The organism is Streptomyces sp. NBC_00576 (assembly GCF_036345175.1).
Classification (GTDB): Bacteria; Actinomycetota; Actinomycetes; order Streptomycetales; family Streptomycetaceae; genus Streptomyces.
In genome coordinates this window covers 6,494,685-6,609,011 of the sequence record NZ_CP107780.1, presented here as the reverse complement: position 1 = coordinate 6,609,011, position 114,327 = coordinate 6,494,685, and the positions used below count along the sequence as shown (strand labels likewise).

Annotated in this window: 100 protein-coding genes, 3 rRNA genes and 1 pseudogene (2 of these 104 running past the window's edge); 49 read left to right on the top strand and 55 right to left on the bottom strand. The window is 68.7% G+C overall.

Annotated elements, in window-relative coordinates:
• Positions 1 to 698 carry the 5' portion of a sugar ABC transporter substrate-binding protein gene (locus OG734_RS28630; RefSeq protein ID WP_330290358.1) on the bottom strand. 550 nt of this gene lie to the left of the window's left edge, so only the first 698 of its 1,248 coding nucleotides appear in the window; its start codon is at positions 696 to 698; its stop codon lies off the left edge, out of view.
• Positions 699 to 858: 160 nt separating this feature from the next.
• The gene (locus tag OG734_RS28625; protein WP_330290357.1) at positions 859 to 1,893 is read right to left on the bottom strand and encodes a LacI family DNA-binding transcriptional regulator; all 1,035 of its coding nucleotides are present in this window, start codon (positions 1,891 to 1,893) and stop codon (positions 859 to 861) included.
• Positions 1,894 to 2,118: 225 nt separating this feature from the next.
• Here OG734_RS28625 and OG734_RS28620 point away from each other — a divergent pair, with 225 nt between their 5' ends.
• Positions 2,119 to 4,344 carry a glycogen debranching N-terminal domain-containing protein gene (locus OG734_RS28620; protein ID WP_330290356.1) on the top strand — a complete coding sequence of 742 codons (2,226 nt, stop codon included), beginning with the start codon at positions 2,119 to 2,121 and terminating at the stop codon, positions 4,342 to 4,344.
• Positions 4,345 to 4,688: 344 nt separating this feature from the next.
• On the opposite strand, the gene OG734_RS28615 is transcribed toward OG734_RS28620, so the two are convergent.
• A complete protein-coding gene (locus OG734_RS28615; RefSeq protein WP_330290355.1) occupies positions 4,689 to 5,762 on the bottom strand; it encodes a LacI family DNA-binding transcriptional regulator in 1,074 nt (357 codons plus the stop codon).
• Between the two features lie 341 nt (positions 5,763 to 6,103).
• Here OG734_RS28615 and OG734_RS28610 point away from each other — a divergent pair, with 341 nt between their 5' ends.
• The 5 genes from OG734_RS28610 (at position 6,104) to OG734_RS28590 (ending at position 11,433) form a co-directional block, all read left to right on the top strand.
• Positions 6,104 to 7,408 (top strand): ABC transporter substrate-binding protein, encoded by a 1,305-nt coding sequence (locus OG734_RS28610; RefSeq protein ID WP_330290354.1) that lies wholly within the window; start codon positions 6,104 to 6,106, stop codon positions 7,406 to 7,408.
• Positions 7,409 to 7,422: 14 nt separating this feature from the next.
• Positions 7,423 to 8,478 (top strand): carbohydrate ABC transporter permease, encoded by a 1,056-nt coding sequence (locus OG734_RS28605; RefSeq protein ID WP_330290353.1) that lies wholly within the window; start codon positions 7,423 to 7,425, stop codon positions 8,476 to 8,478.
• On the top strand, positions 8,475 to 9,308 hold the full coding sequence (locus OG734_RS28600; RefSeq protein WP_330290352.1) for a carbohydrate ABC transporter permease: 834 nt from the start codon (positions 8,475 to 8,477) through the stop codon (positions 9,306 to 9,308). The genes OG734_RS28605 and OG734_RS28600 overlap by 4 nt, the downstream gene beginning before the upstream one ends.
• Positions 9,309 to 9,365: 57 nt before the next feature.
• On the top strand, positions 9,366 to 10,982 hold the full coding sequence (locus OG734_RS28595) for a glycoside hydrolase family 13 protein (protein ID WP_330290351.1): 1,617 nt from the start codon (positions 9,366 to 9,368) through the stop codon (positions 10,980 to 10,982).
• 199 nt (positions 10,983 to 11,181) lie between these two features.
• Positions 11,182 to 11,433: a hypothetical protein gene (locus OG734_RS28590; protein ID WP_330290350.1), complete on the top strand. Its 252-nt coding sequence runs from the start codon at positions 11,182 to 11,184 to the stop codon at positions 11,431 to 11,433.
• 67 nt (positions 11,434 to 11,500) lie between these two features.
• On the opposite strand, the gene OG734_RS28585 is transcribed toward OG734_RS28590, so the two are convergent.
• Positions 11,501 to 12,061 carry a GNAT family N-acetyltransferase gene (locus OG734_RS28585; protein WP_330290349.1) on the bottom strand — a complete coding sequence of 187 codons (561 nt, stop codon included), beginning with the start codon at positions 12,059 to 12,061 and terminating at the stop codon, positions 11,501 to 11,503.
• Positions 12,062 to 12,098: 37 nt separating this feature from the next.
• On the bottom strand, positions 12,099 to 13,322 hold the full coding sequence (locus OG734_RS28580; RefSeq protein ID WP_330290348.1) for an AI-2E family transporter: 1,224 nt from the start codon (positions 13,320 to 13,322) through the stop codon (positions 12,099 to 12,101).
• Positions 13,323 to 13,525: 203 nt separating this feature from the next.
• Between OG734_RS28580 and OG734_RS28575 the strand changes: the two genes are divergently transcribed.
• The 5 genes from OG734_RS28575 (at position 13,526) to OG734_RS28555 (ending at position 17,683) form a co-directional block, all read left to right on the top strand.
• The gene (locus OG734_RS28575; protein ID WP_330290347.1) at positions 13,526 to 14,731 is read left to right on the top strand and encodes an acyltransferase family protein; all 1,206 of its coding nucleotides are present in this window, start codon (positions 13,526 to 13,528) and stop codon (positions 14,729 to 14,731) included.
• 67 nt (positions 14,732 to 14,798) lie between these two features.
• Complete coding sequence (locus tag OG734_RS28570; RefSeq protein WP_330290346.1) at positions 14,799 to 15,284, top strand: NUDIX domain-containing protein; 486 nt, start codon at positions 14,799 to 14,801, stop codon at positions 15,282 to 15,284.
• A gap of 323 nt (positions 15,285 to 15,607) precedes the next feature.
• Positions 15,608 to 16,531: a hypothetical protein gene (locus OG734_RS28565; protein WP_443064926.1), complete on the top strand. Its 924-nt coding sequence runs from the start codon at positions 15,608 to 15,610 to the stop codon at positions 16,529 to 16,531.
• Between the two features lie 119 nt (positions 16,532 to 16,650).
• Entirely contained in the window at positions 16,651 to 17,307 is a 657-nt protein-coding gene (locus OG734_RS28560) for a DUF433 domain-containing protein (protein WP_330290344.1), read from the top strand.
• Positions 17,297 to 17,683: a toxin-antitoxin system, toxin component, PIN family protein gene (locus OG734_RS28555; RefSeq protein ID WP_330290343.1), complete on the top strand. Its 387-nt coding sequence runs from the start codon at positions 17,297 to 17,299 to the stop codon at positions 17,681 to 17,683. The genes OG734_RS28560 and OG734_RS28555 overlap by 11 nt, the downstream gene beginning before the upstream one ends.
• A 72-nt stretch (positions 17,684 to 17,755) precedes the next feature.
• On the opposite strand, the gene OG734_RS28550 is transcribed toward OG734_RS28555, so the two are convergent.
• Entirely contained in the window at positions 17,756 to 17,929 is a 174-nt protein-coding gene (locus tag OG734_RS28550) for a hypothetical protein (RefSeq protein WP_330290342.1), read from the bottom strand.
• On the opposite strand from OG734_RS28550, the gene OG734_RS28545 reads away from it, so the two are divergent.
• Positions 17,899 to 18,168 (top strand): hypothetical protein, encoded by a 270-nt coding sequence (locus tag OG734_RS28545; protein ID WP_330293815.1) that lies wholly within the window; start codon positions 17,899 to 17,901, stop codon positions 18,166 to 18,168. The two genes, OG734_RS28550 and OG734_RS28545, sit on opposite strands and share 31 nt — an antisense overlap.
• 83 nt (positions 18,169 to 18,251) lie before the next feature.
• Positions 18,252 to 19,085: a pentapeptide repeat-containing protein gene (locus OG734_RS28540; RefSeq protein WP_330290341.1), complete on the top strand. Its 834-nt coding sequence runs from the start codon at positions 18,252 to 18,254 to the stop codon at positions 19,083 to 19,085.
• A 111-nt stretch (positions 19,086 to 19,196) separates the two neighbouring features.
• On the opposite strand, the gene OG734_RS28535 is transcribed toward OG734_RS28540, so the two are convergent.
• Positions 19,197 to 20,012 carry an SDR family oxidoreductase gene (locus OG734_RS28535; protein WP_330290340.1) on the bottom strand — a complete coding sequence of 272 codons (816 nt, stop codon included), beginning with the start codon at positions 20,010 to 20,012 and terminating at the stop codon, positions 19,197 to 19,199.
• Positions 20,013 to 20,157: 145 nt separating this feature from the next.
• On the bottom strand, positions 20,158 to 20,928 hold the full coding sequence (locus OG734_RS28530) for an SIS domain-containing protein (RefSeq protein ID WP_330290339.1): 771 nt from the start codon (positions 20,926 to 20,928) through the stop codon (positions 20,158 to 20,160).
• Positions 20,929 to 21,187: 259 nt separating this feature from the next.
• Between OG734_RS28530 and OG734_RS28525 the strand changes: the two genes are divergently transcribed.
• The 4 genes from OG734_RS28525 to OG734_RS28510 all read left to right on the top strand — a co-directional run bounded on the left by OG734_RS28525 (position 21,188) and on the right by OG734_RS28510 (position 25,690).
• Positions 21,188 to 22,072 (top strand): MurR/RpiR family transcriptional regulator, encoded by an 885-nt coding sequence (locus OG734_RS28525; RefSeq protein WP_330293814.1) that lies wholly within the window; start codon positions 21,188 to 21,190, stop codon positions 22,070 to 22,072.
• A gap of 323 nt (positions 22,073 to 22,395) precedes the next feature.
• Positions 22,396 to 23,769, top strand: coding sequence for an extracellular solute-binding protein (locus tag OG734_RS28520; RefSeq protein ID WP_330290338.1), 1,374 nt, complete (start codon positions 22,396 to 22,398; stop codon positions 23,767 to 23,769).
• Positions 23,770 to 23,771: 2 nt separating this feature from the next.
• Positions 23,772 to 24,800, top strand: coding sequence for a carbohydrate ABC transporter permease (locus OG734_RS28515; RefSeq protein ID WP_330290337.1), 1,029 nt, complete (start codon positions 23,772 to 23,774; stop codon positions 24,798 to 24,800).
• A gap of 5 nt (positions 24,801 to 24,805) precedes the next feature.
• Positions 24,806 to 25,690, top strand: a complete 885-nt coding sequence (locus tag OG734_RS28510; RefSeq protein WP_330293813.1) for a carbohydrate ABC transporter permease — start codon at positions 24,806 to 24,808, stop codon at positions 25,688 to 25,690.
• Between the two features lie 55 nt (positions 25,691 to 25,745).
• Here OG734_RS28510 and OG734_RS28505 read toward each other — a convergent pair whose 3' ends face one another.
• Both OG734_RS28505 and OG734_RS28500 read right to left on the bottom strand, forming a co-directional pair.
• Entirely contained in the window at positions 25,746 to 26,051 is a 306-nt protein-coding gene (locus tag OG734_RS28505; RefSeq protein WP_330290336.1) for a hypothetical protein, read from the bottom strand.
• Positions 26,048 to 31,906 carry a DNRLRE domain-containing protein gene (locus OG734_RS28500; protein WP_330290335.1) on the bottom strand — a complete coding sequence of 1,953 codons (5,859 nt, stop codon included), beginning with the start codon at positions 31,904 to 31,906 and terminating at the stop codon, positions 26,048 to 26,050. The genes OG734_RS28505 and OG734_RS28500 overlap by 4 nt, the downstream gene beginning before the upstream one ends.
• Here OG734_RS28500 and OG734_RS28495 point away from each other — a divergent pair.
• The 3 genes from OG734_RS28495 to OG734_RS28485 all read left to right on the top strand — a co-directional run bounded on the left by OG734_RS28495 (position 31,884) and on the right by OG734_RS28485 (position 35,017).
• Positions 31,884 to 32,288 (top strand): hypothetical protein, encoded by a 405-nt coding sequence (locus OG734_RS28495; RefSeq protein WP_330290334.1) that lies wholly within the window; start codon positions 31,884 to 31,886, stop codon positions 32,286 to 32,288. The two genes, OG734_RS28500 and OG734_RS28495, sit on opposite strands and share 23 nt — an antisense overlap.
• Positions 32,289 to 32,906: 618 nt before the next feature.
• Positions 32,907 to 33,869 (top strand): DUF4232 domain-containing protein, encoded by a 963-nt coding sequence (locus tag OG734_RS28490; protein WP_330290333.1) that lies wholly within the window; start codon positions 32,907 to 32,909, stop codon positions 33,867 to 33,869.
• A gap of 329 nt (positions 33,870 to 34,198) precedes the next feature.
• A complete protein-coding gene (locus tag OG734_RS28485; RefSeq protein WP_330290332.1) occupies positions 34,199 to 35,017 on the top strand; it encodes a leucine-rich repeat domain-containing protein in 819 nt (272 codons plus the stop codon).
• A gap of 20 nt (positions 35,018 to 35,037) precedes the next feature.
• Here OG734_RS28485 and OG734_RS28480 read toward each other — a convergent pair whose 3' ends face one another.
• Together OG734_RS28480 and OG734_RS28475 are read right to left on the bottom strand one after the other, a co-directional pair.
• Positions 35,038 to 35,307, bottom strand: a complete 270-nt coding sequence (locus tag OG734_RS28480; protein ID WP_330290331.1) for a type II toxin-antitoxin system RelE family toxin — start codon at positions 35,305 to 35,307, stop codon at positions 35,038 to 35,040.
• On the bottom strand, positions 35,304 to 35,576 hold the full coding sequence (locus OG734_RS28475; RefSeq protein ID WP_330290330.1) for a type II toxin-antitoxin system Phd/YefM family antitoxin: 273 nt from the start codon (positions 35,574 to 35,576) through the stop codon (positions 35,304 to 35,306). The genes OG734_RS28480 and OG734_RS28475 overlap by 4 nt, the downstream gene beginning before the upstream one ends.
• A 227-nt stretch (positions 35,577 to 35,803) precedes the next feature.
• Here OG734_RS28475 and OG734_RS28470 point away from each other — a divergent pair, with 227 nt between their 5' ends.
• Positions 35,804 to 36,487, top strand: a complete 684-nt coding sequence (locus OG734_RS28470) for a class I SAM-dependent methyltransferase (protein WP_330290329.1) — start codon at positions 35,804 to 35,806, stop codon at positions 36,485 to 36,487.
• A gap of 347 nt (positions 36,488 to 36,834) precedes the next feature.
• Here the strand turns inward: OG734_RS28470 and OG734_RS28465 are convergent, their stop codons facing one another.
• Positions 36,835 to 37,359, bottom strand: coding sequence for an ATP-binding protein (locus tag OG734_RS28465; RefSeq protein ID WP_330290328.1), 525 nt, complete (start codon positions 37,357 to 37,359; stop codon positions 36,835 to 36,837).
• A 53-nt stretch (positions 37,360 to 37,412) separates the two neighbouring features.
• On the opposite strand from OG734_RS28465, the gene cpt reads away from it, so the two are divergent.
• Together cpt and OG734_RS28455 are read left to right on the top strand one after the other, a co-directional pair.
• Complete coding sequence (gene cpt, locus OG734_RS28460) at positions 37,413 to 37,985, top strand: chloramphenicol phosphotransferase CPT (RefSeq protein ID WP_330290327.1); 573 nt, start codon at positions 37,413 to 37,415, stop codon at positions 37,983 to 37,985.
• A 47-nt stretch (positions 37,986 to 38,032) separates the two neighbouring features.
• Positions 38,033 to 38,344: an NIPSNAP family protein gene (locus tag OG734_RS28455; RefSeq protein WP_330290326.1), complete on the top strand. Its 312-nt coding sequence runs from the start codon at positions 38,033 to 38,035 to the stop codon at positions 38,342 to 38,344.
• Positions 38,345 to 38,409: 65 nt separating this feature from the next.
• Here OG734_RS28455 and OG734_RS28450 read toward each other — a convergent pair whose 3' ends face one another.
• Both OG734_RS28450 and OG734_RS28445 read right to left on the bottom strand, forming a co-directional pair.
• Positions 38,410 to 40,719 (bottom strand): glycoside hydrolase family 3 N-terminal domain-containing protein, encoded by a 2,310-nt coding sequence (locus OG734_RS28450; protein WP_443064925.1) that lies wholly within the window; start codon positions 40,717 to 40,719, stop codon positions 38,410 to 38,412.
• Positions 40,716 to 41,945 carry a BadF/BadG/BcrA/BcrD ATPase family protein gene (locus OG734_RS28445; protein ID WP_330290325.1) on the bottom strand — a complete coding sequence of 410 codons (1,230 nt, stop codon included), beginning with the start codon at positions 41,943 to 41,945 and terminating at the stop codon, positions 40,716 to 40,718. The genes OG734_RS28450 and OG734_RS28445 overlap by 4 nt, the downstream gene beginning before the upstream one ends.
• An 84-nt stretch (positions 41,946 to 42,029) precedes the next feature.
• Between OG734_RS28445 and OG734_RS28440 the strand changes: the two genes are divergently transcribed.
• Positions 42,030 to 43,280: a glycoside hydrolase 5 family protein gene (locus OG734_RS28440; protein ID WP_330290324.1), complete on the top strand. Its 1,251-nt coding sequence runs from the start codon at positions 42,030 to 42,032 to the stop codon at positions 43,278 to 43,280.
• A gap of 123 nt (positions 43,281 to 43,403) precedes the next feature.
• On the opposite strand, the gene nagZ is transcribed toward OG734_RS28440, so the two are convergent.
• Positions 43,404 to 44,921: a beta-N-acetylhexosaminidase gene (gene nagZ / locus OG734_RS28435; RefSeq protein WP_443065109.1), complete on the bottom strand. Its 1,518-nt coding sequence runs from the start codon at positions 44,919 to 44,921 to the stop codon at positions 43,404 to 43,406.
• 238 nt (positions 44,922 to 45,159) lie between these two features.
• On the opposite strand from nagZ, the gene OG734_RS28430 reads away from it, so the two are divergent.
• The 3 genes from OG734_RS28430 to OG734_RS28420 all read left to right on the top strand — a co-directional run bounded on the left by OG734_RS28430 (position 45,160) and on the right by OG734_RS28420 (position 46,880).
• Positions 45,160 to 45,582: a DUF6153 family protein gene (locus tag OG734_RS28430; protein WP_330290322.1), complete on the top strand. Its 423-nt coding sequence runs from the start codon at positions 45,160 to 45,162 to the stop codon at positions 45,580 to 45,582.
• Between the two features lie 66 nt (positions 45,583 to 45,648).
• Entirely contained in the window at positions 45,649 to 46,245 is a 597-nt protein-coding gene (locus tag OG734_RS28425; protein ID WP_330290321.1) for a DUF305 domain-containing protein, read from the top strand.
• Positions 46,246 to 46,361: 116 nt separating this feature from the next.
• A complete protein-coding gene (locus tag OG734_RS28420; protein ID WP_330290320.1) occupies positions 46,362 to 46,880 on the top strand; it encodes a GNAT family N-acetyltransferase in 519 nt (172 codons plus the stop codon).
• 237 nt (positions 46,881 to 47,117) lie between these two features.
• Here OG734_RS28420 and OG734_RS28415 read toward each other — a convergent pair whose 3' ends face one another.
• From OG734_RS28415 to OG734_RS28400, 4 genes are all read right to left on the bottom strand, one after another.
• On the bottom strand, positions 47,118 to 48,542 hold the full coding sequence (locus tag OG734_RS28415; protein WP_330290319.1) for a sensor histidine kinase: 1,425 nt from the start codon (positions 48,540 to 48,542) through the stop codon (positions 47,118 to 47,120).
• On the bottom strand, positions 48,543 to 49,292 hold the full coding sequence (locus tag OG734_RS28410; RefSeq protein ID WP_330290318.1) for a response regulator transcription factor: 750 nt from the start codon (positions 49,290 to 49,292) through the stop codon (positions 48,543 to 48,545). It abuts the gene before it with no gap.
• Positions 49,293 to 49,372: 80 nt separating this feature from the next.
• Positions 49,373 to 49,951 (bottom strand): FMN reductase, encoded by a 579-nt coding sequence (locus OG734_RS28405; RefSeq protein WP_330290317.1) that lies wholly within the window; start codon positions 49,949 to 49,951, stop codon positions 49,373 to 49,375.
• Complete coding sequence (locus tag OG734_RS28400; RefSeq protein ID WP_330290316.1) at positions 49,948 to 51,048, bottom strand: LLM class flavin-dependent oxidoreductase; 1,101 nt, start codon at positions 51,046 to 51,048, stop codon at positions 49,948 to 49,950. The genes OG734_RS28405 and OG734_RS28400 overlap by 4 nt, the downstream gene beginning before the upstream one ends.
• A 138-nt stretch (positions 51,049 to 51,186) precedes the next feature.
• On the opposite strand from OG734_RS28400, the gene OG734_RS28395 reads away from it, so the two are divergent.
• Positions 51,187 to 51,966, top strand: a complete 780-nt coding sequence (locus tag OG734_RS28395; RefSeq protein ID WP_330290315.1) for an SDR family oxidoreductase — start codon at positions 51,187 to 51,189, stop codon at positions 51,964 to 51,966.
• Here the strand turns inward: OG734_RS28395 and OG734_RS28390 are convergent.
• Positions 51,957 to 52,430: a hypothetical protein gene (locus tag OG734_RS28390; protein WP_330290314.1), complete on the bottom strand. Its 474-nt coding sequence runs from the start codon at positions 52,428 to 52,430 to the stop codon at positions 51,957 to 51,959. The two genes, OG734_RS28395 and OG734_RS28390, sit on opposite strands and share 10 nt — an antisense overlap.
• 122 nt (positions 52,431 to 52,552) lie before the next feature.
• On the opposite strand from OG734_RS28390, the gene OG734_RS28385 reads away from it, so the two are divergent.
• Positions 52,553 to 52,891: a YnfA family protein gene (locus tag OG734_RS28385; RefSeq protein ID WP_330290313.1), complete on the top strand. Its 339-nt coding sequence runs from the start codon at positions 52,553 to 52,555 to the stop codon at positions 52,889 to 52,891.
• Between the two features lie 22 nt (positions 52,892 to 52,913).
• Here OG734_RS28385 and OG734_RS28380 read toward each other — a convergent pair whose 3' ends face one another.
• Positions 52,914 to 53,348, bottom strand: coding sequence for an ester cyclase (locus tag OG734_RS28380; RefSeq protein WP_330290312.1), 435 nt, complete (start codon positions 53,346 to 53,348; stop codon positions 52,914 to 52,916).
• A 171-nt stretch (positions 53,349 to 53,519) separates the two neighbouring features.
• Here OG734_RS28380 and OG734_RS28375 point away from each other — a divergent pair, with 171 nt between their 5' ends.
• The 3 genes from OG734_RS28375 (at position 53,520) to OG734_RS28365 (ending at position 55,614) form a co-directional block, all read left to right on the top strand.
• Entirely contained in the window at positions 53,520 to 54,296 is a 777-nt protein-coding gene (locus tag OG734_RS28375) for an SDR family NAD(P)-dependent oxidoreductase (protein ID WP_330290311.1), read from the top strand.
• Entirely contained in the window at positions 54,296 to 54,481 is a 186-nt protein-coding gene (locus OG734_RS28370; RefSeq protein WP_330290310.1) for a hypothetical protein, read from the top strand. The genes OG734_RS28375 and OG734_RS28370 overlap by 1 nt, the downstream gene beginning before the upstream one ends.
• Positions 54,482 to 54,813: 332 nt before the next feature.
• Positions 54,814 to 55,614 carry an SANT/Myb-like DNA-binding domain-containing protein gene (locus OG734_RS28365; protein WP_330290309.1) on the top strand — a complete coding sequence of 267 codons (801 nt, stop codon included), beginning with the start codon at positions 54,814 to 54,816 and terminating at the stop codon, positions 55,612 to 55,614.
• A gap of 47 nt (positions 55,615 to 55,661) precedes the next feature.
• On the opposite strand, the gene OG734_RS28360 is transcribed toward OG734_RS28365, so the two are convergent.
• Positions 55,662 to 56,855: an RtcB family protein gene (locus OG734_RS28360; protein WP_330290308.1), complete on the bottom strand. Its 1,194-nt coding sequence runs from the start codon at positions 56,853 to 56,855 to the stop codon at positions 55,662 to 55,664.
• A gap of 224 nt (positions 56,856 to 57,079) precedes the next feature.
• Here OG734_RS28360 and OG734_RS28355 point away from each other — a divergent pair, with 224 nt between their 5' ends.
• The 3 genes from OG734_RS28355 to OG734_RS28345 all read left to right on the top strand — a co-directional run bounded on the left by OG734_RS28355 (position 57,080) and on the right by OG734_RS28345 (position 60,510).
• Positions 57,080 to 57,919, top strand: a complete 840-nt coding sequence (locus OG734_RS28355; protein ID WP_330290307.1) for a DUF3558 domain-containing protein — start codon at positions 57,080 to 57,082, stop codon at positions 57,917 to 57,919.
• Between the two features lie 136 nt (positions 57,920 to 58,055).
• Positions 58,056 to 59,021, top strand: a complete 966-nt coding sequence (locus OG734_RS28350) for a DUF3558 domain-containing protein (protein WP_330290306.1) — start codon at positions 58,056 to 58,058, stop codon at positions 59,019 to 59,021.
• A 106-nt stretch (positions 59,022 to 59,127) separates the two neighbouring features.
• The gene (locus OG734_RS28345; protein ID WP_330293811.1) at positions 59,128 to 60,510 is read left to right on the top strand and encodes a DUF2637 domain-containing protein; all 1,383 of its coding nucleotides are present in this window, start codon (positions 59,128 to 59,130) and stop codon (positions 60,508 to 60,510) included.
• A 117-nt stretch (positions 60,511 to 60,627) separates the two neighbouring features.
• On the opposite strand, the gene OG734_RS28340 is transcribed toward OG734_RS28345, so the two are convergent.
• Both OG734_RS28340 and OG734_RS28335 read right to left on the bottom strand, forming a co-directional pair.
• Complete coding sequence (locus OG734_RS28340) at positions 60,628 to 62,841, bottom strand: trypsin-like serine protease (protein WP_330290305.1); 2,214 nt, start codon at positions 62,839 to 62,841, stop codon at positions 60,628 to 60,630.
• A 71-nt stretch (positions 62,842 to 62,912) separates the two neighbouring features.
• On the bottom strand, positions 62,913 to 63,458 hold the full coding sequence (locus OG734_RS28335; protein ID WP_443064923.1) for a hypothetical protein: 546 nt from the start codon (positions 63,456 to 63,458) through the stop codon (positions 62,913 to 62,915).
• Positions 63,459 to 64,007: 549 nt separating this feature from the next.
• Here OG734_RS28335 and OG734_RS28330 point away from each other — a divergent pair.
• The 3 genes from OG734_RS28330 (at position 64,008) to OG734_RS28320 (ending at position 68,332) form a co-directional block, all read left to right on the top strand.
• Complete coding sequence (locus OG734_RS28330; RefSeq protein ID WP_330290304.1) at positions 64,008 to 67,316, top strand: ALF repeat-containing protein; 3,309 nt, start codon at positions 64,008 to 64,010, stop codon at positions 67,314 to 67,316.
• A 136-nt stretch (positions 67,317 to 67,452) separates the two neighbouring features.
• Complete coding sequence (locus OG734_RS28325; RefSeq protein WP_330290303.1) at positions 67,453 to 67,833, top strand: hypothetical protein; 381 nt, start codon at positions 67,453 to 67,455, stop codon at positions 67,831 to 67,833.
• A gap of 7 nt (positions 67,834 to 67,840) precedes the next feature.
• Complete coding sequence (locus tag OG734_RS28320; protein ID WP_330290302.1) at positions 67,841 to 68,332, top strand: hypothetical protein; 492 nt, start codon at positions 67,841 to 67,843, stop codon at positions 68,330 to 68,332.
• A 148-nt stretch (positions 68,333 to 68,480) separates the two neighbouring features.
• On the opposite strand, the gene lysS is transcribed toward OG734_RS28320, so the two are convergent.
• Together lysS and OG734_RS28310 are read right to left on the bottom strand one after the other, a co-directional pair.
• Positions 68,481 to 70,256, bottom strand: a complete 1,776-nt coding sequence (gene lysS, locus OG734_RS28315) for a lysine--tRNA ligase (protein ID WP_330290301.1) — start codon at positions 70,254 to 70,256, stop codon at positions 68,481 to 68,483.
• Between the two features lie 147 nt (positions 70,257 to 70,403).
• Entirely contained in the window at positions 70,404 to 70,970 is a 567-nt protein-coding gene (locus tag OG734_RS28310) for a hypothetical protein (RefSeq protein ID WP_330290300.1), read from the bottom strand.
• A gap of 319 nt (positions 70,971 to 71,289) precedes the next feature.
• On the opposite strand from OG734_RS28310, the gene argS reads away from it, so the two are divergent.
• The gene (gene argS, locus OG734_RS28305) at positions 71,290 to 73,071 is read left to right on the top strand and encodes an arginine--tRNA ligase (RefSeq protein WP_330290299.1); all 1,782 of its coding nucleotides are present in this window, start codon (positions 71,290 to 71,292) and stop codon (positions 73,069 to 73,071) included.
• Positions 73,072 to 73,198: 127 nt separating this feature from the next.
• Entirely contained in the window at positions 73,199 to 73,819 is a 621-nt protein-coding gene (locus tag OG734_RS28300) for a hypothetical protein (RefSeq protein WP_330290298.1), read from the top strand.
• Between the two features lie 74 nt (positions 73,820 to 73,893).
• On the opposite strand, the gene OG734_RS28295 is transcribed toward OG734_RS28300, so the two are convergent.
• Complete coding sequence (locus OG734_RS28295) at positions 73,894 to 74,250, bottom strand: DUF805 domain-containing protein (protein ID WP_330290297.1); 357 nt, start codon at positions 74,248 to 74,250, stop codon at positions 73,894 to 73,896.
• A 423-nt stretch (positions 74,251 to 74,673) separates the two neighbouring features.
• Here OG734_RS28295 and OG734_RS28290 point away from each other — a divergent pair, with 423 nt between their 5' ends.
• Positions 74,674 to 75,468 (top strand): DUF4253 domain-containing protein, encoded by a 795-nt coding sequence (locus tag OG734_RS28290; protein WP_330290296.1) that lies wholly within the window; start codon positions 74,674 to 74,676, stop codon positions 75,466 to 75,468.
• 39 nt (positions 75,469 to 75,507) lie between these two features.
• On the opposite strand, the gene OG734_RS28285 is transcribed toward OG734_RS28290, so the two are convergent.
• Both OG734_RS28285 and OG734_RS28280 read right to left on the bottom strand, forming a co-directional pair.
• A complete protein-coding gene (locus OG734_RS28285; RefSeq protein ID WP_330290295.1) occupies positions 75,508 to 76,719 on the bottom strand; it encodes an aminotransferase-like domain-containing protein in 1,212 nt (403 codons plus the stop codon).
• A gap of 104 nt (positions 76,720 to 76,823) precedes the next feature.
• On the bottom strand, positions 76,824 to 77,726 hold the full coding sequence (locus tag OG734_RS28280; protein WP_330290294.1) for an SAM-dependent methyltransferase: 903 nt from the start codon (positions 77,724 to 77,726) through the stop codon (positions 76,824 to 76,826).
• 333 nt (positions 77,727 to 78,059) lie between these two features.
• Between OG734_RS28280 and OG734_RS28275 the strand changes: the two genes are divergently transcribed.
• On the top strand, positions 78,060 to 78,278 hold the full coding sequence (locus OG734_RS28275) for a hypothetical protein (RefSeq protein WP_330290293.1): 219 nt from the start codon (positions 78,060 to 78,062) through the stop codon (positions 78,276 to 78,278).
• Here OG734_RS28275 and hemB read toward each other — a convergent pair.
• The 6 genes from hemB to OG734_RS28245 all read right to left on the bottom strand — a co-directional run bounded on the left by hemB (position 78,245) and on the right by OG734_RS28245 (position 85,410).
• On the bottom strand, positions 78,245 to 79,234 hold the full coding sequence (gene hemB / locus OG734_RS28270; protein WP_330290292.1) for a porphobilinogen synthase: 990 nt from the start codon (positions 79,232 to 79,234) through the stop codon (positions 78,245 to 78,247). The two genes, OG734_RS28275 and hemB, sit on opposite strands and share 34 nt — an antisense overlap.
• Positions 79,235 to 79,445: 211 nt before the next feature.
• Entirely contained in the window at positions 79,446 to 81,152 is a 1,707-nt protein-coding gene (locus tag OG734_RS28265) for a uroporphyrinogen-III synthase (RefSeq protein ID WP_330290291.1), read from the bottom strand.
• Positions 81,149 to 82,129 (bottom strand): hydroxymethylbilane synthase, encoded by a 981-nt coding sequence (hemC, locus tag OG734_RS28260; RefSeq protein WP_330290290.1) that lies wholly within the window; start codon positions 82,127 to 82,129, stop codon positions 81,149 to 81,151. The genes OG734_RS28265 and hemC overlap by 4 nt, the downstream gene beginning before the upstream one ends.
• The gene (locus OG734_RS28255; RefSeq protein ID WP_330290289.1) at positions 82,126 to 83,967 is read right to left on the bottom strand and encodes a glutamyl-tRNA reductase; all 1,842 of its coding nucleotides are present in this window, start codon (positions 83,965 to 83,967) and stop codon (positions 82,126 to 82,128) included. Before OG734_RS28255 ends, hemC begins: the two co-directional genes overlap by 4 nt.
• A complete protein-coding gene (locus OG734_RS28250) occupies positions 83,964 to 84,788 on the bottom strand; it encodes a redox-sensing transcriptional repressor Rex (protein ID WP_330290288.1) in 825 nt (274 codons plus the stop codon). The genes OG734_RS28255 and OG734_RS28250 overlap by 4 nt, the downstream gene beginning before the upstream one ends.
• A gap of 346 nt (positions 84,789 to 85,134) precedes the next feature.
• Entirely contained in the window at positions 85,135 to 85,410 is a 276-nt protein-coding gene (locus OG734_RS28245) for a glutaredoxin family protein (RefSeq protein ID WP_330290287.1), read from the bottom strand.
• Between the two features lie 148 nt (positions 85,411 to 85,558).
• Here OG734_RS28245 and OG734_RS28240 point away from each other — a divergent pair, with 148 nt between their 5' ends.
• From OG734_RS28240 to OG734_RS28230, 3 genes are all read left to right on the top strand, one after another.
• The gene (locus OG734_RS28240) at positions 85,559 to 86,503 is read left to right on the top strand and encodes an HAD family hydrolase (protein WP_330290286.1); all 945 of its coding nucleotides are present in this window, start codon (positions 85,559 to 85,561) and stop codon (positions 86,501 to 86,503) included.
• A gap of 992 nt (positions 86,504 to 87,495) precedes the next feature.
• Positions 87,496 to 88,272: an ECF subfamily RNA polymerase sigma factor, BldN family gene (locus OG734_RS28235; RefSeq protein WP_330290285.1), complete on the top strand. Its 777-nt coding sequence runs from the start codon at positions 87,496 to 87,498 to the stop codon at positions 88,270 to 88,272.
• Between the two features lie 390 nt (positions 88,273 to 88,662).
• Positions 88,663 to 89,991, top strand: coding sequence for a DUF5667 domain-containing protein (locus OG734_RS28230; RefSeq protein WP_330290284.1), 1,329 nt, complete (start codon positions 88,663 to 88,665; stop codon positions 89,989 to 89,991).
• Between the two features lie 49 nt (positions 89,992 to 90,040).
• On the opposite strand, the gene OG734_RS28225 is transcribed toward OG734_RS28230, so the two are convergent.
• From OG734_RS28225 to OG734_RS28205, 5 genes are all read right to left on the bottom strand, one after another.
• Positions 90,041 to 91,138 carry a lysophospholipid acyltransferase family protein gene (locus OG734_RS28225; protein ID WP_330290283.1) on the bottom strand — a complete coding sequence of 366 codons (1,098 nt, stop codon included), beginning with the start codon at positions 91,136 to 91,138 and terminating at the stop codon, positions 90,041 to 90,043.
• 48 nt (positions 91,139 to 91,186) lie between these two features.
• The gene (locus OG734_RS28220) at positions 91,187 to 92,293 is read right to left on the bottom strand and encodes an NAD-dependent epimerase/dehydratase family protein (protein WP_330290282.1); all 1,107 of its coding nucleotides are present in this window, start codon (positions 92,291 to 92,293) and stop codon (positions 91,187 to 91,189) included.
• A gap of 268 nt (positions 92,294 to 92,561) precedes the next feature.
• Entirely contained in the window at positions 92,562 to 92,660 is a 99-nt protein-coding gene (locus OG734_RS28215) for a 30S ribosomal protein bS22 (RefSeq protein WP_003948845.1), read from the bottom strand.
• Positions 92,661 to 92,843: 183 nt separating this feature from the next.
• Positions 92,844 to 93,056, bottom strand: a complete 213-nt coding sequence (locus tag OG734_RS28210) for a helix-turn-helix domain-containing protein (protein ID WP_004984898.1) — start codon at positions 93,054 to 93,056, stop codon at positions 92,844 to 92,846.
• A 130-nt stretch (positions 93,057 to 93,186) separates the two neighbouring features.
• On the bottom strand, positions 93,187 to 94,002 hold the full coding sequence (locus OG734_RS28205; RefSeq protein WP_330290281.1) for a phosphatase: 816 nt from the start codon (positions 94,000 to 94,002) through the stop codon (positions 93,187 to 93,189).
• A gap of 247 nt (positions 94,003 to 94,249) precedes the next feature.
• On the opposite strand from OG734_RS28205, the gene OG734_RS28200 reads away from it, so the two are divergent.
• Positions 94,250 to 94,684, top strand: a complete 435-nt coding sequence (locus tag OG734_RS28200) for a spore-associated protein A (protein WP_330290280.1) — start codon at positions 94,250 to 94,252, stop codon at positions 94,682 to 94,684.
• A 99-nt stretch (positions 94,685 to 94,783) separates the two neighbouring features.
• Here OG734_RS28200 and OG734_RS28195 read toward each other — a convergent pair whose 3' ends face one another.
• From OG734_RS28195 to OG734_RS28165, 7 genes are all read right to left on the bottom strand, one after another.
• Positions 94,784 to 95,959 (bottom strand): acetoin utilization protein AcuC, encoded by a 1,176-nt coding sequence (locus OG734_RS28195; protein ID WP_330290279.1) that lies wholly within the window; start codon positions 95,957 to 95,959, stop codon positions 94,784 to 94,786.
• Positions 95,910 to 97,151: an MFS transporter gene (locus OG734_RS28190; protein WP_330290278.1), complete on the bottom strand. Its 1,242-nt coding sequence runs from the start codon at positions 97,149 to 97,151 to the stop codon at positions 95,910 to 95,912. Before OG734_RS28190 ends, OG734_RS28195 begins: the two co-directional genes overlap by 50 nt.
• 93 nt (positions 97,152 to 97,244) lie before the next feature.
• On the bottom strand, positions 97,245 to 97,991 hold the full coding sequence (locus tag OG734_RS28185) for a VC0807 family protein (RefSeq protein WP_330290277.1): 747 nt from the start codon (positions 97,989 to 97,991) through the stop codon (positions 97,245 to 97,247).
• Between the two features lie 92 nt (positions 97,992 to 98,083).
• Complete coding sequence (locus tag OG734_RS28180; protein ID WP_330290276.1) at positions 98,084 to 98,728, bottom strand: HAD family hydrolase; 645 nt, start codon at positions 98,726 to 98,728, stop codon at positions 98,084 to 98,086.
• Positions 98,729 to 98,813: 85 nt separating this feature from the next.
• Positions 98,814 to 98,930: ribosomal RNA gene (gene rrf / locus OG734_RS28175) — 5S ribosomal RNA — on the bottom strand.
• Between the two features lie 92 nt (positions 98,931 to 99,022).
• A 23S ribosomal RNA gene (locus OG734_RS28170) occupies positions 99,023 to 102,144 on the bottom strand.
• A gap of 321 nt (positions 102,145 to 102,465) precedes the next feature.
• Positions 102,466 to 103,992: ribosomal RNA gene (locus OG734_RS28165) — 16S ribosomal RNA — on the bottom strand.
• The 16S, 23S and 5S rRNA genes sit together here, the layout of an rRNA operon.
• Before the next feature lie 850 nt (positions 103,993 to 104,842).
• Here OG734_RS28165 and trpS point away from each other — a divergent pair.
• Positions 104,843 to 105,892 carry a tryptophan--tRNA ligase gene (gene trpS / locus OG734_RS28160; protein WP_330290275.1) on the top strand — a complete coding sequence of 350 codons (1,050 nt, stop codon included), beginning with the start codon at positions 104,843 to 104,845 and terminating at the stop codon, positions 105,890 to 105,892.
• Positions 105,893 to 105,910: 18 nt separating this feature from the next.
• Here the strand turns inward: trpS and proC are convergent, their stop codons facing one another.
• The 3 genes from proC to OG734_RS28145 all read right to left on the bottom strand — a co-directional run bounded on the left by proC (position 105,911) and on the right by OG734_RS28145 (position 108,579).
• Complete coding sequence (gene proC, locus OG734_RS28155; protein ID WP_330290274.1) at positions 105,911 to 106,723, bottom strand: pyrroline-5-carboxylate reductase; 813 nt, start codon at positions 106,721 to 106,723, stop codon at positions 105,911 to 105,913.
• A 249-nt stretch (positions 106,724 to 106,972) separates the two neighbouring features.
• Positions 106,973 to 107,761, bottom strand: a complete 789-nt coding sequence (locus OG734_RS28150) for an ABC transporter permease (protein ID WP_330290273.1) — start codon at positions 107,759 to 107,761, stop codon at positions 106,973 to 106,975.
• Positions 107,758 to 108,579, bottom strand: coding sequence for an ABC transporter ATP-binding protein (locus OG734_RS28145; protein WP_330290272.1), 822 nt, complete (start codon positions 108,577 to 108,579; stop codon positions 107,758 to 107,760). Before OG734_RS28145 ends, OG734_RS28150 begins: the two co-directional genes overlap by 4 nt.
• A 293-nt stretch (positions 108,580 to 108,872) precedes the next feature.
• Here OG734_RS28145 and OG734_RS28140 point away from each other — a divergent pair.
• A pseudogene (locus OG734_RS28140) lies at positions 108,873 to 109,776 on the top strand (SulP family inorganic anion transporter); the annotation flags it as partial.
• A 30-nt stretch (positions 109,777 to 109,806) separates the two neighbouring features.
• On the opposite strand, the gene OG734_RS28135 reads toward OG734_RS28140, so the two are convergent.
• The 3 genes from OG734_RS28135 to OG734_RS28125 all read right to left on the bottom strand — a co-directional run bounded on the left by OG734_RS28135 (position 109,807) and on the right by OG734_RS28125 (position 111,226).
• Positions 109,807 to 110,313 carry an EamA/RhaT family transporter gene (locus OG734_RS28135; protein ID WP_330290271.1) on the bottom strand — a complete coding sequence of 169 codons (507 nt, stop codon included), beginning with the start codon at positions 110,311 to 110,313 and terminating at the stop codon, positions 109,807 to 109,809.
• Positions 110,310 to 110,627, bottom strand: a complete 318-nt coding sequence (locus OG734_RS28130; RefSeq protein ID WP_330290270.1) for a hypothetical protein — start codon at positions 110,625 to 110,627, stop codon at positions 110,310 to 110,312. Before OG734_RS28130 ends, OG734_RS28135 begins: the two co-directional genes overlap by 4 nt.
• 269 nt (positions 110,628 to 110,896) lie before the next feature.
• The gene (locus OG734_RS28125; protein WP_330290269.1) at positions 110,897 to 111,226 is read right to left on the bottom strand and encodes an SH3 domain-containing protein; all 330 of its coding nucleotides are present in this window, start codon (positions 111,224 to 111,226) and stop codon (positions 110,897 to 110,899) included.
• Between the two features lie 180 nt (positions 111,227 to 111,406).
• On the opposite strand from OG734_RS28125, the gene OG734_RS28120 reads away from it, so the two are divergent.
• Positions 111,407 to 113,509 carry a serine/threonine-protein kinase gene (locus OG734_RS28120; protein ID WP_330290268.1) on the top strand — a complete coding sequence of 701 codons (2,103 nt, stop codon included), beginning with the start codon at positions 111,407 to 111,409 and terminating at the stop codon, positions 113,507 to 113,509.
• Between the two features lie 436 nt (positions 113,510 to 113,945).
• Here OG734_RS28120 and ilvD read toward each other — a convergent pair whose 3' ends face one another.
• Positions 113,946 to 114,327: the 3' end of a dihydroxy-acid dehydratase gene (gene ilvD, locus OG734_RS28115; RefSeq protein WP_330290267.1), read on the bottom strand. 1,472 nt of this gene lie beyond the right edge of the window; the window shows 382 of its 1,854 coding nt (coding positions 1,473-1,854); the start codon falls outside the window, past its right edge; its stop codon occupies positions 113,946 to 113,948.

Genomic DNA, 114,327 nt, shown 5'->3' with positions numbered 1-114,327 from the left:
AGGGCCTTGAGGTTCTCGGGAGAGTCCGCGGTGACCTTGGTGGCGTCCTTGTTCGTCACCCAGCCGCCGGCCTGGACCATGAAGGCACCGATCCGGTCACGCGTGTCGCCGAGGACGAAGCCGACCTGCTTGCCCGTGGTCAGCTTCTTCGCCACGGCCGCCAGCTGCTCCCACGTGGTGGGGATGTCGGCGTCCGTCAGACCGGCCTTCGACCATGCCGTGGTGTTGATCTGCAGGCCCAGCGTGGAGAAGTCCTTGGGAACGCAGTAGAACTTGCCGTCGTAGGTGAACGCCTGACGCAGGGCCGGGTAGAAGTCGTCCTTCCCCGGGAAAGTGTCGCCGTACGGTTCGAGGCTGCCCGCGCTGGCGTACGTGGCGAAGAACTTGGCGTCGACGTAGAAGACGTCCGGTGGGTTGTTCGAGGCGAAGCCCTGCCCGAGCTGCTGGCTGATGTCCTGGGCCTGGGTGACGGTCGCCTTGTTGCCGGACTTCGTCGCCCACGCGTCGGAGGCGTCCTTGACGGCCTTCGTCTCGGCGTCGCCGCTGGAGGCGATGAGGACCTTGATCGAGGCGGGTCCGGCCGACTCCTGACTGTCGTCCGTGCCGCTGTCGTCGAACCCGCTGCCCCCGCAGGCCGACAGGCTGAGCGACAGCAGCGCGACGGCTCCAACTGCCCAGCGTGTACGCGGATTTCTCATGATAAATCTCCTTGCGCAGGCCGGCCTGAAGAGCCGGTGGTAGAGGGGAGGGCGCGCCCCGTCGCCGCACTGTGGCTGCGAGCGGGATCGCCGGTGTTGGCTGAGCGGATTACGGAGCCGCTCGGCAGGGGGAAGGAGGGTTCGGGTGCGGCGGAGCGGCTCAGCCGCTCGCGCGGACGACGAGCCGGGGCGGCAGCAGGACAGGGGGCGGCGGGACGGCCGGCGGTTCGGGAGTCGCCAGCAGTTCCTGGAGCATGTTCAGGCAGGCGGCGGCGGCCTCGTCGTACGGCTGCGCCACGCTGCTCAGACCGACGACCGCCGCCGTCGGGGAGTCGTCGAAGCCGACCACCGCGACATCGGCCCCGGGGCGCAGTCCACGCGCGGTGATCTCGGTCCAGGCCCCGAGGGCCAGCGAGTCGCTCGCGCAGACGATCGCGGTCGGCGGGGTGGGCAGGTCGAGCATCGCCCCGGCGGCCTCACGGCCGGTGTCGAGCCCGTCGGGGACGCCCATGTCGTAGCCGGCCGGGACATCGACTCCGGACACGGCGAGGAGGTCGGACCAGCCCCTGCGCCGGTCGTCGCCGACCTCTGATCCTTCCGGTCCCTCCGGCCAGCCGAGGAAGGCGATGCGCCGGTGACCGGCCTCGATGAGGTGCCGGGTCGCGGCAAGGGTCCCTTGCGCGCCGTCGACATCGACCCAGCCGTGCCGCTCGGAGGCCTCGGCTTCGGCCCCCCAGGGCCGGCCGAAGGTCACATACGGCACCCGGCGCTCGGTCAGCCATGCCGTCCGGCGGTCGCCGGCGTGAGTGGCGTGCAGGACGAAGGCGTCGAGGTCATGGTCGTCGAGCAGTTGTTCGTACAGGGTGCATTCGTGGTCGTCGTCCGTGGCCGTGAACACCACGATCCGGTAGCCGGCCTCCTGGGTACGGGCGGTCAGCGACTGGAGGAACTGGGCGAGGACGGCGCCGTTGACGCCGTCGCGCAGCGGCTCGATGCGGGCGCCGATCAGCCGTGAACGCCGGGTCCGCAGCGTCCGGGAAGCCTGGTTCGGGCGGTAGTTGAGTTCCTTGATGGCGGCTTGTACGCGGGCCAGGGTCTCCGGCCGCACCCGATGCGGCGCGTTGATCACGTTGGACACGGTCTGTGTCGACACGGAGGCATGCCGCGCCACGCTTTCGAGTGTTACTCGCGCCATCGCGAAGCCACCTCCACAAAGTTCACTGCGCCGCAGCGTATCGCCGTCGCGGTGGCGCATCGTCAACGCCGTCGCGGTTGGATTTGAACGTTAAATTTAGCGTTCCAATCGGTTACTGTGGCGATCGGCGCCCGGCCTGTCAAGAGTCGGCGCGGTCACAAACCGACCTCACAAGCCACCCCCACAAACCGCCCACGAGACACGAGGGCACCGGACGGAGCTTTCATGACCTCACCCGAGCGGCAGCCGCTCCTGCACGATCTCGCGGTCACCCTCGCCGCCCCGACTGTCGTGCTGTCCGAGCCGGACGGCAACCTCGACGCCGCCGCTCCGGGGGCCGGAGTGCAGGGGCTCTTCCACGCCGACGTACGCGCGGTGAGCCTGCTGCGCGTGACGCTGCGCGCCGACGCCGACGCGGCGGACGGCGACGCCGGAGCGGTCGACGGCGACGCCGGAGCAGCAGGCAGCAACGCCGGACCGGTCGACGGCGACGCCGGAGCGGCGGGCAGCGACGCCCGAGCGGCCGACGGTGAGGAGGGCTGGCTGCCGGTGGTCGCGGTGATGAACGCGACGGACGGTCCCGGTCGCAGCCGTTTCGTCGGCCTGGCCCAGGCGCTCGGCGACGCGGTTCCCGACCCGACCGTCCGGGTCGACCGGCGGCGCATCCTGCATCCCGGCCTGCTCACCGAACAGTTGACCGTCCGCTCCACCGCGACGACGCCGGTGCGTCTCGCCGTCCGGGTCGAGATCGCCGGGGACCTCGTACCGCTGGAGCACGCGAAGGCGGGCCTTGCAGCCCGGTCTCCGCTCCAGCCGACGGGCGAACTGTCGTCCGGCGCCGGTGTGTTGAGCTGGGGAGACGGCACCGTCGCCGTCACCGTCAGCGCCCCCGGCGCGGCCCCCGACGCCGCGCACTCCACGCTGACCTGGACGCTCACGGTCGCGCCCGGCGAGAGCGTCGACCTGCACCTGGCCGTCGAGGTCTCGGAACCCGACGCGGTCGTCACGGCCGCCGACCCGCGGCCCACCTGGCAGCGCCCCGACGTCACCGCCGACGACCGCCGGCTGCCCGCCCTTGTCGCCCAGAGCCTGGACGACCTCCACTCGCTGCGCATGGCCATGACCGTGTCGCCGGGTGACACCTTCCTCGCTGCGGGCCTCCCCTGGTTCTTCACGCTCTTCGGCCGGGACAGCCTGTGGGCCGCGCGGATGCTCCTGCCGCTGGGCACGGACCTCGCACTGGGCACCCTGCGCACCCTGGCCGCCCAGCAGGGCACCCGCACCGACGCGGAGACGGAAGAGGAGCCGGGCAAGATCCTCCACGAGGTGCGGCGCGGCGTCTTCGACGACGGCAAGGGACTTCACCTGCCACCGGTCTACTACGGCACGGTCGACGCGACCCCCCTGTGGATCTGCCTGCTCCACGACGCCTGGCGCTGGGGTCTGCCCACCGCCGACATCGAGCCGCTGCTGCCCGCGCTCGTGGCCGCGCTCGACTGGATCGACTCCGCCGCCCGTGCCGGAGACGGCTTCCTCTCGTACGTCGACCACCGGGGCACCGGCCTGGCGAACCAGGGCTGGAAGGACTCCGCCGACGCCGTCCGCTTCACCGACGGCCGGCTCGCCGAAGCGCCTCTGGCTCTCGCCGAAGTACAGGGTTACGCCTACGAGGCCGCCCTCGCCGGAGCGGCACTCCTCGACGCCTTCGGGCTGCCGGACGGCGAACGATGGCGGACCTTCGCGGCCGGCCTCGCCGACCGCTTCCGCGCCCGGTTCTGGGTCGCCGACCGCCAAGGGCCCTACCCCGCCATGGCACTTGACCGTTCGGGCCGCCCGGTCGACGCCGTCGCGAGCAACATGGGCCACCTCCTGGCCACCGGCATCCTGAACACCGACGAGACCACCGCCGTCGCCGCACGGCTCGCCGCCCCGGACATGTCCGACGCCTACGGCCTGCGGACGATGTCGTCGACGTCCGGCGGCTTCGGCCCGCTGCGCTACCACTGCGGCACCGTCTGGCCGCACGACACCGCCATCGCCGTCACCGGCCTCGCCCGCAGCGGCCACCCCGAGGCCGCCGCCCGGCTCATCGAGGGCATCCTCGACGCCGCGCCGGCCTTCGACTACCGGCTGCCCGAGCTCTGGGGCGGCGACGCCCGTACGGACACCCCCGCCCCGGTCCCCTACCCGGCCGCCTGCCGCCCACAGGCCTGGTCGGCGGCAGCGGCGATCGCCTTCCTGACGGCGCTCACCGGTCTGGACCCCGACGTACCCGCGGGCCGTCTCCGTCTCCGGCCGGCAGGTGCGCTGCCCGTCGGGGCGCTCACGGTCACAGGGCTGACGGTCGCGGGCGAACGGCTCGACCTCACGATCGGTTCGGACGGCCGGGTCGAGTCGGTTGCGGCAACTGCGGGGCTGATCGTCGAGGAAGGCGCGGCGCTGCGGTCCTGAGGATCATCCGGTCGGCCGGGTGCGACGCCGGTTCCGGTGACGGCGGCGGTGACGGCGGCGGTGACCCGGCCGCCGGATGAAGGGCGGCCGGCCTGGGCGCTCAGCCTGCGGAGCGGGGTTTTCCGGCAACTCGGGCTGGGCGACCGGGAGTTCCTCTCCACGGACGGGTCGCCGCCTCGCACTCACCGAGAACATCAGACACCCAGAACACCCAGAACACCGAGCGCACCGAGCGCACCGAGCGCACCGAGCGCACCGAGCGCACCGAGCGCACCGAGCGCACCGAGCGCAGCTGCTCCAGGCTCCTTTCCCTAGACCCCGATTGTCAGGCTGTCCCCGAATATTCAGGCGCTCCGTCCGTCACCAGCGCCGTTGCCCTCGCGTTCCCTCTGCGGAGCGGGCGGTGGAGCCGTCGTCCCCCGCAGAATCAGGTGCGTGGGCAGGACGACGTGCCGACTGCGGTCCGCCTGGTCGTCGTTGATGAGTTCCAGCGCGAGTTCGGCGGCGGCGCGGCCCATGTCCGAGGGGGACTGGGCGACGGTGGACAGGTCCAGCCATTCGGCCATCAGCTGGTCGTCGAAGCCGAGGACGGAGATCCGTTCGGGTACGTCGATCTGTACGGTGCGCAGGGTCGAGATGACGGAGGCGGCCAGTTCGTCCTGCTCGGCGAAGATCGCGGTGGGTGGTTCACGCAGGCTCAGCAGGTTTCCGACCGCCTGGGTGGTGCCGCGCTTGTCACGGGGCGGGGTCGTGACCACCAGGTCGTCGTCCAGAGGTATGCCCGCCTCGGTGAGCGCCTGCTGGTAGCCGAGGAGGCGCTCGCGCGAACTGAAGCTGAAGCCGCGGGCGTTGACCGTGTGCGCGAAGGCGATCCGGCGGTGGCCGAGGTTGATCAGGTGGCGGGTGGCCCTGCAGGCGCCGGCGACGTCGTCGACGTAGATGCTGGGGCGGCCCTCGACGTGCTGGCTGACGTAGATGACCGGCATGCCGAGGTCGTCCAGCCGGGCGGTCTCCTCCTTGTTGAGGTCGAAGCAGAACACCAGCAGCGCGTCCGCGTTGCGTCGGGCCGGCAAGCGGTCGAAGAACGCGGCCCGTTCGGCCAGGTCGGGCACCACGTAGAGGGTGAGTTCCATGCCCGCGGCGCGCAGCAGCGGGCCCAGGCTGGACAGTGCCGCTCCCATGAACCACGAGTCGAGCGTGGGCACCAGTACCGCCATGACGCCGGTCCGGCCGGTGACGAGGCTCGACGCCTGCCGCGAGATCGCGAAGTTCAGCTCACGGGCGGCCTCCTCGACCCGGGCGCGGACCTGTGGCGAGACCGATGTCATTCCGCGCAGGGTGCGCGAGACGGTGGACGAGGAGACGCCCGCCCGTTCGGCGACGTCGGCCAACGTGGGGTGCCGCTGAGCTGGTGACATGAGCGGAAGTTAGCACAGATCGACTCTCCGGAGGGACCCTTCGTGACAGCGCTGTCACGAGCATTCTCGCAGGTTCCCGCAGGGCTCGGCGAGGTTGAATGACCGATAAGTGCCTATAAGAGGGTGGCCTCGATCGCGTGAAGCATCCTTGCTACCGGGAAGTTACGCATTGACTTCCATTGAGAGCACTCCTACGGTGCAAGCGTTGTCTCAGTGAAGTCGAAGCCGTCGTCGTGAAGTCGTCTTTCGTGGCTTTGACCTGCTCTTTTGATCTTTCGAACGCGATGACAGCTCAGTCTCACTACAGACCGAGACTTCGGTTCCGCACGTCCAGGAGAGACATGAACGCCAGAACCACCAGAGTCCTTCAGTGCTCGGCCGTGCTCGTCGCCGCCGGGCTCGTCCTCACCGCCTGCGGCTCCTCCGACGAGAGCAGTTCGTCGGGGCAGTCCAAGAGCCCGTCGGCCTTCACGGGCCGTGGCCCGATCACGTTCGCGGCCGCCAAGGACAGTTCCGGCGTCGTCCAGAAGGTGATCGACGGCTGGAACGCGCAGCACCCGAAGGAGAAGGTCACCTTCGTCCAGCTGCCGGCGGACGTGAACCAGCAGCGTCAGCAAATGATCCAGAACGCCGAGACGAAGTCCGACGCGTACACGGTGCTCTCCCTGGACGCGGTGTGGACCTCGGAGTTCGCCGCCCACCAGTGGATCGACCAGCTGCCCGCCGCGCAGTTCCCGCTGGACGAGATGCTCAAGCCGGTGGTGGAGACGGTCAAGTACCGCGACAACCTGTACGCGGCCCCGCAGTCCTCCGACGGCGGCATCCTCTACTACCGATCCGACCTGCTGAAGAAGGCCGGCGTCAGCGCCGCGCCGACGACGTGGGCGGAGATGAAGGCCGCCTGCGCCAAGGTCGAGAGGCTGCCCGAGGCCAAGGACATGTCCTGCTACGCCGGCCAGTTCCAGAAGTACGAGGGCCTGACCGTCAACTTCTCCGAGGCCGTGAACTCGGCCGGCGGGGTCGTCACCGACGCCAACGGCAAGCCGGACGTCGACACGCCCGCCGCGAAGAAGGGCCTGGACTTCCTCGTCGACTCCTTCAAGGACGGCACGATCCCGAAAGAGGCCATCACCTACCAGGAGGAGGAAGGCCGCCAGGCGTTCCAGTCCGGAAAGCTGATCTTCCTGCGCAACTGGCCCTACGTGTACTCGCTGGCCCAGAAGAGCGAGGTCGCCGGCAAGCTCGCGGTTGCGCCGCTGCCCGGCCTGACCGGAGCCGGCTCCTCCACCCTGGGCGGCCACAACGTGGCCCTGTCCTCCTTCGCCAGGAACAAGGCCACGGCGCTGGACTTCATCAAGTTCTTCACCAGCCACGACAGCGCGACCACGTTCCTGAAGGAGGGCTCGGCCGCCCCGCCGTACGCAGACCTGTACGACGACCGGACGCTGGTCGAGCAGTATCCGTACCTGCCGGTGCTGAAGAAGGCGATCCTCAACGCCATACCGCGCCCCCGGGTGGTCCAGTACGGCGACGTGTCCTCGGCGATCCAGCAGGAGGCGTACGCGGCCCTGAACGGCGACAAGTCCAGTGCGCAGGCGCTGAAGGAACTGCAGGCGGACCTGCAGAAGCTGTCGGCGCAGCAGTGAGAAGGAGGCTCGTGGTGGCCACTCGGACCCCACCTGAGACGGCCGCGAACCGGCACCCCGGCACGGCGCCGCGCCGGGCCGGGCGGTCCGCCGGGCCGATGAGATCGCGGCGCGGCCGGAAGTCGGCGACAGCGGGCTCCGGCCGGATGGCCGCCCTGCTGGTGTCCCCGACGCTGCTGGTGCTGACCGTCGTCGTCCTCTATCCGACGATCATGGCGCTGCGGGAGTCGCTGTACGGGACCAAGGGGCTGGACCCGAAGACCGGTTTCATCAGCGACACCGAGCCGTTCGTCGGGCTCCAGAACTATGCCGACATCTTCGGCGAGGCCGGGGAGCGGTTCTGGAACGCCTTCTGGAACACCACCTTCTTCGCCGTCGTCACGGTGGGGCTGGAGACGGTGATCGGTGTCGCGATGGCGCTGATCATGCACAGGGCGTTCAGCGGCCGGGCCCTGGTCCGCGCGAGCATCCTCATCCCGTGGGCGATTCCCACGGCCATCTCCGGCCTGCTGTGGCGGTGGATCTTCAACAGCGACGGCGTCGCCAACGCGCTGATCGGCCAACAGGTCCTGTGGACCACCGAGGGCTTCCACGCCAAGGTCGCCGTCATCATCGCCGAGGTGTGGAAAACCGCCCCCTTCATCGGGCTGCTGGTCCTGGCCGGCCTGCAGGTGATCGGCAAGGAGGTGTACGAGGCGGCCCGTATGGACGGGGCGAGCCCGCTGCGCCAGTTCTGGCACATCACCCTGCCCTTGGTGAAGCCCGCCCTGCTGGTGGCTGTCCTCTTCCGCTGCCTGGACGCGCTGCGGATGTTCGACCTGCCGTACCTCCTCGTCGGCTCGCAGAAGAACTCGGTGGAAACCCTGTCGATGCTCGCGCAGAACGAGGCGTCCAACGTCCGCTTCGGACCGGCCGCCGCCTACGCCGTGGTCCTCTTCGTCTACGTCCTCCTCATCGCCCTGGGCTTCGTACGGCTGCTGGGCGCGGACGTTGTCGGTGACGCGGGCGGCCCGGGCGGGAAGAAGCGCCGACGGGCCTCGCTGCGAGGCCGTGTGGAGGTGTCGGCATGACCGCGACCGTGAAATGGCGAACCTGGCTGCTCTACCTGGGAGTTGCCGGGGTGGTGGCCTACTGCCTGGCACCCTTCTACTGGATGCTGGTCTCCAGCCTGCGCCGCACCTCGGACATCTTCGACACCACGCTGCTGCCGTCCCCGGTGTCGTTCGAGAACTACCGGGCGGTCTTCAGCCCCTCTCAGGGCTTCGGCCGCGCCCTGCTCAACAGCCTGATCGTCTCGGGCATCACGACCGTACTGGCGCTGGCGCTGGCCACGTTCACCGCGTACGCGATGGCCAGGCTGGAGTTCAGGTTCAAACGACTGATCCTGACTCTGATCATCGCCACCTCGATGTTCCCGGTGGTCTCGATCGTGGTCCCGCTGCTGAAGCTGTTCACCGACATCGGCTGGATCAACACCTACCAGGCGATGATCGTGCCGAGCATGTCCTTCGCCCTGCCGCTTGCGGTGTGGAACCTGACCACGTTCTTCCGGCAGATGCCCGACGAACTGGAGCAGGCCGCGATGATCGACGGCTGTACGCGGGGCCAGGCGTTCCGCAAGATCATCGTTCCGCTGGCGGCACCGGGCATCTTCACCACGGCGATCATCACCTTCATCGCCGCCTGGAACGAGTTCCTCATCGCCCTGTCGATGACCAACCGGCCCAGCATCCAGACCGCGCCGGTCGCCATCTCCAAGTTCTCCGGTGCCAGTCAGTTCGACACCCCGTTCGGCAGCCAGATGGCCGCGGGCGTCCTGGTCACCATCCCCCTGGTGATCATGGTGCTCCTCTTCCAGCGCCGCATCGTCGCCGGACTCACCGCGGGCGCGGCCAAGTAACTCCCGCCTGCCGCACCGCACTTCCCCCACCATCACCATCAAAGGACCCTCAGCACCATGTCCTCCACCACGCCCTCGCCCTGGTGGCGCTCCGCGGTCATCTACCAGGTCTACATCCGCAGCTTCGCCGACGGGAACGGAGACGGAGTCGGCGACATCGCAGGCCTCCGCTCCCGCCTCCCGTACCTCAAGTCACTCGGCGTGGACGCCCTGTGGATCAACCCCTGGTACAAGTCCCCGATGGCGGACGGCGGTTACGACGTGGCCGACTTCCGCGCCATCGACCCGCTGTTCGGCACGGTCGCCGACACCGAGCAGCTCATCGCCGAAGCCCACGAGTACGGGATCCGCATCATCCCCGACATCGTGCCCAACCACACCTCCGACGAGCACGTCTGGTTCCAGGCGGCACTGGACGCGGGCCCCGGCAGCCCGGAACGCGAGCGTTACATCTTCCGGCCCGGCCGCGGCCCCGACGGCACCCAGCCGCCCAACAACTGGATCTCCGAATTCGGCGGCCCGGCCTGGACCCGGCTGCCCGACGGCGAGTGGTACCTCCACCTGTACGCCCCCGAACAGCCCGACCTCAACTGGCAACACCCCGACGTGCACGCCGAGTTCGAGTCCATCCTGCGGTTCTGGTTCGACCGGGGCGTCGACGGGTTCCGCATCGACGTCGCCCACGGGCTCGCCAAGGACCCCGATCTCCCCGACCTGACAGTCGACCAGGTCACGCATCCGCACTGGGACCGCGACGAGGTCCACGACATCTACCGCACCTGGCGCGCGGTCGCCGACCAGTTCCCAGGCGACCGGGCCTTCGTCGCCGAAGCCTGGGCCGACACCCCCGAACGCCTCGCCGCCTACGTCCGCCCCGGCGGCCTGCACACCGCCTTCAACTTCGACTTCCTCATGGCCAGTTGGGACGCCAAGGACCTCCGTACGGTCATCGACGACTCCCTCGCCATGCTCAGCGACGTCGGCGCACCGGCCACCTGGGTGCTCTCCAACCACGACGTCATGCGCCACACCAGCCGCTACGCCCGCCACAGCGTCGCCCGGTGGGTGCCCAACGAGCGTTACCAGCCCCAGGGCCCTGTCGACCTGGACCTCGGCACCCGCCGCGCCCGCGCCGCAGCCCTGCTCATGCTCGCCCTGCCCGGCGGCGCCTACATCTACCAGGGCGACGAACTCGGCCTGCCCGAAGTCGAGGACCTCCCCGTGGACGTTCTCCAGGACCCCATCTGGGAACGCTCCGGCCACACCGACCGCGGCCGCGACGGCTGCCGCGTGCCGATCCCCTGGTCAGGACAGGCGGAACCGTTCGGCTTCAGCCCCGACGACGCCTACGCCGGACCCTGGCTGCCCCAGCCCGCCAACTGGGCTGAGCGCAGCGTGGAGGCACAGACCGGCGACGAGACCTCGATGCTGGAGCTGTACCGCACAGCCCTCCGCCTGCGCCGCGACAATCCCGCCCTCGGCGACGGAACCATGACCTGGCTCGACGCCCCCGCAGGAGTCCTCGCGTTCAGCCGCGAACCAGGCTTCGTCTGCGTCGTCAACCTCTCCACGGAGGCCTGTCAGCTGCCCGACCACACCGCGATCCTGCTGGCCGGCGGCCCCCTCACGGACGGCCTGCTGCAACCCGAACACGCGGTCTGGCTCGCCGTGTAGCGACGACCCGCACCGGGGCCACGCCCCCTCGATCCGCCAGGGTCTGTCCGGTGTCACTCCCCGCTGACCGGACAGACCCTGGCCCGTCCTCTCGCGCGCGTTGCCCGACCACCCGCCCCATACGCCTTCAGCGTCCGCCTTTCACCCGAACGAGGGGCCGCGCACCCGGCACGACTTCACAAGGTGCTACGACAGGCATATGCCACAGCACACGCAGAAGCCCAAGCAGAAGCCCAAGCAGGCGCAGCCGGAAACCCACAGCACCGACGACTGCGCAGGCATACCCTGCATCGTCCGCGCGGTGAGAGCGGGCGACGACCGGCTCATCGGCACCCTCCTCCAACGGTTCGCGCAGCACGCGGAGTTGGATTCGCTGTTCCGGTTACGGGAGGCGCTGGAGCCCGACGCCGACCCGGTTCCGCAGGCCTCGGCATGCGGCGCGGGACGGTGATCGGCCCCCCGTACGGGTCCCCCGCGCCGGCCCTCCTCCCCCATCCCCGCCCGTCCCCCGCGCCGACTCAGCGACCGTCCCGCGTACCCCCGTACTCGGAAGCCAGCAGCCCGAAGAGGACGTCGTCGGTCCACTCCCCCTTGATCCACATGCTCTGGACGAGGTGGCCCTCGCGGCGGAACCCCACGCGCTCCAGCAGCTTCGCCGAGCGGACGTTGCGCGCGTCGCAGCCCGCCGAGACCCTGTGCAGCTGCTCCTCCGCCAGCAGGAACTCCACCGTCCGCGCGACCGCCTCGGTGGCGTACCCGCGCCCCTGGAACTCCGGCGCGAACGTGAAGCCCAGCTCGGCCTGCCGTCCGTCCTCGCTCCGGCACACCCCGACGTCGCCGATCAGACCCGGCACGTCCCGCCGCTCGACGGCGTACTGGAACCACCCCGGACCACGCGGATCCCCGGCCGCGAACATGGCCGCCAGCCGCTCGGCTTCCGCCAACGGCACCGGTGACTCCCAGGACTGATACCGGCTCACCTCGGGATCGGACCGGTACGCCGCCAATGCCGGCGCGTCCGCCGGGGAGAACCTCCGGAGCAGCAGCCTCGCTGACTCCGTACTCTCCGCACTCTCCATACGGTCGTTCCCCTCACCTCCCGCTTCGCGTGACAGGTCAGCGAGTCGCCTCGACGCTCCGGCCTGCCCCTGCCCCTGCCGCTTCGTCGTACCGCCCCCGCATTTCCGAGAGCACCCCGAAGGCCGCCGCCGTCAGCGGTACGGAGAGGAGCATGCCGAGGATGCCGGCGATGGAGGCGCCGGCCGTGAGGGCGAGGAGGATCACCGCCGGGTGCATCTGGAGCGTACGGCTCTGGATCATCGGCTGGAACACGTTCCCCTCCAGCAGCTGGACGAGGGCGACCACACCGAGGACCCACAGCGCGGTAGTGAGCCCGCCGTCCGCGAACGCGACGAGGACGGCGACCGCGCCCGAGAGGAGGGCGCCGAGGTAGGGGATGTACGCGCCGATGAACACCAGCGCCCCGAGGCCGACGGCGCCCGGCACCTGGAGGATCAGCAGGCCGATGGTGATGCAGACGGCGTCGATGAACGCGACGATCGTCGTACCCAGCATGAAGCCCTCGATCGCCTGGAAGGCGCGGCGGGCCATGACCTCCAGGGTCGCGCCCGAGCCGCGGGGCGCGAGCGTGTGCAGCGAGGCGACGGCCCGGTCGGAGTCGCGGAGGAAGAAGAAGAGGAGCAGTATCGCGAGGGTGCCGGTGGCGATCATCTCGGTGAGCAGACTGACACCGCTCAGAACGCCGGAGACCGCGGTGCCGCCGAAGTTGGACAGCAGGTCCTTGGCGTTCGTGGCGAGTTCGTCCAGGGCGTTGCCGACCACGTCGAAGCGATCGCTGAGATCCTTCGCCGCGTCCCGCACGGAGTTGATGATCTGGTCGCCGGTGTCGATCAGGGCGTTCACCACGATGTACGCGGCCCCGCCCATGACGAGGATCACGGCGGCACAGGTCAGCGCCGCGGCGACGGACTTGTTGCACTTCATCGCGACCAGCCGCCGGTAGAACGGCCCGAGCAGGGCCGACAGCAGCAGCGCGAGCAGCACCGGCGTGACAGCGGTCTGGAACGTGATGCAGAACCACACGCCCACGGTGATCACGCCACTCACCAGGAGCAGCAACGCACTTCCGGCGGCGATACGCCTGGCGGGCTCCGAGAGGAGGGGGGTACCGCTACGGCTGTCGGCTCGGACCGGCGTGTTCTTGGGCACACCGGTGGTGCGTACGGTCGTACGCGTCCGGTGTATCCGCGGACCGCGTTGCCCCGGCTGCCTGTTTCTGCTGCCGCCGACTCTCCGAGAGTCTCCGGTAGGGCTGTTCATCCTGTTTCGTCTCCGCTCACCTGCATGGCCGCTCGCTGTACGCGGCGACAGAGTAGACCGGCGCGGGGCCCGCAGGGTTGAGAGCGCAGGCGGAGGACGGGGGAGGTCGGGTGGAGGGGCGCGGCGGCCGGAAAGGGGCACTGAAGCTGTGGGGACCATAAGAGTTTGTGTGACTCCGCCGCCGCTGGGCAGACGCCGTCGTTATGAGCACCCCCACCAACCGGAGCGCGGTAGACGCGGCTGACGCGGCCACGGAGCAGAGTCCGCAGAGCCCACAGAGCCTGCACGGGCGTACGGCGGAACCGCGGCGCAGATCCGGCAACGGGCGGGGCTTTCCGTCGGCGCTGCGTGGTGGTGGGCGGGTGGCGGGGCTGGACGGACTGCGGACCGTCGCGGTGGTGCTGGTGATCGTCTACCACGTGGAACCGGGCCCGCTGCCCGGCGGCTCGGTGGCCGTGGACGTCTTCTTCACGCTCAGCGGTTTCGTCATCACCCGTCTGCTGATCGCCGAGTACGCCCGCACCGGCGGTATCGGCCTGCGCAGGTTCTACCGGCGGCGATGGCTACGACTCGGGCCGGCCCTGCTGACGATGTGCGCGGTCACCGCCCTCCTCTCCCTGGCGCTTCCGCTGCCGCTGTTCGACGGAGCGTGGACGGCGGCGGTGCTGGCGGCGGTGTCGGTGGTCAACCTCGTACGGGCGGGTGAGTCCGGCCCGTACTCGGACCTCACCGCTCCGCTGAGCCACACCTGGTCCCTGGGGGTGGAGGAGCAGTTCTACCTGGCCTGGCCGCTCCTGATCCTGCTGCTTCTACGGCACACCACGGCACGCAAGGTACTTGCCTGGGTGGCCGCCCTGTGCGTCCTGCCGCTGCTCTGGCGCGTAGCCCTCTGGGACCCCGCTGCGGCGCACCGCATCTACAACGGCCCCGACACCCGCGCCGACCAGCTCCTGATCGGCGCCCTGCTGGCCGTGATCCTGGCCCGCCTCCACGCCGACGACCCCCGGCTGGCACTGCTCCGCCGCTGGGCGGGACGCCTGTGCTGGCCCGCGCTCGCGCTGCTGGGCCTGATCGCCTGGCAGATCCCGATCGCGGAGGCGAGCTCGTGGAACCCCGTCTGGTACACGGCCGGCTTCACGCTCGCCGCCGTCCTGTCGGCGACGGTGGTGGCGGCGCTGGATCTGCTCCCGGGGTCGTGGCCGTCCCGCCTGCTGTCCATCGGGGCGCTGGCCTGGATCGGCCGCAACCTCAGCTACGGGATGTACCTGTGGCACTACCCCGTCATCCGTCTCCTCTCCGACCTCGGCGTGGCCGACGACCAGTTGCTGCCGATGGGCATGGTGGCGACGGTGGCGGCGGCCCTCGCGTCGTACGTGCTGGTGGAACGGCCGCTGTTGCGGCGGGGGTGAGGGCACATTCCCCGCCCTTGGCTCACGGAACCCGATGTCAGTGGGCCGCCCTAGACTCCGGCGCACCATGACTGACCACCGCACAGCCCTCGCGCCCGCCCTCAGATCGATGACCGTGCTGGTCGCAGCTGTCATCGTCCACGACAAGGCAAACGACCGCGTCGTCCTTCTCCAACGCGGCCCGCGCGCCAAGTTCGGCCAGGGCATGTGGGACCTGCCCCTCGGCAAGAGCGAACCCGGCGAGCCCATCACCGACACGGCGGTGCGCGAGCTGTACGAGGAGACCGGCCTCACCGTGAAGCCCGAGGCCCTGAAGCTCGCCCACATCGTCCACGGTGCCCAGGGCGTCCAGGCCCCGAACGGCTACCTCACCGTTGTCTTCTCCACCCACGACTGGACCGGCGCCCCCGAGAACCGCGAACCCGACAAGCACGCCCAGGTCCGCTGGACCGAAGTCGACGCCCTCCCGGAGGAGTTCGTGCGCACGAGCGCGGGCGCCCTGCGTGGCTATCTCGACGGCGGTCCCTTGATGACGCTGGCCGGGTGGAGGTAGGTGTCGCGCCGTATCTGAGCCGACCGGGTTCCGGGCGAGCGCGGTGATGCGGTCACCCCGGGTCCTTGTGGGCCGGGATGCGGATGGCCACGGCCCTCCCTAAAGAACCTGGGTAAAGAACCAACCACCCTCCTCCGCCCGCCCGTTCCCCCCTGCGAAGCCCGGCGAAACATGGTTCGTTCACCCTGAGGAGTGACTTGGTTGCGCTGAGTGGCGGCGGAGGGTTACGTTCCCGGAAACAACTCCCACAAAGACGACGGCCCTCGCCAGGACGGCAATCCTGTAACGAGGGCCTGACCAATCAGGAAGAAAGCAGCTTCCCTATGGCTGGAGCGCAGTCTAACGCGCCCTCGCACACCAACACCGGTGCTCCGAACTCACCGACCTCCGGCGTGATTCACGTACGCACCCGCCTCACCGCCGACTTCACCGTGATCTCCAACGCCCTCGCCCAGCGGCGCGGCAGCGCGGTCACCATCGGCGTCGCGGCCTACATCCTCTCCGTCCCCGACGGCGCCCGCATCAGCATCGCCGCGCTGTGCGCCCACTTCGACGAGGGCGAGATCCTGATCTCGCGTGCGCTGCGGGAGTTGGAGGCGGCGGGCTATCTGGAACGGCGGAAGGTGAGGGGGCCGAACGGCAAGGTGCGTACACAGACGTTCTTCTACGACGTACCACGCGGCGCCGCTGACCGGCCGACCCCGCCTCCGCCGCAGCCCACCCGGCCGAGGAAGTCCGCGCCCGCCGAGAACAGCACGCCGGCAGCAGCGCCCGCCACGGACGTTGCTGCTGCTGCAGCGGCCACAGAGGCAGCAACTCCCCCGATTCTCCCGCCCGTTGCCTCTCCATCCCCTCCCCCGCTCGGCCTCGACGAAGCCGACCCCCAGGCCGTCGTCATCCTCGCCTCCCTCCGTATCGTCGACCGCAGACTGATCCTGTCCCGCAGCGAGGTCGCCGAGTTGGCCCCGGCGGTCAGCGAGTGGCTCGCGCAGGGACTCCGCCCCGAGGAAATCACCGGGGCGCTGACGACCAACCTCCCCGCTCCCTTCCGGGCCCGCCCGGCACGCGTACTGGCATTCCGACTGCGCGAGGCCCCGTTCCCTGCGCCCCCGGCTCCGAGCGGCCCACCGCCCGTCACGCCCCTTCCACTCGCCCTCCCCTGGCAGACCTGCGACGGCTGTGAGCGGGCGTTCCGAGCGGCGGGGCCCTCCGCGTGCCGGGACTGCAGGACAGCAGAGGCGGCTTGATGGCCTGGGGAGCCGGTACCAAGGCGTGGCACCACGCGAAGGGCGTATGCCGTCATGGCGCACAGTCGGCAAGTTGGGTGTGCAAGCATGCGAAGCCCGGGATCGACGAGAGGAGGGTCATGGTCGACCGGTTCAGCGACGGGCTTCTGACGCCCACGGAGACGGCCTCCCACCTGGAGGTCCCGTTGTCCACACTCACCAGCTGGCTGAAGGGAACGGCGGCCGGCGCGCCGCTCGTCCACCGCGTCGAACCTGTCCGCAACGGGCAGCCCTCCGTCCCTTTCATCGCCGTGGCGGAGGCTCACGTGCTGCGTTCCCTGCGCTCGCTCGGCCTGCGGATGAGTGAGATCCGGGAGGCCGCCGCGGCCGTACGGAAGGCATTCGACACTCCCTACGGTCTGGTCTCGAAGCGCATCGCGACGGACGGAGTGGACATCTTCGTCGAGCACGGCTTCGGGGATCTCCGCAGGGCCCGGGACGGTCAGGCACCCATCCACGAGGTGGTCGCCGCTTATCTCCGCTACCTGACCTGGGAGGATGACGACGACTACCCGGCGAGCCTACGGTTGAAGCAGTACGGGGCATCGGTTCCTGTCGTCATCGATCCACGGTTCGGACACGGGCTGCCCGTCATCGCCGCCAACCGCGTCACGGTGAAGGCCGTCATCGACCTCTGGGAGGCCGGTGAGAGCGTCGAGGACATCGCCTACGAGTACGACATGACGCCCGAGCAGGTTGACTCGCTCTGCCACGCAGTGGTGCGCCTTGCCGCCTGAGTTCTTTCTCGACCGGAACCTGGGACGCCGCGTCGCCGAGGAGTTGAGGGAGCGCGGCTGGGCAGTACACCGCATCGTCGATGTCTTTCCGGCGGACGCGCAGGACATTCCCGACGAGGAGTGGATCTCGTACGGACTCGACCGGTCATGGGTTCCGCTGTCGAAGGACGGCCGTATCAAGACGCGGGACCTGGAGATCCAGCCCGTCCTTGAACGTTCCGCCGTCCTCTTCTACATCGACAACCAGCAGCTCCGCACCCTGGAGATGGTGGAGCGGCTCGATGCACATCGCAGCGCGATCCACCTGGCCGTCGAGAAAGGCGGACCCGCCGCGTACGCCGTGCGGCTCGGCGGCATCGACCGGACCTGGCCATGACCGAGAACGCCACTCCGCCTCAACAGACCGGGACCGGCTGCGTGACCCCGATCTAGGAACGGTACGTCGGAGTCACCGCAGACGTCCGGTGCCGTCGCCCGGCACCAGTTCCGCGAGATCGCGTTGCACACGTACGACGCCCAGATCACCCTGGGCGCCCCGCAGCCGCTGCCGGATGAGGTGGCAATCGACGGTGTCGACGAGTTCCTGGCCACCTGCTGCGCGACGACGACTCCCCGGCCGCACAGCCCGCCGCCTGCGACTTCCACGCGGCCGAGGGCCGCTCCTGGCGCCTCACGGTCTCCCCCGACGGCGCACGGATCACCCGTTTCCCCACGTCCGACGCATCGTCGGCCACCACCGCCGACACCACCTCGCGGGGCACGGCAAATGAGCTGACCCTGACCCTTTACGGCCGTATTCCGATGGACTCCCTGAAGATCGACGGCGACCGTGGTCTCATCGATCTGCCTCAGGCCTGGTAGGCATAGGAGCAGAACACCAGAACGCCACCAATCCTGAGCCCGCTCGAGAAGCGGCGCTCTCTCACAGCAGGAGCCCACGCACGTTGTCCCAGAAGCCCGAACACCCAGCTCCCGGCGCTGCCGATCTCAGCCTGCGGTCCGACTGCGGCAACTGCTTCGGGCTGTGCTGCGTCGCACTGCCCTTCGCGGCCTCGGCGGACTTCGCGATCGACAAGGACGCCGGGAAGCCCTGCACGAACCTGCAGACGGACTTCCGCTGCGGCATCCATACGCAGCTCCGGCAGCGGGGTTTTTCTGGATGCACCGTCTTCGACTGCTTCGGCGCGGGGCAGAAGGTCTCGCAGGTCACCTTCAGCGGGCAGGACTGGCGGCAGGCCCCGCACACGGCCCGGCAGATGTTCGACGTGTTTCCCGTGATGCGGCAGCTCCACGAACTCCTCTGGTACCTGGCCGAGGCGCTGACGCTGCCGCCCGCACGCCCCATCCACGGCGAACTGCGCCGCGCGCTGGAGAAGACCGAACACCTCACTGGTGGCAGCGCCCAGGAACTCACCGAGCTGGACATGGCAGCACACCGGGCCGAGGTCAACGCTCTGCTGCTGCGCACGAGCGAACTCGTGCGGGCCAAGGTCGCGGGCCGCAAGAAGGACCGGAGGGGAGCCGATCTCATCGGCGCCAACCTCAAGGCCGCCGATCTGCGGGGCGCCAACCTCCGCGGCGCCTACCTCATCGCCGCCGATCTCAAGGGCGCCGACCTGAGAACGGCCGACCTGATCGGCGCCGACCTACGAGACGCCGACCTGAGCGGCGCGGACCTCACCGACACCATCTTCCTCACCCAGCCCCAGCTCAACGCGGCCAAGGGCGACACCACCACGAAACTGCCGCCGGGCCTCACCCGCCCCGCGCACTGGTAGTAGTCAGTTCCCTGACCCGGGGTTCCAGGACAGCCACCACGAGCCGGCGAGCCCAGCGGGGCCAATTTTTCCGACCGACAGACGTCGGCCTGATCCCCCTGTCGCCGAGACTCAGGTCTGCCCAAGCCCCCCATCGCTCTTCAGCAACTGTCCGTTGACCCACTGCCCCTCCTCCGAGCACAGGAAGTCGACGAGGTGGGCCGTGTCCTGCGGAGTGCCCAGGCGGCCCAGCGGGGTGTAGCGGATGGTGTTCGACCTGCCCTCCTCGGACATCCAACCGGTGTCCACCGGGCCGGGGTTGATGACATTGGCGGTCACCCCGAGGTGGGAGAGTTCGTGGGCCGCCGCCAAAGTGATGCGGTCCAGGGCCCCCTTGCTCGCCCCGTACGGCAGGTTGCCCACCGTGTGGTCGCTGGTGAGGCTGACGATCCGGCCGGTTCCCGGGGTCGCCGAGAAGCGAAGGCCGAACTCCCGGATCAGCAGCCAGGTCGCGCGGGCGTTGACGGCGAAATGGCGGTCGAAGCTCTCCAGGGTCGTGTCGAGCAGGCCCGAGTCGACCGACTCGCAGTGACACATCACCAGCGCGGTGACACCGGCACCCGCACCCGCACCCGCACTCGCACCACCCATCCGGCGCCCGACCTCGTCGAAGACATGGGCCGGGGCGTCCGGGTCGGCGAGGTCCGCCTCGATCGCCGTGCTCGCGGCGCCCTGCGCGGCCAGGGACCGGGTGATCGCCTCGGTCGCGCCCGGCTCGGCGCCCCAGGACATGCGTGTGTCGTACGGGGTCCAGTAAGTGAAGGCGATGTCCCAGCCCGACGCCGCCAGTCGGCGGGCGATCCCGGCACCGATCCCGACGGTGCGGCCCACTCCGGTGACCAGGGCGAGCGGGCGGTCGGGGCGAGCTTCCTCGGTATGCGTCGTCACGGTCCGAGATCGTCCAGGACCGGCGTTTGCTCAGCAACTGCTTTTCCTGCAACCGAAGTCGAAGTTGAAGTCGAAATTGAAGCTCAGGTTGGAAGGGCCCATGAGCCCCCCCGTCCCCGGGTCTCCACAGCTCACTCAGTCCAACTCAGCTCGCCGGCCGCCGAATCCGCCCCCCATAGTGCCGCTCCAGCCCCAGGTTCCCCTCGAACCCCCCGGGCACGTTCGCCGACACGTACACCGGCGGACGCTCCCCCGCCTCGATCAGCAGCGCCGCCGTCTCCGCGACCGCCATCTGCACCAGCAGCACGCCGGTCAGCGTGGACAGGGCGCACACCGCACCCCCGCCCGGCAGCTCCAGCAGCGCGTCGCCCGTCGGCGCCTCGTTGTCCAGCACCACGTCCGCGATGTCCGCCAGCTTCTTGCCGCTGGTGTGGCCCGCCGGGACCGTGCGGGTGTGGGTGAGGGAGGTGATCGCGAGGATCTTGTGGCCGCGTTCCTTCGCGTGGAGGGCCATCTCGACGATGACGTTGTTGACGCCCGAGTTGGAGATGATCACGAACAGGTCGGCGGGGTGCGGCGCGGCGAGTTCGTACAGGCGCTCGGCGATGCCCGGCCTGCGTTCCAGGAGCGGGTCGTCGAGGGCGGAGGGGTCGTCGCCGCCGTAGAGGACGAGGTCGGCCATGCTCAGGCGGTTGGTGGGGACGAGGCCGCCGGCTCTGCCCGCCAGCTCCAGGACGAGGGCCTGGGAGTGGCCCGTACCGAAGGCCTGGATCACGCCGTCCGTGCGGATGCAGTCCGCGATCAGGCCGGCGGCGCGGGTCACGGTCTCCTGGACCGGCTCCGACCCGGTGATGCGGTCGAGGACGGCCCGGCTCTCGCGCGCGAATCCCTGGGCGCTGACGGACTCGACGGACACTCGACTCTCCCCACCGGTGGATTGAACCACCCGCTCTATCTCTATCAGTGAATCAATAAATCACAGTGTACGGGCCGCGAGCAACGGGCCCGCGGGCAAAGCCCACCGGGGAGAGCGCTTCCCGGCCCCTCCTGGTCCTGGGATTCAAACTGTCCTACAGACGGTGGCTGATACATTCGTACGTACCGTCAGACAGACAGCCAGTACAGCGCCGAGGAGATCGGGTAACCCCATGGAACGGACCGGATCCGGCAACGGGATGCCCCCGACCGACGTCACCACCCTCATCCGTACGGAGCTGCCGCGCCTCGCCGGTTCCCTGCGGAAGGTGGGTGAGCTGATCCTCGAGGATCCCGCCGCCGTCACCCACTGCTCGGCCGCCGAGCTGGGCCGTCGTACCGGGACCTCCCAGGCCACGGTCACCCGGTTCTGCCGTGCCATCGGCCTCGACTCCTACCAGCATCTCCTCATCGAGCTGGCCCAGGAGCGCGGCCGCGGCGAGGTCTCCGACTGGGGCACCGCCGAGATCGGGCCTGACATTTCCCCCGACGACAGCCTGGAGCGGGTCGTCCAGGTCGTCGGCAGCGCCGATCTCCGTGCCATCCAGCAGACCATCGACCGTATCGACCTCGACTCCATCGAGCGCGCCGGCCAGGCCACCGCCCGCGCCCGGCGCATCGATGTGTACGGCGTCGGCGGCAGCGGTGCCGTCGCCCAGGAGACCGAGACGCGGCTCTTCCGCATCGGGTGCGCGGTGCGCGGCTGGACCGAGGTGCATGCCGCCCTGACCTCCGCCGCTCTCCTCACCCCCGCCGACGTCGCCATCGGCATCTCGCACTCCGGCTCCACCCGCGAGACCATCGAACCCTTCGAACTGGCCAAGCAGCGCGGCGCCACCACCGTGGCCATCACCGCCGATCCGAAGTCCCCGCTGGCCCGCGCCGCCGACGTACGGCTGATCTCCTCCTCCTCGGAGACCAGTTTCCGCACCGAGAGCATCGGCGCCCGCCACTCCGTGCTCGTCCTCATCGACTGCCTGTACGTCCGGGTCGCCCAGCTCTCCTACCAGCGCGCCAGCGCCTCCCTCGCCCTCACCGACCACATCGCCAGGGAGCACGCGGTGAAGTCCCGCCGCACACGCTGAGCAGTCGCAGAACGTCACAGAAGCCGCCTCGGGTCCTTCCCGTCCGAGGCGGCTTTTGCATGGATGAACCACCAAGGAAACTTGACGATGATTGTTTGAACCATCGCAACGGTGCCACGATGACTCCGCCGTTCCCCCTGTTTCCCCGTCCCACCCGAACCACGGACACCGCCGCCGAGGCAGTCGCCCTCGGTTCCGGAACCTAAAAGCAACACGGCACCCCATTGACCTCCGATGAATTCTGGTCCACATTTTCATCAATCGGAGTCGAAGTTGGTGAATCAAACCAGCAGCCAGCATCCGCATCCAGGAGGGCAGCAGCAATGCGCGCAAGAAGACTGACCGGATCCCTGTCCTGTCTCGTCGTACTGACGTTGACGGCCGCCGGATGCGGCCTCTCCGGAGGCTCCGACGACGGCGGCGGCGCCACCGCCGGTGGCTGCTCGGTCGACAAGGGCAACGTCGGCTCCGGAAAGCTCACCGGCGACGTCAAGGGCAAGATCACGTTCCAGACGACGAACCTGAAGAAAGACTTCGGGGGCTACTTCAACGGGGTCATCGCCGCCTTCGAGAAGGCCCACCCGGATACGACCGTCAAGTGGATCGACGACCCGGGCGACAGCCAGTTCACGCAGCGCCTGGTCGCCGACGCGCAGGCCTGCACGCTGCCCGACGTCGTGAACCTGAACGTCAACACGCAGATCGCCCTCACCAAGGCCGGCTACCTCCTCGACCTCGACAAGAAGGCGCCGGGCTCGGGCGAGCCGTTCGGGGCCTCGATGTGGAAGTCCAGCGTGTTCACCGACGCCTCGGGGGCGAAGGTGCACAGCGCGTATCCCTGGTACTCCGGCGGTATCGCCCAGACCTTCAACGTCGACCTGATGAAGAAGGCGGGCCTGGATCCGGCCAAGCCGGCGACGACGGTCCTCGGCATGTTCGACGACGCCCTGAAGATCGCCAAGGTGTCCGACGGCAAGTACTACGCCACCGTCGCCAACCCGATCTGGCGCATCCCGGCCGACTGGCAGCAGATGGGCATCCAGGTCCTGTCCGCCGACGGCAAGTCGTTCACCTTCGCCGACGACCCGAAGACGGTGGCGTGGGTCGAGGCGATGACCAAGATGTACAAGGCGGGCGCGATGCCCAAGGACAGCCTCTCCTCCAACCAGGACGCGTCGACCCTCTACGCCCAGGGCAAGCTGGTCTACGGCTCCACCAACCCCAACTACCTGCGCTTCATCCAGCAGAACAACCCGAGCGTCTACAAGAAGACGGGCGTCGCCCGCTACATGCTGGACGACCTCGGCCACACGGTCGGTGCCCCCCAGTACATATCGGTGGCCGCGACGAGCAAGAACGCCCCGACAGCGTTGTCCTTCGCCCAGTTCCTGACGAACGCGGAGAACCAGCTGAAGTGGGCGAAGGACCCGAACGTGGTCATCTTCCCGTCCACCACCGCCTCTCTGGACGACCCCTTCTTCCAGTCGGTCGAGGGCACGGACCCCTTCTCCGAGGCCCGCAAGATCGTCGCCGAGGACCGCAAGACCGCCACGGCCGACGAAATCGCCCTGTCCCCAGGTGAGTTGAACGCCATCACAGCCCAGGTCCAGCTGGCGATGCAGGGCAAGAAGAGCGCCGAGGACGCCCTCAAGGAGGCACAGTCCAAGGCCGACGAGCTGCTGAAGCAGGGCAGTTGAGAATGACGGCCGTACGTACGATGCCTGACGGCGAGGCGCCCGCGACCGCTCCGGCGGCCCCGGGCGCCCCGGCGCCGCGATCCCCCGGCGGGGTGCGCCGCGTGCTGAAGGCGGTCACCCCGGGGCCGACTCCGGACGCGGGCGGCGCGGCCATCTACCGCCGCTGGTGGCTTCCTTGGCTGTGGATGCTCCCGGCGATCGTCGGAGCGGCGGCCTTCGGCGTCTTCCCGTTCCTGAACACGCTGGTCCTCTCCTTCACGGACGCGAAACCGCTCGGCGGCGCGGCGGGCTTCGTGGGCCTGGACAACTACACCCGCATGCTCGGGGACTCGGACTTCTGGCTGGCGACCCGCAACAGCGTGCTGTACGCGGTGATCGTGGTCCCGCTGATGGTCCTGCTCCCGCTGCTGCTCGCGGTGTTGGTGGAGAAGAACCTGCCGGGCATCGGCTTCTTCCGCTCGGCGTTCTACACGCCGGTGCTGGCCTCCAGCGTGGTCGTCGGCCTGAGCTGGCAGTGGCTGCTGGCGGACCAGGGCCTGGTCAACACCTGGCTGGAGAAGGCCCACATCATCAAGGGGGCCATCCCCTTCCTCTCCGACAGCTGGCTGATCCTGCTGTCGGCGATGGGCCTGACCCTGTGGAAGGGCCTCGGCTGGTACATGATCTTCTACCTCGCCGCCCTCGGAAACGTCCCGAAGGAACTCCACGAGGCGGCCTCGGTGGACGGCGCCGGCGCGGTACGCCGCTTCTGGCACATCACGGTGCCCGGCGTACGTACGTCGATGATGCTGGTCGGCACGCTGACCGGCATCGGTTCACTCCGCGTCTTCACGGAGATCTACATGCTCGGCGGCTCGACAGGCGGCCCCGGCGGCGCCGACCGCACGCTCCCCTTCTACATCCGGGACGTCGGCCTGGACCCCCTGAGCGGCAACGCCGGTTACGGCGCGGCGGTCAGCGTCGCCCTCTTCGTACTGACCCTGGGCCTGACACTGCTCGCACAGCGCCTGACGAAGGAGAACGAGTCGTGACGACCGTGTCCCCGACCACTCCCGGGGCGGACCGCCGACGCTTCTGGCCCCGCTGGCGGGACTACGGCCGCCCGCGCGAACTCGTCGTCCGCTACCTGCTGTTGCTGTTCGTCCTCGGCATCACGATCGGCCCGCTGCTGTGGCAGCTCCTGGCGTCGCTGAAGGGCGTCGGCGAGGACGTCTTCGGCTCGAACGCCTCCCTGATCCCCCACCACCCGACGCTCCGCGCCTACCGCGAGATCTTCGACCAGGTCCCGGTGGGCACGTACATCAGGAACAGCGTGATGATCGCGCTGCTGTCGATAGCGAGCCAGCTCGCCTTCTCGACGATGGCCGGCTACATGCTGTCCAAGCCGGGCTGGAAGGGCAAGAAGGCGGTCTGGGTCCTCCTGCTGGCGTCCATGATGTTCCCCTTCGAGTCCATCATGGTGTCGCTGTTCCTGAGCATCCGGGACCTGGGCCTCGTCGACCACCTGGCGGGCGTCTGGCTCCCCGGCTTCATCGGCGCGATCAACGTCCTGATCATGCGGGCGGCCTTCCTGGCGGTCCCGCGCGAGATCGAGGACGCGGCGATGCTGGACGGCGCGGGCGAGTGGAAGCGATTCCGCTACCTGTACCTGCCTTCGGCGTACGGCGCGATCCTGGTCGTCACCATCAACACGTTCATCAGCGCCTGGGACGACTTCCTCTGGCCGCTGATCGTGCTCCGTTCCGAGGAACACTTCACGCTGACGCTGGGCCTGGCGAGGCTGCAGACATCGTCGTTCGGGTACGACCAGCGGATGGTGATGGCGGGGTCGGTGATCTCTGTGGTGCCTGTGCTGGTGCTGTTCGTCATTACACAGCGGTGGTTCTATCGGGGGGTGGCTTCCGGGGGTGTGAAGCTCTGAGGGACCTGAGGGGGAGAAAGGGGCTCCTTGGCGGAGCCCCTTCCCCAACAGGGTCCTACTTCTGAATGGCTTCCCATTCTTTTGCGTACCGTTCGACGAGCAGCCACAGTTCGGCCATCGTCGGACTCATGTCCTTTCGCGAGGAAAGGTACGTACGCAGGTCCTGACCTGAACGGCGCGCTTCGATGACGTGTGCCAGTACGTCGTCGTCCTCCACGTACATCGCGTATTCGGGCCAGAGGAGCCCGAGGAAGGTGTGGTAATCCACACCGTCATCCCCGGATTCATCCCACTCGTCCCGATAGGTGCCGATGTCGTCGAGTGATGCTCGACCGTTCAGGACGTCCTCGACGAATGTCATGGGTTGATCTTCCGGCCCTTCACTGGCGGCTTGTAGATGTGTCCTCCGTTGGGATCGGCGCTCCCGAGGTGCTTACCGTTCTTGTCGTAGACCTCGATGTCACCATGGGTGTAATCCCATTCGAAGTACCGCTTCTTCGACCCTGATTTACCGTTGCTCTTCGTCTTGCCCTTGTACGGGGTCAGCTTCTTCCAGTACGGGGAGGTCGAAGGAGTGGACTTCGCCGTGTGATGGTTGTGGTGGGCGATCCACACGCCCGCCTTGTAGACGCCGTAGGTCAGAATACCCAGCGCGATCAGACCGGCGACGATCCAGCCGAGGGGATTCCACCAGTCGGCCACGGCGAAGAATCCGAGTGCCGCTACCGCCGCGAATCGTCCGTCGAGGTCGTAGCAGTTGACGGGATCCGCCGTGCAGTAGTCATAGGCGTTCGCGTTGCCACCGTAGAGCGAGTCGACCTGGAGGAAGCGACCTGTCGTCGGGTCGTACAGGCGGACGCCCATGAGGGTGTAGCCGCTGAGTGTGCCGGACGACCGTTGGTACGAGCCGAAGGCACCGTAGGCGGTGGCCGCCGTGTCGTCGAGCGCGTTGCCGAATTCGTCGTAGTGCTGGACGGTGCTGGCGATGCTGGTGTCCAGGGGTTGCTGGACGGTGATGTCGCCGTGAACGTTGGCGAGTTGGAGGACGGTGTCACCGGCGGCCGTCGTTGTGGCGGCCAGGCCGCCGGTCAGGTCGGTGACGTTGCGGACGGTGGTGCCGCCCGTCCTGGCCCAGGTGGGGCTGTCCGACGAGTCGCTGTAGTGGTTGGTCGTCGTGGTGTTGGTCGTCCAGGTGCCGTCGGTGGCCTGGGCCTGGGCGGTCTGGGCGGCGAGGCGTCCGGCGGCGTCCAGGGCCCAGGTGTTGCGGCTGGTGCCGACGGTCTCGGAGGCGACCAGGTCGTTGGTGTAGTAGCCCAGGGTCGTGGCACCGCTGGTGGTGGTGCGGCCGAAGGCGTCGTAGGCGTAGCCGGAGTTCACCAGGCGGTCGGCGCTGTCGTACGTGTACGACGTGGTGGCCGTGGTGGTGTCGGCGGTGCTGCTGTCGCAGTCGTCCGAACTGGTGGTCAGCGACTTGCGGTTGCTGTTCGCGTCGAAGGTGTAGGCGCGGGTGGTGCAGCCGCTGGTGGTGGTGTTGACGGCCTGAGTGAGGTGGCCGGCACTGTCGTAGGTGTAGTCGGCGTCGGTGGTGGTGCCGTCGGTCTGGGTGTGGCCGGCCTGCTGGCCGTTCACCGTGTATCCGGCGGCGTCGGAGGCCACTGTGGTGCCGTTTGACGTGACGTACTCACGGCCGGTCTCCTGACCGGTGGTGTCACTGGTGACGGTCAGGGTGTAGCCGCCGGGCAGGGTCTCGGAGGTGAGGGTGCCGTCGGCGTCGTACGTGCCGGTGAAGGTGCCCGCGACCGAGTCGGTGAGCGTCGTGACGTTGCCCGCGGTGCCGTAGGCGTACGTCCTGGTGGCCGGGACCGAGTCGGTGGTCTTCACCGGTCGGTCGAGGATGTCGTAGGACGTGGTCGTGGTGTTGCCCGCGCCGTCGTCGTAGCCCGTCTGGCGTCCGAGGTCGTCGTAGGTGTAGGCGATGGTCTGGCCGTTCGAGGTCTGGGTGGCTGCCTGGCCGTTGTCCTCGTCGTACGTGACCGTCGTGTCCGGGGTGCCCGTGCCGATGCCGCCGGTCACGGCGGTCCTGGTGACGCGGCCCGCGCTGTCCGTGGTGTTGGTGGTGGTGCGGGTCGTGCTGTTGGCTGTTTCGGTCTTGGTGGCGAACTGCCCCCAGCGGTCATAGGTGTAGACGGTGGTGACCGCTTGGCCGGGGTTGCTGCCGCCGCCCGTGATGGCGGCCGTGGGTGCGGTCCTGCACAGCAGTCCGGCCCAGGCGACGGAGCCACAAGTGCCGGTGTCGCCTGCCGTGTAGTAGGTGTAGTTCACGGTGTTGGCGTCCGAGCCGGTCGAGCCGGCTGTGCGGGTGGTGGACGCCCGCCCGGTGCTGTCGTACGCCGTCACGATGCCGGTGGTGTCATCGCCGCTGCTGGCCTTCTCCTGGCCGGTGGACCAGTCGTAGGTGGTGGTCACCGTGCGGGTGTCGGCGTCGTTCAGGTATCCCGCGACGGCGGCACCGGTCGCTGTGGAGGTGACCAGATCCGAGACGGCGGCGTCGCCGGGCCGGTTCTCGTCGTAGCTGTAGGCGGTGTGGGCGCGGGCCGGGGTCACCGTGCCGGGGGCCAGCGTGGACTCCGTGGTGGTACCGGTGAGCTGCTTGGCCAGGGTGACCTCGTGCAGCGGGCCGTACTCGTCCACGAGCTTCTGACCGTCGGCCGAGTACTGGGAGACGGTGGCCAACTGCCGGGCACGGTCCGCGGTGGACAGGTCGGCCAGGCCGAGGGCGGCCAGTTCGCCGGAGGCTCCCGTGCTGGTTCCGAGGGCCAACTCGCGGTTGGCAGCTGCCAGGTTGATGACCTGGTTGCCGTAGTCGTCGTACCCGGTCGTGGTGATCGAGCCGCCGGGGTTGGCAGTGTTGGTCTCCTCGCCGTTGGCGTTGATGTACGTGATGACGGCCCGGCCGTACGAGGACGACGTCAGGCCGCTGCCGGTGTTGGAGGTGGGGACGCTGTCCGCGGGGAAGACGGCGGTCGCGTCGGTGGGTGCCTCGTCCTGCGCCCAGGTCGCCACGGTCGTGGCGTCCATCTGGTGCGGGGCGGTGGTGCCGGAGAGCGGCACGTCGTAGACGACGGTGGTGGCCGCCGTACCGGACGTGGTGCTCGCGGAACCCTCGGCGAGTGCCGCACGCGATGCCTTGAGCAGCATGCCCGTGCCCGAGGTCAGCGCGGAGCCGGCCGTACCGTAGCTGAACGTCCAGGGGAGTTCACCGGGTTCGGTGAGGGTGGCGACGCGGCCGTCGGAGCCGTAGGTGTACGTCGTCTTCAGCGCGGGGCTGATGCGCGGGTCCCAGACCTGGGTGAGCCGGCCGGAACTGTCGTAGGCGTAGGACTCGACGGTCTCGGCGGTCGAGGCGGAGGCGGCAGGGCTGGTGGCCCACAGCTTGATCGCCTTGACCTGGTTCAGGTAGTCGCCGACCGCGCTGGATGTGGCGGTGGTGGCCGTCGCGTACACGAACTCCAGGACCCGGCAGCCCTTGGTGGCCGGATTGGCCTGGCAGGTCGCGGCGGTGACAGCCGTGGTCGGGGAGATCACGTACTTCGGCCGGGCCAGCGTCGAAGTGCCCGACGTGACCGTCTGCGAGACGGTGGTGAGCGTGGTGTCGTCGACCGCCGACGCCGACGAGGACAGCGTCCAGCTCGCCACACCGGTCGCCGCCTTGGCGAACACCGTGGCGTTGGCGTCGGTGTCGGTCAGGGTGAACGTCGACCCGCCGACCGTGCCCGTCAGGGTCAGTTCCTCGGCCCCCGTCTGGGGCGCCCAGCTGCCGTCCGAGTTCAAGGTGAAGGCGATGGAGCCGCCGTCGCCGGACAGCAGTTCCACGGAGTAGTCCGAGGTCTTGCGGATCCCTGTGTACCCGCTCGCCTCAGCGGCGACGGTGGAGGTCCAGCCAGGGCCGAAGATCTGCGCCTGGCCCTCGGTGTCGGTGGCGTTGGCACGCGAGGAGTACGTCCGCACAACGCTCGCCTCGAACGCCGTGGCGTCGGTGGCCGAGAGGGTGAAGTCACCAGTCAGCTCGTTCACCTGCCCCGGCCCGACCTGGGCGGTGGGCGCGGTGCCCGCGTCGCGGTCGAGGGTGACGTCGGTGGTCTGCGAGTAGCCGGTGGCGCTGCCGTTGGTGAACGCGGCGCGCAGCTGGATCACGCCGTCCTCGGTGAGGCTGGAGACGGTGTTCCAGACCAGCTTGGTGGCGGTGCCGCCGGTGACGGCGACGGGCCAGGCGGAGACAGCGGCGCCGGAGGCGGTGACGTCACCGACGGGCACGGTGTGCCAGGAGTCGGTCTCACCACGCCGGTACTGCCAGGTCACACCCGTGTAGGAAGTCAGCCCCTTGGCGGACAGCGTCAGCCGGCGGGCGGTGGTGTCACCGTCGGCCGGGGAGAGGATCGCGGCCCCGTCAGCGCCAACACCGAAGCTGTAGGCGGTGGTTGCGGTGGAGAGGTTGCCGCCTGAGTCGATGGTCCGCGCATACAGCGTGTGCCAGCCGTTCGCCGGGTTGATGCTGACGGACTGCGCGTCACCGCCGGTGCCGTTGGTGGTGTCCAGCTGCTTGTTCGGCAGGGACGCGTCGTCCAGGCCCCACTGGAAGCCGGCACCGTCCGTGGAGGTCGTGTCGATCGTGCACGACACGGCGGCGGAGACCTTGGCCGTCCAGCCGTTCTCCGTATACGTGTCACACGTAACGGTCGGCGCGACCGGCTTGGCCGTGTTCAGCACGAAGGTCGTGTAACCGGTCCAGGAGCCGTAATCGGTGCCGTCGTAGGCCCGCACCCGGTAACGCAGATGACTCCCCGCAGGGAACGCCGAAGCGGACGGAATGGCCCGCGTCGACGTGGAACCGGAGGTCACTGTCGTGCCGTATCCGGTGTACGTGTACGTGGTGTCGGCGTATGCCGGATCCGCGGTGATCTCGTACTGCGCCTGGGCGTTGGCCCCGTCCGCATCCGTCACCTTCGCCGACAGCGTCGGGGTCAGCGAAGTGACGTACCGCTTGCCGTTGTAGGCGTTGACCTGCGACGGCGCGATCGCCGTCGAACTCGGCACCGCCGGGTAGGAGTTGTACGTCACCGTCAGGTGCGGCTCGGTCGAGCCGTCCCCGGACACGTAGTTCGCGGAACGGTAGCGCCGCCAGGTGGTGGAGTCGGTCTCCGAGGCGCCCGCGATCCGCACACCCTGGTTGGTGGAACCGTCCGCCCACGCCTGCACGATGGCGTCGATGTCGAAGTTCACCGTTCCCGCCGGGCAGGAAGCGCTGTAGCCCTTGGCCGCCGTGCTGGTCACCGCACCGGTCGTGGTGGTGGCCGGCTGAACAGCCCAGGTGATGTCGGAGGAGGTCCACGTCCCGGTGACCCGCCGCACCTCCGTCCCCGCACCGGTGGTGGCACAGGTCGAGGAGTAGTACGAATACAGCGCGAGGTTCGTGTCGGTGATGTGCTTGCCCTTGAAGGCGGCGACATCGAACCTCAGGTACGAACGGGCCTTGGTCGTGCCCGCGTCGTAAGTCCCCGACTTCAGCTCGTCCGAGGACACCTGCGAGTCGGTGTAGTTGGTCGCCACCCACGTGTCCGCGGTGACCGCGAGGGTGGAGGTCGGGTCGACAGTGACGGGATAAGTCAGCTTGTTGCCGGTGAAGTACCCGGCGTCCGGGGTGAGAACGAGGGTCTGTGACCCGTCGGCAGCGGTCTCGACCTTGGTGGCGACCCTGGCCTGGTGCTTCGACTCGCCGGACTTACGGTCCTTGGAGGAGTCCCACATCATCGGCGCGGGCGCCTCGGCGACCAGCTTGCCGGCCGCGTCCTTCAGCAACAGGTGCCCGGATCCGGCCACCGACAGCTCAAGCCCCTTCAGCCGCATCGGGATCCGGTACTCCAGCGGACCCTCCGGCGCCTTGTCCAGGACCACGTTCTGGCTGAAGCCCTGCGACAACGCGGTCACCGTCAGCTTCTGGCCCTCCCCGAGGTCGTAGGAAGCGGTGTCGTCCTTCACGGACGGGGTCGGCAGCTTCTCCTGCCAGCCCATCCCGAACGACCTGGCGCCCTTGGTCACCGACGCCAGCGAGGTGTCGCCGCCGTCCGAGACTGTGATGTCCGCCGCCGCCACCTCCGGCTCCAGAGCCGCACCCTCGTCGGACAACGCGGTGTCGATGTTCCGCCAGACACCGTCCACCCGCTGCCGGATCGGCGCCGCGTACGTCGATGTCTGCAACTGCCCGTTCGCCAGCGCATACGTCGTCGACGACGCCGAACGCTCCGACGACACCTCGATCTTCCGACCCTGCAACCGCGCCATCAACAACGCCGCAGCCGTCGAATCCGCCGACGACGCCGCCGACTTCGTGTCCTTCGATGTCGCCGAGACCTCGGCAGTTACGGAAGCGGCGAACACCGTCCCCGACGCCACCGACACCAGCGCCGTTTCCGCCGCCAGCACCGCGGCCACCGCCAGTGCGGTCCGTCTCAGCGAGATACGCGGCAGTCTCGCCCGCCCCCCTGAACCCGGAACCCATCTCCCCTTGAGCCTCAACACAACCCCTGTCATCACGCTCTGACGCCGAGTGCGCCGCGAGCGGCGTGATCAGATCACAGGAATCTAGGAAGAAGATCACCGGTTTCTTACCTTGGCCGCAAGGTACCTACAAATCGCGCCAACCATCCTGACATTTGTGATAAATCACCGACGATCCCAAGCGACTGCGCTTACAAACGAGGTTCGTTTGACGAGATATCCACCCACATCGGACAACTCAAAGCCACGCGTATGGCTGAAAGTTGTGATGGGGTTGTGATGACGGATGCGCTCCGCCGAGAAGCCGTCCTACGCCTCCAGCGTGGGGTTCAGAACCGGCGGCCGGGTGCTGATCGCCGGGGCCGAGGTGCAGGCCGTCGGCGAGGCAGCGCATTCCGTCCTCCCCCATGGGCGGGGTTGCCGAACAGCGGCGTGTCCTAGGCGAACGCGTCGGTCGTCACCGAGGCGTTCGCCGACATCCTGAGCAGGAAGGAGGCGGTGCCATGATGCCCGCCGACCTTGAGACCGACTCCGTTCGACCGGATCGTGGCCGCCTGCCCCGCCCAACCCGCCCGCTGCCCGCCACACTTGTGACACCCCCGTGACCGGAGCTATGGCCTCCATCACACGCACAGGGTTCACGCCCTGATCAGATAACCGGATGCGCAGACCAGCCCCCCTCCGCCCGGCTCTCGCCAGAACCGCCCCCTTCCTGTCGGCTGTCGCCACGACCGCTCTGCTGCTCACGGCCTGCGGGACGGAGCACGCCGGCGCCAGGAACACCGGCGCCGGCGCGGCCGAAGGGCCATCCGCTACGCAGGTCGACGATCCGGGCAAGGACGGCGTACGCATCACCTCGCTGACCCTCCCGACGGCCTCGCCCTCGCCCTCGTCCACCCACAGCTACTCCGTCTCCGCCGACAGCCTCGCCACGGACTCGGGGGTCAGCGCCGGCTACGAGGTCACCAACGGGAGCACCGAGACCCTGACCTACTCGGTCGTCTTCACCTTCATGAGCGGTGACGGCGGGGCCGTGACCAACCAGACCTCGACCGTGCGCGACGTCGGCCCCGGGAAGACGGTGCGGGGCACGGTCCGAGCCGGGGAACTGCCGCCCGCCGCGCCACGGGTGACGCAGGCCAAGGTGCTCGAAGTGACCAAGGTCCCCGCGAGCGAGGCGCCGGCCGCGCCGGGCACGTGCCCTGCCTCCGGCATCCGGGTCAGCGCCGACGAGGGCGACGCGGCCATGGGACTGCGCGTCGTGGGCCTGCACCTCGACAACTGCGGCACGCGTGACTACACCGTCGAGGGCTACCCAATGCTGGAGCTCCTGGACAACGAGCTCAAGCCCGTCGACGGCGTCGAGATCCTCGACGGCAGCGGCGAGATCACCACCGGCGCCGGGCCCGACAAGCAGCCCCGTCCCATCACGCTCACCCCCGGCGAGTCGGCGACCGCCGGCCTGGTCTGGCGCAACACCACCGAGTTCGGCACGCCGGTGAACGTGCCCTACGTACGGGTCCGGGCGAAGGCCGGCGCCGCCCCGGTGACGGTGAACCCGAACCTCGACCTCGGAACCACCGGAAAACTCGGGGTCCGGCCGTGGGAGAAGGCTGAGCGCTAGGTGTTCTGTCCGGGGAACCGTTATGGACGGGCGAGGTAGCTCCCGGCTCCGGATCACGAGGCGGGCGTCGATCCCCTGGAGGGGCTTCCATCGCCGGCACCGAGTCGGACGGCTTGCGCGAGGCAGCGCATTCGGGCGAGGGCGTATACGGGTGCGCAGTGGATGCCGGTCGCGGCGGCTACGCCGATAACGAAGCCGGGTTGGGGTCGGGGCACAGCAACTGCGGGGTGCCCCGCCCCAGGTGGGGTTGGCGTCCCCACCTCGCATACGTTCAGCACCCAGCACCCAGCCCCTGGTCCGGGCCGGCGCAGGATCCGTATCTTGGCGCCATGGTGGACAAGGAAAAGCCGAAACTGTTCGAGAACCACTGGGTCGACCCGTCGAATACGGACCATCAGGGATCGGAGCCCTACCAGGACAGTTGCTCGTGCTTCGATCAGTACAACGTGCGTCCGCACGCCCGCGTCGATTTCCACGCCGAGCTTCAGGACACCTCCTCGGCAGGCTGGCAGCATCTGCTCGCGCTGATCGACGAGGCGGCCTCCGACGGTCGGGAGGAGTTCCGTCCGCTGGCCGAACTCAGCCCACAGGAACGGCGGCAGATCGTCACTCTGCCTCCGTCCATCTCCAAACTGACAGCGGTCAGACACCTCATGCTCTACGGCAGCAACCTGGTCCGGGTTCCGCCCGAGATCGGTGCCATGACCAGCCTGGAGCAGTTCACTCCCTACACATCGAACCGCCTGCACTGGTTCCCGTACGAGATCACCAGATGCTCTCGGCTGGTCCGCAGCACGGTCAGCACACGGTCGTTGTTCGGCAACTACAAGTTGCGTCCGCAGTTCCCACGGCTCCAGCCGCCTCGGAGCTCCGCCGCGGAAAACGATCTCCCCGATCTGGCCGGCCTGGACCCCAGTCGCTGGGGAGCGACAGCCATCCGCTCGTGCAGTGTCTGTGACCGGCCGATAGAGAAGGGCGGATTCCGCCAGGTCTGGATCTCCTTGCGCGTGGCTACCGACGTCCTGCCCTTGTTGGTCAATGCGTGCTCGTCAGCATGCGTGGCGGCTCTCCCCGGCGGAACCAAGGACTACAGTCCATCGCCGCACCAGGGCGGCCAAGTCGACCAGCCCGCGCCCGACTGGGACTGAGGCTCCCCGGAAACCACCCATCAAATGTTGCGATAGACGTCGCGACGGTCACCGACCCTGACGACCAGGATGACGAGCTCGCCGTCCAGAACCTGGTACGCAACCCGGTAGCTGCCGACTCGGAGCTGGTACAGACCAGTCGGTCCGGTGAGTTTCTTGACGTCGGCGTCTTCACGGTACGGGTCGTCGCCGAGAGCGGTCAGCGCGGCGAGAACTCGCATTGCGGCTGGTCGGTCGATTGCGCGGAGTTGCCGCTGTGCAGCCGTCGTAAACCTGAACGCGTACTTCACGCCGCGCCCGCATCCCGCTCGGTGAACAGGTCGGCAAGCAGCTCGGCCATGGTCACGGTGGGGCCGCCCTCGGCCAGAACGGCTTCCGCCTCGCGCGCGAGCAGTTCGTCCGCCGCGTCTTCCAGTGCGTTGAAGTCGGCGATGGGTACGAGAGCTGCCACTGGTGCGCCATTGCGGGTGATTATCGTCGGGGTGCCCTGCTCGGCACGGTTGATGTGGTCTGCGAGGTGGGCACGGGCTTCGCGTACGGTCACAGCGCTTTCATCCATGACTCCAGTGTACGCGCCTCCGTGTACACAGGCGCGGGGGCCGTGAGGCGACGCCATGACCGGTGGCGGATGCTGGTTTCTCGTCATCGAGCGCCAGCGGGGCGCCCTGGGCTCTTCCGCCTCGGATCGGCCCGTCCGTGCTCTGATGGGGTCCAGCCTGACTCGACCGCCCATCACCTACTCGGAAACCCACGGCCCGTGTCAGCACCCTCCCCTAAAGTCGCCCCGTGACCCACGCGCCCGCTCCCTCCCACCTCGCCGCGATCCGTGATTCGTACGACACCGTCGCCGCCGACTACGCCCAACTCGTCAAGAACCCGGCGGAGTTGGATCCCTTGTCGCGCGCGATGCTGGCCGCGTTCGCCGAAGCCCTGCAGGTGGCTGACCTCGGCCCGGTCGCGGACCTGGGATGCGGTCCCGGCAAGGTGACCGCGCACCTGGCAGCCCTGGGTGTGCCCGCGTTCGGCGTCGACCTGTCCCCGAAGATGATCGAGCTGGCCCGCCGGGCCTATCCGGACCTGGACTTCACCGTGGGCTCGATGACCAGCCTCGCGATCCGGGACAGCGAACTCGGCGGCATCCTGGCCTACTACTCCACGCACCACACCCCACCGGAACAACTCCCCCTCGTCTACGCCGAGTTCCACCGCACCCTCGCCCCCGGCGGCCTCCTGATGCTGGCCGGCCACGTGGGAGACGACGAGTATCTACACCTCCGCCCGACGCAGGCGTACGGCGGCCACCCGGTGTCCTACGAGTCCCACCTGCTCCCGGCCGAGCGGATCGCCGAGCTGCTGAACCGGGCCGGACTGGTGATCACCTCGCGGCTGGTGCAGGAGCCCGACGAAGGCGCGCGCAGGACAGTCGCCACCTTCCTGGCCCGGAAACCCGAACGCTTGTTGGCGCCATAGCCGGAACGAGGAGGACCGCTGTGCCGAACGAAGAATTCTGCGCCCTCATCGACCTGCTTGGTGGCGAAGCGAACCCAGGAAGGAGGCACGGTTCAGGGGGCGAGGTGCCGGCGCCCTTGCTCATCTCGCCCACATCGACATGGAGATGACCTTCACCCAAGTGTCGGCAGCACTGGATATTCCCCTTCCGCCAGAAGTGCCCCGTCCGGCCAATGCCACCCCACCCACGGCTGGAAGTGTCGCCGCACGCGAACGGCTGGCCGAACTGCGAAGACGCCACCGCCCGTAACCGCATCATGCACAGCCGATGTGCCGTCGTCGTGGGCGTTCCGGATGGCAGGCGGGTCTCACTTCTTCACAGCCTCCGCGATCACCAGGGCGGCCTGGTCGGGCGTGAGGTGTGTGGTGTCGATGACCTCGGCCTCGGCGTGCAGCCAGGTGCGGGCCGCCTCGGCGTAGGGCTCGAGGTATTTGAGGCGGAACGGGGAGTCGGGACCGAGGACGGTGTCGTGCGCGATGCGGCCGCGGAGGGTGTCCTGGTCGGCGTGGAGAACGAAGTGCCGTACGGGGATGGCATGTTGGGCGAGGCCTGTGCTGATCTCGCGCCAGTACTCCTCGACCAGGACGGTCATGGGTATCACCAGGGTGCCGCCGGTGTAGTCGAGTACGCGGCGGGCGGTCTCGACGACGAGCGGTCGCCACGGCGGCCAGTGCTGGAAGTTGTCCGTGTCGGGCAGCCCCGGGGTGATGTCCATGAGGGTCTCGCCGACCTTCTCGGCGTCGAACACCCTTGAATCCGGGATCAGTTGCTGCACGAGGGGACTGGTCGTCGTCTTGCCCGCGCCGTGGGTTCCGTTGAGCCATACGATCATGGGACCGACGCTAGCGCTCTGCGGGCCCCGGCAAGGGAGATTAGTGTGGCGCGGTGACAACCCAGATGATCATTCTCAACGGTGGTTCCAGCTCGGGGAAGTCCGAGATCGTACGGTGTCTGCAAGCCGTAATGCCGGATCCGTGGCTGGCGTTCGGGTGCGACTCGTTCGTCGACGCCCTGCCCGCGAGGATGCAGGAGTCGGACGCGGGGATCGGGATCACGGCGGACGGCCAGGTGAGCGTCGGTGAGGACTTCCTGGCGCTGGAGGCGGCCTGGCGGGAAGGTGTCGTGGCGATGGTCCGGGCGGGCGCCCGGGTCGTCATCGACGACGTCTTCCTCGGCGGAGCGGCGTCCCAGCAGCGGTGGCGTAAGGCTCTTGGCGACCTGGGTGAGCTTGGTGAACCGGGCGTGCTCTGGGTCGGCGTCCGATGCGAGAGCGCCGTCGCCGCAGGCCGCGAGGCCGCCCGGGGAGACCGGGCCCGGGGGATGGCCGCGGCGCAGGCGGACGTGGTTCACGAGAGCGTCGTCTATGACCTGGAGGTCGACACGTCGCGCACCGAGTCCCTGGTGTGCGCGCGAACCATCGCCGCCCGCGTACACGACGGCGAGGACCCTGTCGGCTGATCACTGATCCGGCGTCTCCCCGAACCCACACACGGCATCATGCAGGCGTGATCACCATTCATCTCAAGTACGAGATCGACGCCGACAAACTCGACGACTTCGAGGAATACGGCCGCCGCTGGGTCCGGCTCGTCAACCGTTTCGGCGGGACGCACCACGGCTACTTCCTGCCGAGCGAGGGCGACAGCGACATCGCCTACGCCCTCTTCACCTTCCCCAGCATGGCCGCGTACGAGCAGTACCGCACGGACAGCATGTCCGACGCCGAGTGCCAGGAAGCGATCCAACTGGCGCGTGACACCCGCTGCATCAGGCGGTACGAGCGACGCTTCCTCCGGCCGCTCGACGGCCCGTCCTAGTGTGTCCCGGAGTTCATGCCGAACGCCGAACGCCGCAGGGCGCCCTGGGACACTGCCATGACTTGTCATCCTGCCGGGCCGCCCGTGACGATCACCGGTACGGCGTCCAACGCCCCGCGCGCCGACTCCGCGACCCGGATCTCCACGCTCCCCGGCAGTACCGCCCGTTCCAAGTCCCCGTCCACCTGGGCGAGTTGATCCACCCCGAGAGCGAACGTGACCGTACGGCACTCCCCCGGCGCCAGGTCGATGCTCCGGAAGGCGCGGAGCTCCAGGGTCCGGGGCCACACCGTCGTACGCAGCGGGCGGATGTACAGCTGGACAACCGAACGCCCTGCCAGTTCCCCGGTGTTGGTCACCTCGACCGCGCAACTGGCGCCGTCCCGACCGATGTTCGGAGCCCCGTACTCGAACGTCGTGTACGTCAGGCCGTGCCCGAAGGGGTACAGCGGCTCGGCGTCCTCGTCCGCGTACGACCCGTACTCCGTGTCCTTGTGGTTGTAGTGGACGGGGAGTTGGGCCGCCGAGCGCGGCACCGAGACCGGGAGGCGGCCGGTGGGGGCGGTGTGGCCCAGGAGGATCTCGGCGATCGCCTCGCCGCCCCAGGGGCCCGGGTACCAGGCGGACAGGAGGGCAGCCGCACGCTCCGCCGCCTCCGGGACCGCGTGCGGGCGGCCCTGGACGAGGACGACGACCGTGGGTGTGCCCGTCGCCGTCACCGCGTCCAGCAGGGCGTGTTGGGCCCGGCCCAGGCGCAGGCCGGCCAGGTCGACGCCCTCGCCGCAGGTCATTTCCGAGACGATCGTCCGGGCGGCGCCGTTGGCGTCGAACTCCGTGTCCGGGGTACGGGCGCTGCTGCCGCCCAGGACCAGTACGGCCAGGTCGGAGGCGGCTGCCGCCTCCACCGCCTCGGGGATGCCGGAGAGGTCGTCGCCGGTCAGGGCGCAGCCTCGGGCGTGGCGGATCTCCGTCTCGGGGAGGGTGAGGCGGTTCAGGGCGGCCAGGACGCTGGTTCCTGTGCCGGGGCGTTGGGGGGCCGTGTAGTCGCCGAGTTGGTGGGCCGTGGTGGCGGAGTGCGGGCCGACGACGGCCATGCGGGAGACCCTCGCCGGGTCGACGGGCAGGACGCCCGCCCTGTTGTGGAGGAGGGTGACGGCCGAGCGCGCCAGGGCTGTGCTCAGAGAACGGCCGGCCTCGGGCGAAGGGGGCGGCAACTCGGCTGCCGCATAAGGGTGTTCGAAGAGGCCCAGGCGGAATTTCAGGGTCAGGACGCGGGACACGGCCGCGTCGAGCACCGACTCCTTCACCAGGCCCCGTTCCACCGCCTCCGCCAGGTGCGTGAAACCCTCGTCCCAAAGGCTCAGGTCGATACCGGAGTTGAGGGCGAGAGCGCCTGCGGAGACCTTGTCGCCGGTGATGCGGGCCAGGCGGTCCACGGCCAGTCCGTCGGCCATGACCAGGCCGGCAAAGCCCCAGCCGCGATCCCCGCTCCCGCTCCCGCGCAACAACCCGTTCAGCAAAGAGCTGTTGGCCGAACACGGGATGCCGTCCACCTCGTTGTAGGCGGCCATGACCGCCGCGGCACCCGCCCGTACGCCGGCCCTCGCTGCCGGGAGGTGGATCTCGTGGAGTTCACGGGGGCCCAGCTCAGACTCGGCCGAGTTCCGGCCGCCGACGGTCGCACCCTGGCCGGCGAAGTGCTTCAGGACCACCGGAGCCTTGTCCGGGGAGAATCTCCCCTGCTCGTCCACGTCCCCCTGCGCGCCTCTCACCAGCGCCTCCGTCAGACGCGCGGCAAGGTACGGGTCCTCCCCGAAGCACTCCTCCGTACGTCCCCAGCGGGGGTCGCGGGCGATGTCCAGCGCCGAGACCAGGGCCAAGTGGCCGCCCCGGGCGCGGAGTTCGGCGGCGGCGTGGGATGCCGCCCGCTCGTACAGGTCCGGGTCCCAGGTGGCGCCCACCGCCAGGTTGACGGGGAGGACCGTGCCGTCGAGGGCCATGAGCCCGTGCGGTACCTCCTCGACGAACAGGGCCGGGATGCCGAGGCGGCTGCGTTCGAGTACGTGGCGCTGGACCAGGTGGGCCAGTGCCGGGCCCGTCTGCGCGTCGGCGCCCGTCGAGTGGTCGACGCCGGACCAGGCGTCGGCGCGCAGGAGGCCGTACAGGGCGCCCAGGCCTTCGAAGCGGTCGGTCTCCTCGTACAGGGCCTCGGTCAGCTCGAACTCGCCGTCCGGGCGGCGGCGGTAGGCGTCCCAGCCGTACATCCGCTGGTTGAGCTGGCCGACCTTCTCGCGCAGTGTCATCCGGGCCAGGAGGTCGGCGACACGGGCGTCGATCGGGGCGGCGGGGTCTCGGTAGAGAGGGGACACGGTCACTGGTTGTGCTCCGGGTGCGTGTCGGGCCCGCTGTCGTGGGCGAGTCGGGCCAGGGCCACCGCGCCCCGGCTGCCGTCGGGGACCCAGTGCGCCTCCAGGCCGAGGGCGCCCAGCTGCCGGTCCAGGGGAACGGTCAGTGGGCCTTCCGGGCCGAGCAGGCCGCCCGTCACGACCACCGACTCGCCCGGCCTCGGCTCCAACGCCCGTACACAGTCGGCGAGATGACCGGCCGCCTCGTCGAGGATCGCCTGCGCGAGAGCATCCCCCGCCCGGGCCGCCTCGGCGACCAGCGGGGCGAACCGGGCCAGCCGGACCGGCGGTTCCGCCATGACGGCGGGCAGGACGTGCCGGCGGTAGGCCTCGCGGGCCGCACGGGGCCAGGGCCGACCGACGCCGCCCTCACTCCCGCACGCCGATGCCTCACTCCCGTACCTCGACGCCTCACCCTCGTACGCCGATACCTTCCCCTCGTACGCCAACGCCTCGCCCTCGACCGCGAGCGCCGCGTCCGGCACCCCCAACTCCCGTCCCACCAGCACCGCCAGAGCCGTGTCGCCGCCCCGCCGGTCCGCCATGCGCAGGGCGACCCGGACCGCTTCCCGGCCGATCCAGAAGCCGCCGCCGTCGTCGCCGAGGAGCCAGCCGTCGCCGCCGACGGTCTTCTCGCAGTGGCGGGCGGTGATGCGCATCGCGACGGCGCCCGTACCGGCGACGAGGGCCAGCCCGTCCGCCGGGGCGCCAGGGGCGGCGGCGAACGCGGCCTCGATGTCACTGCAGATCCGGATGTCCCGCGCGCAGATGCCGAGCCGCCGCAGGGCTTCCGTCAGCGCGGCCAGGGCGTAGACGCGGCCTGGTTCGTCGGCCGTGCCCGCGGCGCCCGCGAAGCCGCCCGCGACGGCGACGACCCGGGGCCGGTCCGGCTCCGGCACCGCCCGGGTGAGTGCCTCGGCGAGGTGCTCGGTGAGCTGCGGTACGGGGACGGTGAGGGCGTTGCCCGGACCGGCGACGCCCTCGCCGAGCACGCGCCCGTCGGAGGCCGACGCCAGCACGGCGCGCGTACGCGTGCCACCGGCGTCGAGCCCGACCACGAGGGCGTCGAAGGCAGCCGGACCGTCCTCGTCCCGGCCGGGATCCTGACCCGAACCCCGGCCCGAACCCCGGCCCGAATCCCGATCCAGGTTCCCGTCCGAGTCCCTGCCCAAATCCTGGTTCAATTCATTGCTCATCGCGCACTATGGTGGTTCATACATTCGCCGAGGACAAGACCCGACTCGCGGCCCGGCGCAGTCACGCACGTCCGAGGAGGACCCGTGAGCACACCCCCCGCCCTGTCTCCCGCCCCTCGTTTCGGCGTCAACTACACGCCGCGCCGGGGCTGGTTCCACTCCTGGTACGACTTCGACCCGGCCCTCGCCCGCGAGGATCTGGACCAGATCGCCGGGCTGGGCCTGGACCACGTACGGATCTTCCCGCTCTGGCCGCTGCTCCAGCCGAACCGCACGCTCATCCGCGCCTCCACCGTCGACCAGGTGGCGCAGCTCGTGGACGTGGCGGCGCAGGCGGGCCTCGACGTCATGGTGGACGGCGTACAGGGCCACCTCTCCAGCTTCGACTTCTACCCGGAATGGACCCGCAGCTGGCACCACCGCAACGTCTTCACGGACCCGGAGGCGATCGAGGCGCAGGCCGAGCTGCTGCGGACACTGGGCCGCGCGCTCGCCGGCCGCCCGAACCTCCTCGGCCTCCAGCTCGGCAACGAGCTCAACAACCTGGTCGAACACAACCCGGTGACGGTGGCCGACATCGACCACTACCTCGACACACTGCTGGCCGCCGCCCGCGCCGGACTGGGCCCGGCGGGCGCGGCAGGCCTGGTCACACACTCCGCGTACGACGCCGCCTGGTACAGCGACGACCACCCCTTCACGCCGGAGGCCTCGGCCCGCAAGGGCGACCTGACGACCGTCCACCCCTGGGTGTTCTCGGCCGACTGCGCCCGCCGCTACGGCCCCCGCTCCCCGCAGGTCCAGCACCTGGCGGAGTACGGCGTGGAACTGGCCACCGCGTACGCCGAGGACCCCGCCCGGCCCGTCTGGGTCCAGGAGACCGGCGCCCCCGAACCGCACATCCCGGCGGCCGACGCCCCCGGCTTCGCCCGCGCGACCGTACGCAACGCCGTCGACTGCGCCAACCTGTACGGCGTCACCTGGTGGTGCTCCCACGATGTCGACCGCTCCCTCGCCGACTTCCCCGAACTGGAGTACACCCTCGGCCTGTTCGACTCCACGGGCCGCCCGAAGCCCATCGCCGAGGCCCTCGCGGAGACGGTCGCCGAGCTGCGCGCCGAACCCCGCCCCGCCGAACCCCGTACGACCGCCCTGGTCCTGCACTGCACTCCGGGCACGCGCTCGGTGTCGGGGCCCGGGGGTGCGTACTTCGAGGCGTGGATGCGGCTGCGGGCGGAGGACGGCGTACGCCCGGCGGTTGTGCTGGCGGAGCGGGCCGAGGACGAGGCGTACTTGGCCGCGCGGGGGATCAAGGAAGTCGTACGGCCCCTTTGAGCGGGGCGATCAGCGAGTAGAGGAGGGCGTGAGTTCGAGCCGGGCCGGTAGTGACCGGCCTGCTTTCAGGGGCGCGGGGAACTGCGCGACCAGCCCCCACCGGCCCACATCCAACACCCGCCCTCAGACACGCCCCACCAGCACTTCGGCCAACGCCCGCAAATTGACCCGCCCCCGCCCGTACGAACACCACGCGGCGGCGCGATCCGGCAACCCGGTCTCCACCACCACCGCGTCCCCCCGCCCGGCCACCAGCGCCTCCCGCAGCTCCCGCTGCCACGGATACAACCCGGCGTCCGACGTGGCGACCACCAACGGCACCCCGGCCGCCCGCCGCAGAACCCCCTCGACCAGAGCGGCCGGATCCACCGGAGTCTCGTTCAGCGCCATGCCCGAAGCCGTGGGATCCAGCGCGCGCACCGCGCTCAGCAGATCCTCGCCGCCCCAGTTCAGCGCGGGATGCGGCGGCGGAAACAGGTCGACGACATACGCTCCGGGCGCCGCCGTGAACCCACCGGCCCGCGCACCCTCCAGAGTGCCCCGCACGGCCCGCCGGGCCGCCTCCAGGCCGGCACCCGCGTCCCACGGCCCGACCGCGCCCTCCCCCACCGCCCCCGCATACCGCTCCGCCAGCCTCCGCACCCGCCCGGCGGCCTCCCGTACCCGCTCCTCCGCGAGCATGCCCTCCCGCAGCGCGCCGATCACCGCGTCCCGGCAGGCCAGGGTGGTCGTCAGGTCCGGTACCGCCACGATCACCTGGTCGGCGCCCGCGGCGAGGGCGAGCCGGGCGCCGGCCGCCTCGCCGTACCGGTCGGCTATCGCCTTCATCTCCAGGGCGTCGCTGACCAGGACCCCGTCAAAGCCGAGGTCGTGGCGGAGCAGGTCGCCCAGGATGCGGCGGCTGAGGGTCGCGGGCCGTTCCGGATCCAGCGCCGGGTACACCACGTGCGCGCTCATCAGCATCGGCACGCCCGCCGCCACGGCGGCCCGGAACGGCTCGACATCGGCGCGGATCTCGTCGTACGAGCGCCGGTCGACCGCCATCTCGTGGTGGCTGTCGGTCACCGTGCCGCCGTGGCCGGGGAAGTGCTTGGCGCAGGAGGCGATCCCGCGTGCCTCGGTGGCCGTGATCCAGGCGCGGAGGTGACGGGCGGCGAGGCCGGGCTCGGCGCCGAAGGAGCGGGTACGGACGATCGGGTTGTCGGGGTGATGCTGGAGGTCGGCCACGGGGGCGTACGAGACGGTGATGCCGAGCGAGGTGAGGTGACCGGCGAGGGCGTCGGCGCAGCGGGCGGTGAGGTCCGGGTCGTCGACGACGCCGAGGGCGTACGAACCGGGCACCTCGGGGGCGCCCGCGGCGACGAGGTGCCCGATGCCGCCGCCCTCGTTGTCGATGGCGACGAGGAGATCGGGGCGCAGGGCTCGCAGCTCGTCGGTGAGGCGGCGGACCTGGTCCGCGTCGCGCACGTTGCGGGTGAAGAGGATCACCCCGCCGAGGCCCCGGTCGATGAGCCGCTTGAGGGTGTGCGGGACGCCGGTGGTGCCGTCGAAACCGGCGACGAGGCACCGGTGGACGGCTTCGTCGAGGTCGACGGGCAGGTCGAGGGGCAGGTGGGGCTGGGGCTGCTGCATCGACTTCATCGACTTCATCGGGGGGCCTCTGGGGTTCGCGGGCAGATATGCGGATGATAGAAGTCACCAAAACGGCAGCACAAGGTGAATCAAATAACCAAGATTGCGAGCAGCAAGCTCTCATAGCTCTGCGGCTTCGATGAGCTGGAGTGCCGTTTCGGCCGTACTTCCTGCCGTACGGCCAAAGAGGGAACGCACATAGGGATACCCCGTACCCCTATACATTCACCCCGCTAGGATGCCCCACGTGACAGCCCGCGCACAGCGACAGCAGCGCACGCACCCCCCGTTGTGGTGGGCGCGTGCGTTCGTCGTGCTCGGGCTGCTGGCGGGTGTCCTCGCGATGCACGGCCTCGGGCCGGGCGGTATGTCCGTCGGGATGACGGACGCCTCCCACCATGGCCAGCAGGAACAGCGGATGGAAATGCGGGCAGGGCCTGCCGACGAATCCGTCTGCCACGGTATGGGATCGCACGGCGGCCACTCCCAGCACGCCGACGCGACCTGCGCGTCCGGCGCCGTTCCGGCGGGCCATACGTTCCCCGCCCTCACGCCCGACCCGGCCGGCGCCTCGGTCCTGACCGCCCGCGCCGACCGCTCGCTGCCCCGCTCCCCCGAGGGCGCGAGAGCGCCACCGTCTCTCGCCGAACTCCAACTCCTGCGGATCTAGAGGTCGCCGCACGCCACCGGCGTGCCCACGCACCTCAATTCCCTTTCGCACAACAGGAGTTCCAGCATGCGCAAAACCCGCAAGACCCTCCTCGCCCTGACCGCCACCGCCACGCTCGCCCTCACACTCACCGCCTGCGGCAGCGACGACGGCAACAGCGACAGCAGCAGTGCCGCAGGCGCAGGGAGCAGCAGCAAGGCCGAGGACCACAACGCCCAGGACGTCACCTTCGCGCAGGGCATGATCCCCCACCACAAGGGCGCCCTGGCGATGGCGGAAGAGGCGGCCGACAAGGCCTCGTCGGCCGAGGTCAAGTCCCTCGCCGCCCGCATCGAGAAGGCTCAGGCCCCGGAGATCGAGACCATGACGGACTGGCTGAAGACCTGGGGCAAGGACGTCCCGACGTCGACGGAGTCGATGCCCGGCATGGAGTCCATGGAAGGGATGGAATCGATGCCCGGCATGGACCACGCCGCCTCTGGCAAGGAGTTCGACAAGAACTTCCTGACCATGATGATCGAGCACCACAAGGGCGCCGTGACGATGGCCACCACCGAGAAGACCAAGGGCAAGTACGCCCCCGCCACCTCCATGGCCGACGACGTCATCCGCACCCAGAACGCCGAGATCACGGAGATGACCAAGCTCCTCGGCAAGAACTGACCCCGAAACCGCTGGTGAGTCGGCCGACCGCGGCCAGGCCGGCCGACTCACCGCACGACAATCCTTGAAGGACACAGGCCTGACAGGATCGCCTCGTGATCAAAGCCTCGGTAACTATGCGCGAGCTCGTTGTCGGTGACTGGCACGCTGTCCATGCCTTCGCCGGCCTGCCGGAGGCTTGCCGCTACCAGGCGTGGGGGCCGAACACCGAGGAACAGACCCGAGACTTCGTCCAAGGCGCGGTGGATGCCCGGCTGCGGTCCCCGCAGGCGAGATTCGTGTATGCGGCCTGCCTCGACGGTGAACTCGTCGGTATCGGCGAGCTCAAGGTTCGTAGCCTGGCCCACCGCCAGGGCGAGATCTCGTATCTCGTGCATCCTCGGGTGTGGGGTCGAGGCGTGGGCACAGTCATCGGCGGGGAGCTTCTCGGCAAAGGGTTTGGGCTGATGGGACTGCACCGGATCTATGCGACCTGCGATCCTCGCAACGTCGCGTCGGCCCGGGTGCTGGGCAAGCTCGGCATGGCCCACGAGGGCCGACACCGGCACACCGCGCTGATCCGGGACGGCTGGCGTGACTCCGAGGTCTTCAGCATCCTCGACCAGGAATGGGCGCACGGGCCCGGGCCCGAATGATCGGCGTATCGGAGGGCAGGCTCCGGCACCCTCCCTGGTGCTGGAAGGCGAAGAGCCCCGCGCGATCATCCGGAGTGTGAAGTCAAGTTGGGCCCGCGCGGCCTGCTCTGGTTCTGCCCGGTGCGGAATCCTCTGTCGGTCTTTCACATGCCGACGCCGTTGCCGAGACAGGTGACGCCCTATGCCCTGCGCCGACGACCGTCCGCCGTACCCCTGCCCGCCTCGATGCCGATGCACTCACCCCTCCCCACCCACCGTGAACCCGATGACCACCCCGCCCCCGTCCCGCCGGTTCGCGAAAGGTGCCCCGCCGTGCGCGATCGCCACCTCGCGGACGATGGAGAGGCCAAGGCCCGAACCCGGCAGGCTACGGGCGTCGGCGGCGCGGTAGAACCGGTCGAACAGGCGCAGCAGGTCGCCCTCGGCTACTCCCGGCCCCCGGTCCAGCACCTCGACCCGGATCGCGCCCTGGCGCCCGCCCTGCCGCGCCCGTTCCGGCCCGGTGACCGCGATCTCGATCGGCGTCGTGCCGCCCCGGTCGAACTTGGCCGCGTTCTCGACGAGGTTGGACATCGCGCGCTGGAGCGCGGCGGGACGGGCATCAGCGGTCGTCTCACCGCTCGCCCGTACGACGACTTCGCGCCCGGTACGCCGCCGGGCCACCACCGCGACCTCGTCCGCGATGTCGGCGAGATCGATCCGCTGCTTGGGCTCGGCGTCCGACTGGCCGGCCGCCAGATCCACCAACTCATTGACCAGGTCGGTGAGTTCACGCGCTTCGAGGGCAAGGTCGTCGACCAGGTCCTCCCGGGTCGCGGGCGGCAGTTCGTCGATGCGGCGCAGCAACGAGATGTTCGTACGGAGGGAGGTGAGCGGGGTGCGCAGCTCGTGCCCCGCGTCCTGGACCAGTCGGCGCTGGTCCTCCTCCGACTGGGCGAGCCGCCCGAGCATGCGGTCGAAGGACCGGCCCAGGCGCCCCACCTCGTCGGACCCGGTGACCGGCACCTGGATGCCGAGACGGCGGGTGCGGGCGACGTCCTCGGCGGCGGAGGCGAGGATGCGCAGCCGGTGCGTGATCCGCCGGGCCAGCCACCACCCGAACAACCCGGCCGCGACGACGACCGCCGCCATCATAAGGATCGTCCGCTGCTGAAGCTCCCGCAGGAGGTCCTCCGTGTCGCTGAACTCCTGCGCGACCTGCACGGCGCCCCGCCCCTCGCCCCGCTCGCCGCCCAGCGAGACGGTGGCGATGCGGTAGACGTCCTGGCCGACGTCGACGTCCTTGTGCTGCACGGCCAGCCCGGCGACCGGGGACGCGGCGATGCGACGGTCCTCGGCGGTGACGGGCAGCGCCGGACTGCCGCCGTCGACGATTCCTCCCCCAGGCCCGAGCACCTGCACATCGGTACGGCTGGGCCGGACGATGTCGTGCCCCGGCTCGGACGACGAGAAGTCCTGCGGAGTCATCCTGTTGTTCCGCACCTCGTCCTGGAGGTCCTGCACGACCTCGGCGAAGGCGGACTGCTGGTCCACCCGGACCAGCCGTGCGGCGGCGTCGTACGACAGGAACCCGACCAGGACCGTCACCCCGGCCGCGACCGCGGCGAACGACACGGCGAAGGTGGTCCGCAACGAGGCCAGTCCCGCCCTCCGCAGGATCACTCAGTCCTCCCGGAGGACGTAACCCACGCCTCGCACCGTGTGGATCAGCTGCGACGCGCCCGGCTCGTCGAGCTTGCGGCGCAGATAGCCGACGTACACGGCGAGGTTCTTCGAGCCCGGACCGAAGTCGTAGCCCCAGATACGGTCGTAGATCGTGGAGTGGTCGAGCACGATCCCGGCGTTGCGCACGAGCAGTTCCAGCAGCTCGAACTCGGTCCGGGTCAGCTCCAGTTCCCGCGTCCCGCGCCACACCCGCCGGGCCTGGAGATCCATCCGCAGCCCGGCGGCGGTCAGCTGCCGCTCGGGAACAGCGGGGTCCTGCGCCACGTGCGACGCGTGTACGCCGACGGGGGCGCCGCTCCTGAGCGGGCGCTGTTCGCCCGTGCCGGTGCGCCGCAGCAGTGCCCGGAGGCGGGCGAAGACCTCCTCGACGTCGAACGGCTTGACGACGTAGTCGTCGGCGCCCGCGTCCAGGCCGGCGATCCGGTCGGCGGTCTCCACGAGCGCGGTGAGCATCAGGATCGGCGTACGGTCCCCCTCGGCACGCAGCACCCGGCACACCTGGAGCCCGTCGATGCCGGGCATCATCACGTCCAGGACGAGAATGTCCGGCGGGGTGCGATGCGCCTGGGCGAGCGCCTCGACCCCGTCGGCGACCGCGGTGACCCGGTAGCCCTCCAGAGTCAGGGCCCGCTCCAGGGCGTGGCGGATGGCGCGGTCGTCCTCGGCGAGCAGCACGGTTTGTGGCACGCGCCCAGTGTGCCAAGGGGGGCTCTTACTCGCCTCTCACTGTTCGAGCGGTGACGGGTGAGTGGGCGGGAAACCAAGGGTCACTGCAACGCCGCGAGCCGCTCGGCAAACGGCACCACCACAGGCCCGGCCACCCGCACCGAACCCGCCGCCCCCGACATCGCCCCCACCAACTCCCCCGCCGCCCGCTCAATCCGCTCCGCGAGCCCCTGCGCACCCCAGTCCTCCGAGGCCGCGTAGACCGCCGTAGGCACCACCACAGCCCGCAGATACGCGAACAGCGGCCGCATCGCGTGCTCCAGCACCAGCGAATGCCGAGCCGATCCACCGGTCGCACCGACCAGCACCGGCTTCCCCACCAGCGCGTCCTTCTCCAGCACATCGAAGAACGACTTGAACAGCCCGCTGTACGAGGCCGAAAACACCGGCGTGACCACGATCAGCCCGTCCGCCCCCGTCACCGCGTCCAGCGCATCTGCCAGCTTCCGCCCCGGGAACCCGTTGGTGAAGTGGTGCGCGATCTCCACGGCCAGCTCTCGCAGCTCCACGACCTGGATGTCGACGTCCGTCTTCCGGTCCACCGCGGCAGCCAGCCGGTCGGCCAGCAGCCGGGTGGACGAGGGAACACTCAGCCCCGCCGAGACAACGACGAGCTTCATACGCTGCTCTCCTCCTTCGAGGCGCCCTGAGCCGCAGCCAGCAGAGAAGCATGCGTCGGCGCGTCCGGCACATCCGCCGCCCGCCCCTTGGCGAACTCCGCCCGCAGCACCGGCACGACCTCCTCGCCGAGCATGTCGAGCTGCTCCAGCACCGTCTTCAGCGGCAGCCCCGCGTGGTCGACCAGGAACAGCTGGCGCTGGTAGTCACCGGCGTAGTCACGGAAGGCCAGCGTCTTCTCGATGACCTGCTGCGGGGAACCGACGGTCAGCGGCGTCTGGTCGGTGAAGTCCTCCAGGGAGGGCCCGTGCCCGTACACCGGCGCCTCGTTGAAGTACGGCCGGAACTCGCGTACCGCGTCCTGCGAGTTCTTCCGCATGAACACATGGCCGCCCAGCCCCACGATGGCCTGCTCGGGCGTCCCGTGCCCGTAGTGCGCGTACCGGGACCGGTACAGCTCGACCATCTGCCTGGTGTGGTCGGCAGGCCAGAAGATGTTGTTGTGGAAGAAGCCGTCGCCGTAGTAGGCCGCCTGTTCGGCGATCTCGGGCGAGCGGATCGACCCGTGCCAGACGAAGGGCGGTACGTCGTCCAGGGGCCGGGGGGTCGAGGTGAACCCCTGCAACGGCGTCCGGAACTTCCCCTCCCAGTTCACGACGTCCTCGCGCCACAGCCGGCGCAGCAGGGCGTAGTTCTCGACGGCGAGGTTGATGCCCTCGCGGATGTCCTGCCCGAACCACGGGTACACCGGGCCGGTGTTCCCGCGGCCCATCATCAGGTCCACGCGCCCGTCGGCCAGGTGCTGGAGCATCGCGAAGTCCTCCGCGATCTTCACCGGGTCGTTGGTGGTGATGAGGGTGGTGGAGGTGGAGAGGACCAGCTTCTCGGTCCGCGCGGCTATGTAGCCGAGCATCGTGGTCGGGGACGAGGGCACGAACGGCGGGTTGTGGTGCTCGCCGGTCGCGAAGACGTCGAGGCCGACCTCCTCGGCCTTGAGCGCGATGGCGACCATGGCCTTGATCCGCTCGCGTTCGGTCGGCGTACGTCCCGTGGTCGGGTCCGGTGTGACATCGCCGACGCTGAAGATCCCGAACTGCATGGTCGCTCACCCTCCAGGTTGTTTATTCTTCAACTATAGCGTCCGGGTGCGACAACCGCTGCCCTTCCAGAGGTATTCCACCTCGTGCCAGAAAGCAGCAGAGGGAGATTTTCATCTGACGAGAATGAGATTCTTCTCATGGGTACGACGAGTGCGACGATGACGACGAGCACGATGAGAGTTGTGGTGGTCGGCGCGTCGAGCGGCCTGGGCCGTTGCACGGGAATCGACCTCAGCAGCCGGGGCAACCGCGTCGCCCTGCTCGCCCGCAGACACGACCGCCTGGTCGACACGGCGAAGGAGGCGGGCCCCGACGCACTCGCCATCGCCTGTGACGTCACCGACGAGTCCTCGTGCCGCGCCGCGATCGAGGAGGCCGCCGACGGACTCGGCGGCATCGACGCCCTCGTCTACACCACCGGCATCGGCCCCCTCGCCCCCGTCGAGAAGACCGACGCCGACACCTGGCGCCGGATCATGGACACCAACGTGATCGGCGCCGCCCTCGTCACCAACGCCGCGCTCCCCCACCTCACGGCGTCCGCAGGCACCGCCGTCCACCTCTCCACGGTCGGCGCGTCGATCACACCGGCCTGGCCGGGGTTCGCCGGCTACCACGTCAGCAAGGCGGCCCTGGAGAAGCTGGTGGAGGCGTACCGGGTCGAGCATCCCTCCATCGGCTTCACCCGGTTCGTGGTCAGGGACTGCGGCGGCGGCGACTCCCGCACCGAGTTCAACAACGACTGGGACATGACGTACGCCGCCGAGGTCGTACCGGTCTGGCGGCAACGCGGCTACCTGACCGGCGACCTGCTCGACGTCTCCGAGTTCCTCCGCACCCTGGACGCCGTACTGCGCTGCGGCGGCACCATCCCGGAGGTGACGGTGACCCCGCGCGCGAGCACGCCTCAGAAGTAGTACGGGTCCCCGGTGTCCAGCACGAGCACACGCTGCTGGTCGTTGCCCCGGTTGCGGTCCACGACACCGCCGTTCCAGACCGTACCGATCTCCAGCGTCACCTCGGCAGGCGCGCCCCGAAGCCGCATGCTCAGCCCGATCTGCTCGCCCACACCATCGGCGGCCAGCGCCCCCGTACGGCACACGACCTCCCGCGCCCCGAGCCGCGCGCACCCGTCCGGCAACTCCTGCCGGGCGGCCAGCGGCGCCGACCAGACCAGCCGCACCGTCGCGTCGGCGACGGCGGACGGCCCGTGATTGCGCGGGGTCACCCGCAGGTCGATCCGCCCACGGTCCAGCGAGACGGACCCGTGATAGGCGAGATCGGCCTCCGGCCCCCCGGCGTCGGCACCGGCGAACCCCCCGCCCCCGACCACACCGATCGCCACCACACCCGCCACCAGCCCACACACCCAAACCCTCACGCCACCCACTCCTCGCCCTGCAGGGGAACCACCGAAGACCGTCGAATCGATGTATCCCACCTGGCGCGCACAGCAGGCGCCCTCCAACAGGTGACGGTGAACGAGCGTGCGAAGCTGCCCCCATGTCGTCGGTCCCGCGCTCCGTAGCCCTGTTCGTCGTCGCCGCGCTGTTCGAGATCGGCGGCGCCTGGCTCGTCTGGCAGGGCGTGCGGGAACACCGCGGCTGGGCGTGGATCGGCGCGGGCGTGCTGGCCCTGGGCGCGTACGGGTTCGTCGCCACGCTCCAGCCCGACGCGGAGTTCGGCCGCATCCTGGCCGCGTACGGCGGAGTCTTCGTCGCCGGTTCACTGGCCTGGGGCATGGCCGCGGACGGCTACCGCCCGGACCGCTGGGACGTGACGGGCGCGCTGATCTGCCTCGCGGGCATGGCCGTGATCATGTACGCCCCACGAGGCGACTGATGACCGTGAATACGCAGGACGGTCAGGTGAACTCGTCGGGCAGCAGCCCGAGTTGCCCCATGAACTCCATCTGGTCGAAGTAGAGCCGGTAGTCGACGATGTGACCGTCCCGGACCGTCGCGACATCGACCCCCCGGACCCGGACCTCCTTCTGCGTCGCCGGCAGATGGTCGCCGGTGGGCAGCGGGATCGGGCCGGTGTTCCGCCCGCTGAAGTAGCCCTCGTCGACAGCCGTGTCTCCGATCTCGTACGCGTGCACGGACTCGTATGTGGCCTCGGGGATCGCGTCCGTCATCTGCCGCCAGTAGTCGACGATGTTGTCGCGCCCGTGGATCTCCCCGCCGTCGGGGGTGACGGCGACCGCGTCGGGCGCGTAGAGCTCGGCGACGGCCTTGAGGTCGGGCGTCGAGGTGAGCGCCTCCGTGAGCCGATCCATGACGTCACGTGCCTCTCCCATGATCCACCTCCACTGCCGAGGATCACCCACCCCAATTTTCCCACCACCGCCCGCTCCCGGCAGCACGCACCGGCCCACCCTCCGGACACCCCGCCGCCCGCCGGCCCCGCCTGCCTATCCTGGCAGCGCAACCCTCACCCCGAGCACCCCAAGTACCCGAGGAGCAGTCCCATGGCCACCGCCGCCCCGTCCGCCGCCTCCCGCATCGCCGTGGTCACCGGCGCGAGCAGCGGAATCGGCGCCGCGACGGCCCGCCGGCTCGCCGCGGCCGGCTACCGCGTCGTACTGACGGCCCGCCGCAAGGACCGGATCGAGGCGCTGGCCGAGGAGATCAACGCGACGGGCGGCCAGGCGGCCGCGTACCCCCTGGACGTCACCGACCGCACGGCGGTGGACGAGTTCGCGAGCGCCTTCAAGACGATCGGCGTCCTCATCAACAACGCAGGCGGCGCACTCGGCGCCGACCCCGTGGCCACCGGCGACCCGGCCGACTGGCGCCAGATGTACGAGACGAACGTCATCGGCACCCTCAACCTCACCCAGGCCCTCCTCCCCGCCCTCACGGCAAGCGGCGACGGCACCATCGTGGTCGTCTCCTCCACCGCCGGCCACGGCACGTACGAGGGCGGCGGAGGCTACGTCGCCGCCAAGCACGGCGCCCACGTCCTCGCCGAGACCCTGCGCCTGGAGATCGTCGGCACCCCGGTCCGGGTGATCGAGATCGCGCCGGGCATGGTGAAGACGGACGAGTTCGCCCTGACCCGCTTCTCCGGCGACACGGAGAGGGCCGCCAAGGTCTACGAGGGCGTCGCCGAGCCCCTCACCGCCAACGACGTGGCCGAAACGATCACCTGGACGGTGACCCGCCCCAGCCACGTCAACGTCGACCTCCTGGTCCTGCGCCCCCGCGCACAGGCATCCAACACAAAGGTCCACCGGGACGCGTGATGACGGACCCGACGGAGGACCCGACGGAGGACACAGAGGACACGAACGCCAGGGACCAGGAACAACGACTCCTGGCCCTGGAGAAGCAGCGAGAACGCTACGTCTGGTACTACCTCGCGTACTTCCTCTTCGGCATCCACCTCGTGGCGTTCGTGATGATCTACGCGGTGAAGCACGCGAAGTAACACCCTTATGGGGGCTGCCGGTTAGCGCGGCTCGGGGATGCGGCGGAACAACGTGCCGTAGACCACCTGGAGTTCAACACGGGAGACAATTCCCGGACGGGAATCTGACGGTATGGGTCCCGCGGTCGAGGTCACGCCGACCCGTGCGCAAATTAGCCCACCAGAGTGACAATCATCGATCACCCGCACGGCGCTTGAACAGGCGACCTAGGCTCACGCCACAACATCAACACGACGGCCCCCAGCCGGGATCGCACTCCCGGCCAAGGGCCTGACCAGCACGGAAGTGGAGCTTCCCTGTGGCTGACTGCGAGCCTAGCGCTCACCAGTTCATGGACCTCACGGTTCCCGAGTACGCGTACATGTTCGGCTTCCTGCAGGCGGACGGGCATCTGCATCAAGGCCCCGGGCAAAAAGGTCGCCTGACGGTCGAACTCAACGTCAGGGACGTTGATCTGCTGTACAGGTTCAAGCACCTGACGCCGTACAACAGCAGCGTCACCGAGCGAGTACGGTCCACGAACTTCGCCGAATCCCATCACTCAGCGACCTGGACCCTGTGCTCCCTGGAAGCCAGGACAACACTCAACCAACTCGGCCTGCCCTACGGACGCAAGTCCACGAATATCGCCCCACCGCTCGGCGCTTTCTCCCGTCGCGACTACCTCCGCGGCCTCATCGACGCTGACGGATCGATCGGCTACACAGGCCCCGGTCGACCCTTCATGTCGCTGACCACGTCGAGCACGGCCATCGGCACGTACCTGTGCTCCTACGCTCAGGAGAAAGCCGGAGTCGAGCGCGTCATCAAACGCAACACTCGCGACGAGGTCTACAACATCTCGTACGAGAAGGAGGCAGCTCAGACGCTGGTAGCCGACCTGTACTACTCGGGTTGCCTATCCCTCGGACGCAAGCAGGTCAAAGCGGACTCGCTCACTTCTTGGACACGCCCACCTGACATGCGGGTCGTACATTCGCGACGCAGCTGGACGGCCCAGGAAGACCAGCTGTTGCTTCAGTCAGACGACATCGTGGCCATCTCCATCGAGCTCGGCCGTACCGAACAGAGTTGCCGCCTGCGCCTGTGGCGGCTCCGCAACAGCCGAGTGCTGATGCCGAACGACCGCTGAAACGCTAAGCCGTGAGGTCCGGATCGGCAACGTCCCGGACCTCACGGTCAGCCCTTCACACAGATGAACTGCTTCAGCTTCGCCACGACCTCTACGAGGTCCCGCTGCTGATCCATCACCTGCTCGATCGGCTTGTACGCACCCGGAATCTCATCCACGACCCCGGAGTCTTTACGGCACTCCACGCCCCGCGTCTGCTCCTCCAGGTCCTTCGTCGAGAAGCGCCGCTTCGCCGCGTTACGGCTCATACGCCGACCCGCGCCGTGAGACGCCGAGTTGAAGGCCTTCTCGTTGCCGAGGCCCTTCACGATGTACGTGGCCGTACCCATCGAACCCGGGATGATTCCGAGGTCCCCTGCACCCGCCCTGATCGCGCCCTTGCGGGTCACCAAGAGGTCCATCCCCTCGTAACGTTCCTCAGCCACGTAATTATGGTGGCAGCTGACCTCCATCTCGAAGGTCGGCTTCGCCTTCTTGAACTCCTTGCGGATCACGTCCTTGAGGAGTGCCATCATGATCGAACGGTTGCACTTCGCGTACTCCTGCGCCCAGTAGAGGTCATTCCGGTATGCGGCCATCTGCGGGGTGTCCGAGATGAAAACAGCGAGGTCATGGTCGACCAAGCCCTGGTTGTGCGGAAGCCTCTGGGCCACGCCGATGTGGTACTCGGCCAGTTCCTTGCCGATGTTCCGGGAACCGGAGTGCAGCGTGAGCCACACCGACCCCTCAGTATCGAGCGATACCTCAAGGTGGTGATTCCCGCTGCCGAGCGTCCCCATCTGCTTCGCAGCCCGCTCCTCCCGGAACTTCACCGCATCCGCGACCCCGTCGAACCGCCCCCAGAAGTCATCCCACCCCGCAGTGGCAAGCCCATGAAACCGCCCAGGCTCGACGGCAGAGTCATGCATCCCCCGCCCCACCGGAATCGCCTCCTCGACCTTCGACCGCAGCCGGGACAGGTCACCCGGCAGGTCGTTCGCCGTGAGCGACGTCTTGACGGCGGACATCCCGCAGCCGATGTCGACCCCGACCGCCGCCGGGCACACAGCCCCCTGCATCGCAATCACGGACCCGACCGTCGCGCCCTTGCCGTAGTGCACATCCGGCATGACGGCGAGCCCCTTGATCCACGGCAGCGTTGACACGTTCCGCAGCTGCTGCATCGCGCCGTCCTCGACCGACGCCGGGTCGGCCCACATGCGGATGGGTACCTTCGCGCCCGGCACTTCTACGTACGACATATCGTCCTCATTCCCCCGAAAACCTAACAGAAGTCTTTAATCGCAAAACCGACGCCAAGGTCAACGAAAGGGATACCGGACCGGCGTACACGGTGGTGCGTGCGATAGACATTGTCTGCCGGTGACGCCCCCGTGCGGCAAGCGAATAACCAGCGGGGACACTGGAGCGAGCACCGTTCCACAAAGATCGTCCGCATCGTCGAATCGTCGAGAGGAACCTGACCGTGCAGCGGAAGGCCTACGTACCCGGCGTCGCCGCCCTCCTCGCGGCGCTGCTGGCCGGCTGCACCGGCGGCTCGGGCAGCGATGACACCGCCGAGGACGCCAAGCCCGGCGACAGCGGCACCACGACCACCGCGGCCCAGCCGGGCCGGTACCGCACGCTCCCCGAGCCCTGCAGCGCGGTCAGTGACGATGCCCTCGACTCGCTGCTGCCCGGCATCAAGCAGCTCACGGACGAGGATCAGCGCGAGCAGGCGTACGCGGGTGAGCCGACCCTCACGTACAACACGGACCGCAAGGTCGGCTGCCGTTGGAAGGTGGAGTCGACGGATGCCGCCGACCATCTCCTCGTCGACTTCGAACGGGTCGTGTCGTACGACAACTCCGTGAGCGACGACAGCCAGGCGACGGATGTCTTCGCGACCAAGGTGGTGGCCGCCGACCTCCCGGAGCCCATCGCCTCCGCCACCCCCACCCCCACCGGATCCGCGTCCCCGTCCGACATCACCTCCCCTTCCGCCTCCCCTTCCACCTCCGCCTCCGCGACCCCCACCGACGCGGCCTCGGCCTCCGTCTCCCCGGACACCGACACGGACGCCGCCGCCCTTCAGCCCCGCCTCCTCGACGGTCTCGGCGACGAGGCGTACCTCGACGACGAACTGAGCGGCGCCGGTTCAACGGCCAAGCAGCGCACGGTAACTGTGGCGTTCCGCACGTCCAACGTGATCGTGACGATCGAGTACGTCGAGCAGCCGACGACGCTCGGCGCCGTGCCGGACAGCAAGGAAATGCAGGACAGGGTGCGGAAACTGGCCTCGCAGCTCGTCGGCGCGTTCGACTGATATGCGGCCCGTGTCCCGTCGTACGGGCCGTCCCGAAAGGGCGTGAAGCAGGACCGCGCGCCCCCCTCACCGCGTACCGTGGCCCCTCGGAACCGATCCGACCGCAGGAACCGAGAGCCGCAGGAATCACAGCGCGATGAGTGAAGGAACCATGCACCGACCCGCACAGCGAGACCAGCGAGACCAGCGCAGCCGGACCGCCCCGGTGACGCCGAGGCGACGGCAGCGCGCCCGCGCCGCCCTCTTGTCCGTCGCCGCCGTCCCAGTCCTCCTCGTGGCCGTCGGCTGCTCCTCGGACTCGGGATCCGACTCCGGGTCGGGATCGGGTTCCGCCGACAACGCGGCGAAGGCGACGGAGGCCGGCGCGGGCGAGACCGTGAGCGCGTCGCCGACCGTGCAGGCGGCGGCGTACCGGAAGCTTCCGGAGCCGTGTGCGGTGCTGTCCACGAAGACGTTGCAGGAGCTCGTCCCGAAGGGTGTGAAGTCGGGCAAGGAGGGTTCGTCCAACGACACGGCGACGCGCGGCAGTTGTTCCTGGACGAGCCTCGCCAACAACGGTGTGAAGGGTTCCCAGTTCCGCTGGCTGAACGTGTCCCTGCTGCGCTTCGAGTCGACCGCGACGCGCGGCTCCGCCGAGGAGCTGGCGCAGGCGTACTACGAGAGCCAGGTGCAGGACGCCCAGTCGGCGACGGGTGCGAAGAACACCAGTTCGGAGCCGGTGGTCGGGACGGGCGACGACGCGACGTCGGTGCGCTACGACCTGAAGAAGAAGGAAGGGTCCTTCCGGCAGCAGACGGTCGTGGTCCGGGTCGAGAACGTCGTCGTGACCCTGGACTACAACGGTGCCGGGCTCGCGGGCGAGAAGACGCCGAGTGCGGACAGTCTGGCGAAGTCCGCGGTGAAGGCCGTCAAGGAGGCCGTCGCGAAGGTGTCGTCGACGAACGGCGAGGGTGGCGCGGCCACTCCGGCCCCTACCAACTCGCCTAGCTCGTCGGCGAGTTCGTCGGCGAAGCCGAGTGCGTCTCCGTCCGGTTCGCCTTCCTCGTCGGCGTCCAAGTCGCCTTCCTCGTCCGCCTCTCCCTCAGCGTCGAAGAAGAACTGACCTTGTCTCGGCAATACGTACGTCGCACACATGTGCCACCCTGTTGCGCGCAACAACACGCACTGGGAGAGGAGTACGGGTGGCCGCGCCACTGCAGCTGACACGAATGCACCGGGTTCTCATCGGAGTGGTCGTCGCCGGTGCGGTCGTCATCGCCGGGATCGGCTTCGCCGGGTCGTACGCCGCCGTCCGTGAACTGGCCCTCAAGAAGGGCTTCGGGAACTTCAGCTACGTCTTCCCGATCGGCATCGACGCGGGCATCTGCGTCCTGCTCGCCCTGGACCTTCTCCTCACCTGGATCAGGATCCCGTTCCCGCTGCTGCGCCAGACGGCGTGGCTGCTGACGATGGCGACGATCGCGTTCAACGGTGCGGCGGCCTGGCCGGACCCGTTGGGCGTGGGCATGCACGCCGTCATCCCGGTGCTGTTCGTGGTCTCGGTGGAGGCGGCCCGGCACGCCATCGGCCGGATGGCGGACATCACGGCGGACAAGCACATGGAGGGTGTCCGCCTGACCCGCTGGCTCCTCTCCCCGCTGCCGACGTTTCTTCTCTGGCGGCGGATGAAACTGTGGGAGCTGCGTTCCTACGAGCAGGTCATCAAGCTGGAGCAGGAACGTCTCGTCTACCAGGCCCGTCTGCACGCCCGCTTCGGCCGGGCCTGGCGGCGCAAGGCCCCGGTGGAGTCCCTGATGCCGCTGCGCCTGGCGCGCTACGGCGTCCCCCTCGCGGAGACGGCCCCCTCGGGTCTGGCAGCGGCGGGCATCGAACCGGCGTTGCTGCCACCGGCTCCGCAGCCTGCCCTGGAGGCGGCCGACGCGAGCGCGAGCAGCCGCACCGCGGAGGCGGCGCCCGCCGTACAGAACAACCCGAACACGGCGCCCGCCCAGGAACAGCGCCCCGCTTCCGAGGGGAGCGCACCGCCCGCGCAGCCGGCCGTCGCCGAGTCCGAGCCCCAGAATCCGTGGCTCCAGGCGCGGGACCCCCGGACCATCGCGTACCAGGGCGGCTATGACCCGACGTACGACCCCGAGGCCGCGGACGCCCAGTGGTACGAGGAGCAGCAGCGGGCTGAGCGGTACGAGCAGTTCGAGGCACAGCAGCAGTACGAGGCGCAGCAGCGGTTCGAGGAGCAACAGCGCTTCGAACAGCAGCGGTTCGAACAGCGGGTGCTCCGGCAGCAGTTCGAGGAGCCGTCGGCGTCCGCGCCGGAGCCTTCTCCGGAGGACACCGGTACCTTCCCGATCCCGGCCGGTCCGGGCCGTACCCGTGAAATGGGTGCGGGCGGCGGTCCCCCGGAGCCGACGGAGGAGGACTACTACATGGTCTTCAAGAAGTCGATAGACGGCAGTTACCCGACGTCGGGTCAGTTCCGGGGTGATGTGGAAGCGACGTACGGCACCACGCTTCCGCAGCGCGAAGCCGACCGGATGGTGAACCGTTTCACCAACCGTCACACGGCGGAGCTCCAGGACGACCACATCGCTTAGTACTGCGGCATCAGCCCACCTTCTTCCCCCCTTCCTCCCCCTTCTTCCTACTTCTTCCCTGTACGACGGACGGGGCGCCCGGAGTTCACCGGGCGCCCCGTCTGCGTACAGCGACTTCTACCGGGCCGCGAAGCCGAAGCGGTCGCCGGCGGCCGGGAGGCCGCCCGTGCCGGGCTGGTAGGTGGTGACGGCGGCGACGGCGCCACCGGCGGTCACGTTGGAGTGGGGCAGGGCGTACAGGGTGCCGTAGGCGTTCGGGCCGAGGGGCATGCCCACGTACAGCTTGGTGCCGGTGTAGTGGATGCTGCTGCCGAGCTGCTGGCCGGCGCCGGGGGTGCCGGGGATGCCGTCACCGTCGCCCACCTCCAGCCAGCGGTCGTTGGCGCCGGGCGCGCCCAGGAGCGAGAAGGTGTGGACCGCGCCGGCGTTGGCCGCCGTACCGACAGCCTCGTTGGGGTCGCCGACGGCGAGCTTCATCGTCGCCGTGGTGCTGACCGCGCGCGGGGCGGTGTTGATGGCGGACAGCGTGGCGCCCATGCGGTCGCCGGCCTCGGAGCCGCCGGTGACGTCGTCGTCGGCGGTGCCCTGGTTGATGCCGTTGAGCTGGGTGTAGGTGCCGGCGGCGGCGATGCGGAAGGTCAGGACGGTGCCGGTGTCGGCCTTGGCGACGCCGTCGATGTCGAGGTCCTCACCGGGGGCGCCGACCGCGAGGATCGACTCGGTGGCGGCGGCCGCGCCGGAGGGCCGGTAAGGGGCCAGGGCCAGGGAGAGGCCGAACTGGTCGGCTGCCTCGGCGCCGCCGGAGACGGTGTCGAGGTCCTGGTCGAGGCCGAACTTCGGGGTGGGCAGGCCCGCCGAGGTCAGGGTGTGCGAGAACACGGCCAGGTTGCCGGCGCCCGCGTCCTCGCCGATGGCCTCACCGGGTGCGCCGACGGCGAAGAAGTTGGTGTCGGCCGCGACCGAGCTGCCGAAGGCGTCGTTGGCCTCGGCGGCGCCGGGGACGTCGGTGCTGTCCTGGTGAACGATGATGTTGGTGTTGCCGTGGATGTAGAAGGCCGCACCGGCCTTGGCGGCGCCGCTGACGGTCTCACCGGGCGCGCCGGCCACGATGAAGGGTTCGCCGGCCGCGGTGACGCCGGCGGCGAGCGAGTCACCGAGGCGGTCGCCGGTCTGGGCGACGGCGGCCTTGATGGAGCCGACGCCCGAGCCCTCCTCGAAGTGGGTGTTCTTCTTGGCGCCGGTGCCGAGGCCGCCGGGGGCGCCGTGCAGGATGTCGACCATGCCGCCGTCGGCGACGGTGCCGACGTCGTCGGCCGGGGTGCCGACGGCCAGGTCGGTGCAGCCGTCCTCGTCGTAGTCGACGGTGGCGAGGGAGTCGCCGAACCAGTCGCTGGCCTCGGCGGCGCCGGGCACCCAGTCGAGGTCCTGGTTGATCTCGGCGGTGCCCTTGCCGCCGCCGTACACGATCCGTACGACGCCCGCGGCGGCGTCGGCGCCGACGGTGGCGCGCGGGTCGGAGATGGCGATGTCCTCGACGGCGTCGCAGTTGAAGTCGGTGATGCGCACGGCGCCGGTCTTGGAGTTCACCCAGGAGGCGAGGTCGTCGACGCGGGTGGCGATGCCACCGGTGCGGGTCTCGGTGGTGGCGATGCCGAGGCAGCCGCCCTGGTAGGACTGGCTGCTCAGGGCGGCCAGCTGGGCGGTGCCGTTGACGGTGCGCACGAGGGGACCGCCGGTGTCGCCCATACAGGCCGCGGCGCCGTTCTTGCCGGTGACCGTGGCGTTGGTGGCGGTGGACGCGTCCACGGAGAAGGCGCCGGTGTGCAGGTTGAGCGGCGCCCACTCGGTCGTAGTGCGGCCGTATCCGGCGAACTGCAGCTCCTCGCCCGTGGTGGGCGCGGCGGTGGCCAGGGCGATGGGGGCGATGTTGGTGACCGGGCGGTTCAGCCGGGCCAGTACCGCGTCGCGGTCGGTACGGGGTACCAGCTCGACGATCTCGCGGACGGCGCCGCCGGTGCCGGAGAGGTCGGTGCGGCCGATGGTCGCGGTGGTCTTCAGGGCCGGCTTGCCGGCGGGCACGGTGAGGCCGGCGGCCGGGTTGGCGACGAAGCAGCTGGCGGCGGTGAGCAGCCACTCCCGGTCGACGAGGACGCCGGAGCAGCCGCGGTCGTGGTCTCCGACGATCACCTGTGCGGTGTAGGCGTAGGTGGTGGTGGCTGCGGGGACGGCGGGGCCGGTGACTGCGGCGGCGGAGCCGGCGGCGAGCGCGGCGGAGCCCAGGGTCAGGGTGGCGGCCAGTGCGGTGAGGCGCACGGGTCTGGCGTGGCGCATGAAGTGAGTCCTTAGAGAAGCGGAGAAAGCTGAAGGAGCGGAGGGATCGGTCAACCGGTGGGGAACGGGGGCTACTTGGCCGACCGGATCTCCACGAGCATGTGCTCACGGCCCTGCTCGTCGGCGCTCTCACCGACCGCGGTCCAGGTGTTCTTCTCCACGTCGAAGGACTTCTCCTCCGCACCCACCGTCATGTCGACCTCGGTCGCGTAGTCATTGCCCTTGATGGCGTAGACCGACGGGATCTCCAGGGTCAGCCACCCGGACGTCCCCTTCACCGCGAAACAGATCCGGTCCGTCTTCTCCCGCGCCCAGACCTCCAACAGCCCGGACCCACTCGCACAGTCGGCCAGCGTGATGTGCCCGTCCCCACGCTTCAGAACGATGTTCTGCTCCGCCAGGATCTTGTCCGCGTTCGGGTAGTCGAAGGTCTCCACCGCGTACCCCGGGGCCTCGTCGGCGACGGCTTCGGCGGCGGTGCTGTTCTCGCCGGCGGGGGATCCCGTCTGGCTGCCGGTCATCGCGAGCCAGGCCAGGGCGCCCGCGGCCACGGAGGCGGCCAGGGTGCGGGTCACGAGGCGTCTGGTTCTTGACGCGGTGGTGCTGAATGCCTTCATCGCAGTCCTAATAGTCGGTTCCGGCCATATGGCGGGAACGGATTAGAAAACGGGCGTGAAAGCTGCGGCGCGTCAAGGTCCGCATTTCTTCAAAAATTCCAGCACGACAACAAAAGCGCATGCCGACGGATTCACCCCCCGCTCATATCCGCAGCTCCCTGCATACAAAACTGTTTGCGCAAACTTTGTCCATAGGAAAGACCATCGCAAACTGCACACATCCGAAAGATGTCCCGTGAGCTGCATCACCTTGCGGGAGGGTTGTGCGGGTATCGGTGAAGATTCTGAAAAGGAAAGATTTCTGGTGGGTAACGTTCCGTTTTTCGACGGCTCTCCGGCGCTCCGGGAAACGAATAGCGACGGCATTGACCCGGCAAAGAGTCGTCCGTACCGTCGAATCGGCAGGCTCGCCAACTCCCCTAAGGATCACGTGAATTGGGGAGCCATGTCACGTATTCGCAGCCGTATCGCATACGGCTCAACGGGAGGATGCGAACTTTGCAAACGTCATTGTGGAGCAGACGGCGGATACTCACGAGCGTCGCCGGAGTGGCGGCGGTACCCGCCCTGCCCTCGATTCTCACTCTGAGCGCCGTCCCCGCCTACGCCGCCGACCCTGTCGACACCGGCCTGCCGGAAACCGACCGGGGCAAGGCCGTATGGGCGTACAAGACGGGTGGCCGGGCGGCCCGCGAAGCCGCCGCCGTCGCTCTCACCGGTTCCTCGGCGGCCGTATCGACATTTCTCACCGGCGAACTGCCCTTGGCGACCGCGGAGGACAACCGCGTCGGCCTGATCGCCGGCCTTTCCTACGCCGGGCAGTCCACCCGTGAGTCGGCGGAGGCCGCATTGTCGGCGGGGGACGCCGCGGTAGCCGGCTACCTGCTCGACGGCTACAGCCAGCCCCTGACGACGGACCTTCGGGTCGCGGTGTCCACCGTCCTGAACAACAGCGGCACCGCGGTGAAGCGGGAGGCCAACAAGGCACTGAACGACGGCACCCAGGCGGCTCTGCGGACGTTTCTCTCCCTGACCCAGTACACGGCTCAGCAGGAGGACGAGGAGGTCGAGGTCTTCAAGATCCTCAGCACCTCCTCCCCCCAGGTGAAGCTGTACGCGCAGCGCGCCCTGGACGAGGGGACACCCGAGGCGATCCATCAGTTCCTGGTCTCCGGTCAGTTCATCGCCCGCGCCCGGGACGAGGAGGCCGCGACGATCGACCAGCTGGTCGCGGTCGTGGAACGCGAGGGCAAGCGGGCCCAGCTCAAGACGGACCAGGCCGTCGCGGCCTCCGACCGTGCGCAGGAAGCCGCCGAGAAGGCCAAGGCCGCTGCGCTCGAGGCGGCGGCGGAGGCACGCGCCGCCCAGCAGGACGTCCGTAAGTCGGCGGCCGCCGCGAACAAGGCCGCGAGCGCCGCGGAGGGTGCCGCCGACGCCGCCAACACGGCGATCGGTGCCGCTCGCACCGCGCAGGCCGCCTCCAGCCGCGCCGCCCAGGCAGCGACGGCCGCCGCTGCCGCCGCCGCATCGGCCGGGGGCGCCGCCGCCCGTGCCTACAACGCGGCCATCGCCGCCTCCAAGGACGCGTCCAAGGCCTCGGCCGCCCGCCAGGCCGCCCAGGGCGCCCGGGACGCCGCCGCGCGCGCGAAGACCGCCGCCGCCGCTGCCGACAAGGCCGCCATCGCCTCCTCCAGCGCCTCCGCCGCCGGTTCCGCGGCGGCGAACGCCGCGCGGAACGCCGCCGCCGCGGCGAACGCCTCCGCCGACGCCGCAGCCAGCGCGGGCGCCGCCCAGTCCCAGGCCGCGAAGGCCAGGGCCGCCGCCGCGGAGGCCAACGCCGCCGCCGCCCGGGCCACCCAGGCCGCGGGCACCGCACAGACGCTGGCCAACAGGTCGGCCGCCGCCGCCCGCGTGGCCCGCGACGCCGCGAACAGCGCCGCCGCCCACGCGCTGAAGGCCGCCGCCGCGGCCGACGAGGCGGCGGACCACGCGGGCGAGGCGGTCGAGTACGCCAAGCGGTCCACCACGTACGCCAACGCGGCCGTGGAGGCGGCCAACACGGCTGCCGCCGCCGTCAAGGAGGCCCAGGAGGTGGAGAAGGCGGCCCGCGCCGCGGAGACCGCGCGCATCGCCGAGGACACCGCACTCGGCATCCTGGTGGCCCGCACCAGGGCCCAGTCCGAGATCGCCGACGCCGCCAGGGTCAACCAGCAGCGCACCCAGTCGGACATGACCTCCTCGGAGATCAAGGACCTGATCGCCGCCGCCGAGACGGCGTTGAACGGCGGAGACACCACCACCGCCGTCGCGACCGGCCGGAAGGCCGCCGTCAGGCTCCTCGACTCGACCGGCAGCTGGACCCGCGAGGCCGCCGAGTACGCCCTCGCCGGCACCGACGAGGACATCGTCAACTGGATCGGCGCCGACCGTCTCCTCGCCCAGAGTCAGGACGACCGGGAGAACGTCGTCACCATCGCGTCGGTGGCCACCGCCACCGTCGCCGAGGCCGCGCACGCCGCGCTGGCCGGCGACAACCCGAACGCGGTCCCCACCTTCCTCGACACCGGGGTCATCGCGGCGTCGGCCGAGGGCAACCGCGTCCTGCTCTTCCAGATCCTCAACGGGAACCCGGGGGCGGCCGTCAAGTCGAAGGCCGAGGCGGCGCTGGCCGACGGCAGTGCCCGTGCCCTGCACCGCTTCATCAACCTCGAAATGTCGGAGGCGGCGAAGGAGGACGACAACGTCGAGATCCTCCGTCTCCTCAACACCGGCGGCCCGTACATGAAGTCGGCGGCGCAGATCGTGCTGGAGGGCTCCGCCCGCATGCGGCGCGCCTTCGTCGTCCGGGACAAGTTCAACATCGCCCGCCTCGACCAGGACCAAGCCACCCATGTGGCCGCCATCCGTGCCTCCATCGCACACGCCGCGAAGGTCGCCGCGAAGGCCCTGGAGAACGCCGCCCTGGCATCCAAGGCAGCGGCGGAGGCCCGCCAGGCGGCGGCAGAGGCGACCGAGTGGGCGCAGAAGGCGAACAACTACGCCAAGGACGCCGAGAATTCGGCGGCTGAGGCGAAGACGAACGCCGACAACGCGGACAGGTCGGCCGCCGCGGCGGCCCAGTCGGCCAAGGACGCCCTGTCGGCGGCGTCCACGGCGCGCGGCGCCGCCCGTACCGCGAACTACTCGATGCGGCAGGCGGTGTCGTCCGCCAGGCAGGCGGTGAACTCCGCCGCCTCGGCACAGGCCTCCGCCACCTCCGCTGCGGCCTCCGCCACACAGGCCGGCAAGGACGCGACAGCGGCGGCTGCCGCCGCCAGCGAGGCCCGCGTGATCGTCGCCCAGAAGCGGCGCGCCGAGGCCGTCGAGGCGGCCCGCAAGGCGGCCGAGGAGGCGCGGAAGAACGCGCAGAACGGCACCAACCCGTCCCAGACCGCCGACAACGACGACGGCACCGGCGACACCGACTACTGGGGCATGTGGCCCGAGGACATGGGCGACGCCAAGGACTGGGCGTCGGCCACCGGCCACTGGAGCACCGTTTTCGGCGGGGCGGCGGTCGCACTCGGCCTGGGCGCCCTGTTCTTCCCGCCTGCCGCTCCCGTCCTGCTCCCGCTCGCCGGCGGAGCCAGTCTCATTTCCTGGGGTCTCCAGGGAGTGAGCACCATCTTCTCCGGCGTGGGATACGGCTGGGACAGCAGCCAGTTCCAGACGGCGCTCGGCATCACCGTCCTCGGCGGCGTCTTCTTCGGCAAGGGCCAGCTCTTCAAGAAGTTCGGCGTGGCCGAAGAGCTCGGCGCCAAGGTGTCCAACGTCGCCAGTGACGTGACAACCACGGTGATCGGCTGGGTCACCTGGTAGGTACCGTCGTACGACCGGCCGGCGTGGCGCGTGCGCACACATCACGTGGGCACGCGCACGCGCCACCCCGTCCCGTCAGGCCTGCGTCGCCGTCCGCCCGTCCGCCCGCCGACGGGCCCACCAGCTGAAGGAAGTCATGCTGACCTCCCATTTCTCCCGCACCGAGTGGTGGATCGCCGCGATCGTGGCCGGCCTTGCCCTGGCAGCGGCGATGCAGTCCCTGATCCCCGCGAAGAAGGACAAATGGAAGGCTCTGCTGCCGCCCGTGGGCGCGGCCGTGTTCATCGCCCTGAGCACGAGGACGTCCCCGGACGACGGGGAGAACCAGGCACTGATGCTGTTCACGGCGACGGCGCTCAGCCTGGCGATCACCCGGGTCATCTTCACGGGCTTCATCAGACGCCAGATGGAGTTGGCGCGCTCGGGGCAGTCCATGGAGAAGCCGACGCCCAGGCAGACCGCAGTCTTCCTCTTCACCTTCGCGGCCGTCGTGGCGGCGATCGTCGCCACTCTGTGACCGACTGATGCCGACCGTCCTGTGGTTCGTCGTAGTCCTGCTCTCCGACCTTCTCATCACCTGCGTACTGCTTCGCTGGATCCCGGCGAAGCACGAACGCTGGATCTGCGCGACCCCCTTTCCCCTGATCGTCGCGCTGACCCTGACCCTGCGATACGCCGCCGGGGCCCCCTGGCCCGCCGTGCTCGCCGCCTGCGCGGGCTTCGTATGGGGAATCCTGCTGGCCCTGCTGCCGTTCCGCGGCTGGGTGTCGTCCTGGACCCTCCCCGTACCAGGCGAGGCCCGGCTGCGTTGGCGCGAGGTGGCGCTGGTGGTGCCGGGCGTGCTGACACCGCTGTCGACGAAGCGGATGGACGCGGCCATGGCGAAGGCCTTCGCGGTCCGCCAGGTGGTACGGGGCCGCGGCCCCTTCCCTCTCCCCCTGGGCGCGACGCTGCTGGCTCTCCCGGTGACCTGCGCGCTGGCCGCCCGATGGGCGTCACAAGCACTGGGCGGCTGATACGGCGAACAGGGGCCGCCACGACGAAGGGGACGCCCGGCGAAACCAACCCCGGACGCCCCCCACAACATCACATGTGCCACATGCATCACTGCACCACATGCACCACATGCACCACATGCACCACATGCACCACAGGCCAAACGAGCTACTCCCCCAACAGAGCCCGCACCCGCTCCTGCCCCACCGCGAGCAGCAGCGTGGGCAGCCGCGGACCGGTGTCCCGCCCGACGAGCAGGACGTACAGCAGCGCGAAGAACGTGCGCTGGGCGACCTTGATCTCGGCCGGGAGTTCCTTCGGGGTGGCGTCGGCGGAGAACCCGGCCTGGACCTTGGGCACGCCGTAGACGAGATGGGAGAGGCCGTCCAGGGACCAGTTGTCGGCAAGCCCGTCCACGAGGAGCCGCAGCGACTGCCGCCCCTGCTCGTCGAGGGACTTGATCAACTCACTGTCGGGCTCGTCGCGCACGACGGTCCGCTGATCCGCCGGCACCTGCGTGTTGATCCAGGCCTCGGCCTTGTCGAGCCGGGGCCGCACCTCGTCGAGGGAGACCAGCGGATCAGCCGGGTCCAGCTCGCTCAGGATCCGCAGCGTCTGGTCCTCGGCGCCGGCGGTGATGTCGGCGACGGAGGCCAGCGTCCGGTACGGCAACGCCCGTGCCGTACGCGGCAGTTCGCCCCCAGCGGTACGTACCGCACGCGAGTGCGCGGCGACGTCCGCCGGCAGCGCGGAGCCGTCGGCGACCTTGGCGTCGAGCTTGTCCCACTCGTCGTAGAGCCGCTGGATCTCCTGGTCGAAGGCGATCTTGAAGGACTGGTTGGGCCTGCGGCGGGCGTACAGCCAGCGCAGGATCTGCGGCTCCATGATCTTCAGCGCATCGCTGGGCGTGGGCACGCCACCCTTGCTGCTGGACATCTTGGCCATGCCGCTGATGCCGACGAAGGCGTACATGGGCCCGATCGGCTGCTTGCCGCCGAAGATGCTGCCGACGATCTGCCCGCCGACCTGGAACGAGGACCCGGGAGACGAGTGATCCACACCGCTCGGCTCGAAAACGACACCCTCGTACGCCCAACGCATCGGCCAGTCGACCTTCCAGACCAGCTTGCCGCGGTTGAACTCGCTCAGCAGGACGGTCTCGGAGAACCCGCAGGCGGTGCAGGTGTACGTCAGCTCGGTGCTGTCGTCGTCGTAGGCGGTGACGGTGGTGAGGTCCTTGCCGCACCCGCCGCAGAAGGGCTTGTACGGGAAGTACCCGGCGGACCCGGAACTCCCGTCGTCCTCACCGGCGGCCCCGGACCCCTCGGCGGCCTCGACCTCGGCGTCGTCGACGGGCTTCTGGGACTGCTGGGGCTTCTTGCCGGGAGCCTTCTTGGTCCGGTACTGGTCGAGGATCGCGTCGATCTCCCCCCGGTGCTTCATGGCGTGCAGAATCTGCTCGCGATAGACACCCGAGGTGTACTGCGCGGTCTGGCTGATCCCGTCGAACTCGACACCGAGCTCGGCGAGCGCGTCGACCATCGCGGCCTTGAAGTGCTCGGCCCAACTGGCGTGGGCGGACCCCTTGGGCGCGGGTACGGCGGTCAGCGGCCGTCCGATGTGCTCGGCCCAGGAGGCGTCCACACCGTCGACCCCGTTGGGCACCTTCCGGTACCGGTCGTAGTCGTCCCAGGAGATCAGATGCCGGACCTCGTACCCCCGCCGCCGGATCTCGTCGGCAACAAGGTGCGGAGTCATCACTTCCCGGAGATTCCCCAGGTGGATGGGCCCGGAGGGAGACAACCCGGACGCGACGACGACAACCGGAGCGGTAGCGACTGATGTCACAGCGCCGGGGGCTCGACGCTCCGACTCCTCGATGACCTCATCCGCGAAACGGGAGACCCAGTCGGTGGTCTCGGTGCTCTGAGCCACGATCGGCACGTCCTCTTTATCTGAGAGTTCCTCAAGGCCGGCCGGTACGGTCGGACGGCTGACGGCCCCATTCTCCCAGGTGGGCCCAGAACCACGAAAACGGCTTTTCAGCGAGCCTCCTCCGACGGCACCGGGCCCGAGCGACGCTGCTGAGCGTTACTGCCCGAAGCTGACCGGGATGTACTGGTCGTAGGACCGGTCGACGGTGGCCGTGAAGTCGGCACGGGTGACGATGGCGCACTTGACGTCGACGTCACAGACGACGCCGTCCTTGATCTCGGGCCGGAGGTTGAGGGTGGTGAGGAAGGACCCCCCGGCCCGGTACGGCAACGTGATCCCCGGCGTCCCCACGGCACTGTCGGTGATCCGACGCGAGGACCCGTCCTTGTCGTCCCGCCCGGGCAGACAGGGCGTGGGAAGTGAGGTGTAGGTAGCGGGATCCCCCACCTTGACCCCGTCAGGAATCACGCAGAAGGCAAGGAAGATCCCCTGCCCCCGGTTGTACCCGGTCCCGGCAACGTCGACGGTGCCACCGGCGGCGGGGAGGCGGGTGGGTCCGGCGGCAAGCTTGAGATGAAAGACCTGCCCGTCGGCAGCGACAACGGCACGATGGGCAAACCCGAAGGAGGGCCCGCCGGCGGCGGCCCCGGCGGTACCCGAGAACCCGAGAACGAGCCCGGCAGCGGCAACGAGGGCGGCAAAAGCCTTGGTGGGGGGTGTCATGAGCCAATGCCTAGAACATGACTGATCGGTAGGCAACGCGAACCGAAATTATTTACATTTCAAGCACAGCCCCACCACGCACACCACCCCCTCCAACACCGACCCGCACCATTCAGCCCGTCCGGCGATTGAGGACGAGGCCCCTTCAGGGCCGATGGGGGTCTGGGGGCGCAGCCCCCAGGTTCAGGATGGGACGGGTAGGGGCGGCGGGGGCGAAAAACCCCACCCCCACCCCACCCGCGCCCAAGAAAACCCCTTTACCCCCCATGGGATACTGACCCCATCCACACGTACCCACCAGGAGAACGGCACCCACTCCATGGCCCCGGTCAAGTCCCTCACCGCCACCGTCCACCAGCGCCTCGCGGACGCCCTCACGGCAACCCTGCCGGAGGCACCCCCCGCGGACCCGCTGCTGCGACGCAGCGACCGTGCGGACTTCCAGGCGAACGGCATCCTCGCCCTCGCCAAGAAGACCAAGGCCAACCCCCGCGACCTGGCGACCCAGGTCGTCGCCAACGTGACGTCCGCCGACCTGATCAAGGACATCGAGGTCTCCGGCCCCGGCTTCCTGAACATCACGCTCACCGACAAGGCGATCATCGAGAACCTGGCGGCCAGGACCACCGACCCTGACGCCCGTCTCGGCGTACCCTTCTCCACCCACCCCGGCACGACAGTCATCGACTACGCCCAGCCGAACGTGGCGAAGGAGATGCACGTAGGCCACCTCCGCTCCGCGGTGATCGGCGACGCGGTGGCCCAACTCCTGGAGTTCACGGGCGAGAACGTGATCCGCAGGCACCACATCGGCGACTGGGGAACCCAGTTCGGCATGCTCATCCAGTACCTGGACGAGCACCCGCACGAGCTGGACCACAAGGCAAACACCTCGGACGCGGAGACCACCGGCGAGGAGGCGATGTCGAACCTCGACCGCCTCTACAAGACGGCCCGCAAACTCTTCGACTCCGACGAGGAGTTCAAAACACGGGCCCGTCTCCGCGTCGTAGACCTCCAGGCCGGCGACCCCGCAACCCTCGCCACCTGGCAGAAGTTCGTGGACGAGTCGAAGATCTACTTCTTCTCGGTCTTCGAGAAGCTGGACATGGAGATCCGGGACGCGGACATCGTCGGCGAGTCGGGTTACAACGACATGCTGGACGAGACGTGCCGCCTCCTGGAGGAGTCGGGAGTCGCGGTCCACTCGGAGGGCGCCCTCTGTGTGTTCTTCGACGACATCAAGGGCCCGGAGGGCAACCCGGTCCCGCTGATCATCCGCAAGTCGGACGGCGGCTACGGCTACGCGGCGACCGACCTCTCGGCGATCCGCGACCGCGTCTTCAACCTCAAGGCGAACAGCCTCATCTACGTGGTCGACGCCCGGCAGTCCCTCCACTTCAAGATGGTCTTCGAGACGGCACGCAGGGCGGGCTGGCTGAACGACGAGGACGTCAAGGCGTACCAGCTGGCGTTCGGCACGGTCCTCGGCAAGGACGGCAAGCCGTTCAAGACGCGTGAGGGCGAGACCGTACGACTGGTGGACCTGCTGGACGAGGCGGTGGACCGCGCGTCGACGGTCGTACGGGAGAAGGCACAGGACCTCTCGGAGGCAGAGATCACCGAGCGCGGCGCCCAGGTGGGCATCGGCGCGGTGAAGTACGCGGACCTGTCGACGTCGGCGAACCGGGACTACAAGTTCGACCTGGACCAGATGGTCTCGCTGAACGGCGACACGAGCGTGTACCTCCAGTACGCGTACGCCCGTATCCAGTCGATCCTGCGCAAGGCCGGCGAGGTACGTCCGTCAGCGCACCCGGAGCTCGAACTGCACGAGGCAGAGCGGGCGTTGGCCCTGCACGTGGACGCGTTCGCGGAGACGGTGACGGACTCGGCGTCGGAGTACGCCCCGCACAAGCTGGCGGCGTACCTGTACCAACTGGCGTCGCTGTTCACGACGTTCTACGACAAGTGCCCGGTGATCAAGCCGGCCCCGCCGAAGGACATCGCCGAGAACCGCCTGTTCCTGTCCGACGTAACGGCGAAGACCCTCCACCAGGGCATGGCCCTGCTGGGGATTCGGACGCCCGAGCGCCTCTGACGCACGACCGCACACGCACACCGCACCGGAAGCCGGGCACCCCAAGACGAACGGGTGCCCGGCTTCCGCCGTTTCGTGTTCCACGCAAGCCGTTTACGTACCCCCTAGGGGTATGTACGTTGGCATCATGACGAACTCCTCGGAGGAGCACCGCAAAGAGCCCTCGACACCACAGCCCTCAACGCCGGCCCCCCGACCGGGCATCGCACACCACTGGCCCGTTCTGGCCGGCACAGCGGCAGCCGCACTCATAAGCCTCGACATGTCCGCAGGCGTCGACGCGGCCCCGGCCCTGGCGGCCTCCGCGCTCGTCTACTTCGGCGCAGCGACCCTCCGGAAACCCTCATCGGTATGGCCGCTGTTCTTCGGCTCGGTCGTCGTCATCTTCGCCACGGAGCTACTGGGCGGAGGCGACGTGGACCCGACGTGGGTGGTGCTCGCCCTGGCCGTCCCCTTCCTGGCGTACGGCCTGCTCCACGGCCGGCGCACCAACACCCCACCCCCGCACGGCGGCTGGCCGTACCACCTGATCGCCATGGCGGCGTTCGGAGCCGCCGCAGCAACAGCCCTTGGCGTGACGGAGACCGCGGGCGCGTACTTCGTGGCGGGCGGCCTACTGGCGCACGCCGCGTGGGACGCGCACCACTACCGGATCGACAAGGTGGTGACGCGCTCACTCGCCGAGTTCTGCCTGGTCCTGGACACGATCGTGGCCGCGGTCATCGTGATCGTGACGGTGACGGGCTGAACACCGAAAGGCCGCCCGGAAGAAACCGGGCGGCCAAAGCGTGGGGCACGGGGACGATGCCCTCGGTGCGAACGTCAGATGTGCGCGGGGGCGAGCTTCGGGTTGTGGCCGTACTTGTTCTCGCCCTGGTCGCCGTCGAGGCAGTAGAAGACCAGCAGCGTGATCCCGCCGACGAGCGGGACGAGCCCGAAGAGGATCCACCAGCCCGAGCGGCCCGTGTCGTGCAGTCGACGGACGGCGACACCCAGGGCGGGGAGCAGGATCGCGAGGTAGAAGATGATCCCGATCCACACCATGTGGATGGCATAGCCGATGCCGAGCAGCGCGAGGTAGGCGATCCCCGCGAACAGTACGAACATCCAGTATTCCTTGCGGCGCGCACGCCCGCTGAACACCGCGTACTTCTTGAGTGCCTCGATGAAATAGTTCATTGGATCCCCCCAGGGAACGAGATGGGCCCACCGAGCGGATCAGGCCAGATCGAGAAGTTACGGAGCTGGCGGGAACTCGTCAATAGGGTTAGCCGTTGCAGCTCATGGGCAGGAACCAGCTCACCGAACACAACCAACGACAGTCCCTGGCCGTCGATTTCAGGACAGATCCCCGCAAGGTCATCGGTGGTGACGGCACAACCACCGGCCGTTCACGGCGCCGAGGTCCTCCGGCTGCCGAACCATGGCCGATCCATTGCCAGTTCTACGCCAGTCCGACGCAACTTCGAGGCCTCGCCGACACCGGACCGATCTCGAACCGTTGCCCGCTCCCCCTCTCCGAACCCGTCTCCAAACCCCTCTCCGACCAGGCATCCAGGTCTTCGGGGGCCGTTGTCAGTGGCAGGCCCTACAGTCACCGACATGGCGACACTTCCCAACCCGCTGCCCCACCTCGCTGCCGACCCGACCGGCAGCACGCTCGGTCTCGCTCTCCCCTCCGGGAGGCTGATCGACGCCACGGATGAGGGCCCGTGGCACGAGCCCCTCCTCTGGCACTCCGACGCGCCCTCCGCCCCCGGCGACTGGGCCGCGCACCACGACGCGTACCGGGCTGCCGGGCTCGTCCCCGTGGTCATAGAGGTGGGCGGCGGCCAAGGCGGGCCACAGGACTGGGAGTTGATGCCCGCCGACACGTCGTATCCCGGGGACCACGACCCCGAGGAGATCCTCACCGAGTTCTGGGAGGAGTACGCGGCGGAGGGCGAGGACTGGCCCGGCCTGGCCCCCGCCGCCGCCGGCACCGACACTCAGCGGGCCGATGCCCTTGCCGCCCGGCTGGCCGACTCGTTCCTCGCCCCCGGCTCCTCCTACAAGGAGCCCCGCCTCGCCCTCGTCCCGGCCCGCCGTTCCGCCGACGTCCCCGCCGCCATCGGCTGGTCCGGCCCCGCGAACTACGAGAGCGACACGGCCCGCCTCTGCGCGGTACTCCGCTCCTGGGAGGACCGCTTCGGCATACGGGTCCTGGCGCTCACCTTCAACCAGCTGGTGCTGTCGGTGGCAGCCCCGCCGACCACCCTCGCCGAGGCCGAGGCGATAGCCGCCGAGCACTTCGCGTTCTGCCCGGACAACATCACGCAGGGAGCCCACAACACCCTGCGCGCATACGCCGAACACGAACTGCTGACCAACCGGACCTGGTCCTTCTGGTGGGACTGACTGGTGGGACGGGCCGGTGGGACGGGCCGGTGGGACTGACTACCTCAGCCCCGCCCCCAACCTCCGCAACCCCTCCCCGATCTCGTCCGGAGTCTGGGTGACGAAGCACAACCGCATCGTCGCCCGGTCCACCCCGTCCGCCTCACCCGCGTAGAACGGCGCCCCGGGCACGTACGCCACCCCCCGCTCCACCACCCCACGGAACAAGGCACCGGTGTCGTACGCCTCCGGGAGCCGGGCCCAGAGGAACATGCCGCCCTCGGGGCGCGTCCAGGTCGAGCCCTCCGGGAGCGCGTCCCCGATGCCGTCGAGCATGGCGTCGCGCCGCTCCCCGTAGACACCGGCCACGCGCCGCACATGGGCGTCGAGGTCACGGTCGGCCAGGTATCGGGCGGCGGCGAGCTGGTTGACGGTCGGCGTGTGCAGGTCGGCGGCCTGCTTGGCGACGGCACACGCACGCCGCAGCTCCGCCGGTGCCCGCAGCCAGCCCAGCCGCAGCCCCGGCGCCATGACCTTGGAGAAGGAGCCGAGCAGAACCGTACGGTCCTCCGCGCCCGGACAGGAGGCGATCCACGGCACGCGCTCGCCCTCGAAGCGCAGCTCGCCGTACGGATCGTCCTCGACGATCCACACCCCGAGCCGCGCGGCCACCTCCGCCACCGCGGCCCGACGCTCGACCGGCATGGTCTGACCGGTCGGGTTCCGGAAGGTCGGCACGGTATAGAGCAGCTTGGGCCGGTGCCGAACGACCGACTCCGCCAACGCCCCCGGATCGATCCCGTCCTCGTCCCCGGGTACGGCGATCACCCGCGCTCCCGCCAGCCCGAACACCTGAAGTGCCGCGAGATAGCAGGGCGTTTCGACGAGGACGACGTCCCCGGGGTCGATCAGCGCGGTGGCGAGCAGCGACAGCGCCTGCTGGGACCCGGTGGTGACGAGGAGATCGTCGGCGTCGGTGGGCAGGCCGCGCCCGGTGTGCCGTATCGCGAGCGCCTCACGCAGGGTCGGCTCGCCCTCGGTCGTGGCGTACTGCAGGGCTCGCGCGGGCGTGTCCGCGAACACGTCCCGGAACGCGGCGGCCACACCCTCCGCGTCGAACAGCTCGGGTGCGGGCAGCCCGCCCGCGAAGTTGATCACCTCGGGCCGCGCGGTGACGGCCAGGATGTCACGGACGGCCGACCCTCCGACTGCCCGTGCCCGGGCGGCGAGCGCGGGCATGGAAGCAGAAACGGCTCTCACTGGGGCTGTCATGTGCGGCTCCTTCAGACGGGCGGACGGCACGGCTCCTGTCCACACCCTAGGGAAGTGCGTGCCGCCTACAACCGTTTTCCAGGATCCGGACACCTCCGCCGGATTCAGCCCTTGCGGCCACTCGCCCCGTACACGTTGATGTCGGCGTCCGTGACGTCGTTGATGTCGCGGTAGCGGACCTTCTCGATGTCGTCCAGCGAGTCGAAGTACGCGGCCTCGACCGCCTCCGGGACCGGCGCGCCACCGTCGGGACGCCAGTGGTGGGCGGGCACGACGCCCGGCTCGTCGAGGGTGAGCCCGTTCTCCTCGAAGAAGCGCTCCACCTCGGCCCGGGACCGCAGCACGAAGGTGAACCCGCGCTCGGTGTACGTCCGTTGGACCGCGCGGATGTTCTCGGGGTTCAGGTCCTCGGTGAGGTGACTGAGGACGAGCCGACTGCCGGACGGCAGCGCGCCGACCAGCTCACGCACGATGTCGTACGCCTCCGGCTCCGCCACGAAGTGCAGGACCGCCGCGAGGACGAGCGCGATCGGCTGGTCGAAGTCGAGGGTCTTGCGGGCCTGGTCGAGGATCTGGGCCGGGTCGCCCAGGTCGGCGTCGATGTAGTCGGTGCGGCCCTCGGGCCCGCTGGTGAGCAGGGCGCGCGCATGGGCGAGCACGATCGGGTCGTTGTCGACATACACGACCCGGGTGTCCGGGGCGACGCGCTGGGCGATCTGATGGACGTTGTCCTGCGTGGGCAGCCCGGTGCCGATGTCGAGAAACTGCCGGATGCCCTCGTCCGTCGCCATGGTGGTCACGGCGCGGCGCATGAAATCGCGGTTGTGCCGGACGTCCAGGTAACCGCGCGGATTGGCGGCGAGCGCCGCGGCCGCCGCGTTGCGGTCGGCCGGGTAGTTGTCCTTGCCGCCGAGGAAGACGTCGTAGACCCGGGCCGGGTGGGCCTTGGTGGAGTCGATCCTCCTTCTCAGCTCGGCGGGGTCCTGACTGAGAGCATCGCCGCTCATGTGGCCTCTCCCTGGGGAGGTGGTGTCCAAACCTCTTCAACTTCAACGAACAACAACCTAGCTGCCGACCGCAGTTGATATTCGAAAATCGAAAAGAGACCGTCCGACCGTCCCGGAACCCGCTCCCAGCGTCCCGGACCGCCCCCGAGCGGGACGCCATCCCCGCAGGTCAACAAGCCAATGGACGGATGGGCGTCCCAGATTCCCCTCGAAACATGGTGCTGGGACGGATCACGGCACAAGCTGTAGCCATCGAACAGCACCGAACGGCGCCGAACGGCACCGCCGCCCGTTCGCTCCCCTCCCCTCGGATCCCTCGGAAAGGGCACATCCATGTCCGTACGCACCTCCCGTACGCGCCTGTTCGCCGCCACGGCGGTCGCGCTCGTCGCGCTCACCACACTCACGGCGTGCGAGGACGGCGAGGGCGTACGGGACGAGGGCCCGTCATCGTCGTCGGCCAGGGCCCCCTGGACACAACACGACGCACCCGCGCATACACACACACCCGAGCGGGCTCACAACATGCGGGCAGCCTCGGTGGCCCAGTAGGTGAGAATGTTCTGCGCGCCGGCCCGCTTGATGCCGGTCAGGGTCTCCAGGATGGCCCGCTCCCGGTCGATCCAGCCCTTCTCCGCCGCGGCCTCGATCATCGAGTACTCCCCGGAGATCTGATAGGCGGCGACGGGTACGTCCACGGCATCGGCGACCCGGGCGAGGACGTCGAGGTAGGGCCCGGCGGGCTTCACCATCACGATGTCGGCGCCCTCCTCCAGGTCGAGCGCCAGCTCCCTCAGCGACTCCCGAACATTGGCGGGGTCCTGCTGGTACGTCTTGCGGTCCCCCTTCAGCGAGGAACCGACGGCTTCCCGGAAGGGCCCGTAGAAGGCGGACGAGTACTTGGCGGTGTAGGCGAGGATGGCGACATCCTCGCGCCCGATCTGGTCGAGGGCATCCCGGACGACCCCGATCTGCCCGTCCATCATCCCGCTGGGGCCCACCACATGAGCCCCGGCGTCGGCCTGCACCTGGGCCATCTCGGCGTACCGCTCAAGGGTGGCGTCGTTGTCGACTCGCCCTTGCGCGTCCAGGACCCCGCAGTGCCCGTGATCGGTGGTCTCGTCGAGACAGAGATCGGACATGACGAGCAGGTCGTCCCCCACCTCGGCCCGCACATCACGGATGGCGACCTGCAGAATCCCGTCCGGATCGGTACCGGGAGTCCCGAGGGCGTCCTTCTTCCCCTCCTCCGGCACCCCGAAGAGCATGATCCCGGAGACCCCGGCTGCGACGGCGTCCACGGCCGCCTTCTTCAGACTGTCCCGGGTGTGCTGAACGACGCCGGGCATGGCGGCGATCGGCACGGGCTCGCTCACCCCTTCCCGCACAAAGGCGGGGAGGATGAAGTCGGCGGGGTGCAGCCGGGTCTCGGCGACCATGCGCCGCATAACGGGCGAGGTACGCAGCCGCCGAGGCCGCGCACCGGGAAAGGATCCGTACTTCGACATGCCCCCACGCTACGCCCGCCCCAAGTCCCCCTTTACCGACGCAGCGTCGGGCACTTTCAGCCCGTCTGGGGGTCCCCCCTCTGGGGGAGTTTGAGGACGAGCGCGTTCAGCGCGAAAGGGGGGTTCGGGGGCGCAGCCCCCGAGGATGGGACGGGTAGGGGCGGCGGGGGCGAAAAACCCAACGCCCACCCCCACCGCACCCCCGCCGCAACTACGTGGTCCGCCGACGCCGAGCCCCCGGCCGCCGCTCACTCGGCCGAGTAACCGGATCCCCCGACTCCACAGCAGAAGCCCTCCGCCGCAACCCGAAGTCCGCCAGCGCCTCCGCCAACTTGTGCACGGACGGCTCCGGAGCCATGACATCGACCCGCAGCCCATGCTCCTCAGCGGTCTTCGCCGTAGCCGGCCCGATACACGCGATCACCGTCACGTTATGAGGCTTGCCCGCGATGCCCACCAGGTTCCGCACAGTGGACGACGACGTGAAGAGAACGGCATCGAAGCCACCCCCCTTGATCGCCTCCCGAGTCTCCTGCGGCGGCGGCGAGGCCCGCACCGTCCGGTAGGCCGTGACGTCGTCGACCTCCCAGCCCAGCTCGATCAGCCCGGCGACCAACGTCTCCGTGGCGATATCGGCCCGGGGCAGGAAAACGCGATCGATCGGATCGAAAACCGGATCGTAAGGAGGCCAGTCCTCCAGCAACCCGGCCGCCGACTGCTCCCCACTGGGCACCAGATCAGGCTTCACACCGAAAGCGACCAACGCCTTGGCGGTCTGCTCCCCGACGGCCGCGACCTTGATCCCGGCGAAGGCACGGGCATCAAGCCCGTACTCCTCGAACTTCTCACGCACAGCCTTGACCGCATTCACGCTCGTGAAAGCGATCCACTCATAACGGCCCGTGACCAGCCCCTTGACCGCCCGCTCCATCTGCTGGGGCGTCCGCGGCGGCTCGACAGCGATCGTCGGCACCTCGTGCGGCACGGCCCCGTAGGACCGCAACTGGTCGGAGAGCGACGCCGACTGCTCCTTCGTACGCGGCACCAGCACCCGCCACCCGAACAGCGGCTTGCTCTCGAACCACGACAACTGCTCACGCTGAGCAGCGGCTGACCGCTCGCCGACCACGGCTATCACCGGCCGGCCACCGTCGGGCGACGGCAGCACCTTGCCCTGCTTGAACATCTGGGCAATGGTCCCCAGCGTCGCCGACCAGGTCCGCTGACGCGTCGTGGTCCCGGCGATCGTCACGGTCAGCGGAGTGTCGGGCTTACGCCCGGCCGCGACCAGCTCACCCGCGGCGGCGGCCACCGAGTCGAGGGTCGTCGAGACGACCACCGTCCCGTCGGAAGCCCCGACCTCGGTCCAGCACCGGTCCGACGCCGTACGGGCGTCCACGAACCGGACGTCCGCGCCCTGCGCGTCCCGCAGCGGCACACCGGCGTACGCGGGCACGCCCACGGCGGCCGCGACGCCCGGTACCACCTCGAAGGGGACGCCCGCGCGGGCGCACGCCAGCATCTCTCCGGCGGCGTACGTGTCGAGCCCGGGATCCCCGGACACCGCACGCACGACCCGCCTGCCGCCCCGCGCGGCCTCCATGACAAGATGTGCGGCATCCCGCACAGCGGGTACACCAGCGGTCGTTGACGCGCCGTCAACAACCGTTAGTTGAGGCGTGCCTGTGCCTGGATACGTGCTGCCAATAGGCGTGTCCAATTCGGTATCGAGCTCGGCGACGCCTTGTCTGGCGTGCGTGCGTACGACGTCGAGCACCTCGTGCTCGGCGACCAGTACGTCCGCGTTAGCCAGCGCCTCGACGGCGCGCAGAGTCAGTAGTCCCGGATCCCCGGGTCCGGCACCAAGAAAGGTGACGTGCCCATGGTCCGGACCGGCGGGAAGGGTGGTGGGGCTCACTGTGCTCGCTCCCCCATCAGACCGGCCGCGCCCTTGGCAAGCATCTCGGCTGCGAGTTCACGGCCGAGCGCCATTGCTTGGTCGTACGTCTCGGGCACGGGACCGGTGGTGGACAGCTGCACCAGCGTCGAGCCGTCGGTCGTGCCGACGACGCCGCGCAGGCGCATCTCCTTGACAATCTGCCCGTCGGCCAGCAGGTCGGCCAGCGCGCCCACAGGGGCGCTGCAACCGGCCTCCAGGGCGGCGAGCAGTGACCGTTCGGCGGTCACGGCGGCCCGGGTGTCCGGGTCGTCGAGCTCGCCGAGTGCCGCGATCAGGTCAGAGTCGTGGGAGGTGTTCCCCGCTCTGCACTCGATCGCCAGGGCCCCTTGGCCAGGGGCAGGCAGAACTATGTCGACCGACAGGAAGTCGGTCACTTCGTCGGCGCGCCCGATCCGGTTGAGCCCGGCCGCGGCCAGGACAACAGCATCCAGCTCACCGCTGCGCACGAACCCGATCCGGGTGTCGACGTTCCCCCGGACCGGAACGACCTCGACGCTCAGCCCATGGGCACGCGCGTACGAGTTCAGCTGGGCCGTGCGCCGGGTAGAACCCGTCCCGACCCGCGCGCCGGGCGGCAGGTCGGTGAACTTGAGGTCGTCACGCGCCACCAGTACGTCACGCGGATCCTCGCGCTCCGGTACGGCGGCCAGCACCAGGTCGTCGGGCTGCGCGGTCGGCAGGTCCTTCAGCGAGTGCACCGCGAAGTCGACCTCCCCGCGCAGCAACGCCTCCCGCAGAGCGGTCACGAAGACGCCCGTGCCGCCGATCTGGGCGAGGTCCTCGCGGGACACATCGCCGTACGTCGTGATCTCGACGAGCTCGACGGGCCGTCCGGTCTGCCGTCTCACGGCGTCCGCGACCTGCCGGGACTGGGCCAGGGCGAGTTGACTCCGCCTGGTCCCAAGTCTCAGCGCCCCTTGTGCTGGCTCACTCATGCTCGCCCTCGGTTCTCGGCGTTCTGCTCAGAATGGTCAGTGTCCCGGTCGGCCTGGTCCGCCCGGTCCGCCCGGGACACGGAGGTGACCGTCTCCTGGTCGAGGTCGAACAGGGTGCGCAGCGCGTCCGCGTACCCGGCGCCGCCGGGTTCGGCCGCGAGCTGCTTGACCCGTACGGTCGGCGCGTGCAGCAGTTTGTCGACCACGCGCCGCACGGTCTGCGTGATCTCGGCACGGTGCTTGTCGTCGAGCCCGGGCAGCCGCCCGTCGAGCCTGGCGATCTCACCGGCGACCACATCGGCGGCCATGGCGCGCAGCGCGACGACGGTGGGCGTGATGTGCGCGGCGCGCAGGGCGGCGCCGAAGGCCGCGACCTCGTCGGCGACGATCCGCCGGACCTGGTCGACGTCTGCCGCCATCGGAGCGTCCGCCGAGGCCTCGGCCAGCGACTCGATGTCCACCAGTCGCACGCCGGCCAGCCGGTGCGCGGCGGCGTCGACGTCCCGGGGCATCGCGAGGTCGAGCAGCGAGAGCACGGCCGGGGGCCGGTCCACACCGACCAGCGCCTCCGGACGCCGCCGCTCGGGAATCCGCCCGAGGGCGGCCACGGTCAGGGCGAGCGCTGCGATCAGTTCACGGTCGTCGTCGGGCGTACGACGCGCCGCGTCCCGCCGGCCGACGGTGCCGTTGTCCACCCAGGCCGCGTGCTGCTCCAGCGTCGCCGCGTCCATCCCGGCGACGGCGGCCTCGCCCATCACCGAGAACCCGGCCGACTCCTGCACGGCCTGGCCGGCCTGCCCTGCGGACAGGTCCAGCGGACAGCCGTCCTCGGTGCCGAGGCTGGTGGGCGGCAGGGCCGTCCATATGTCACCTTTCGCCGTCGTACGAGGGGACAGCCCGGCCTCGTCCGCCGGCACGCGACCCTCGACGGCCGCCGCGATGATCTCGGCGGTGAGGACGAGCCCGGTCGCACCGGTACAGGAAACGGCTATATCGGCACGTGTCAGCTCGAAGGGCACCGATTCCATCGGAACCGCGCGGGCGGACACGGACGTGGCGCCGCCCGCGTAGCCGTCGAAACCCTCGTACTGACTGCCCTCTCCGTATTCGCTGTTCTCGCTGTTCTCGTTGATGATCTGCGCGAGCCGCTCGGCACGATCCGGTGTGCGGTTGGCGATGACGATCTCGGCGACCCCGAGCCGCGCGAGCGTGGCGGCGGCCAGCGAGGACATGGACCCGGCGCCGATGACCAGGGCTTTCTTGCCCACGGCCCAGGATTCCACCGAAGCCACCGAAACCCCGGCCCCCCTCCCCCCAGCCAGCTGCTGGAGCCCGAAGGTGACCAGAGACTGTCCGGCCCGGTCGATGCCGGTCTCGGAGTGGGCGCGCTTGCCGACCCGCAGCCCCTGCTGGAACAGGTCGTTCAGCAGTCGGCCGGCGGAGTGCAGATCCTGCGCGAGGGCGAGCGAGTCCTTGATCTGCCCGAGGACCTGCCCCTCGCCGACGACCATGGAGTCGAGCCCGCAGGCGACGGAGAACAGGTGGTGGACAGCCCGGTCCTCGTAGTGCACGTACAGATACGGAGTGAGTTCGTCCAGCCCCACCCCGCTGTGCTGGGCGAGCAGCGTGGACAGCTCGGCGACACCCGCGTGGAACTTGTCCACATCCGCGTACAGCTCGATGCGGTTGCAGGTGGCGAGCAGCGCGGCCTCGGTGGCCGGCTCGGCGGCGACGGTGTCCTGAAGCAACTTGATCTGCGCGTCCTGGGACAGCGCGGCCCGCTCAAGGACGCTGACGGGAGCACTGCGGTGGCTCAGCCCGACGACGAGGAGACTCATGCCGGCATCACGGCGGGAACGTCCCCGTCAGGCCCATTGCCACTGCCACTGCCACGACCACCGTTGCCGGTACGAGCGCCCTGCCTCTTGGCCGCGGCCCTGGCTGCGGTGCCGGCCGCAGCGGCGGCGTCGGCGGCGGCAGCCGCGGCGTCGGCCTCCTCGCCCGCCTTGCGCTGCTCGTGGAAAGCGAGGATCTGCAGCTCGATGGAGAGATCGACCTTGCGTACGTCGACACCGTCCGGAACGGTCAGGACGGTGGGCGCGAAGTTCAGAATGGACGTGACGCCCGCGGCGACGAGCCGATCACACACGGGCTGAGCGGCACCGGCGGGGGTGGCGATAACGCCAATGGACACGCCGTTGTCCGCGATGATCCTTTCCAGATCATCCGAGTGCTGCACCGGAATACCGGCGACCGGCTTTCCCGCCATGGTGGGATCTGCGTCGATGAGGGCGGCCACCCGGAATCCACGGGAGGCGAAGCCGCCGTAGTTCGCGAGGGCGGCGCCGAGATTACCGATGCCGACGATCACTACCGGCCAGTCCTGGGTGAGCCCCAGCTCACGGGAGATCTGGTAAACGAGATACTCGACGTCGTAGCCGACGCCACGCGTTCCGTACGAGCCCAGGTAGGAGAAGTCCTTACGCAGCTTCGCGGAGTTGACGCCCGCGGCGGCGGCCAGTTCCTCGGAGGAGACCGTGGGTACCGAGCGCTCCGACAGTCCGGTCAGCGCACGGAGGTACAGCGGAAGCCTGGCGACGGTGGCCTCGGGAATCCCTCGGCTGCGGGTCGCCGGTCGGTGAGTTCGGCCAGTTGCCACGGTGCTCCTGCGGGTAGCGCGGGGCTGCAGGCGGTCACACGTTCCTGGACCGCCCCGTCGAATGCAGGCTATGTCTTTGTGAACGCGTGCACAAAGATGGTGTCCGATTTGCCCGGCCAACGTGACCGGGGTCACGCACCCCCGGCGCACACGTATGGAACCGGCGCACAAGCACCGCCGTCCCTCGCCGTCACAGGCACCGTTCGGGGGCAAAACCGCACACACTCCTCATGAATCCCGCCCCCGAGATCTGAACCGCCCTCGATCCTAAGCGACTTTCCGGACCACTTGGACTGCTCGGTCAGCACTTGGTCAGAACTCGACCACTCGGTAATCGATCGGGAATCTATGTGAGGGCTTTGCGAAGACGTTCTTCGCTGACACGCCAGAAGGTGTGCTGGGCGCCGTCGATGAGCACGACAGGGATCTGTTCCCAGTACTCACGGTTGAGTTCTTCGTCCTGAGTGATGTCCTTCTGTTCCCAGGGCACCCCAAGATCGGCGCACACCTTCTCGACAACTCCTTGTGCGTCATCACACAAATGACAACCGGGCTTCCGGATGAGAGTGACGAGCCGAGACTGGGGCGTACGGCGGTCGACGCGCCGAAACAGAGGACTCATACAGCCATTGTCCCGCGACCGCCGGGAAGGCATCCGGGCCCGCAGGGGAGCGGCGGATCCAGTTCTTTAACTGTGCGGTCGCGGAGAGTTCACAACCTCCAAACCTCTCGACTCCGGAAGCACCGAACAAACTGGCTATGCTCACGCCATGGCCGCTCTCGGATGGCTCACTCCCCGTAGGCGCTCCGCCACGGCGCGGAGCGTGTTGGCAGGCGAGGCCTCGGCGGAGGCAGCGCGCAAATCCTCCCAGGAGCTGGAGGAACTGACGCATGCGCCGGTCCCGCCCGGCACCGAGGAGGAACCGGCTTTCCCCGTCCTCGGTGACGACAAGGCCGCTGCCTTCTTCGACCTCGACAACACCGTGATGCAAGGCGCCGCGATCTTCCACTTCGGCCGGGGCCTGTACAAGCGGAAGTTCTTCGAGACCCGCGATCTCTACCGATTCGCCTGGCAGCAGGCGTGGTTCAGGCTGGCCGGCATCGAGGACCCCGAGCACATGCAGGACGCCCGGGACTCCGCCCTCTCCATCGTCAAGGGCCACCGCGTCGCCGAGCTGATGTCGATCGGCGAGGAGATCTACGACGAGTACATGGCCGAACGCATCTGGCCGGGCACGCGCGCGCTGGCCCAGGCGCACCTGGATGCGGGCCAGAAGGTGTGGCTGGTAACGGCGGCCCCGGTGGAGATCGCCACGGTCATCGCCCGCCGCCTGGGCCTGACGGGCGCCCTGGGCACGGTCGCGGAGTCGGTGGACGGCGTATACACGGGCAAGCTGGTGGGGGAACCCCTGCACGGCCCGGCGAAAGCGGAAGCGGTCCGCGCCCTCGCCACAGCGGAAGGCCTGAGCCTCTCCCGCTGCGCGGCATACAGCGACTCGCACAACGACATCCCGATGCTGTCCCTGGTGGGCCACCCCTACGCGATCAACCCGGACACCAAGCTCCGCAAACACGCCCGCCAACTGGACTGGCGCCTACGGGACTACCGCACCGGCCGCAAGGCGGCGAAGGTCGGCATCCCGGCGGCAGCAGGCGTAGGAGCAGTGGCCGGCGGCACCGCAGCAGCAATCGCCCTACACCGCCGCCGCCGCTGACCCCCACGACACACAGAAGAAGCCCCAACCCCACCCCGACCACTCCCCCTCCGACACGGCCCCACCCCTCACACGTCGACCACCCCCTTCAGCAGGCCGGCCCCTTCATAGGCCGACCCACCGCTCCACACCGGCCGCCCCCCTCCAGCACGGCCCCACCCCTCACACCTCGGCCGCCCCCTCCAGCACAGCCGACCCCCCTCACGCGCCGACCCACCCCTCCACCTCGGCCGCCCCCTCACACCTCAGCCACCCCCTCCAGCACGGCCGACCCCCCTCACACCTCAGCCACCCCCTCCAGCACGGCCGACCCCCTCACACCTCAGCCACCCCCTCCAGCACAGCCGACCCCCCTCACACCTCGGCCACCCCCTCCAGCACAGCCGACCCCCCTCACACCTCGGCCACCCCCTCCAGCACGGCCGCCCCCGCCTCCACCCCGGCCGTGGCCCGCCCCCATGCCGGCCGGGTCTCCCTCCCATGCCGGCCGGGTCCGCCCCTCACACGTCGGCCCGCCCCTCACACACCGGCAATCCCCGCCAGCCCGGGCGGTCCCCTTCGAGCTCCGGCCCGCATCTCCAGCCCGTCCGGCGCTTGAGGACAAGGCCCGTTCAGGGCCGGCGCGGGGGTCTGGGGGCGCAGCCCCCAGGTTCAGGATGGGACGGGTAGGGGCGGCGGGGGCGAAGAAACAACCATTCGCCCAACCGCACCCCCGTAACCCCTCCATCAGTCCCGTTGGCCGTACACAGCCACAACACGCCCCGAGCGGAGCTCAACTCGGCCTTTATCGATCAACAACCTGTCACACTGCGGCACTTGAACGGGCGTCAATAGGTAACAGAAGCGACGTAATCGATGATTTGAGCAACCGGGTGTAGCAGCGCCTGTACGAAGCGTTATTCTCCTCAGACGCAAACCGGTACCCCTCCGTCGCCACGACGGGTGAACGGTCCCGCACTGCACGTGATGGAAGCTCTGCCTCTGGGAGTCCCGTGTACCCACACGTCGGGGTTGACGCCTCGGGCCTGGCTACGCTGCGCGCAACGGTCCTAGACCTGTTGCGCGGCTTCGTCCCCACCGCGTACGCCGTCCCCGCATTCGCCACCGCCGCACCAATCGGCCCGTGCTACGCACTGGCCGACGGCACCGCCGCGGTCGGCAGACGAGGCCGCGCGGCCGGCGCCGGCGCCGCCACCACTCGCCGCCCCGCTGCGGACAGTGACAGCGCCCGCATGATGGACCTTGTCGAGCGAGCACAGGCCGGCGAGGCCGACGCCTTCGGCCGCCTTTACGACCAGTACAGCGACACTGTGTACCGGTACATCTACTACCGAGTGGGAGGAAAGGCCACCGCCGAGGACCTGACGAGCGAGACATTCCTGCGCGCCCTGCGCCGCATCGGAACCTTCACCTGGCAGGGCCGTGACTTCGGCGCCTGGCTCGTCACCATCGCCCGCAACCTCGTCGCCGACCACTTCAAGTCCAGCCGTTTCCGGCTCGAAGTGACCACAGGCGAGATGCTGGACGCCAACGAGGTCGAGCGCTCACCGGAGGACTCCGTCCTGGAGTCCCTCTCGAACGCCGCTCTCCTCGACGCCGTAAAACGACTCAACCCCCAGCAGCAGGAGTGCGTGACGCTGCGTTTCCTCCAGGGGCTGTCCGTCGCCGAGACCGCCCGAGTGATGGGCAAGAACGAGGGCGCCATCAAGACCCTCCAGTACCGCGCCGTCCGCACACTCGCCCGGCTCCTCCCGGAAGACGCGCGCTGAGCACCATACGAGGTACTCCGCGCACACCCCCGGCACCTCTCCGCGCCGCGCCCAGGCCCGACGAGCCACCTGGCGCACCCCGCACCGCATCTCGCGTCGCACCGCCTCCCCCGCACCGCGGCCTCCGCCCCGCCCCGGCCGGCTTCCACCCGCTCGGAATTCGCACACTCCGCGATCGCCAACTCACCTTCGGTGAAAGTCCGTTGAGTTCGCGGTCCGATCATCCGCCGTCCGTAACCCAAGTGCCGCGCCACTCGTTGTGCGGGATACAGGCTCCCTGTGGTCACTCCCTGGCCGTCTTCGATCACCTGATCGACGATGTGGTCAGGGTTGTGCAACCCTCAGGACCCCCTGGGGAGCCGACCGTCATGACGAGAGGAGGTGCCGCCAGTGATCGCGAACGTTTCGGCGCACCGGCGGGCGAACGCCTTCGCCCAGGCCCTGGAGGAGCTGTCCGACCGGGACTCGGCGGCCGAGCAGCCCGAAGGACCGGCACCGGACCCTGCCCCGGAGTCGGCCCCGGCTGTCGCGGAACAGGCCGACCACCGGGCGGACCACCAGGTGGATCCCCGGGCGGAACGGACCGAACCGAGCCGCCTGGTGGCCCTCGCGACCGGTCTCGGCGAGCTGCCCAAGCCGGTGCTCGACCCCGCGGTCAAGGTCGTCCACCGGGCCCAGCTGGTGGCCGCGATGGAGGCCATGCTGCGGGACGGCACCGTGCCGGGAGGCGGGGCGGCGAACCCTTTGGTGCCCGAGCAGCGCTCCAGGGCGAGGGCCAGCCACCGGGCGAGTGGGCTGGGGAAGTTGCGACCCCGTTCACGGCTCACGAAGGGTCTCGCCGCGGGCGGGCTCAGCGTGGGCGTGGCGGCGGGAGCTTTCGGGGGTGTCGCCGCCGCCAGTTCCGACGCCCTGCCAGGTGACTCGCTGTACGGCCTCAAGCGCGGCATCGAGGACATCAAGCTCAACTACCTGGCCGACGGCGACGGCGAGCGAGGCAAGGTCTACCTGGACCAGGCCTCGACGCGGCTCAGCGAGGCGCGCCGACTGATGGAGCGCGACCGCGCCGGCCAGCTCGACCACGAGTCGCTCGGCGAGATCCGCCGCGCTCTGTCCGGCATGCAGCACGACGCCTCGGAGGGGCACCGCCTGCTGCACGACGCGTACCGGCACGATCCGGACTCCCTGGGCCCCATCCAGGCTCTGGACACCTTCTCCCGTTCCCACCGCGAGGCGTGGGGCGCCCTGCGCGAACGTCTCCCGGTGCAGCTCGGGGACGTGAGCCAGGAGGTGTCGTCGGTCTTCGACGCCATAGACCAAGAGGTCGCCCCGCTCCAGTCCCTGCTTCCGCAGCCTCCCTCCCGGAGCGGCGGAGGCGGAGGCGGACACGGTGGTGGCGGAGGCCAACGGCAGAGCTCCGGACCGCAGTCGGGCACGAGTTCGTCCGGTTCCGACCGGTCGGCCGCGCCCAGCAGCCCCGGCGGCGACTCCGTCGGCGGGCGCGAGTCCAGCAGCGGCAACCCCAAGCCGTCCGCCTCGGGCACCAGTAGCGACGGCCTGCTCGGCGGCAACACCGGCGGCCTCCTCGACCCGCCACAGGACAGCGGCACGGCGTCCCCGTCGACGACCACCCCGTCGAGCGCCGAACCGGACGTCACGCTCCCGCCGCTCCTGCCGGGCCTGCTGCCCGGCCTGGGCATCGACAGCGAGGACGCGAGCTAGAGCAGTCGGCGGTACGACGGAAGAACGGCACGACGGAAGAACACGTGCGTCAGAAGAACACAGACCGCCGCTGCACCAGCAGCTTGTAGAGGGTGTGCTGGATCTGTTCCCTGACCTGGTCCGTCAGGTTGAACATCAGCATCGGATCCTCGGCCGCCTCCGGCGGATAGCCGTCCGTACGGATCGGCTCGCCGAACTGGATCGTCCACTTCGTGGGAAGCGGGATCCCGCCCAGCGGGCCCAGCCACGGGAACGTAGGGGTGATCGGGAAGTACGGGATGCCAAGCACCCGGGCCAGGGTCTTGGCGTTGCCGATCATCGGGTAGATCTCCTCCGCCCCGACGATCGAGCACGGGATGATCGGCGCACCTTGCCGCAGTGCCGTCGACACGAAGCCGCCGCGCCCGAAGCGCTGCAGCTTGTACCGATCGCTGAACGGCTTGCCGATGCCCTTGAAGCCCTCCGGCATCACGCCGACCAGTTCGCCGCGCTCCAGGAGCCGTTCCGCGTCCTCGGCGCAGGCCAGAGTGTGGCCGGCCTTGCGGGCCAGTTCGTTGACCACCGGGAGCATGAAGACCAGATCCGCCGCGAGGAGCCGGAGATGGCGGCCCGCCGGATGGTTGTCGTGCACGCCGACCTGCATCATCAGGCCGTCCAACGGCAGCGTCCCGGAGTGGTTGGCGACGATCAGGGCGCCGCCCTCGGCCGGGATGTTCTCGATGCCCTTGACCTCGACCCGGAAGTACTTCTCGTACAGCGGGCGCACCAGCGACATCAGGACCTGGTCGGTGAGCTCGGCGTCGTAGCCGAATTCGTCGATCTCGTAGTCCCCGGTGAGCCGGCGCCGCAGGAAGGACAGGCCGCCCGCGACACGCCGCTCCAGGTTGCCGACGACACCGCCGTCCGGGGCGGGCGACGGGGACTGGTGCCCGGGCTGATCCTGGGACTCCTGGGGCGGCTGTTGCTCTCGTGTCACCTGAACATCATCCTGCGGGCGGGCTCGTCCCGGCAGGGGCTGGACCTCGCGAATCACCGCCGGTTCGCCCTTGCGCCGGCTGCTCCCCGCGCTCCGGCGGCGCGACGGCCGCGCGGCGGTGCCCGCGCGGGACCTGTCGTCGTCGAACGGAATGACCTTGGCATCCGCCATCGTTGATGCGCTCCTCGGTTGGCGCTCTGCGTCGGTGGGCTGTCTCCGTCAGGTCGCTGTTGCGGCTGTCCCGGTCGTCGTGCCCGTCCCGCCTGTCGTGGCCGGGGTACCACCACTGCCCGCGAAGGGTGCGAAGGGCAGCGCGGCGATCCGGTCGACGACCCCCGCGATGGCTGCCGGCGGCAGCAGCCCGGGACCGCGGACACGCGCGAAGTCCTCGAACGTCTCGGCGGTCGTGAACTTCGGCTGGTAGCCCAGCGTCTCGCGCATCTGGTTCGTCGCCACGACCCGGCCGTGCGTGAGCAACCGGATCTGCTCCGGCGAGAAGTCCGTCATGCCCAGCGTACGCACCAGCGAGCCGGCCCAGGTGACCGCGGGCAGCAGCAGCGGCACGGTGGGACGGCCGAGCCGCCGGGAGCACTGCGACAGCAGCAGAACTCCGTCGCCGGCGATGTTGAACGTGCCGCTGTTGAGCGTTCCACGCTCCGGGTCGTGCGAGGCGATGCGCAGAACCTCGATCACGTCGTCCTCGTGCACGAACTGGAGCCGGGGGTCGTAGCCGAACACGGTCGGCAGGACCGGCATACCGAAGTACTGGGCGAGCGGCGAGTCCGCGGTCGGCCCCAGGATGTTGGCGAAGCGCAGCACGGCCACGGCGACGTCGGGCCGCCGCCGCGCGAACCCCCGCACGTACCCCTCCACCTCCACCGCGTCCTTGGCGAAGCCGCCGCTGGGCAGCGACTTGGGCGAGGTGGTCTCGGTGAAGACCGCAGGATCCCGGGGCGCAGACCCGTACACGTTCGTACTGGACTTCACGACCAGCCGCTTCACGGCGGGCGACTTCTGGCAGGCACCCAGCAACTGCATGGTGCCGATGACGTTGGTCTCCTTGACCGTGACCCGGCTGCCAGTGCCCAGCGCTATGCCCGTCACGTCCAGGTGCACGACCGTGTCGGCGTTCGTCTCGGCGAGCACCCGCGCGATGGTGGGCTGCCGGATGTCGGCCTGGATGAAGTCGGCGCCGCCCAGATGGTGCTCGGGCGGAACGGCGTCCACCGCGATGACCCGGTCCACCTGGGGGTCACGCTGGATCCGTCGTACGAACCGGCCCCCCAGTTGACGGGCCACCCCGGTCACGAGCACGACCTTGCCCAAGATCAGCGCCTTCCTTCCAGCCGTGTTTCCCGTGTGGAGCCCAACCTAGCGGGTTGTTGTTGCGCTGTGATGACCACCCGATGCATGAAGTCACGAGGACTCCATACGTATGACCAGACCCAGCCATGTGCCGCACAGGCGTACGCACAAGCTAATACGACTGTGGCCCCCCACCGGAAACCAGTGGGGGGCCACAGCCTTCACACTCTCGCTCGCGCTCTCGCAGCGTCGCGGAGGAGTAGCAGTCCCGATCTCTTGATCGGACCGACTACTTCTTGTTGCGACGCTGAACGCGCGTGCGCTTCAGCAGCTTGCGGTGCTTCTTCTTGGCCATCCGCTTGCGCCGCTTCTTGATAACAGAGCCCACGACTACCCTCGCTCACTTCTCATCACTCGGCGTTGGGCGCCATGGGCCCATACGACCTACAAGGGGCCAGCCTACCCGTCCGAGCGCTGAGGTTGTAATCGAGGGCAATCGAGGAGATCAGAGGAGATCAGGGGGGACCCGGTGAAGCCCTGAGGGTCCCCGACCATCCCCCCTCGACCGCCGTCAGGCTGTCTCCACCCCCACATAGCTCTCGCGCAGGTACTCGTGAACCGCTTGCTCCGGGACGCGGAACGAACGTCCCACCCGGATCGCGGGCAGATGACCGCTGTGCACCAAGCGGTACACGGTCATCTTCGACACTCGCATCACCGAGGCGACTTCCGCCACGGTTAGGAACTGGACCTCGTTCAGAGGCCTCTCGCCAGCTGCAGCCATGACACACCTGAACCTTCCGCACTCGACTGGCCACCGGCTTCCCCTTCCGGTGACTCTTCGTCGCTGCGTGCTCACTCCCCAATGTAGGGGCGGGTGATGCGAGTGGGGAAGAGGTGCACCCATCGGCGGCCTACTGTGACAGACACGCTCGATTGAGTACGTAGCGGGTAATCGGCCGGTAGTAATCAGACCGCACAGCGTCATCAAGTGGAACGACGACCGACACGCGCCCCTCCGCCTCTCCTACGAAGAGTGCGGGATCGTCCGTATCGGCCAGCCCGATGGCCTCGAACCCCAGTTGACCTGCACCGCAGACCCACCCGTGGTCCCCGATCACCAGCTCTGGGAGCGTCCCGCCGGCCTCGACGGCGGCGGCCAGAACGGTCCGAACCGGGAGGGGAGAGTGCGTGTGTGCGCCGGGCTCACGCCCGGCGGCCAGGGCGCCCGGTTCCCGTACGAACGCGACTCCTCGTACGTAGTCAAGGTTGTACGTGCGTAGACCGAACCGGGTCGTTATGTCGACAGAGCTACCCTGCGCCGGGGTGAGGACAGTACATCCCGCCGCCGACAGAGCGTCCGCCAACGCGGCGTAGAAACCGAGCAGTCGGTGCGGGTGACCGGTGCCCAGGAGCACGGGAACCCTGTGCCGGGCGGCTGCGGAGAGTCGCTCGGCGAAGGCGTCGAGGGCCACGAGCGTCCGTTCCGGATCGATCACATCACATCCGGTGACGCACCGCGGATCGGCCGAGACCCCACATCGGTCGGCCATCAACCCGATCAGATCCTGCTGCCGCCAAGTCCATTCGGGATCGAGTCCGATCAGCACCCTGGGATCGCGGGCGGCGAAGAGCCGATAACTCCGCAGACTCTCCTCCCGCGAGGTGGCCACGGGCCCGGCGAGACGGGCGGCCAGCAGATGGGCACGCAACGCCCCGGCACTCAACACGTCAACGATGCTGGCGCAGTCACCCGCCCCGGATGCCCAGAATGCAGGGAACACCCCACAGTTGGCGTAATCACGCGACCCTCGCTCGCCGACGCCCCGGGCGGCGCTCGTGACAACGGTGACACTGATGACGGAACAGTGACAGGAACACCTACAACTCTCCCGGCGACAGCCACGTCTCACAACACGTGCGCACCGAGCGCCAGTTGACCATCACTACAGAGATCATCACCACAGGGGGAACACCATGAAGCTGTCCCGTCGTAGAACCGCCACCAACGCCGCTCTCGCGTCCGTCACCGCTCTCGCCGCCCTCGGCGCCACGTTCGCCACCGCGGCCCCGGCGTCCGCCGCGTCAGCCGGCGGGTACGACGACCTCTGCGGCCCCGGATACAAAGTCGTCGCCACCACGGCGGTCGGCCGCGTCGGCCGGATCTACGTCACCTGGAACGAGGCGGAGAGCAAGAGCTGCGCGGTGACCATCCGCAACACGGCCGGTCCCCGCATCCACATCGGCATCGAGCTCAACGTGCTCGCCGGCCACGAGACCACACCGGTCGCGGACGCCGACGACTACTTCACGTACGCGGGCCCGGTGTACTACGACTCCCGTGGCTACTGCGTGCAGTGGTACGGCGAGGTCGGCGACGTGGAGGCGTCCGGCACGGGCGTGTGCACCTGACGCCAGGCGCAGGACCTGCACAGGGGCCGACACCGGCACCGAGCCCGAGACCGGGGCTGCCGGTGTCGGCCCCCGCACCCCACAGACTGCCGGCGTCACCTACGCCAGCAGTCCCCGCAGCGGAAAGACCGCCTTGCGCGCCGCGATGACCGCCTGATCCAACCGGTCAGCGGGGTCGTATCCCGCCTCCCAGTCCGCCCAAGTCACCGGCCACCGCCCGTCGGTCATCCGCGCCGGCGCCAACTGCCGCGTACGCGCGAAGACTTCCTGCCGCCACCCCTCCGGAATCACGGCCGTGGGCTCGACGGCCCGCCCCGCCGCGATCGCCACCAGGTGCGTCCAGGACCGCGGTACGACCTCCACCACCGCGTATCCGCCCCCGCCCAGGGCGACCCACTTCCCGTCGGCGTACTCGTGCGCGAGGTCGTGACAGGCGATCTGTACCGCCCGCTGCGCGTCCAACGACACGGCGAGGTGCGCGAGCGGATCCTCGAAGTGGGTGTCGGCCCCGTGCTGGGTGACGATCACCTGCGGCCGGAAGTCGGCGATCAGCTCGGGCACGACCGCGTGAAAGGCCCGCAGCCACCCGGCGTCCCCGGTCCCGGCCGGCAGCGCGACGTTGACGGCACTCCCCGCTGCGGGACCCTCCGCCCCTGTCTCCTCGGGCCACCCGGTCTGCGGGAACAGGGTGCGCGGATGCTCGTGCAGCGAGATCGTCAGAACCCGCGGATCCTCCCAGAACGCGGCCTGGACGCCGTCCCCGTGATGCACGTCCACATCCACATAGGCGACCCGCTCGGCCCCCAGCTCCAGCAGCCGGGCGATGGCCAACGAGGCGTCGTTGTAGATGCAGAACCCGGACGCGCCCCCGGGCATCGCATGGTGCAGGCCGCCCGCGAAGTTGACGGCGTGCATCGCCTCCCCACGCCACACCGCCTCGGCGGCCCCCACCGACTGCCCCGCGATCAACGCGGACACCTCGTGCATCCCGGCGAAGGCGGGATCGTCGACGGTCCCCAGCCCGTACGCCGCGTCGGCCGCCCCCGGATCGGCGGACGCGGCCTTGACCGCCTCGATGTAGTCCTCACGGTGCACAAGCCTCAGCGTCGACTCCCCGGCGGGCTTCGCCGAGACCACGTCCACTTCCCGGTCTAGCCCGAAGGCTTCGACGAGTCGCCGGGTCAGGGCGAGCCGGACCGGATCCATCGGGTGATCCGGGCCGAAGTCATAGCCCGTTACTGCCTCGTCCCACATCAGCTGTGCGCGGCCGCTCATGCCCGTCACCGTATCGGGCAAGTCCCGGATCGAACGACCCCGCGTACCTCAACGTCACCAGGACCAACACCATCGGAACCAGCATCGCCCCGCGGTAGTTCCACAGATCACCCAAAGCCCCCACCAGGGGCGAACCGATCAGGAAGCCCACGTAGTTGAATATGTTGAGCCGCGCGACGGCGGCATCCGAGGCCCCGGGGAACAACCGTCCGGCGGCGGCGAAGGTCTGCGGCACGATCACACACAACCCGAGCCCCAGCAACGTGAACCCGAGCATCCCGACCCACGCCCCGGGCGCCACGGCCACCACACCGAACCCGAGCGCCGCCACCACCGCCCCCGCCCGCACGACGGCCACGGCCCCGAACCTCCGCACCCCGACGTCCCCGATGGCCCGCCCGACGAGCGTGGTGACCATGTACACGTTGTACGGGACGGTGGCGAGCTGCTCCGAACTCCCGAGCACGTCCTGCAGATACTTCGCACTCCAGTTGGAGACCGTCGAGTCCCCGATGTAGGCGAACGTCATCACCAGGCACAGCGGCAGCAGCATCCTGAAAACGAGGGCGCCCGAGTCGGCCCCCTCACGGGGCGCATCACTCGGCACCGAGTCAGGCTCCCCCCCGCCCCCGTCCCGCGCATCGACGTACCACCGGCTTCCGACCAGCGCGACCGGCACCAGCACGGCCACCACAGGCAGGTAGGACACGAAGAGGGCGAGATGCCAGTGCGCGCCCGCCCAGGCAAGCGAGGCCCCGATGATCCCGCCCAGACTGAACGCCGCATGGAACCCGAGCATGATGCTGCGCCCGTACGCCCGCTGCAGACTCACCCCGAGCATGTTCATCGAGGCGTCGAGCCCACCGACGGCCAGCCCGAACGCGCCCAGTGCCACAGCCACCTCGGCCACATGGTCCCCGGCGCCGACACCGAGCAGCGCCAGGAGTACGACGGGCTGCGACCACCTCAGTACGAGACTGGGAGGCACCCGCTTGACCAACTGCTCGGCGCAGACACTGCCGACCCCGGCCAGCACCGGCACGGCGGCGAGGAAGAGGGGCAGCATCGCGTCGGAAATGCCGTACCGGTCCTGGATGGCCGGGATCCGCGTCACGAGCAGCGCGAAGGCGGCGCCCTGAGCGAAAAAGCTGAACGCCAGCGAGGCTCTGCCGCGCCGCAGCACATCTGTCATGGCGGCGAGCGTATGGCCCCGGCCTACTCGTGGGTAGACGATATGGAAAATGAATTCTGCTCACCTTTGATCTCACCCCGGAACGACTCCCCGTCAGCGACCCTGAGCTACCACCTGAGCACAACCAGTACGTGAATCCGTAGGGGAACCTGCCGAGGCACCGCCATTCCGACGCAAGGCGACCTCATCGCGAAGCATCCGCTTCATCGGCTCAACGGCAAGCGCACCGCCGACCAGAACGGCCGTCAGCATCGCCCCGACCATCACAAGAGTGCCGAGCCAGACCATGGTGTCGACGGAGAGGACGTAGACCCCCACGATCCGCGCGACGCACTCCCCCAGCAGAGCCACGCCCCACACCACCGAGAAGGTCCGCTCGGCCCGCCGAAACCGCAGGGACCCACTGACCAACCGCTCCCAGGCGGCGGCTCGCTCGACATCCCCCTTGATGAGGAACGGCTTCATCCCCTCGGTCATCATCGGCCGCCCCAGCCGGACCGACACCAACACCCCGATCCCGACGACACTGCTGACCCCGCTGTCCTTCACGAGCATCAGCCGCGCATCCCCGGCGACAAAACTGAGCAGCACCCCGACAACGTTCACCACCAGGATGAGCGCGGCCATCGCATTGACCTTCTGCCCCCGCGCCGCACTCCACCCGGTCCGCACCGCAGGGACGGCACTGCTCCACCCGAGCGCGGCGACGGCACTCATCCCGAGCCCGTCCTTGAATACGTAGTACGACCCGAGAGGCACCCCCACGTCGAGGACCAACGGCAGAAAACTCCGTCGAAGGGAGGCTGAGTTCGTCGTCGTACCCGTCGTAGCTGTTGTCATGCCTCAAGCCTCGCGGTCACCCCCACCCCACCAACAGAAACGATCGTCCATACCCGGAGATGACAATTGTCAGCCGCCACCCATGCTCAACCTCAAACAACCAGCTCAGCCAACTCACCCATGCTGCCGAAGAGTTGAGTGGCCCCGACCAGCCGCTCGGCAGGAGTCATGGCAGTGAACCCGAGCACATCCATCCCGGCCGCAACAGCGGCCCGCACCCCCAACGGACTGTCCTCCACCACCACACACCTGCCAGTCGCCACCCCCATCCGCTCCGCCGCATAAAGAAACAGATCGGGCGCCGGCTTCCCCCGCCCCACATCCTGCGCACTGAAAACCCGCCCACCGTCGAACCACCGCTCGAGCCCGGTACTCCGATGCCCCACCCGGATCCGCTCATGACTCCCGGAGGAAGCCACGCAGTACGGCACTCCGTCAGCAACCAGCTTCTCCAGTACGTCGACCACACCGGCCACCGGCTTCAACTCCCGCTCGAAAGCAGCGAACACCCGGGCATGGAAGACGTCATCGAAATCGTCCGGCAACCGCCGCCCACTCCTCTCCTCCACCAGATCGTGCACGCGGTGCATGGCGGACCCCATGTAGTCGCGAAGGGAGTCCTCGTACGAGGTCGGATGCCCGAGTTCGGTGAGGTAGGCGGCCAGAAGTGTATTGGAGATCGACTCACTGTCGACGAGAACACCGTCGTTGTCGAAGATGACGAGGTCATAGCGCATAACTGGACCCTAAATGACCGGATAACTCTGGAACGCAGAAAAGCCCCGTTCCGGTGTACCCGGTACGGGGCTTTTCGCAATATTTGTTCGGCGGTGTCCTACTCTCCCACAGGGTCCCCCCTGCAGTACCATCGGCGCTGTGAGGCTTAGCTTCCGGGTTCGGAATGTAACCGGGCGTTTCCCTCACGCTATGACCACCGAAACACGGTGAAACACATCAACCGCACCACACCCGTGACCTTGGGTGTGGGGTTGTTCGTGGTTTCAGAACCAACACAGTGGACGCGAGCAACTGAGGACAAGCCCTCGGCCTATTAGTACCAGTCACCTCCACCCGTTGCCGGGCTTCCAGATCTGGCCTATCAACCCAGTCGTCTACTGGGAGCCTTACCCCATCTAGTGGGTGGGAACACTCATCTCGAAGCAGGCTTCCCGCTTAGATGCTTTCAGCGGTTATCCCTCCCGAACGTAGCCAACCAGCCATGCCCTTGGCAGGACAACTGGCACACCAGAGGTTCGTCCGTCCCGGTCCTCTCGTACTAGGGACAGCCCTTCTCAATGTTCCTGCGCGCGCAGCGGATAGGGACCGAACTGTCTCACGACGTTCTAAACCCAGCTCGCGTACCGCTTTAATGGGCGAACAGCCCAACCCTTGGGACCGACTCCAGCCCCAGGATGCGACGAGCCGACATCGAGGTGCCAAACCATCCCGTCGATATGGACTCTTGGGGAAGATCAGCCTGTTATCCCCGGGGTACCTTTTATCCGTTGAGCGACGGCGCTTCCACAAGCCACCGCCGGATCACTAGTCCCGACTTTCGTCCCTGCTCGACCCGTCGGTCTCACAGTCAAGCTCCCTTGTGCACTTACACTCAACACCTGATTGCCAACCAGGCTGAGGGAACCTTTGGGCGCCTCCGTTACTCTTTAGGAGGCAACCGCCCCAGTTAAACTACCCATCAGACACTGTCCCTGATCCGGATCACGGACCCAGGTTAGACATCCAGCACGACCAGACTGGTATTTCAACGACGACTCCACAAACACTGGCGTGCCCGCTTCAAAGTCTCCCAGCTATCCTACACAAGCCGAACCGAACACCAATATCAAACTATAGTAAAGGTCCCGGGGTCTTTCCGTCCTGCTGCGCGAAACGAGCATCTTTACTCGTAGTGCAATTTCACCGGGCCTATGGTTGAGACAGTCGAGAAGTCGTTACGCCATTCGTGCAGGTCGGAACTTACCCGACAAGGAATTTCGCTACCTTAGGATGGTTATAGTTACCACCGCCGTTTACTGGCGCTTAAGTTCTCAGCTTCGCCACCCCGAAGAGTGACTAACCGGTCCCCTTAACGTTCCAGCACCGGGCAGGCGTCAGTCCGTATACATCGCCTTACGGCTTCGCACGGACCTGTGTTTTTAGTAAACAGTCGCTTCTCGCTGGTCTCTGCGGCCACCCCCAGCTCATGAAGTAAATTCAATCACCGGTGATGGCCCCCCTTCTCCCGAAGTTACGGGGGCATTTTGCCGAGTTCCTTAACCATAGTTCACCCGAACGCCTCGGTATTCTCTACCTGACCACCTGAGTCGGTTTAGGGTACGGGCCGCCATGAAACTCGCTAGAGGCTTTTCTCGACAGCATAGGATCATCCACTTCACCACAATCGGCTCGGCATCAGGTCTCAGACTCATGATGTGCGGATTTACCTACACACCGTCCTACACCCTTACCCCGGGACAACCACCGCCCGGGATGGACTACCTTCCTGCGTCACCCCATCACTCACCTACTGCAGGTCTGGTCCGCCGGCTCCACCACTCCCCCTTGCCCGAAGGCTCCGGGGCGGCTTCACGGACTTAGCATCGCCTGGTTCAATGTTTGACGCTTCACAGCGGGTACCGGAATATCAACCGGTTATCCATCGACTACGCCTGTCGGCCTCGCCTTAGGTCCCGACTTACCCTGGGCAGATCAGCTTGACCCAGGAACCCTTAGTCAATCGGCGCACACGTTTCCCACGTGTGTATCGCTACTCATGCCTGCATTCTCACTCGTGAACCGTCCACCACTAGCTTCCGCTGCAGCTTCACCCGGCACACGACGCTCCCCTACCCATCCCAACGGGCGTTGGCCCTATTGCTGGAATGACACGACTTCGGCGGTACGCTTGAGCCCCGCTACATTGTCGGCGCGGAATCACTAGACCAGTGAGCTATTACGCACTCTTTCAAGGGTGGCTGCTTCTAAGCCAACCTCCTGGTTGTCTGTGCGACTCCACATCCTTTCCCACTTAGCGTACGCTTAGGGGCCTTAGTCGATGCTCTGGGCTGTTTCCCTCTCGACCATGGAGCTTATCCCCCACAGTCTCACTGCCGTGCTCTCACTTACCGGCATTCGGAGTTTGGCTAAGGTCAGTAACCCGGTAGGGCCCATCGCCTATCCAGTGCTCTACCTCCGGCAAGAAACACACGACGCTGCACCTAAATGCATTTCGGGGAGAACCAGCTATCACGGAGTTTGATTGGCCTTTCACCCCTAACCACAGGTCATCCCCCAGGTTTTCAACCCTGGTGGGTTCGGTCCTCCACGAAGTCTTACCTCCGCTTCAACCTGCCCATGGCTAGATCACTCCGCTTCGGGTCTTGAGCGCGCTACTAAAACGCCCTATTCGGACTCGCTTTCGCTACGGCTTCCCCACACGGGTTAACCTCGCAACACACCGCAAACTCGCAGGCTCATTCTTCAAAAGGCACGCAGTCACGACTGTATGTGCAAGCACATACAGCGACGCTCCCACGGCTTGTAGGCACACGGTTTCAGGTACTATTTCACTCCGCTCCCGCGGTACTTTTCACCATTCCCTCACGGTACTATCCGCTATCGGTCACCAGGGAATATTTAGGCTTAACGGGTGGTCCCGCCAGATTCACACGGGATTTCTCGGGCCCCGTGCTACTTGGGTGTCTCTCAAACGAGCCGTTAATGTTTCGACTACGGGGGTCTTACCCTCTACGCCGGACCTTTCGCATGTCCTTCGCCTACATCAACGGTTTCTGACTCGTCTCACGGCCGGCAGACCGTGAAAGAGAGATCCCACAACCCCGCACACGCAACCCCTGCCGGGTCTCACACGTATACGGTTTGGCCTCATCCGGTTTCGCTCGCCACTACTCCCGGAATCACGGTTGTTTTCTCTTCCTGCGGGTACTGAGATGTTTCACTTCCCCGCGTTCCCTCCACACACCCTATGTGTTCAGATGTGGGTGACAGCCCATGACGACTGCCGGGTTTCCCCATTCGGAAACCCCCGGATCAAAGCCTGGTTGACGACTCCCCGGGGACTATCGTGGCCTCCCACGTCCTTCATCGGTTCCTGGTGCCAAGGCATCCACCGTGCGCCCTTAAAAACTTGGCCACAGATGCTCGCGTCCACTGTGCAGTTCTCAAACAACGACCAACCACCCGTCACAACCCGCCGAAGCAGATCTTTACCGGGGTCGGCACTGAAGGCAGCCGTTACCGGCCGTACCCTCAGACACCCAACAGCGTGCCCGACCCGTCCCCGCCCGGAGATCATGCTTTCCACGCCCTCTTGCGAGAGCAGTACTTGCAGCCTCCGACCCGTGAAACCGGCCGAATAATCAACGTTCCACCCATGAGCAACCACCGCCGGACGTATGCCGACGTAATGGCCCTGGACCACCAGGACATGCCTGGCGGCCTAGATGCTCCTTAGAAAGGAGGTGATCCAGCCGCACCTTCCGGTACGGCTACCTTGTTACGACTTCGTCCCAATCGCCAGTCCCACCTTCGACAGCTCCCTCCCCGTGAGGGGTTGGGCCACCGGCTTCGGGTGTTACCGACTTTCGTGACGTGACGGGCGGTGTGTACAAGGCCCGGGAACGTATTCACCGCAGCAATGCTGATCTGCGATTACTAGCAACTCCGACTTCATGGGGTCGAGTTGCAGACCCCAATCCGAACTGAGACCGGCTTTTTGAGATTCGCTCCGCCTCACGGCATCGCAGCTCATTGTACCGGCCATTGTAGCACGTGTGCAGCCCAAGACATAAGGGGCATGATGACTTGACGTCGTCCCCACCTTCCTCCGAGTTGACCCCGGCAGTCTCCTGTGAGTCCCCATCACCCCGAAGGGCATGCTGGCAACACAGAACAAGGGTTGCGCTCGTTGCGGGACTTAACCCAACATCTCACGACACGAGCTGACGACAGCCATGCACCACCTGTACACCGACCACAAGGGGGGCACCATCTCTGATGCTTTCCGGTGTATGTCAAGCCTTGGTAAGGTTCTTCGCGTTGCGTCGAATTAAGCCACATGCTCCGCTGCTTGTGCGGGCCCCCGTCAATTCCTTTGAGTTTTAGCCTTGCGGCCGTACTCCCCAGGCGGGGAACTTAATGCGTTAGCTGCGGCACCGACGACGTGGAATGTCGCCAACACCTAGTTCCCACCGTTTACGGCGTGGACTACCAGGGTATCTAATCCTGTTCGCTCCCCACGCTTTCGCTCCTCAGCGTCAGTAATGGCCCAGAGATCCGCCTTCGCCACCGGTGTTCCTCCTGATATCTGCGCATTTCACCGCTACACCAGGAATTCCGATCTCCCCTACCACACTCTAGTCTGCCCGTATCGAATGCAGACCCGGGGTTAAGCCCCGGGCTTTCACATCCGACGCGACAGACCGCCTACGAGCTCTTTACGCCCAATAATTCCGGACAACGCTTGCGCCCTACGTATTACCGCGGCTGCTGGCACGTAGTTAGCCGGCGCTTCTTCTGCAGGTACCGTCACTTTCGCTTCTTCCCTGCTGAAAGAGGTTTACAACCCGAAGGCCGTCATCCCTCACGCGGCGTCGCTGCATCAGGCTTTCGCCCATTGTGCAATATTCCCCACTGCTGCCTCCCGTAGGAGTCTGGGCCGTGTCTCAGTCCCAGTGTGGCCGGTCGCCCTCTCAGGCCGGCTACCCGTCGTCGCCTTGGTGAGCCACTACCTCACCAACAAGCTGATAGGCCGCGGGCTCATCCTGCACCGCCGGAGCTTTGAACCCACCCCCATGCGAGGGAAGGTATTATCCGGTATTAGACCCCGTTTCCAGGGCTTGTCCCAGAGTGCAGGGCAGATTGCCCACGTGTTACTCACCCGTTCGCCACTAATCCACCCCGAAAGGCTTCATCGTTCGACTTGCATGTGTTAAGCACGCCGCCAGCGTTCGTCCTGAGCCAGGATCAAACTCTCCGTGAATGTCAACCCGTAATCGGGTCACACCACGAGAGCGGAACAGTCAAGCGGAATAAGCCCGACCGTTCACAGCGTCCTCGCTGTGTTTACTACTTCAAAGGAACCTCGCCCTCCCGAACGGGAGAGACGGGGTATCAACATATCTGGCGTTGATTTTTGGCACGCTGTTGAGTTCTCAAGGAACGGACGCTTCCTTTGTACTCACCCGAGAGACTCTCTCAGGCTTTCCTCCGGGCAGTTTCCCTTCGGTCTTGCTGTCTTGCGTTTCCGACTCTATCAGACCGTTTCCCGATCCGATTTCCTCGGTGCTTTCCAGGTTTCCGCTTTCGCGTTTCCCTTTCCGGCGACTCCGACTCTATCAGATCCTTTCGGGCCTGATTCCCAGTCAGCGGGGCTTGTCTTCCCGGCTGTTGGGCCGTTCCGACGAGTGAGACTTTAGCGGATTCCTTGTCCCCGAGCTAATCGGGGGTGCGTCCTTTCGAACGCGGATTCCTCATTTCGCAAATACGCATGCCAATGACACGCCACCGGCGCGACGACAGGTCGTCGACCGTTGTTGAGTACCTGCGGAATGGCTGTCCGGGGACCGACCGGAGTCGGCGCTCACGTCGGACAACTCGGAGAACACTACGTAGGGGGCTGAGGTGTGTCAACTCGATGTCGGAGGGGGCCTGGGCGGCGTAGTCTCGTGAACGTGACTACGCATACGTGCACCCAGCAGTGGCGGGCCGCCTGACGGCGGCCGTACACACGTATGTACTCAACGGCCGCCGCCTCGGCGGCCGTTCTTGTTTCTCCCTCCAGAGGAGTCGGCCGGCCGGGTGCGGTGGTCTCGACCAGGAGTGGGGAAGAGATGACGCGGGTCTTCAGCGGGGTCAAGCCGACCGGACATCTGACACTGGGGAACTACCTGGGGGCCATGCGGCGGTGGGCCGCGGTGGACCAGCACCGGGCGGACTCCCTGTTCTGCATCGTTGATCTGCACGCGCTGACTGTGGACCACGATCCCGCGCGCGTGCGGCGACTCAGCCGACAGGCGGCCACACTGCTGCTGGCCTCGGGCCTCGATCCGGAGTTGTGCACCGTCTTCGTACAGAGTCATGTGGACGAGCACACTCGGCTGTCGTACGTGCTGGAGTGCGTCGCCTCCGACGGGGAGATGCGGCGGATGATCCAGTACCGGGAGAAGGCGGCACGGGAGCGGGCGCGGGGTGGGAGTGTGCGGCTGTCGTTGCTGACGTATCCCGTGCTGATGGCGGCGGACATCCTGGCGTACGGGGCCGATGAGGTTCCGGTCGGGGACGATCAGACGCAGCACGTCGAGCTGACCCGGGATCTGGCGGTGCGGTTCAACCAGCGGTACGGGCATACGTTCGTGGTGCCGCGGGCCACGCGTCCGGCGGTGGGTGCGCGGGTCATGAATCTTCAGGAGCCGACGTCGAAGATGGGTAAGAGTGAGGACGTCGGGCCGGGGATCGTCTATCTGCTCGATGAGCCCGATGTGGTGCGGAAGAAGGTCATGCGGGCCGTGACCGACAGCGGGCAGGATGTCGTGTACGACCCGGAGGAGCGGCCCGGGGTCGCGAATCTGCTGGAGATTCTGGCGGCTTGCACGGGTGGGGATCCGGCAGAGCTGAGTGGTGCGTATGAGTCGTACGGCGATGTGAAGAGGGACACCGCGGAGGCCGTGGTCGAGCTGCTCAAGCCCGTGCGGGAAAGGCACAGGGAGTTGTGCGCGGATCCTGTGTTTGTGGAGGGGGTGCTCCGGGACGGGGCCGAGAGAGCGCGGGCGATGGCCCGGCCGACCGTTGATGCCGCCTATCGCGCGATCGGGCTGCTGCCTGCGGCTTCCGGGGCCGAAGCCGTATCTGGGCCCGAGGCCGTGGTGAACACGGCCCGGTAGGCGCGGTGGCGGTCGGGTTCAGTTGTTGTTGCCTGAGGCCAGGGCTCGGCTGCGGTCTCGGGCGGCTTCGAGGGCGGCGATGAGGGCGGCCCGTACGCCGTGGTTTTCGAGTTCGCGGATGGCGCTGATCGTGGTGCCTGCGGGGGACGTGACGTTCTCCCGGAGCTTGACCGGGTGTTCTCCGCTGTCGCGGAGCATCACGGCGGCGCCGATCGCGGACTGGACGATCAGGTCGTGGGCCTTGTCGCGGGGCAGGCCGAGGAGAATACCGGCGTCCGTCATGGCCTCGACCAGGTAGAAGAAGTACGCCGGGCCGGAGCCGGAGAGTGCCGTGCAGGCGTCCTGCTGGGACTCGGGGACGCTGAGCGTCTTGCCGACGGCGCCGAAGATCTCCTCGGCGTGCGCGAGGTGTTCGGCGGTGGCGTGGCTGCCGGCGGAGATGACGGACATGGCCTCGTCGACAAGGGCCGGGGTGTTCGTCATGACGCGGACGACCGGGGTGCCGGTGGCGAGGCGGGCCTCGATGGAGGTGGTGGTGATGCCCGCGGCTCCGCTGATGATCAGGCGGTCAGCGGGGACATGGGCGGCGAGGTCGTCGAGGAGGGTACCCATGTCCTGCGGCTTGACCGTGAGGATCAGGGTGTCGGCGGTCTTCGCTGCCTCTGGGTTGGTGACCGGGGTCACTCCGTAGCGGGTGCGGAGTTCTTCGGCTCGTTCCGGGCGGCGGGCGGTGACCAGGAGATCGGCGGGGTCCCAGCCGGCTCGGATCATTCCGCTGAGCAGGGCTTCGCCGATTTTTCCGGTGCCGAGGACTGCGACTTTCTGGGTCATGGTTGGGGTGCCCTCCGGGGGTTGCGTCGTCCGGGGTCATCCTCGCATTGGGGGCGGTGGGTGGGGGGCGGTGTCCGGTGGGCGGGATGTCCGGGGGTGTTTCGCCCCCGCCGCCCCTACCCGTCCCATCCCGTTCCTGGGGCTGCGCCCCCAGACCCCGCATCGCGCTGAACGCGCTCGTCCTCAAACGCCGGACGGGCTGGATGCGCCGGCCGGCGCTGAATGGTGCCCGCCGGTGCTGGAAGTTGGTCATGGGGTTCGGCGGCGGAGGGTTGCCGCGCCCAGGGTCAGGACCAATAGGGCGCAGGTCGCGACGATCAGGGTGTCTCGTACGAAGGTGGCTGTGATGTCTGTGTGGGTGAGGACCTCGTTCATGCCATCCACCGCGTAGGACATGGGGAGGACGTCCGAGATCGCTTCGAGGACCGGGTGCATGTTGGAGCGGGCGGTGAAGAGGCCGCAGAGGAGGAGTTGAGGGAAGATCACCGCCGGCATGAACTGGACCGCCTGGAACTCGGACGACGCGAAGGCCGAGACGAAGAGGCCGAGAGCGGTGCCCAGCAGGGCGTCGAGCAAGGCCACCAGGAGGAGCAGCCAGGGGGAACCCGTCACGTCCAGGCCGAGGAGCCAGACGGCCAGTCCGGTGGCGAGGGCCGACTGGATGATCGCGAGGATTCCGAATGCCAGGGCGTAACCGGCGATGAGGTCGCCTTTGCCGAGGGGCATGGCGAGGAGGCGTTCGAGGGTGCCTGAGGTTCGTTCGCGGAGGGTGGCGATCGAGGTCACCAGGAACATCGTGATGAGGGGGAAGATCCCGAGGAGGGACGCCCCGATGCCGTCGAACGTGCGTGGGCTGCCGTCGAAGACGTAGCGGAGCAGGAGCAGCAGCAGGCTCGGGAGCACGATCAGCATCGCGATGGTGCGCGGGTCGTGACGGAGTTGTGCCAGGACCCGGATCGCGGTGGCTGTCGTTCGGGAGGCGTTCAGGGCGGTTGTGGGGGTGCCCGTGGGTGTGGTCGTGGGCGTGGGCGTGGTCATTGGGTCTGCTCCTTCTTTTCCTTCTTTGTCGGCGACTTCTTCGCCTCGTCCACCAAGTGCAGGAACGCTTCTTCCACTGTCTCCGTCGCTGTGCGGGTGCGGAGGGCGTCCGGGGTGTCGTCGGCGAGGAGTTCGCCGTCGCGCATGAGGAGGAGGCGGTGGCAGCGTTCGGCCTCGTCCATGACGTGGGAGGAGATGAGGAGCGTCGCTCCCCGGGTCGCCGCGATGGTGTGGAAGAGGGCCCACAGGTCGCGGCGAAGGACGGGGTCCAGGCCCACCGTCGGTTCGTCCAGGACCAGGAGTTCGGGAGTGCCGAGGAGGGCCACCGCCAAGGAGACGCGGCTGCGCTGGCCGCCGGAGAGGTTGCCCGCGAGGGCGTCGGCGCGGGTGGTGAGATCCACGTCGACGATGGCGCGGGTGACGTTCTCGTGGCGGCGGTCCGCGGCTGCGCGGCCGGGGTCGAGGATCGCCGCGAAGTAGGCCAGGTTCTGGCGGACCGTCAGGTCGTCGTAGACCGAGGGTGCCTGGGTCACGTAGCCGATGCGGGTGCGGAGGGCTGCGTGGCCGGCGGGGTGGCCTAGGACCTCCAGGGTTCCGGTGACCTTGGCCTGGGTGCCGACGATCGCCCGCATGAGCGTCGACTTTCCGCATCCCGAGGGGCCGAGCAGGCCGGTGATCCGGCCCCGCGGGACGGTGAAGTCGAGGCCGCGCAGGACTTTGCGGGTGCCTCGTACGACGGCGAGGGCTTCGGCTTGGACGGCGGGGGCGCCGGTGGTCGCTGTTCCGGTGTCGGGTGGACCGGAAGAGTAATTCATCATGTGATGAATAATGCTCCTGCGGGCGGGCGCCGTCAAGCGGGTGCGTTCGGCGGCGCAGGCGTGCGGCGGCGTGATCGGAGGCTGGCGATCCGGTCCGTACGCTTCCGGATGCCTCCGGGTGCCGGGCCAACCGGCTGCGCGATCAACTCCCTTTCCCGACAGCGGATTTCAGTGCGCGGTCATATGCCGCACATGTCGGTCCGCCGTGCCGTCCCCCGGTGCGGCACCCACGCATCTCCCGTGACCGTGGTTGATCGTCTGAGGTGCTTTTGTCATGCGCTACGGCGTACGCAGGGCCGATCTGTTCGCTTCTCTCGTCGTGTTCCTCGTCGCACTGCCTGCGGGTGAGCGGGCCGGCTGCGGGGAGGATGACCGTGCTGGTCTACGAGGCCGTGCACAGGGACGGGGTCGGGACGCTCGGGGTTCTGGTGTTGGGGGCCCGTCTGGTGCAGCTCGGGCTCGGGGTCCTGCACCTCGGGCGGTGGTTCAGGGCCGTGTCGGTTGCCGTGGTGCAGGGGATGCTCGCCGGGATCGGGCTCGTGCTGGTCGCCGGGCAGGTCTACATGCTGGGCGACGCGAACGCGCCCGGCAGCGGCCTGGGGAAGCTCACGGGGCTGGTGTCGCTGCCCGGGCTGGTGGATCCGGTGGCGTTGCCGGTGGGGGGTGCCACCATTGCCGTACTGGTGCTGTGGCCGCGATGGAAGCGCGGGAATCACCTGGTGCCCGTACCGCTGGTCGCGGTCGGTCTCGCGGCGGCGCTGACCTGGGCGTTGGACCTGGAGGTGCGGCGGGTCGAGGTGCGGGGGCTGCTGGACGCCGTACGGCTGCCGGAGGCCGCGGATCTGGGGCGGCTCACGGAATTCGGCGTGATGGGGACCGTGATCGCCCTCGCGCTGATCGCTCCGCCGAGTCGCTTTTCAGTGCGGCGGCAGTGAACCGGCCGCACCGGGGGCGGCGCACCGACTACGACCGTGAGCTGATCGCGCACGGTGCGGGAAACGCGGTGTGCGGAGTGCTGGGGGCACCCCCTTCGAGCGAGTCCGGGCGAGGGCGCGAACCAAGGCATCCCGGGTGCTGTACGGGGTGTGGTTACTGCTCTTCACGGCCGTCGCGCCCGGGGTGCTCGGGGTGATTCCGGTGGCGGCGCCGTCCGCGCTGCTGGTGCACGCCGGGTGCGGGCTCGTGCCGGTGCGGGAGTGGTGGTTTTTGGTGTGAACCGGGGCTCGGCTAGGAGCGGCGGCGCTTCTTCGACGGGTTGCCGGTGCGACGGGTGGAGCGCTTCTCGTACCGCTCGACGGCGGCGTCGTACTCCTCGCGGTGGAGTTTCTCGCCGGGGGCCTCGGTGAGGGAGCGAAAGAAGTAGGCGAGGAGGGAGCCGACGAAGCCGATGGCCAGCAGGCCGTGGAGAGAGGCCTGACGGTCGGGGTCGGGGCGCTTGGTGAAGCCGTCCCAGGTGTGGCGGAAGGCGAGGGCGCCGCAGATCGCGAACATCACGACCATGAGGAGGGTGACGAAGTTGCCGATTTCCGCGATCCGGAGGCCTTGGTAGGCGAAGCGGAGGACGAGACAGGCGACGACGACGGCCGCGAGCGAGCCGGTGGCCGCGGCGATGCGGCGGGCCGGGTAGCCGTTGCCGTGGTCGACCCAGGTCGTGCCGAAGAAGCGGATGGGCTCTGGGCGGGGGCCGGGTGCGGAGCCCGCGGGTGTTTCCCGGATGTCGTGTTCGTCGCTCACGCGTCGATTATGGCTCCGGGCGGGCGCGGGCTCCGCGGGGGATCAGCTGCAGCGACGGCTACGTAGCCGTCGCTGCCGGTGTGCACGTACGTGTCCGAGACGTACTCGCCGTTGTCGATGTTGTCCCAGATGTTCGACGTGCCGTAGGGACCGGTGACCGTCTCGCCCGGCCTCTGGCAGTAGACGGGGACCTTGGCGCCTTCGGCGAGGACGCGCATGGTGTAGCCCGTGCCGGGGCCACTGCGGACGTTGAGGCGATAGCCCGGGGCGGTGTCGTAGACGACGACGGCCTCGGCTTGTGCGGCGCCGACCATGAAAAGGCACCGGCGAGGTCGGCGACCATGACGGATCTGTGCTTCAGGGATGGCATGGGGACCCTCAGGGGTTGGAGGGGGCAGGCCCGCAGCGGTCGGCTGTGCGGCCGACCGCTGCCGGTGTTCACGTAGGCGTCCGAGACGTGCTTGCCGCCGGCTACGCGGTCACGGATGCCGCTCGTGAGAAATCCGCCGGCGGCGCTCGTGAGCAGGACGGATCCCGGGTCCGGGAAGTCACTGGTGGTTCCCTTGGGTGACGGTGCCGGAAATCAGGCGCAGCGTGAGGCGACGTAGCCGTCGCTGCCGGTGTGGACGTAGGCGTCCGAGACGTACTGGCCGTCGTCGATGTTGTCCCAGATGTTCGACGTGCCGTACGGGCCCGCGACCGACTGGCCCGGCGTCTGGCACCAGATCGGGACGCTGGCCCCCTCGGACAGAACGCGGACGACGTGGTACGTGGTGCTGGGGCCGCTGCGGACGTTGAGGCGGAACCCTGGGGCGACCGCGTAGTAGCGCACGGTCGCACTCGCGGTGGCCGCCATGGTGACGGCCTCCTGCTCCGCGCTGCCGTCAACCTCTTCAACACGTTCAACAGACATGAAAAGCCTCCCCCGTCGGATCCCACGGCTGCCGTGGGCCCCGTTGATTCCCCCAAATCACGCCATCAAACACATGTACGCAACTCGTACACGGAGACCAGCAAGCCGCCTCTGTCTCATACGGGTCATCGACTAGGCTCCGGCTCGTCGCGCGCGGACGATCAGCACGGGGGTGGGCCCATGGCGCCACAGCACAACACCGGAGCGGGCCCGGAAGCGGAACTTCCCGAGTACGCCGGTCACTACCGTCTGGAGTCATGTCTGGGGTCCGGCGGCATGGGCGTCGTGCATCGCGCCCGGAGCGGCTCGGGGATGACGCTCGCGGTGAAAGTCGTACATGCCGAGTTCTCCAAGGACCCTGAGTTCAGGGGGCGTTTCCGGCAGGAGGTCGCTGCGGCGCGGCGGGTCAGCGGTGCCTTCACCGCGCCGGTCGTCGATGCCGATCCGGAGGCCGAACGGCCCTGGATGGCCACGCTGTTCATTCCCGGGCCGACCCTCTCCGAAGAGGTGAAGCGGAACGGCCCCATGGCTCCTGCCCAGTTGCGCCGGATCATGGCCGGACTGGCCGAGGCGCTGCGCGACATTCACCGGGTCGGCGTCGTGCACCGGGACCTCAAGCCGAGCAATGTGCTGCTCGCCGAGGACGGGCCGAAGGTCATCGACTTCGGTATTTCTCGGCCAAAGGACAGCGAACTGCGCACCGAGACCGGGAAGTTGATCGGGACACCTCCCTTCATGGCACCCGAGCAGTTCCGACGGCCTCGGGAGGTCGGGCCCGCCGCCGATGTCTTCGCGCTCGGGTCCGTGATGGTGCACGCGGCCACGGGGCGCGGGCCGTTCGACTCGGACAGCCCGTATGTCGTGGCCTACCAGGTCGTCCATGACGAGCCCGATCTGACCGGCGTGCCGGAGAACCTCGCTCCGCTCATCGTGCGGTGCCTCGCCAAGGAACCCGAGGACCGGCCCACGCCGGACGAGTTGATGCGGGAGCTGCGGTCGGTCGCGGCCTCGTACGACACGCAGGCGTTCATACCGGAGCAGCGGTCGGGTGACACGCCGCCGTCCGGGCCGCCTGCCGACGCGCCCGAACAACGGCGCGGGACAGGCCTCCGCAAGCGGTCGGCGGTGCTGGCGGCCGGGGCGGTCGGTCTGATCGTGATCGGCGCCTTCGCCTCGATCCGGTTGACCGGTGGAGACCGTCCGGCATCACCCGGCGCGAGCCCCACGACCTCGGCCACGACCACGACCACCGGGTTCGCCCCATGGGCGGCGAAGCCGGTCTCCGAAGGCGCGGGCGCCCCCCAGTGTTCCTACGGCGCGGGAAAGCTGTTCTGCGCCCAGCCCGGCGAGATCTACGCGCTCTCCCCCTCCGACGGCACCCTCCTGTGGCGCCGCTCCGTCTCCAGGGCCCTCAGAAGCGAACCCCCCGTTGTCTCGGGTGGGCTGGTGCAGATCAGCACGGACGAGGAGCAGCGGGTGAAGGCGCTCGATCCCACGTCGGGAAAGACCCGCTGGCAGCGGGACCTGCCCGCGCACGAAGGCATGGGCTACGCCGGCGGCATGCTCCTGCTCTCCCACTCCGACGGAAGCATCACCGGTGTGGACAGTGCGTCGGACGTCATCAAGTGGAACCGTCGGGTGCCGGGCCAAAGGTCCCCGTTCATCGCCTCGTTCGCCGGCGATCCGCTGATGTACGCGACGACGAGGTCCGACGACGCGTCGAGTACGCGGGTCTCCGCGATCGATCCGGCCACCGGTGACGTGCGCTGGGCGGCCAGGCTGGAGGGAGGGCTCCAGCCTGTCGGCTCCAGCGGCGGGTCCGTCTTCTTCCTTTCCCTCGACAACGTCTACGGCGCCACGGAGGCGGTGGTCCGCTACACCCCGCGCTCCAAGGAGTCACGCCGCGTGGCGCTGCCCATCGCACGTGACGGCGTCCACGCCGGCGTCCACGGGAACCGCGTCTACGTCCTGGCCACGGGTGGTTCGCTGGAGGCGTTCGATCTGGGAACGCGCAGGCAACTGTGGCAGCTCGAGACGTCCGTGCCTCGCGGATCGACACCGGTCGCGGACGGAGACCACGTGTACGTCACCGCCCCTGACGGACGACTGCTCGCCGTGTCCGCCGACGACGGCACACTGCTCGGCCAGACACCGGCGCGACTCGGCGCGAACTCCGACCGGGTCACAGCCTCGCTGCCCGACCCTGTCATCGCCGAGAACCACGTCTACGCCACAGCCCCCGACGGCACGGTGTTCGCCGTACCCGCCCACAACCGTTCCTAAAGACTGAGCGGGCGTGAGCCTGTTCAGCCGCGCGCCCCGAACGGTCTTGGGCGAGCTGGTCCCCGGCGTACTCGACCCCGGGTGGCGACACGCATCGTGTGCGTGGTCCGAGCCCGGGAGGCCCCCGCGGCCGGAGGCCGCTGATGGACACAGCCCTCACGACCTGGCCATGTGGGCACGGCCAGAGGCGACGGGGAGGCCCTGAACCATCCTCTGGTGGAGCAGGGGCCCCGCACACTGACGCCGTACCCGGTGTCCCAGGACGCACAACCACGCTAACCCAAACGGCCCAGGGCACCGCTATCCCGCAAACGGACGACCACACGATCGAGCTAATTCGACCTCGAACGCACTCCATGGCGAGCAGCTAACAACCCCTCCGCCTGGTGACGAGAAAGGGCCGCCCCCGAAGAGACGGCCCCTGCGAAACGCGACCTCAGCCCAGCAGTGACACGTCTCGCACCGCGCCCTTGTCGGCGCTCGTCGCCATCGCCGCGTACGCGCGCAGGGCGGCGGAGACCTTGCGTTCGCGGGCGACGGGGGCGTAGACGCCGTTCAGTGCGTCGCGGCGGGCCGCCAACTCGTCGTCCGGGACCAGCAGTTCGATCGTGCGGTTGGGGATGTCGATGCGGATGCGGTCGCCGTTGTTGACGAGGGCGATGGTGCCGCCGGAGGCCGCCTCGGGGGAGGCGTGGCCGATGGACAGGCCCGAGGTGCCGCCGGAGAAGCGCCCGTCCGTGACCAGGGCGCAGGTCTTGCCGAGGCCGCGGCCCTTGAGGAAGGAGGTCGGGTAGAGCATCTCCTGCATACCGGGGCCG

What these genes read in the sequence shown, in the direction of transcription:
- OG734_RS28505 (WP_330290336.1), bottom strand. Translation starts at nt 26,051, where the DNA reads ATGACATTCGTCGAGGACGTCCTGAACGGTCGAGCATCACTCGACGAC.
- OG734_RS28570 (WP_330290346.1), top strand. Translation starts at nt 14,799, where the DNA reads ATGACTGACCACCGCACAGCCCTCGCGCCCGCCCTCAGATCGATGACC.
- OG734_RS28615 (WP_330290355.1), bottom strand. Translation starts at nt 5,762, where the DNA reads ATGTCACCAGCTCAGCGGCACCCCACGTTGGCCGACGTCGCCGAACGG.
- OG734_RS28360 (WP_330290308.1), bottom strand. Translation starts at nt 56,855, where the DNA reads ATGTCGTACGTAGAAGTGCCGGGCGCGAAGGTACCCATCCGCATGTGG.
- OG734_RS28225 (WP_330290283.1), bottom strand. Translation starts at nt 91,138, where the DNA reads ATGGCGGATGCCAAGGTCATTCCGTTCGACGACGACAGGTCCCGCGCG.
- OG734_RS28475 (WP_330290330.1), bottom strand. Translation starts at nt 35,576, where the DNA reads ATGGATGAAAGCGCTGTGACCGTACGCGAAGCCCGTGCCCACCTCGCA.
- OG734_RS28180 (WP_330290276.1), bottom strand. Translation starts at nt 98,728, where the DNA reads ATGCGCTATGACCTCGTCATCTTCGACAACGACGGTGTTCTCGTCGAC.
- OG734_RS28285 (WP_330290295.1), bottom strand. Translation starts at nt 76,719, where the DNA reads ATGACAGCCCCAGTGAGAGCCGTTTCTGCTTCCATGCCCGCGCTCGCC.
- OG734_RS28565 (WP_443064926.1), top strand. Translation starts at nt 15,608, where the DNA reads ATGGCTGGAGCGCAGTCTAACGCGCCCTCGCACACCAACACCGGTGCT.
- OG734_RS28350 (WP_330290306.1), top strand. Translation starts at nt 58,056, where the DNA reads ATGAGTGAAGGAACCATGCACCGACCCGCACAGCGAGACCAGCGAGAC.
- OG734_RS28575 (WP_330290347.1), top strand. Translation starts at nt 13,526, where the DNA reads ATGAGCACCCCCACCAACCGGAGCGCGGTAGACGCGGCTGACGCGGCC.
- OG734_RS28255 (WP_330290289.1), bottom strand. Translation starts at nt 83,967, where the DNA reads ATGAGTCTCCTCGTCGTCGGGCTGAGCCACCGCAGTGCTCCCGTCAGC.
- OG734_RS28465 (WP_330290328.1), bottom strand. Translation starts at nt 37,359, where the DNA reads ATGATCGTATGGCTCAACGGAACCCACGGCGCGGGCAAGACGACGACC.
- trpS (WP_330290275.1), top strand. Translation starts at nt 104,843, where the DNA reads ATGACGCGGGTCTTCAGCGGGGTCAAGCCGACCGGACATCTGACACTG.
- OG734_RS28240 (WP_330290286.1), top strand. Translation starts at nt 85,559, where the DNA reads ATGGCCGCTCTCGGATGGCTCACTCCCCGTAGGCGCTCCGCCACGGCG.
- hemB (WP_330290292.1), bottom strand. Translation starts at nt 79,234, where the DNA reads ATGTCGAAGTACGGATCCTTTCCCGGTGCGCGGCCTCGGCGGCTGCGT.
- OG734_RS28120 (WP_330290268.1), top strand. Translation starts at nt 111,407, where the DNA reads ATGGCGCCACAGCACAACACCGGAGCGGGCCCGGAAGCGGAACTTCCC.
- OG734_RS28300 (WP_330290298.1), top strand. Translation starts at nt 73,199, where the DNA reads ATGACGAACTCCTCGGAGGAGCACCGCAAAGAGCCCTCGACACCACAG.
- OG734_RS28395 (WP_330290315.1), top strand. Translation starts at nt 51,187, where the DNA reads ATGGGTACGACGAGTGCGACGATGACGACGAGCACGATGAGAGTTGTG.
- OG734_RS28340 (WP_330290305.1), bottom strand. Translation starts at nt 62,841, where the DNA reads ATGCGCCACGCCAGACCCGTGCGCCTCACCGCACTGGCCGCCACCCTG.
- OG734_RS28125 (WP_330290269.1), bottom strand. Translation starts at nt 111,226, where the DNA reads ATGTCTGTTGAACGTGTTGAAGAGGTTGACGGCAGCGCGGAGCAGGAG.
- OG734_RS28380 (WP_330290312.1), bottom strand. Translation starts at nt 53,348, where the DNA reads ATGGGAGAGGCACGTGACGTCATGGATCGGCTCACGGAGGCGCTCACC.
- OG734_RS28295 (WP_330290297.1), bottom strand. Translation starts at nt 74,250, where the DNA reads ATGAACTATTTCATCGAGGCACTCAAGAAGTACGCGGTGTTCAGCGGG.
- OG734_RS28620 (WP_330290356.1), top strand. Translation starts at nt 2,119, where the DNA reads ATGACCTCACCCGAGCGGCAGCCGCTCCTGCACGATCTCGCGGTCACC.
- OG734_RS28210 (WP_004984898.1), bottom strand. Translation starts at nt 93,056, where the DNA reads ATGGCTGCAGCTGGCGAGAGGCCTCTGAACGAGGTCCAGTTCCTAACC.
- OG734_RS28320 (WP_330290302.1), top strand. Translation starts at nt 67,841, where the DNA reads ATGCCGACCGTCCTGTGGTTCGTCGTAGTCCTGCTCTCCGACCTTCTC.
- OG734_RS28600 (WP_330290352.1), top strand. Translation starts at nt 8,475, where the DNA reads ATGACCGCGACCGTGAAATGGCGAACCTGGCTGCTCTACCTGGGAGTT.
- OG734_RS28280 (WP_330290294.1), bottom strand. Translation starts at nt 77,726, where the DNA reads ATGAGCGGCGATGCTCTCAGTCAGGACCCCGCCGAGCTGAGAAGGAGG.
- OG734_RS28560 (WP_330290344.1), top strand. Translation starts at nt 16,651, where the DNA reads ATGGTCGACCGGTTCAGCGACGGGCTTCTGACGCCCACGGAGACGGCC.
- OG734_RS28625 (WP_330290357.1), bottom strand. Translation starts at nt 1,893, where the DNA reads ATGGCGCGAGTAACACTCGAAAGCGTGGCGCGGCATGCCTCCGTGTCG.
- OG734_RS28590 (WP_330290350.1), top strand. Translation starts at nt 11,182, where the DNA reads ATGCCACAGCACACGCAGAAGCCCAAGCAGAAGCCCAAGCAGGCGCAG.
- OG734_RS28515 (WP_330290337.1), top strand. Translation starts at nt 23,772, where the DNA reads ATGACGGCCGTACGTACGATGCCTGACGGCGAGGCGCCCGCGACCGCT.
- OG734_RS28520 (WP_330290338.1), top strand. Translation starts at nt 22,396, where the DNA reads ATGCGCGCAAGAAGACTGACCGGATCCCTGTCCTGTCTCGTCGTACTG.
- OG734_RS28275 (WP_330290293.1), top strand. Translation starts at nt 78,060, where the DNA reads ATGTCCGTACGCACCTCCCGTACGCGCCTGTTCGCCGCCACGGCGGTC.
- hemC (WP_330290290.1), bottom strand. Translation starts at nt 82,129, where the DNA reads ATGAGTGAGCCAGCACAAGGGGCGCTGAGACTTGGGACCAGGCGGAGT.
- OG734_RS28405 (WP_330290317.1), bottom strand. Translation starts at nt 49,951, where the DNA reads ATGAAGCTCGTCGTTGTCTCGGCGGGGCTGAGTGTTCCCTCGTCCACC.
- OG734_RS28130 (WP_330290270.1), bottom strand. Translation starts at nt 110,627, where the DNA reads ATGGTCGGCGCCGCACAAGCCGAGGCCGTCGTCGTCTACGACACCGCC.
- OG734_RS28150 (WP_330290273.1), bottom strand. Translation starts at nt 107,761, where the DNA reads ATGACCACGCCCACGCCCACGACCACACCCACGGGCACCCCCACAACC.
- OG734_RS28200 (WP_330290280.1), top strand. Translation starts at nt 94,250, where the DNA reads ATGAAGCTGTCCCGTCGTAGAACCGCCACCAACGCCGCTCTCGCGTCC.
- OG734_RS28290 (WP_330290296.1), top strand. Translation starts at nt 74,674, where the DNA reads ATGGCGACACTTCCCAACCCGCTGCCCCACCTCGCTGCCGACCCGACC.
- OG734_RS28325 (WP_330290303.1), top strand. Translation starts at nt 67,453, where the DNA reads ATGCTGACCTCCCATTTCTCCCGCACCGAGTGGTGGATCGCCGCGATC.
- OG734_RS28195 (WP_330290279.1), bottom strand. Translation starts at nt 95,959, where the DNA reads ATGAGCGGCCGCGCACAGCTGATGTGGGACGAGGCAGTAACGGGCTAT.
- OG734_RS28525 (WP_330293814.1), top strand. Translation starts at nt 21,188, where the DNA reads ATGCCCCCGACCGACGTCACCACCCTCATCCGTACGGAGCTGCCGCGC.
- OG734_RS28420 (WP_330290320.1), top strand. Translation starts at nt 46,362, where the DNA reads ATGCGCGAGCTCGTTGTCGGTGACTGGCACGCTGTCCATGCCTTCGCC.
- proC (WP_330290274.1), bottom strand. Translation starts at nt 106,723, where the DNA reads ATGACCCAGAAAGTCGCAGTCCTCGGCACCGGAAAAATCGGCGAAGCC.
- OG734_RS28345 (WP_330293811.1), top strand. Translation starts at nt 59,128, where the DNA reads ATGCACCGGGTTCTCATCGGAGTGGTCGTCGCCGGTGCGGTCGTCATC.
- OG734_RS28310 (WP_330290300.1), bottom strand. Translation starts at nt 70,970, where the DNA reads ATGACACCCCCCACCAAGGCTTTTGCCGCCCTCGTTGCCGCTGCCGGG.
- OG734_RS28145 (WP_330290272.1), bottom strand. Translation starts at nt 108,579, where the DNA reads ATGATGAATTACTCTTCCGGTCCACCCGACACCGGAACAGCGACCACC.
- OG734_RS28490 (WP_330290333.1), top strand. Translation starts at nt 32,907, where the DNA reads ATGCGCAGACCAGCCCCCCTCCGCCCGGCTCTCGCCAGAACCGCCCCC.
- OG734_RS28400 (WP_330290316.1), bottom strand. Translation starts at nt 51,048, where the DNA reads ATGCAGTTCGGGATCTTCAGCGTCGGCGATGTCACACCGGACCCGACC.
- OG734_RS28445 (WP_330290325.1), bottom strand. Translation starts at nt 41,945, where the DNA reads ATGAGCAATGAATTGAACCAGGATTTGGGCAGGGACTCGGACGGGAAC.
- OG734_RS28335 (WP_443064923.1), bottom strand. Translation starts at nt 63,458, where the DNA reads ATGAAGGCATTCAGCACCACCGCGTCAAGAACCAGACGCCTCGTGACC.
- OG734_RS28375 (WP_330290311.1), top strand. Translation starts at nt 53,520, where the DNA reads ATGGCCACCGCCGCCCCGTCCGCCGCCTCCCGCATCGCCGTGGTCACC.
- OG734_RS28370 (WP_330290310.1), top strand. Translation starts at nt 54,296, where the DNA reads ATGACGGACCCGACGGAGGACCCGACGGAGGACACAGAGGACACGAAC.
- OG734_RS28365 (WP_330290309.1), top strand. Translation starts at nt 54,814, where the DNA reads ATGGACCTCACGGTTCCCGAGTACGCGTACATGTTCGGCTTCCTGCAG.
- OG734_RS28425 (WP_330290321.1), top strand. Translation starts at nt 45,649, where the DNA reads ATGCGCAAAACCCGCAAGACCCTCCTCGCCCTGACCGCCACCGCCACG.
- OG734_RS28485 (WP_330290332.1), top strand. Translation starts at nt 34,199, where the DNA reads ATGGTGGACAAGGAAAAGCCGAAACTGTTCGAGAACCACTGGGTCGAC.
- OG734_RS28385 (WP_330290313.1), top strand. Translation starts at nt 52,553, where the DNA reads ATGTCGTCGGTCCCGCGCTCCGTAGCCCTGTTCGTCGTCGCCGCGCTG.
- nagZ (WP_443065109.1), bottom strand. Translation starts at nt 44,921, where the DNA reads ATGAAGTCGATGCAGCAGCCCCAGCCCCACCTGCCCCTCGACCTGCCC.
- OG734_RS28580 (WP_330290348.1), bottom strand. Translation starts at nt 13,322, where the DNA reads ATGAACAGCCCTACCGGAGACTCTCGGAGAGTCGGCGGCAGCAGAAAC.
- OG734_RS28190 (WP_330290278.1), bottom strand. Translation starts at nt 97,151, where the DNA reads ATGACAGATGTGCTGCGGCGCGGCAGAGCCTCGCTGGCGTTCAGCTTT.
- OG734_RS28610 (WP_330290354.1), top strand. Translation starts at nt 6,104, where the DNA reads ATGAACGCCAGAACCACCAGAGTCCTTCAGTGCTCGGCCGTGCTCGTC.
- OG734_RS28185 (WP_330290277.1), bottom strand. Translation starts at nt 97,991, where the DNA reads ATGACAACAGCTACGACGGGTACGACGACGAACTCAGCCTCCCTTCGA.
- OG734_RS28595 (WP_330290351.1), top strand. Translation starts at nt 9,366, where the DNA reads ATGTCCTCCACCACGCCCTCGCCCTGGTGGCGCTCCGCGGTCATCTAC.
- OG734_RS28495 (WP_330290334.1), top strand. Translation starts at nt 31,884, where the DNA reads ATGTTCCGCCAGACACCGTCCACCCGCTGCCGGATCGGCGCCGCGTAC.
- argS (WP_330290299.1), top strand. Translation starts at nt 71,290, where the DNA reads ATGGCCCCGGTCAAGTCCCTCACCGCCACCGTCCACCAGCGCCTCGCG.
- OG734_RS28245 (WP_330290287.1), bottom strand. Translation starts at nt 85,410, where the DNA reads ATGAGTCCTCTGTTTCGGCGCGTCGACCGCCGTACGCCCCAGTCTCGG.
- OG734_RS28585 (WP_330290349.1), bottom strand. Translation starts at nt 12,061, where the DNA reads ATGGAGAGTGCGGAGAGTACGGAGTCAGCGAGGCTGCTGCTCCGGAGG.